At 65.1% G+C, this 114,178-nt stretch carries 99 protein-coding genes and 1 tRNA gene; 52 read left to right on the top strand and 48 right to left on the bottom strand.

Going from position 1 to position 114,178, the window contains the following annotated elements:
* Positions 1 to 272: 272 nt before the first annotated feature.
* From NJH59_RS16690 to NJH59_RS16675, 4 genes are all read left to right on the top strand, one after another.
* Entirely contained in the window at positions 273 to 1,685 is a 1,413-nt protein-coding gene (locus NJH59_RS16690; protein ID WP_043861689.1) for a PLP-dependent aminotransferase family protein, read from the top strand.
* Between the two features lie 81 nt (positions 1,686 to 1,766).
* Positions 1,767 to 2,402: a LysE family translocator gene (locus tag NJH59_RS16685; protein WP_043861688.1), complete on the top strand. Its 636-nt coding sequence runs from the start codon at positions 1,767 to 1,769 to the stop codon at positions 2,400 to 2,402.
* 107 nt (positions 2,403 to 2,509) lie between these two features.
* On the top strand, positions 2,510 to 3,193 hold the full coding sequence (locus NJH59_RS16680) for a response regulator transcription factor (RefSeq protein WP_043861687.1): 684 nt from the start codon (positions 2,510 to 2,512) through the stop codon (positions 3,191 to 3,193).
* Positions 3,194 to 3,201: 8 nt separating this feature from the next.
* Positions 3,202 to 5,070, top strand: coding sequence for an ATP-binding protein (locus NJH59_RS16675; RefSeq protein WP_253087047.1), 1,869 nt, complete (start codon positions 3,202 to 3,204; stop codon positions 5,068 to 5,070).
* Between the two features lie 90 nt (positions 5,071 to 5,160).
* Here the strand turns inward: NJH59_RS16675 and katG are convergent, their stop codons facing one another.
* Complete coding sequence (gene katG / locus NJH59_RS16670; protein WP_253087046.1) at positions 5,161 to 7,431, bottom strand: catalase/peroxidase HPI; 2,271 nt, start codon at positions 7,429 to 7,431, stop codon at positions 5,161 to 5,163.
* Between the two features lie 346 nt (positions 7,432 to 7,777).
* On the opposite strand from katG, the gene NJH59_RS16665 reads away from it, so the two are divergent.
* The 3 genes from NJH59_RS16665 to NJH59_RS16655 all read left to right on the top strand — a co-directional run bounded on the left by NJH59_RS16665 (position 7,778) and on the right by NJH59_RS16655 (position 9,450).
* A complete protein-coding gene (locus NJH59_RS16665; protein ID WP_231390775.1) occupies positions 7,778 to 8,410 on the top strand; it encodes a hypothetical protein in 633 nt (210 codons plus the stop codon).
* Between the two features lie 121 nt (positions 8,411 to 8,531).
* Positions 8,532 to 9,041 carry an autoinducer binding domain-containing protein gene (locus NJH59_RS16660; RefSeq protein ID WP_253087045.1) on the top strand — a complete coding sequence of 170 codons (510 nt, stop codon included), beginning with the start codon at positions 8,532 to 8,534 and terminating at the stop codon, positions 9,039 to 9,041.
* Between the two features lie 76 nt (positions 9,042 to 9,117).
* Positions 9,118 to 9,450, top strand: coding sequence for a hypothetical protein (locus tag NJH59_RS16655; protein ID WP_253087044.1), 333 nt, complete (start codon positions 9,118 to 9,120; stop codon positions 9,448 to 9,450).
* 36 nt (positions 9,451 to 9,486) lie between these two features.
* On the opposite strand, the gene NJH59_RS16650 is transcribed toward NJH59_RS16655, so the two are convergent.
* Entirely contained in the window at positions 9,487 to 10,470 is a 984-nt protein-coding gene (locus NJH59_RS16650; protein WP_054914269.1) for an Lrp/AsnC family transcriptional regulator, read from the bottom strand.
* 97 nt (positions 10,471 to 10,567) lie between these two features.
* Here NJH59_RS16650 and NJH59_RS16645 point away from each other — a divergent pair, with 97 nt between their 5' ends.
* Positions 10,568 to 11,860, top strand: coding sequence for an MFS transporter (locus tag NJH59_RS16645; protein WP_043861683.1), 1,293 nt, complete (start codon positions 10,568 to 10,570; stop codon positions 11,858 to 11,860).
* An 88-nt stretch (positions 11,861 to 11,948) separates the two neighbouring features.
* On the top strand, positions 11,949 to 13,361 hold the full coding sequence (locus NJH59_RS16640; RefSeq protein WP_253087043.1) for an amidase: 1,413 nt from the start codon (positions 11,949 to 11,951) through the stop codon (positions 13,359 to 13,361).
* Positions 13,362 to 13,420: 59 nt separating this feature from the next.
* Here the strand turns inward: NJH59_RS16640 and NJH59_RS16635 are convergent, their stop codons facing one another.
* The 3 genes from NJH59_RS16635 to NJH59_RS16625 form a co-directional block, all read right to left on the bottom strand.
* On the bottom strand, positions 13,421 to 14,698 hold the full coding sequence (locus NJH59_RS16635) for an NADH:flavin oxidoreductase/NADH oxidase family protein (protein WP_253087042.1): 1,278 nt from the start codon (positions 14,696 to 14,698) through the stop codon (positions 13,421 to 13,423).
* A 94-nt stretch (positions 14,699 to 14,792) separates the two neighbouring features.
* Complete coding sequence (locus tag NJH59_RS16630; RefSeq protein WP_253087041.1) at positions 14,793 to 15,233, bottom strand: MerR family transcriptional regulator; 441 nt, start codon at positions 15,231 to 15,233, stop codon at positions 14,793 to 14,795.
* A 124-nt stretch (positions 15,234 to 15,357) separates the two neighbouring features.
* A complete protein-coding gene (locus NJH59_RS16625; protein ID WP_253087040.1) occupies positions 15,358 to 16,524 on the bottom strand; it encodes an MFS transporter in 1,167 nt (388 codons plus the stop codon).
* A 94-nt stretch (positions 16,525 to 16,618) separates the two neighbouring features.
* Here NJH59_RS16625 and NJH59_RS16620 point away from each other — a divergent pair, with 94 nt between their 5' ends.
* Together NJH59_RS16620 and NJH59_RS16615 are read left to right on the top strand one after the other, a co-directional pair.
* Complete coding sequence (locus NJH59_RS16620) at positions 16,619 to 17,512, top strand: LysR family transcriptional regulator (RefSeq protein WP_253087039.1); 894 nt, start codon at positions 16,619 to 16,621, stop codon at positions 17,510 to 17,512.
* A 179-nt stretch (positions 17,513 to 17,691) separates the two neighbouring features.
* On the top strand, positions 17,692 to 18,126 hold the full coding sequence (locus NJH59_RS16615; RefSeq protein ID WP_253087038.1) for a DUF3077 domain-containing protein: 435 nt from the start codon (positions 17,692 to 17,694) through the stop codon (positions 18,124 to 18,126).
* A gap of 348 nt (positions 18,127 to 18,474) precedes the next feature.
* Here the strand turns inward: NJH59_RS16615 and NJH59_RS16610 are convergent, their stop codons facing one another.
* The 5 genes from NJH59_RS16610 to NJH59_RS16590 all read right to left on the bottom strand — a co-directional run bounded on the left by NJH59_RS16610 (position 18,475) and on the right by NJH59_RS16590 (position 23,887).
* Positions 18,475 to 18,615 (bottom strand): hypothetical protein, encoded by a 141-nt coding sequence (locus tag NJH59_RS16610; protein WP_253087037.1) that lies wholly within the window; start codon positions 18,613 to 18,615, stop codon positions 18,475 to 18,477.
* 228 nt (positions 18,616 to 18,843) lie between these two features.
* On the bottom strand, positions 18,844 to 19,818 hold the full coding sequence (locus tag NJH59_RS16605; protein ID WP_236176080.1) for a tripartite tricarboxylate transporter substrate binding protein: 975 nt from the start codon (positions 19,816 to 19,818) through the stop codon (positions 18,844 to 18,846).
* A gap of 170 nt (positions 19,819 to 19,988) precedes the next feature.
* Positions 19,989 to 21,128 carry a mandelate racemase/muconate lactonizing enzyme family protein gene (locus NJH59_RS16600; protein ID WP_253087036.1) on the bottom strand — a complete coding sequence of 380 codons (1,140 nt, stop codon included), beginning with the start codon at positions 21,126 to 21,128 and terminating at the stop codon, positions 19,989 to 19,991.
* A 15-nt stretch (positions 21,129 to 21,143) separates the two neighbouring features.
* On the bottom strand, positions 21,144 to 22,265 hold the full coding sequence (locus NJH59_RS16595; protein WP_253087035.1) for a mandelate racemase/muconate lactonizing enzyme family protein: 1,122 nt from the start codon (positions 22,263 to 22,265) through the stop codon (positions 21,144 to 21,146).
* A complete protein-coding gene (locus NJH59_RS16590; RefSeq protein WP_054916484.1) occupies positions 22,262 to 23,887 on the bottom strand; it encodes a BCCT family transporter in 1,626 nt (541 codons plus the stop codon). Before NJH59_RS16590 ends, NJH59_RS16595 begins: the two co-directional genes overlap by 4 nt.
* Positions 23,888 to 24,010: 123 nt before the next feature.
* Between NJH59_RS16590 and NJH59_RS16585 the strand changes: the two genes are divergently transcribed.
* Positions 24,011 to 24,913 carry a LysR substrate-binding domain-containing protein gene (locus NJH59_RS16585; protein WP_253087034.1) on the top strand — a complete coding sequence of 301 codons (903 nt, stop codon included), beginning with the start codon at positions 24,011 to 24,013 and terminating at the stop codon, positions 24,911 to 24,913.
* A gap of 19 nt (positions 24,914 to 24,932) precedes the next feature.
* Here the strand turns inward: NJH59_RS16585 and NJH59_RS16580 are convergent, their stop codons facing one another.
* Positions 24,933 to 25,862: a LysR family transcriptional regulator gene (locus tag NJH59_RS16580; protein ID WP_054916486.1), complete on the bottom strand. Its 930-nt coding sequence runs from the start codon at positions 25,860 to 25,862 to the stop codon at positions 24,933 to 24,935.
* Between the two features lie 108 nt (positions 25,863 to 25,970).
* Here NJH59_RS16580 and NJH59_RS16575 point away from each other — a divergent pair, with 108 nt between their 5' ends.
* The gene (locus tag NJH59_RS16575) at positions 25,971 to 27,167 is read left to right on the top strand and encodes an MFS transporter (protein ID WP_054916487.1); all 1,197 of its coding nucleotides are present in this window, start codon (positions 25,971 to 25,973) and stop codon (positions 27,165 to 27,167) included.
* 97 nt (positions 27,168 to 27,264) lie between these two features.
* The gene (locus NJH59_RS16570; RefSeq protein WP_253087033.1) at positions 27,265 to 30,480 is read left to right on the top strand and encodes a hybrid sensor histidine kinase/response regulator; all 3,216 of its coding nucleotides are present in this window, start codon (positions 27,265 to 27,267) and stop codon (positions 30,478 to 30,480) included.
* A 115-nt stretch (positions 30,481 to 30,595) separates the two neighbouring features.
* Here NJH59_RS16570 and NJH59_RS16565 read toward each other — a convergent pair.
* The 4 genes from NJH59_RS16565 to uvrY form a co-directional block, all read right to left on the bottom strand.
* Positions 30,596 to 30,671, bottom strand: a tRNA-Gly gene (locus NJH59_RS16565).
* Between the two features lie 65 nt (positions 30,672 to 30,736).
* Complete coding sequence (pgsA, locus tag NJH59_RS16560; RefSeq protein ID WP_043860267.1) at positions 30,737 to 31,297, bottom strand: CDP-diacylglycerol--glycerol-3-phosphate 3-phosphatidyltransferase; 561 nt, start codon at positions 31,295 to 31,297, stop codon at positions 30,737 to 30,739.
* 32 nt (positions 31,298 to 31,329) lie between these two features.
* On the bottom strand, positions 31,330 to 33,153 hold the full coding sequence (uvrC, locus tag NJH59_RS16555) for an excinuclease ABC subunit UvrC (RefSeq protein ID WP_253087032.1): 1,824 nt from the start codon (positions 33,151 to 33,153) through the stop codon (positions 31,330 to 31,332).
* A 1-nt stretch (position 33,154) separates the two neighbouring features.
* Positions 33,155 to 33,796 carry a UvrY/SirA/GacA family response regulator transcription factor gene (uvrY, locus tag NJH59_RS16550; protein ID WP_043860265.1) on the bottom strand — a complete coding sequence of 214 codons (642 nt, stop codon included), beginning with the start codon at positions 33,794 to 33,796 and terminating at the stop codon, positions 33,155 to 33,157.
* A 725-nt stretch (positions 33,797 to 34,521) separates the two neighbouring features.
* Here uvrY and NJH59_RS16545 point away from each other — a divergent pair.
* The 11 genes from NJH59_RS16545 to NJH59_RS16495 all read left to right on the top strand — a co-directional run bounded on the left by NJH59_RS16545 (position 34,522) and on the right by NJH59_RS16495 (position 48,882).
* On the top strand, positions 34,522 to 35,829 hold the full coding sequence (locus tag NJH59_RS16545) for a nucleotide sugar dehydrogenase (RefSeq protein ID WP_043860264.1): 1,308 nt from the start codon (positions 34,522 to 34,524) through the stop codon (positions 35,827 to 35,829).
* 154 nt (positions 35,830 to 35,983) lie between these two features.
* Positions 35,984 to 37,516, top strand: coding sequence for a glycosyltransferase (locus NJH59_RS16540; RefSeq protein WP_173925053.1), 1,533 nt, complete (start codon positions 35,984 to 35,986; stop codon positions 37,514 to 37,516).
* 15 nt (positions 37,517 to 37,531) lie between these two features.
* A complete protein-coding gene (locus NJH59_RS16535) occupies positions 37,532 to 38,701 on the top strand; it encodes a PilZ domain-containing protein (RefSeq protein WP_054916489.1) in 1,170 nt (389 codons plus the stop codon).
* Between the two features lie 11 nt (positions 38,702 to 38,712).
* Entirely contained in the window at positions 38,713 to 40,158 is a 1,446-nt protein-coding gene (locus NJH59_RS16530) for a sel1 repeat family protein (RefSeq protein ID WP_253087031.1), read from the top strand.
* Positions 40,155 to 41,609 (top strand): hypothetical protein, encoded by a 1,455-nt coding sequence (locus NJH59_RS16525; RefSeq protein WP_058540403.1) that lies wholly within the window; start codon positions 40,155 to 40,157, stop codon positions 41,607 to 41,609. The genes NJH59_RS16530 and NJH59_RS16525 overlap by 4 nt, the downstream gene beginning before the upstream one ends.
* A 14-nt stretch (positions 41,610 to 41,623) precedes the next feature.
* Positions 41,624 to 43,051 carry an MBOAT family protein gene (locus NJH59_RS16520; protein ID WP_043860260.1) on the top strand — a complete coding sequence of 476 codons (1,428 nt, stop codon included), beginning with the start codon at positions 41,624 to 41,626 and terminating at the stop codon, positions 43,049 to 43,051.
* 9 nt (positions 43,052 to 43,060) lie between these two features.
* A complete protein-coding gene (locus NJH59_RS16515; RefSeq protein WP_058540404.1) occupies positions 43,061 to 44,155 on the top strand; it encodes an alginate O-acetyltransferase in 1,095 nt (364 codons plus the stop codon).
* Between the two features lie 11 nt (positions 44,156 to 44,166).
* Entirely contained in the window at positions 44,167 to 44,811 is a 645-nt protein-coding gene (locus NJH59_RS16510) for an alginate O-acetyltransferase AlgF (RefSeq protein WP_043860258.1), read from the top strand.
* A gap of 38 nt (positions 44,812 to 44,849) precedes the next feature.
* Positions 44,850 to 46,250 carry an alginate biosynthesis protein AlgX gene (locus NJH59_RS16505; protein WP_058540405.1) on the top strand — a complete coding sequence of 467 codons (1,401 nt, stop codon included), beginning with the start codon at positions 44,850 to 44,852 and terminating at the stop codon, positions 46,248 to 46,250.
* Positions 46,241 to 47,356, top strand: coding sequence for a polysaccharide lyase (locus NJH59_RS16500; RefSeq protein WP_043860256.1), 1,116 nt, complete (start codon positions 46,241 to 46,243; stop codon positions 47,354 to 47,356). Before NJH59_RS16505 ends, NJH59_RS16500 begins: the two co-directional genes overlap by 10 nt.
* Before the next feature lie 17 nt (positions 47,357 to 47,373).
* A complete protein-coding gene (locus NJH59_RS16495) occupies positions 47,374 to 48,882 on the top strand; it encodes a right-handed parallel beta-helix repeat-containing protein (protein ID WP_229590240.1) in 1,509 nt (502 codons plus the stop codon).
* Here NJH59_RS16495 and NJH59_RS16490 read toward each other — a convergent pair.
* Positions 48,872 to 49,303 (bottom strand): GNAT family N-acetyltransferase, encoded by a 432-nt coding sequence (locus NJH59_RS16490; RefSeq protein WP_043860275.1) that lies wholly within the window; start codon positions 49,301 to 49,303, stop codon positions 48,872 to 48,874. The genes NJH59_RS16495 and NJH59_RS16490 overlap by 11 nt on opposite strands.
* Before the next feature lie 122 nt (positions 49,304 to 49,425).
* A complete protein-coding gene (locus NJH59_RS16485) occupies positions 49,426 to 49,833 on the bottom strand; it encodes a DUF488 domain-containing protein (protein ID WP_054916493.1) in 408 nt (135 codons plus the stop codon).
* 138 nt (positions 49,834 to 49,971) lie between these two features.
* Between NJH59_RS16485 and NJH59_RS16480 the strand changes: the two genes are divergently transcribed.
* Positions 49,972 to 51,588 (top strand): inorganic phosphate transporter, encoded by a 1,617-nt coding sequence (locus NJH59_RS16480; protein ID WP_100632490.1) that lies wholly within the window; start codon positions 49,972 to 49,974, stop codon positions 51,586 to 51,588.
* A gap of 3 nt (positions 51,589 to 51,591) precedes the next feature.
* On the opposite strand, the gene NJH59_RS16475 is transcribed toward NJH59_RS16480, so the two are convergent.
* A complete protein-coding gene (locus tag NJH59_RS16475; RefSeq protein WP_253087030.1) occupies positions 51,592 to 52,362 on the bottom strand; it encodes an OmpA family protein in 771 nt (256 codons plus the stop codon).
* Positions 52,363 to 52,373: 11 nt separating this feature from the next.
* Positions 52,374 to 52,769, bottom strand: a complete 396-nt coding sequence (locus NJH59_RS16470; protein ID WP_052504235.1) for a DUF4398 domain-containing protein — start codon at positions 52,767 to 52,769, stop codon at positions 52,374 to 52,376.
* Between the two features lie 218 nt (positions 52,770 to 52,987).
* Between NJH59_RS16470 and NJH59_RS16465 the strand changes: the two genes are divergently transcribed.
* Positions 52,988 to 53,635, top strand: coding sequence for a TIGR04211 family SH3 domain-containing protein (locus NJH59_RS16465; RefSeq protein ID WP_043861144.1), 648 nt, complete (start codon positions 52,988 to 52,990; stop codon positions 53,633 to 53,635).
* 58 nt (positions 53,636 to 53,693) lie between these two features.
* Here NJH59_RS16465 and NJH59_RS16460 read toward each other — a convergent pair whose 3' ends face one another.
* Entirely contained in the window at positions 53,694 to 54,647 is a 954-nt protein-coding gene (locus NJH59_RS16460) for a LysR family transcriptional regulator (RefSeq protein WP_043861094.1), read from the bottom strand.
* A 78-nt stretch (positions 54,648 to 54,725) separates the two neighbouring features.
* On the opposite strand from NJH59_RS16460, the gene NJH59_RS16455 reads away from it, so the two are divergent.
* The 7 genes from NJH59_RS16455 to fusA all read left to right on the top strand — a co-directional run bounded on the left by NJH59_RS16455 (position 54,726) and on the right by fusA (position 62,024).
* Positions 54,726 to 55,778: a Gfo/Idh/MocA family oxidoreductase gene (locus tag NJH59_RS16455; RefSeq protein ID WP_253087029.1), complete on the top strand. Its 1,053-nt coding sequence runs from the start codon at positions 54,726 to 54,728 to the stop codon at positions 55,776 to 55,778.
* Positions 55,779 to 55,848: 70 nt separating this feature from the next.
* Positions 55,849 to 57,246: an MFS transporter gene (locus NJH59_RS16450; protein WP_253087028.1), complete on the top strand. Its 1,398-nt coding sequence runs from the start codon at positions 55,849 to 55,851 to the stop codon at positions 57,244 to 57,246.
* Positions 57,243 to 57,698 carry a type II 3-dehydroquinate dehydratase gene (gene aroQ, locus NJH59_RS16445; RefSeq protein WP_229590242.1) on the top strand — a complete coding sequence of 152 codons (456 nt, stop codon included), beginning with the start codon at positions 57,243 to 57,245 and terminating at the stop codon, positions 57,696 to 57,698. Before NJH59_RS16450 ends, aroQ begins: the two co-directional genes overlap by 4 nt.
* A complete protein-coding gene (locus tag NJH59_RS16440) occupies positions 57,695 to 58,858 on the top strand; it encodes a Gfo/Idh/MocA family protein (RefSeq protein WP_123753230.1) in 1,164 nt (387 codons plus the stop codon). The genes aroQ and NJH59_RS16440 overlap by 4 nt, the downstream gene beginning before the upstream one ends.
* 100 nt (positions 58,859 to 58,958) lie before the next feature.
* Entirely contained in the window at positions 58,959 to 59,357 is a 399-nt protein-coding gene (locus NJH59_RS16435; RefSeq protein ID WP_054916498.1) for an ACT domain-containing protein, read from the top strand.
* A 74-nt stretch (positions 59,358 to 59,431) separates the two neighbouring features.
* Positions 59,432 to 59,821 (top strand): tautomerase family protein, encoded by a 390-nt coding sequence (locus tag NJH59_RS16430; RefSeq protein ID WP_078481076.1) that lies wholly within the window; start codon positions 59,432 to 59,434, stop codon positions 59,819 to 59,821.
* Between the two features lie 97 nt (positions 59,822 to 59,918).
* Positions 59,919 to 62,024, top strand: a complete 2,106-nt coding sequence (gene fusA / locus NJH59_RS16425; protein ID WP_078481078.1) for an elongation factor G — start codon at positions 59,919 to 59,921, stop codon at positions 62,022 to 62,024.
* Positions 62,025 to 62,036: 12 nt separating this feature from the next.
* Here fusA and NJH59_RS16420 read toward each other — a convergent pair whose 3' ends face one another.
* The 8 genes from NJH59_RS16420 to NJH59_RS16385 form a co-directional block, all read right to left on the bottom strand.
* A complete protein-coding gene (locus NJH59_RS16420; RefSeq protein WP_058540413.1) occupies positions 62,037 to 62,372 on the bottom strand; it encodes a hypothetical protein in 336 nt (111 codons plus the stop codon).
* A 94-nt stretch (positions 62,373 to 62,466) separates the two neighbouring features.
* A complete protein-coding gene (locus NJH59_RS16415; RefSeq protein ID WP_043861102.1) occupies positions 62,467 to 63,114 on the bottom strand; it encodes a response regulator in 648 nt (215 codons plus the stop codon).
* Positions 63,115 to 63,157: 43 nt separating this feature from the next.
* Positions 63,158 to 65,539, bottom strand: coding sequence for an ATP-binding protein (locus NJH59_RS16410; protein ID WP_253087027.1), 2,382 nt, complete (start codon positions 65,537 to 65,539; stop codon positions 63,158 to 63,160).
* Positions 65,536 to 68,337 carry an ATP-binding protein gene (locus tag NJH59_RS16405; protein ID WP_253087026.1) on the bottom strand — a complete coding sequence of 934 codons (2,802 nt, stop codon included), beginning with the start codon at positions 68,335 to 68,337 and terminating at the stop codon, positions 65,536 to 65,538. Before NJH59_RS16405 ends, NJH59_RS16410 begins: the two co-directional genes overlap by 4 nt.
* Positions 68,338 to 68,476: 139 nt before the next feature.
* Positions 68,477 to 70,102 (bottom strand): methyl-accepting chemotaxis protein, encoded by a 1,626-nt coding sequence (locus NJH59_RS16400; protein ID WP_043861104.1) that lies wholly within the window; start codon positions 70,100 to 70,102, stop codon positions 68,477 to 68,479.
* A 201-nt stretch (positions 70,103 to 70,303) separates the two neighbouring features.
* Positions 70,304 to 71,107, bottom strand: a complete 804-nt coding sequence (locus NJH59_RS16395; RefSeq protein ID WP_088514871.1) for a bifunctional diguanylate cyclase/phosphodiesterase — start codon at positions 71,105 to 71,107, stop codon at positions 70,304 to 70,306.
* 164 nt (positions 71,108 to 71,271) lie between these two features.
* Positions 71,272 to 72,741 carry a SulP family inorganic anion transporter gene (locus NJH59_RS16390; RefSeq protein WP_229590246.1) on the bottom strand — a complete coding sequence of 490 codons (1,470 nt, stop codon included), beginning with the start codon at positions 72,739 to 72,741 and terminating at the stop codon, positions 71,272 to 71,274.
* 169 nt (positions 72,742 to 72,910) lie between these two features.
* Entirely contained in the window at positions 72,911 to 74,674 is a 1,764-nt protein-coding gene (locus NJH59_RS16385; protein ID WP_253087025.1) for a S8/S53 family peptidase, read from the bottom strand.
* 140 nt (positions 74,675 to 74,814) lie between these two features.
* Between NJH59_RS16385 and NJH59_RS16380 the strand changes: the two genes are divergently transcribed.
* The 3 genes from NJH59_RS16380 (at position 74,815) to NJH59_RS16370 (ending at position 78,615) form a co-directional block, all read left to right on the top strand.
* Positions 74,815 to 76,092: a bifunctional O-acetylhomoserine aminocarboxypropyltransferase/cysteine synthase gene (locus tag NJH59_RS16380; RefSeq protein WP_253087024.1), complete on the top strand. Its 1,278-nt coding sequence runs from the start codon at positions 74,815 to 74,817 to the stop codon at positions 76,090 to 76,092.
* Between the two features lie 123 nt (positions 76,093 to 76,215).
* Positions 76,216 to 78,162: a DNA topoisomerase III gene (locus NJH59_RS16375; RefSeq protein ID WP_100632478.1), complete on the top strand. Its 1,947-nt coding sequence runs from the start codon at positions 76,216 to 76,218 to the stop codon at positions 78,160 to 78,162.
* A 63-nt stretch (positions 78,163 to 78,225) separates the two neighbouring features.
* Positions 78,226 to 78,615, top strand: coding sequence for a VOC family protein (locus NJH59_RS16370; protein WP_054916504.1), 390 nt, complete (start codon positions 78,226 to 78,228; stop codon positions 78,613 to 78,615).
* A gap of 58 nt (positions 78,616 to 78,673) precedes the next feature.
* Here the strand turns inward: NJH59_RS16370 and NJH59_RS16365 are convergent, their stop codons facing one another.
* The 4 genes from NJH59_RS16365 to NJH59_RS16350 all read right to left on the bottom strand — a co-directional run bounded on the left by NJH59_RS16365 (position 78,674) and on the right by NJH59_RS16350 (position 83,499).
* A complete protein-coding gene (locus NJH59_RS16365; RefSeq protein ID WP_043861111.1) occupies positions 78,674 to 79,618 on the bottom strand; it encodes a p-hydroxyphenylacetate 3-hydroxylase reductase component in 945 nt (314 codons plus the stop codon).
* Positions 79,619 to 79,680: 62 nt separating this feature from the next.
* Positions 79,681 to 80,850 (bottom strand): p-hydroxyphenylacetate 3-hydroxylase oxygenase component, encoded by a 1,170-nt coding sequence (locus NJH59_RS16360; protein WP_196932787.1) that lies wholly within the window; start codon positions 80,848 to 80,850, stop codon positions 79,681 to 79,683.
* A 206-nt stretch (positions 80,851 to 81,056) separates the two neighbouring features.
* Positions 81,057 to 82,469 carry a DOPA decarboxylase gene (locus NJH59_RS16355; RefSeq protein WP_253087023.1) on the bottom strand — a complete coding sequence of 471 codons (1,413 nt, stop codon included), beginning with the start codon at positions 82,467 to 82,469 and terminating at the stop codon, positions 81,057 to 81,059.
* An 85-nt stretch (positions 82,470 to 82,554) separates the two neighbouring features.
* Positions 82,555 to 83,499 (bottom strand): LysR family transcriptional regulator, encoded by a 945-nt coding sequence (locus NJH59_RS16350; protein ID WP_043861114.1) that lies wholly within the window; start codon positions 83,497 to 83,499, stop codon positions 82,555 to 82,557.
* A 144-nt stretch (positions 83,500 to 83,643) separates the two neighbouring features.
* Here NJH59_RS16350 and NJH59_RS16345 point away from each other — a divergent pair, with 144 nt between their 5' ends.
* A complete protein-coding gene (locus NJH59_RS16345) occupies positions 83,644 to 84,507 on the top strand; it encodes a LysR family transcriptional regulator (protein WP_054916507.1) in 864 nt (287 codons plus the stop codon).
* Here NJH59_RS16345 and NJH59_RS16340 read toward each other — a convergent pair.
* Both NJH59_RS16340 and NJH59_RS16335 read right to left on the bottom strand, forming a co-directional pair.
* Positions 84,448 to 85,644 carry an HPP family protein gene (locus NJH59_RS16340; RefSeq protein ID WP_229590253.1) on the bottom strand — a complete coding sequence of 399 codons (1,197 nt, stop codon included), beginning with the start codon at positions 85,642 to 85,644 and terminating at the stop codon, positions 84,448 to 84,450. The two genes, NJH59_RS16345 and NJH59_RS16340, sit on opposite strands and share 60 nt — an antisense overlap.
* 267 nt (positions 85,645 to 85,911) lie before the next feature.
* Complete coding sequence (locus NJH59_RS16335; RefSeq protein ID WP_043861117.1) at positions 85,912 to 86,199, bottom strand: hypothetical protein; 288 nt, start codon at positions 86,197 to 86,199, stop codon at positions 85,912 to 85,914.
* Positions 86,200 to 86,467: 268 nt separating this feature from the next.
* Here NJH59_RS16335 and NJH59_RS16330 point away from each other — a divergent pair, with 268 nt between their 5' ends.
* The 4 genes from NJH59_RS16330 to ppk2 all read left to right on the top strand — a co-directional run bounded on the left by NJH59_RS16330 (position 86,468) and on the right by ppk2 (position 91,273).
* The gene (locus NJH59_RS16330) at positions 86,468 to 87,391 is read left to right on the top strand and encodes a hypothetical protein (protein WP_078481092.1); all 924 of its coding nucleotides are present in this window, start codon (positions 86,468 to 86,470) and stop codon (positions 87,389 to 87,391) included.
* A gap of 283 nt (positions 87,392 to 87,674) precedes the next feature.
* Complete coding sequence (locus tag NJH59_RS16325; RefSeq protein ID WP_253087022.1) at positions 87,675 to 88,655, top strand: aliphatic sulfonate ABC transporter substrate-binding protein; 981 nt, start codon at positions 87,675 to 87,677, stop codon at positions 88,653 to 88,655.
* A 17-nt stretch (positions 88,656 to 88,672) separates the two neighbouring features.
* The gene (locus tag NJH59_RS16320; protein ID WP_054916510.1) at positions 88,673 to 90,034 is read left to right on the top strand and encodes an LLM class flavin-dependent oxidoreductase; all 1,362 of its coding nucleotides are present in this window, start codon (positions 88,673 to 88,675) and stop codon (positions 90,032 to 90,034) included.
* Between the two features lie 204 nt (positions 90,035 to 90,238).
* On the top strand, positions 90,239 to 91,273 hold the full coding sequence (ppk2, locus tag NJH59_RS16315; protein ID WP_043861121.1) for a polyphosphate kinase 2: 1,035 nt from the start codon (positions 90,239 to 90,241) through the stop codon (positions 91,271 to 91,273).
* A 41-nt stretch (positions 91,274 to 91,314) separates the two neighbouring features.
* On the opposite strand, the gene NJH59_RS16310 is transcribed toward ppk2, so the two are convergent.
* From NJH59_RS16310 to NJH59_RS16300, 3 genes are all read right to left on the bottom strand, one after another.
* Positions 91,315 to 91,500: a DUF1289 domain-containing protein gene (locus NJH59_RS16310; RefSeq protein ID WP_043861122.1), complete on the bottom strand. Its 186-nt coding sequence runs from the start codon at positions 91,498 to 91,500 to the stop codon at positions 91,315 to 91,317.
* A gap of 9 nt (positions 91,501 to 91,509) precedes the next feature.
* Entirely contained in the window at positions 91,510 to 92,256 is a 747-nt protein-coding gene (locus NJH59_RS16305; protein WP_043861123.1) for an SDR family oxidoreductase, read from the bottom strand.
* 70 nt (positions 92,257 to 92,326) lie between these two features.
* Positions 92,327 to 93,463 (bottom strand): sterol desaturase family protein, encoded by a 1,137-nt coding sequence (locus tag NJH59_RS16300; protein WP_043861124.1) that lies wholly within the window; start codon positions 93,461 to 93,463, stop codon positions 92,327 to 92,329.
* A 268-nt stretch (positions 93,464 to 93,731) separates the two neighbouring features.
* Between NJH59_RS16300 and NJH59_RS16295 the strand changes: the two genes are divergently transcribed.
* On the top strand, positions 93,732 to 94,163 hold the full coding sequence (locus NJH59_RS16295; protein ID WP_043861125.1) for a DUF411 domain-containing protein: 432 nt from the start codon (positions 93,732 to 93,734) through the stop codon (positions 94,161 to 94,163).
* A 10-nt stretch (positions 94,164 to 94,173) separates the two neighbouring features.
* The gene (locus NJH59_RS16290) at positions 94,174 to 94,608 is read left to right on the top strand and encodes a YqaA family protein (RefSeq protein ID WP_043861126.1); all 435 of its coding nucleotides are present in this window, start codon (positions 94,174 to 94,176) and stop codon (positions 94,606 to 94,608) included.
* A 6-nt stretch (positions 94,609 to 94,614) separates the two neighbouring features.
* On the opposite strand, the gene zapE is transcribed toward NJH59_RS16290, so the two are convergent.
* The 3 genes from zapE to NJH59_RS16275 form a co-directional block, all read right to left on the bottom strand.
* Positions 94,615 to 95,724 (bottom strand): cell division protein ZapE, encoded by a 1,110-nt coding sequence (gene zapE, locus NJH59_RS16285; RefSeq protein WP_253087021.1) that lies wholly within the window; start codon positions 95,722 to 95,724, stop codon positions 94,615 to 94,617.
* Positions 95,725 to 95,828: 104 nt separating this feature from the next.
* Entirely contained in the window at positions 95,829 to 96,977 is a 1,149-nt protein-coding gene (locus tag NJH59_RS16280) for a PQQ-dependent sugar dehydrogenase (protein WP_253087020.1), read from the bottom strand.
* 28 nt (positions 96,978 to 97,005) lie between these two features.
* The gene (locus NJH59_RS16275; protein WP_229590274.1) at positions 97,006 to 97,251 is read right to left on the bottom strand and encodes a hypothetical protein; all 246 of its coding nucleotides are present in this window, start codon (positions 97,249 to 97,251) and stop codon (positions 97,006 to 97,008) included.
* A 235-nt stretch (positions 97,252 to 97,486) separates the two neighbouring features.
* Here NJH59_RS16275 and NJH59_RS16270 point away from each other — a divergent pair, with 235 nt between their 5' ends.
* Positions 97,487 to 97,975: an LEA type 2 family protein gene (locus NJH59_RS16270; protein ID WP_253087019.1), complete on the top strand. Its 489-nt coding sequence runs from the start codon at positions 97,487 to 97,489 to the stop codon at positions 97,973 to 97,975.
* A gap of 14 nt (positions 97,976 to 97,989) precedes the next feature.
* On the opposite strand, the gene NJH59_RS16265 is transcribed toward NJH59_RS16270, so the two are convergent.
* Positions 97,990 to 98,244, bottom strand: a complete 255-nt coding sequence (locus NJH59_RS16265) for a hypothetical protein (RefSeq protein WP_043861131.1) — start codon at positions 98,242 to 98,244, stop codon at positions 97,990 to 97,992.
* Positions 98,245 to 98,374: 130 nt separating this feature from the next.
* Between NJH59_RS16265 and NJH59_RS16260 the strand changes: the two genes are divergently transcribed.
* Positions 98,375 to 98,695 carry a YqjD family protein gene (locus NJH59_RS16260; protein ID WP_043861132.1) on the top strand — a complete coding sequence of 107 codons (321 nt, stop codon included), beginning with the start codon at positions 98,375 to 98,377 and terminating at the stop codon, positions 98,693 to 98,695.
* Between the two features lie 75 nt (positions 98,696 to 98,770).
* On the opposite strand, the gene NJH59_RS16255 is transcribed toward NJH59_RS16260, so the two are convergent.
* Entirely contained in the window at positions 98,771 to 99,397 is a 627-nt protein-coding gene (locus NJH59_RS16255; RefSeq protein ID WP_088514900.1) for a response regulator, read from the bottom strand.
* A 14-nt stretch (positions 99,398 to 99,411) separates the two neighbouring features.
* A complete protein-coding gene (locus NJH59_RS16250) occupies positions 99,412 to 101,211 on the bottom strand; it encodes a PAS domain S-box protein (protein WP_043861133.1) in 1,800 nt (599 codons plus the stop codon).
* 198 nt (positions 101,212 to 101,409) lie between these two features.
* Here NJH59_RS16250 and NJH59_RS16245 point away from each other — a divergent pair, with 198 nt between their 5' ends.
* From NJH59_RS16245 to NJH59_RS16235, 3 genes are all read left to right on the top strand, one after another.
* Positions 101,410 to 103,032 carry an acyl-CoA synthetase gene (locus NJH59_RS16245; protein WP_088514884.1) on the top strand — a complete coding sequence of 541 codons (1,623 nt, stop codon included), beginning with the start codon at positions 101,410 to 101,412 and terminating at the stop codon, positions 103,030 to 103,032.
* A gap of 29 nt (positions 103,033 to 103,061) precedes the next feature.
* Positions 103,062 to 104,831: an acyl-CoA dehydrogenase C-terminal domain-containing protein gene (locus tag NJH59_RS16240; RefSeq protein ID WP_058540428.1), complete on the top strand. Its 1,770-nt coding sequence runs from the start codon at positions 103,062 to 103,064 to the stop codon at positions 104,829 to 104,831.
* A 156-nt stretch (positions 104,832 to 104,987) separates the two neighbouring features.
* A complete protein-coding gene (locus tag NJH59_RS16235) occupies positions 104,988 to 105,992 on the top strand; it encodes a FecR family protein (protein WP_043861136.1) in 1,005 nt (334 codons plus the stop codon).
* A 30-nt stretch (positions 105,993 to 106,022) separates the two neighbouring features.
* Here NJH59_RS16235 and NJH59_RS16230 read toward each other — a convergent pair whose 3' ends face one another.
* Positions 106,023 to 107,342 (bottom strand): Na+/H+ antiporter NhaC family protein, encoded by a 1,320-nt coding sequence (locus NJH59_RS16230; RefSeq protein WP_078481101.1) that lies wholly within the window; start codon positions 107,340 to 107,342, stop codon positions 106,023 to 106,025.
* A gap of 264 nt (positions 107,343 to 107,606) precedes the next feature.
* Here NJH59_RS16230 and NJH59_RS16225 point away from each other — a divergent pair, with 264 nt between their 5' ends.
* Entirely contained in the window at positions 107,607 to 109,754 is a 2,148-nt protein-coding gene (locus NJH59_RS16225; protein WP_054916516.1) for a methyl-accepting chemotaxis protein, read from the top strand.
* A gap of 5 nt (positions 109,755 to 109,759) precedes the next feature.
* Here the strand turns inward: NJH59_RS16225 and NJH59_RS16220 are convergent, their stop codons facing one another.
* The 4 genes from NJH59_RS16220 to NJH59_RS16205 are packed head-to-tail and all read right to left on the bottom strand — an operon-like array spanning position 109,760 to position 112,369.
* Positions 109,760 to 111,082: a sensor histidine kinase gene (locus NJH59_RS16220; protein ID WP_043861138.1), complete on the bottom strand. Its 1,323-nt coding sequence runs from the start codon at positions 111,080 to 111,082 to the stop codon at positions 109,760 to 109,762.
* The gene (locus NJH59_RS16215; protein ID WP_043861139.1) at positions 111,079 to 111,747 is read right to left on the bottom strand and encodes a response regulator transcription factor; all 669 of its coding nucleotides are present in this window, start codon (positions 111,745 to 111,747) and stop codon (positions 111,079 to 111,081) included. Before NJH59_RS16215 ends, NJH59_RS16220 begins: the two co-directional genes overlap by 4 nt.
* Complete coding sequence (locus tag NJH59_RS16210; RefSeq protein ID WP_043861140.1) at positions 111,747 to 112,061, bottom strand: PepSY domain-containing protein; 315 nt, start codon at positions 112,059 to 112,061, stop codon at positions 111,747 to 111,749. Before NJH59_RS16210 ends, NJH59_RS16215 begins: the two co-directional genes overlap by 1 nt.
* Entirely contained in the window at positions 112,061 to 112,369 is a 309-nt protein-coding gene (locus tag NJH59_RS16205) for a PepSY domain-containing protein (protein ID WP_043861141.1), read from the bottom strand. The genes NJH59_RS16210 and NJH59_RS16205 overlap by 1 nt, the downstream gene beginning before the upstream one ends.
* A gap of 156 nt (positions 112,370 to 112,525) precedes the next feature.
* Between NJH59_RS16205 and NJH59_RS16200 the strand changes: the two genes are divergently transcribed.
* Positions 112,526 to 113,608 carry a patatin-like phospholipase family protein gene (locus tag NJH59_RS16200; protein WP_078481103.1) on the top strand — a complete coding sequence of 361 codons (1,083 nt, stop codon included), beginning with the start codon at positions 112,526 to 112,528 and terminating at the stop codon, positions 113,606 to 113,608.
* 51 nt (positions 113,609 to 113,659) lie between these two features.
* Complete coding sequence (queD, locus tag NJH59_RS16195) at positions 113,660 to 114,016, top strand: 6-carboxytetrahydropterin synthase QueD (RefSeq protein ID WP_043861143.1); 357 nt, start codon at positions 113,660 to 113,662, stop codon at positions 114,014 to 114,016.
* Positions 114,017 to 114,178 lie beyond the last annotated feature (162 nt).

Below are 114,178 nucleotides of genomic sequence, written 5' to 3'. Positions count from 1 at the left end.
TACGGGATGGATCGCAAACCCGGCGGGCATCCATGGCCTTGAAGGTCGGCAATCGTGCTGTGCACGCCCGGGGGCTTGCCCCTGGCGGTAGTGATCGGGCCTCTCAACATGCTTTAGCTGGCGAATACAGACCCCTAATGTAAAAATGTACGACACAGAGAGCCATGCACAGCGCCGTGAAATATGCACTGCACTGTACAGGCCGCCAATGCAGTACACCCCCGTTCCCTGCAGGCGCCAGGCGTTACGCACCCTGAAGGCACAGCCCCAACATGCTTGAATTACGACCCGACTCCGCCCCCCCGCTCGTCAACCAGATCATCAACGGGTTGCGTGAGTTGATCGAGAACCAGACCCTCAAACCCGGTGCCAAGGTACCGTCCATCCGCGCCTTCGCCGCCACCTACTCGGTCAGCACCTTCACCGTGGTCGAAGCCTACGATCGGCTGGTGGCCCAGGGCCTGCTGGTCAGCCGCGGCAATGCCGGCTTCTTCGTCAACCGCTCGGTCAACGAGCGCATCGAAAGCCAGGCCAGCGACGCCGAGCCGGGCAAGCCGGAGTTCAACTCCGAGTGGTACCTGCAGAACATCTTCGAAAGCCGCCAACTGGCCTTCAAGCCCGGCTGTGGCTGGCTGCCCAACGAGTGGATGTTCGAGGACGGCCTGCGCCGCGGGCTGCGCCAGGTGGCCGGCAGCGTGATGGAACTGAGCGGTTACGGCGACCCCATGGGCCTGCTCGAGCTGCGCACCCTCACCGCGCAGAACCTGGAACAGGACCAGCGCATCGTGGCCAACCCCAACCAGCTGATGCTCACCCACGGCGCCAGCCAGGCGCTGGACCTGGCGGTGCGCACCCTGGTGCGCCCAGGCGATGTGGTGCTGGTGGACGACCCGGGCTACCCCAACCTGATGAGCATCCTGCGCTTTCAGGGCGCCACCCTGATCGGCGTGCCGCGCACCCCGGCCGGGTACGACCTGGAGCATCTCGAGCGGCTGCTGGCCCACCACCGGCCCACGGTGTTCTTCACCCAGCCGCACCTGCACAGCCCCACCTGCTCGCGCACCCCGCTGGCGCAACTGCACCGCCTGCTGCAACTGTCGGCGCAACACGGCTTTCGCCTGGTGGAGAACAACCTGTACGCCGACATGGTGGCCGAACCGCAACCGTGCCTGAGCAGCCTGGACCACCTGCAGCAGGTGGTGTACGTGGGCAGCTATTCCAAGAGCATCTCGCCGAACGTGCGGGTGGGCTACATGCTGGCCAACCCCGAACTGATCCAGAAGCTGCTGCAACTGAAGATGCGCTCGGGCCTGACCACCTCACAGGTGATGGAACGCGTGGTGTATGCGGCCATCACCGACGGGCGCTGGCGCAAGCACCTCAAGCGCCTGCGCCAGCGCCTGGCCGAGGCGCAGCAGGAGGTCAGCCGGCGCCTGAACCGCCTGGGCTTCGAGATTTTCGTCGAGTCCGACGAGGGCATGTACCTGTGGACCCGCCACCCGCAGATCGCCAACAGCGCAGCGCTGGTGGACGACGCCCTGGAGCGCGGCATCATGATCGGCCCCGGCCAGTTGTTCATGGTCGACGCCCAGGCCACCGGCTGGATGCGCTTCAACGTGGCGTTCAGCACCGACCCGGCCTTGTGGCAGCAACTGGAAAAGCTGTTCGCCCGTCACGCCGCCTGAACCTGCGCAATTTTGTTCAATACGCCGCCCGCGGCCCCGCCACACACTTCCTGGACCCACATCCATAGAAGTGAAGGTTACATGGAGCAGTTCCTGATCATTGCAGCAGCGCACTTTCTGGCGCTGCTGTCACCGGGGCCGGATTTCTTCCTGGTGGCGCGCACCTCCCTGGCCACCAGCTGGCGCGTGGCCAGCGGAGCCTGCCTGGGCATCGCACTGGCCAACGGGGTGTTCATTGTCGCCGCCTTTACCGGCGTGTCGGTGCTGCAGCCGCACAGCACGCTGTTCATCGTGCTGCAACTGGCCGGTTGCGCCTACCTGCTGTACCTGGGCTGGCTGTTCATCCGCCATGCCGGTGCCAGCACGCTGGAGGTTGCCCCGCAGGGGTCGCCGGCACCGTCGCCCGCGGCCACCACCTGGCTGGGCGCCGCCGGCATGGGGGTGGTGTCCGGCATCCTCAACCCCAAGAACGCGCTGTTCTACGCCAGCCTGGCGGCCATGCTGAGCGGGCCGCAGGCAAGCCCTGGCTGGAAGCTGGCCTACGGCCTGTGGATGTTCGGCGTGGTGCTGGCGTGGGACCTGCTGGTGGCGGTGGTGATCGGCAACCGCCACGTGCGCCGCCGCTTCGCCCGTGCCCTGCCGTGGCTGGAGCGGGCCACGGGGGCGATGCTGGTGCTGCTGGCGCTGGGCGTGATCGCGGTAATGGCGCTGGGCTAGCACCGGGGCGTGGGGTAGGCTATGAGGCTTCATTTACCTGTTTTCAGGGATACCTATTGGCCGCTGCATGGGGCACAGTCGCCCCTACCGCGCGCCCGAGACTGCCCATGCCTATCCAGACGACTGTTCCCGAACCCACGCTGCTCGCGCCGGTACTGCTGGTGGAGGACGAGCCGCTGATCCACCGCCGCCTGGAAGCCCTGCTGCTGCAACTGGGCTACCGGCCCGAGGCCCTGCTGTTCGCCAGCTCGCTGGCCGAGGCCCGCGCCTGCCTGGCGGCGCAGCCGGTGGCGCTGGCGCTGGTAGACCTGGGCCTGCCCGACGGCAACGGCATCGAGCTGATCGAAGAGATGCACGCCACCGACCCCGGCCAGGCGATCCTGGTGATCTCGGCATGGAGCACCGAAGACACCCTGCTCGCGGCGCTGCGGGCAGGCGCCACCGGCTATGTGCTCAAGGAACGCGACGACCTGGAGATCCTGTTGTCGCTGCGCAGCGTGCTGCGCGGTGGCGCCCCCATCGACCCGTTCGTGGCCCGGCGCATCATCGAGGAACTGCGCCCGGGGGCCGCCCAGCCGGTCGACACCGCCGATGGCGAACGCCTGACCCCGCGTGAAGACCAGATCCTGCGCCTGGTGGCCGAGGGCCTGGGCAACCGCGAAATCGCCGAACAGCTGAACCTGTCGCGCTACACCGTCGAATGCCACGTCAAACGCATCTATCGCAAGCTGGCGGTGTCTTCGCGCACCCGCGCCATCCATGCGGCACGCACGCGTGGTCTGCTCGATTGAGAGGCCTGATGGCGTGCTGGCTGCTCGTCCTGTGCCTGTCGGGTGCAGCGCAGGCTGCAACGCCGGGCGGTGCAAGCTGCACCGTGCAGGTGCTGTCGGTAGCCGCCGCCCAGGGTGATGACCAGGGCAACCGCCCCGCGGCCGGCCCCTGGCAGGCCGTGACCCTGCCCGACGACTGGAGCCGACGCTGGCCGCAGCACGACGGCACGGTGTGGTACCGCCTCCAGTGGCAGCGCGACTGCGCGGCCGGTCAACGCATGCCGGTGGCACTGACGCTGCGCTCGGTGATCATGGCCGGCGAAGTGTTCGTCAACGACCAGCGCCTGTGGCGTGACAGCCAGCTGAGCGAGCCGCTGTCACGCAGCTGGAACATGCCCCGCTACTGGCACCTGCCCGAAGGCCTGTTGAACGAAGGCGTCAACACGCTGTGGGTACGTGTGGTGGGCCTGGCGGTACAGTCACCCGGGCTGGGGCCGGTGTACCTGGGGGATGAGGCCTCGGCACGCCAGCTGTATGAAGAATTGCTGTGGACCAACCGCTCGTTGTTCGTGCTCAACCTGACCGTCTCGGCGGTGCTGGGCGGGCTGTTCTTCTGTATCTGGGTGATCCGCCGCGAGCAACGGATCTTTGGCTGGTATGCGGCCATGGCCCTGTGCTGGGTGCTGTTCATCGCCAATATACTGATGACCAGCCCCTGGCCCTTCTCCACCACCCTGATGGCTGCGCGCTTCAACGGCATCGCGCTGGTGATGTACGTCACCTGTTTCTGCGTGTTTGTCTGGCGCTTTGGCGGGCAATCGCTGCCGCGCCTGGAGAAGGCACTCTGGCTGCTGACTGCCGCACTGGTGGCCTTGATGGCACTGGCCCCGGATGCCCGCGTCGGCAACGCGCAACTGGTGGCGGTGCTGAGCACGGCGACGGTGTTTTTCCTCAACTGCCTGCAGTTTCAGTTGCATGCCTTGCGCACCCGGCGGCCCGAGCATGTGTGGCTGGCCGCCAGCCTGCTGATATTCATGCTGGCCGGGGCCCATGACCTGCTGATAATGCTCAAGCTGATCGGCGAAACGCCCGCGTGGACACCGCTCACCAGTGTGGTGACGACCCTGTGCATGTCGGTGGTGCTGGGCTTGCGCCATGCGCGCAGCGTGCGCCGCATCGAGCGCTTCAACCTGGAGCTGGCCGAAGGCATCGAGCGCGCTCGCGGGGAACTGGCCACCACCCTCGAACGCGAACACGCCCTGGCGCTGACCAACTCCCGCCTGCAGGACCGCCTGCAGATCGCCCACGACCTGCATGATGGGCTGGGCGGTTCGCTGGTGCGCATGATGGCCATGGTCGAGCAGGCCAGCACGCCGCTGCAGGGCCCGCAGTTTCTGTCGATGCTCAAATTGCTGCGTGATGACCTGCGCCAGACCATCGACAATGGCTCCAGCGCCGGCATCAAGGTGCCGGCCACGCCGCAGGAATGGATCGCCCCGCTGCGCCATCGCTTCACCCAGCTGTTCGACGAACTGGATGTGACCTGCACCTGGCACTTTGCCGCGCAGTGGCGCACACCGCCCAGCGCCTTGCAGTGCATGGCATTGACACGCCTGGTGGAAGAGTCGCTGACCAATGTGGTCAAGCACAGCCGTGCCCGGCATGTGCAGGTTGAGCTGCAGCAGCCGCAGCCCGACAGCCTGGAGCTGAACATCGAGGATGACGGTATCGGCTTCGACGTGCTGGCGGTACAGCGCGCCGGGGTGAGCGTGGGCATGCGCAGCATGCATGCGCGCATCGCCCGGGTGGGCGGTCAGTTGGAGGTGGTTTCGCTGCCGGGTTGTACGCGGCTTGTTGCGCGCCTTGCGCTGCAACGGGAGGTGCCGGCCAGCGTGTGAGCCGGTACTGCAGGCATTCGCTTGGCCGGCAAGGCCGGCCCCTGCAGGGGTTGTGCTGCTCTGCAGAGGCCGGTCTTGCCGACGAACGCGCTACTTCACATCGAAACGGTCCAGGTTCATCACTTTGGCCCAGGCCGCCACGAAGTCGCTGACGAACTGCTGCTGCGCATCCGCACTGGCATACACCTCGGCCACGGCCCGCAATTGCGCGTTCGAGCCGAACACCAGGTCGACCCGGGTCGCGGTCCACTTCACCTGCCCGCTTTTGCGATCACGCCCTTCGAACGCCTGAGCGGCCTCGGACACCGGCTTCCACTCCACGCCCATGTCCAGCAGGTGGGTGAAGAAGTCGTTGGTCAGCGCCTGCGGCCGCTGGGTGAACACGCCATGGCTGCTCTGGCCCGCATTGGCCCCCAGCACCCGCAGGCCGCCCACCAGCACCGTCATCTCCGGTGCACTTAGCGTCAGCAGTTGCGCCTTGTCGATCAGCAGCGCTTCGGCCGGCACACGGTAGTGCCCCTTGAGGTAGTTGCGAAAACCATCGGCAATGGGTTCGAGAAAGCCGAACGACTCCACGTCCGTCTGCTCCTGGCTGGCATCGGTGCGCCCCGGCGTGAACGGCACCGTGACCGTATGCCCGGCGTTTTTCGCAGCCTGCTCGACACCGGCGTTGCCCGCCAGCACGATCAGATCGGCCAGGGAGATCTTCTTGCCACCGGCCTGCGCCCCATTGAATTCGTTCTGGATGCCTTCCAGGGTCGCGAGCACGGCGGCCAGCTGTTCGGGCTGGTTGGCCTGCCAGAACTTCTGCGGGGCCAGGCGCAGCCGCCCGCCATTGGCACCGCCGCGCTTGTCCGAACCCCTGAAGGTGGAAGCCGCCGCCCATGCGGTGGACACCAGCTGCGCCACCGACAGGCCCGAGGCCAATACCTTGGCCTTGAGCGCGGCGATGTCGCCGTCATCGACCAGCGGGTGGTCGACCTTGGGAATCGGGTCTTGCCACAGCAGCTCCTCAGCGGGCAGTTCCGGGCCCAGGTAACGCGACAGCGGGCCCATGTCACGGTGGATCAGCTTGTACCAGGCGCGGGCAAAGGCATCGCTCAGCTGGTCGGGGTTTTCCAGGTAGCGGCGCGAGATCTTCTCGTAGATCGGGTCGAAGCGCAGCGACAGGTCGGTGGTCAGCATGGTGGGGTTGCGCCGCCTGGACGGGTCGTGGGCGTCGGGGATGATACCGGCGCCGGCGCCGCCCTTGGGCGTCCACTGGTGGGCCCCGGCCGGGCTCTTGGTCAGCTCCCACTCGAAGCCGAACAGGTTCTCCAGGAAGTTGTTGCTCCAGCGGGTCGGGGTGGTGGTCCAGGTCACTTCCAGGCCGCTGGTGATGGTGTCCGGGCCCTTGCCGGTGCCGAAGCTGTTCTTCCAGCCCAGACCCTGCTCCTCCAGGCCTGCCGCTTCAGGCTCGGGGCCCACGTTGTCGGCCGGGCCGGCGCCGTGGGTCTTGCCGAAGGCGTGGCCGCCGGCGATCAGGGCCACGGTTTCCTCGTCGTTCATGGCCATGCGCCCGAAGGTCTCGCGAATGTCCTTGGCGGCGGCGACCGGGTCGGGGTTGCCTTCCGGGCCTTCCGGGTTCACGTAGATCAGCCCCATCTGCACTGCGGCCAGGGGGTTCTCCAGGTTGCGGCCCTGCTCGGTACGGCTTTCTTCGTTGCCGTGCTGCTCGGGTTCGGCCACCAGGGTGCCCTCGCCCGGCGGCTGCATGGCTTCAGGGTCTTTGCCGTAGCGCGTGTCGCCGCCCAGCCATTTGTTCTCCGAACCCCAGTACACGTCCTCGTCCGGCGCCCACACGTCCGGGCGACCGCCGGAAAACCCGAAGGTCTTGAAGCCCATCGACTCCAGCGCCACGTTGCCGGTGAGCACGATCAGGTCGGCCCAGGAAATCGCCCGCCCGTACTTCTGCTTGATCGGCCACAGCAGCCGCCGCGCCTTGTCGAGGCTGACGTTGTCGGGCCAGCTGTTGAGCGGCGCGAAGCGCTGCTGGCCGGAGCCGGCACCGCCGCGCCCGTCGCCGGTACGGTAGGTGCCCGCACTGTGCCAGGCCATGCGCACGAACAGTGGCCCGTAATGGCCGAAGTCGGCCGGCCACCAGTCCTGCGAGTCGGTCATCAGCGCGGTGAGGTCCTGCTTGAGGGCCTGGAAGTCCAGGCTCTTGAACGCCTGGGCATAGTCGAAGCCCTCGCCCAGCGGGTCGGCCTGGGGCGCGTGCTGATGCAGGATCTTCAGGTTGAGCTGGTTGGGCCACCAGTCACGGTTGGTGGTGCCACCGCCGGCGGCATGATTGAACGGGCATTTCGATTCAGTTGCCATGTGAGAGCTACCCTTGGTCGAGTTCATGTCGCCAGGCAGCCCTGCCAGGGCGCCGTGGCAACGTGCGAAATCAGTTACACAGGTTGCATCGTCAACGACTCGAACGGCTGAGCGCCGCGATCTTGTCTCTTCATCAGGATGGGTCGGCCAGCTGGCGCCGGCACCGAACTAAGGCTAGTTCGCCGCCCCCGAGTCGGCAAATAGCCGCAGTATTGGTGGGTGATAGCCATAATCTCTTATACGGAACCCGCCAGGGAGCAGAAGGTAGGACAAACGCTCGCTGAGCCGTGCACCGATAACGCAGGCGTAGTCAGGGCGAGCGACCACCCCACGGGAGGCTCGCCCCATGGACATGCGCCCGCGTTCAACCGCCATCCACGAGGCCGGTCACGCCCTGGCCGTGTGGTGGAACGGCCAGCCCATTGCACGGGTGACCGTGCTGACCCACGCCCAGGCCGCCAGCGGCCCGCTGATCGACCTGAACGGGCGTGCGCACTTTGCCGAGGGGCTGGTGGAGGCGGACTATCTGATCGTGCACCCGGCCTTTGCCGCCCGTGGCATTGCCGAGTACCTACCCTCCCTCGTCGAACCCATCGAGCGCGACCTGCTGCACTGCTTTGCCGGGCCCGTGGCCGAAGCCATCCACCGGCACGCACGCTATGACCGGGTCTTGCGCGGCAGCGGCCGTGGCGACCGCTGCCGCGGGCATGAACTGATCAGCCTGTTGCCCGCGCACAAGCTGCTCGATGCCGAGGCCCTGGCCATCGCCCGGTCCGGCTGCCTGGTACGCCGGTACTGGGCGGGGCTGGTAGCAGTGGCCGACCTCTTGCAGGCACGGGGCGTGGTGGACGGCGAGCGAGTCAGCGCGTTGCTGTGCCAGGTGACTGGTGAATCACCGGCACAAGGGCCCGCAAGCCTGCGCGAGCTTGACCCTGAGGGCAGGCCCGACCAGAGGCAGGCAACCCGGCAAAAGCGTTAGCGCTTTTTGCAATAGCGCAAAAAAGCTGAGCTACAGTCGTAAAAGGCGCATCTGATACGTATTTATCAGGAGAAACTGATCTGTATCCACGGATGTTCACATCATGCAGGGATGAGCAACGATGGATCACTGGACAACGGAGCAACTGCGTCAGCTGGTGTGCTCGAAGGACCTGGACAGCCAGTTGGCGCAATTGGAAAAGCTGCTTCGGTGCCTGGGTTTCGACTGCTACGCCTTCAGTTTCACCACCCCGACCTTTTCGATCACACAAAGCAACTGCCCCAACCCATGGGGCGAGCGCTACCGTCGCCATGAGCCTGCGGTCGTTGAGCCCCTGCTTGCGCACAGCCGGCACTCATCCTTCCCGTTGCTGTGGACACCAGAGGCTTTCACCAGCCCCCCCGAGTTGTGGGCAGGCGCGCAGGATCACGGCGATTGCCTCGGCTGGACCCAACCCTTTCACGATGAGCACGGCAGGTTCAGCAGCTTGAGCGTGGTACGCCAACACCCGCCCGTGACCGTCAATGAGCTTTACCGCAAGGGGGCCGCGGTGCTGTGGCTGGTGCAGGTGCTGCATGCGACGGCGGCCGCTCTGGTGAATGACCCGCAGGGGCCGTCATCATCCGAGTGACCCGCAATGGGGTTCGCCAGCGCCACATGGGATATCCTCGCTACCTGACCCGTTCAAAGATCGAGTGGAAGACCCATTGAAACTGCTGAAGGAAAACAGAGAAATCCTCCTGTCTGGAGAAGAAGCCATCCACCTTGTCGCCGATATCGAATACATGCTCATTTCCCTGAGAGACATTGCCCGCCATTACTACAGGGATGTTGATGGCGACATCAGCCCACGCAACAGAGCGCTGTATTGCGAAGAGACGACACGGTTCATCGATGAAAACCAGATCACCCATCGACTGGCCGCCATGCGAAGAACAATCACTGAAAAGTTCGACCTCGAGCTGGGCTGCGACGACATGGATGACATTGAAAGAGCGGTGGCCGAGATGGACTACTGGAAGCCCAAACAGGCAACGTAGCCAGCTACGTTGCTTGCACAAAGGCAGGCATGAACCCTACTCGACCATCAACCCTCGACGCACCCGCCCCGCCCTTTTGTAGGCCCTGACCACCGTATTGGTCTCACACGAGATGATCCCCTCCAGGGATCCCATGCGGGCGGTCGAGACGGTCCATAGATCATGGATATCACGGCACAGCACATGCCAGAACAGCTGCGAGCCGCCACTGGTGCCAAACAGGCAACGCGTGTGTTCATCCTTCGCCAGTTCCTGGGCAATGCCCTCCGCCGCACCCGGTCGAGTCTGCAACGACACAATCGCCTCTACCCCATAGCCCACCAGCAACGGCTCGAGCTCCACACGAAATGTCAGGGCATTGCTGTCGACGAGCCCACTCAGCATCCGCTGAACCTTCGGCTCACTGACTCCACATGTCTCGGCAAGCACGCCCAGGCTGGCCCTTCCATCCAGGGTCAGGGCGCCCAGTAACCGCATTTCGTCAGCACTCAGGCTCACAGGCCCGGCCAGCACCGGCTCGGTAGGCACCGAACCATCAATACGCCAGCGGCTGGCTCGTCGGAACGACCTGAGCACCACCTGCGTCTGAACCTGCCTAACCCCCGGCACCAGCGGCAACTCCCGCACCACCATGTCAGAAAGCGCTTCCACGCTGGGCAGGTTGATCTCGGTGAAGATGTCGAACTCGCCCGTTGTCGCCATCACAACCTGCGTCTGTGCCCACTGCGCCAGGTGCTGCGCCACTTCGCTCTGACGACCGTCTGCTACCCGAATCCAGGCATGCAGCACCGGGCCACTCCCCACCACAACCGGGTCGAGCTCGCCGATCACCCGGATATACCCGTTGTCCATCAAGCGTTGCAGCCGACGCGAAAGCGTACGCTCCGCCACATCGCAGCCGGCGCTCAGATCCCGCCAGGTGCCGCGAGGGTTCGCCTGCAGTGCAATCAGGCAGGCCAGATCCGCGTCATCCAACGCAAAATGTCTTTTTTCATCCGAATCAACGGTTGACGAGACCATATCCTTACAATACCTTCGCTCAAGTGGCCAAATTAATACAAAAAAACGCCGCATATGTCTAAAAACAATTACAACTCAAACCCAAAGGCACAAGCCAATGAATTATGCGACTCAAACGTCCGAAGCGGCAAAGCCGCAGGTATCAACCGCGCGCAAAATTGCTGCTGGCAGCATTGGCAATGCGGTGGAGTGGTTCGATTGGACGATCTATGCGTCGTTCGCGGTGTTCTTTTCCACACAATTCTTTCCAAAAAATGACGAAACGGCGTCCCTGCTGGCGACCTTCGCGATTTTCGCCGTGGGGTTCTTCATGCGCCCGATCGGCGGCTGGGCCCTGGGGATCTACTCTGATCGCTATGGCCGCAAATCGGCACTGGGGGTCACCATCCTGCTGATGGCAGGCGGGTCCCTGATGATCGGCATCACCCCCACCTACGAGAAGATCGGCCTGCTCGCGCCGGTCTTGCTGGTGATAGCGCGCCTGATGCAAGGCTTGTCGCTGGGCGGTGAATACGCTTCAGCCTCTACCTACCTTGCCGAGTTGGCGCCGGACCACCGTCGCGGGTTCTTTTCAAGCTTTGTGTTCTTCAGCTCCGCCGCGGGCATTCTGACCGCCTCGGCGATCGGTTGGGCGCTGACCACCCTCCTCACCGAGGAACAGATGAGAGAGTTCGGCTGGCGCATTCCGTTCCTGCTCGGCGCCCTGGGCGGTATCGCAGGCATCTGGCTACGTATGTCGGTACCTGAAGCAGAAGCCTCCACGCCGCCAACCGCAGACAAGGTAGAGAAGCAACCGCTGCGCACCCTGCTGCGCGATTATCCGCGCGAGACCCTGCGGATCGTGGGCTTTTCGATCCTGAGCACCTTTGCCTTCTACCTGTTCGTCATCTACATCCCGACCTATGCCATCCGTGCGCTGCACGTGGAGTCCTCGACAGCGTTCGCTGCAAACACGGTTGCAATGGTCGCGTTCATGCTCGTGCACCCACTCTTCGGCATGCTCTCTGACAAGTTCGGGCGCAAGCCGCAACTGATCGTGTTCGCCCTGGGCTACCTGGTGTTCTTCTACCCGATCATCACCAGCATGCAGCCGACGTTCTCGTCGATCCTGATGGTGGAGCTGTTCGGCCTTATGCTCTACGCGCTCTATACCTCCATCGCCCCGGCAATCATGTCCGAACAGTTCCCCAGCCGCGTTCGCGCCGTCGGCATTGGTGCTCCCTACAACCTGATGGTGGCGCTGCTGGGCGGTACCACGCCGTATCTGCTGACCTGGCTGCAGAGCAACGGTCAGGAGAGCTGGTTCTTCTACTACGTGCTCGCAGGCGCCGCGCTCACGCTTGTGACCTTCATCAAAATGCCGGAAACAGCCGGAAAGCCACTGAAATAGTCACTGGCTCGAACAACGCCATGCAATCCCCGTCAACGAGTATCGGATACGGGGATTACCGACCCACACCGCTTAGAACCTAGAACCCATGCTCGAACGATCCGAAGCCCTATGTTTCCAGTCTGCCCTGCAGATTGCCCATCTGATCGCTACCCGGCAGATCACCTCGCGTGCCGTCACGCACTACTTTCTGGACCGCATTGCTCGCGGCAGCGAGCTCAATGCCTTTACCGCAGTGTTCGCAGAGCAAGCCCTGGCGGCAGCCGATGCCGCCGACAGTGCGCTCGAGGCAGGCCACCCATTGAGCGCTTTGCATGGCGTACCGGTCGCCATCAAGGACAACATCGAAATCGCCCATACCCCGGCATCGGCAGGTTCGTTGAGCCGCCTGAGCACTGTCAGTGCCGTGACCAGCACCGTCGCGCAACGATTGCAGGCGGCCGGAATGGTTATCCTGGGCAAGACCCAGATGACCGAATTTGCGTTCGGCCTGTCCGGGCAGAACCCGACCCGAGGCACGCCCTGGAACCCGTGGGACACAACGCTGCATCGCGCCCCGGGCGGTTCCTCTTCAGGTGCGGCGGTTGCTGTTGCCGCAGGGCTTGTACCTGTTGCAGTGGGGGGCGATACCGGCGGATCGATCCGAGCCCCCGCATCGCTCAATCATCTGGTCGGCTTCAAGCCGTCCAGCGGGGTCATCAGCGTGCACGGTGTGGTTCCGCTTGCGCCCAGCCTCGACGTGCTGGGCCCGATCGCCCGTGATGTTGGCGACGCCCATGCACTCACGGCCATCCTTGCCAGCCCGTCTACCGGCAGTGGGTCGAGCGTTCAGGCCGACCTTGCAGGTGAGCTGGTACCAGCCAAGCCGGGCACGGTGTTCGTACTGGACCAGAGCGCGTTCCCAAGTGCGCTGTCCGTGGGCGCTCGCCGGGTTTGGGATCAGGCCCTGGTCACCCTGGAAAAGGCCGGCTGGACGCTCCAGAGCTGGGTTCCAGAGGATGAGTTGAACATTGGCCGGCTGTCCGAGTGCAACTCGATGATCATTGCCTATGAGGGGTATCGCGAGTTCGGCCACCTTGCACATGACCCTGCGCAGCCGCTCTGGGGGGTGGTGCGCAATCGCATCCTGGCCGGCGCGGCCATCAGCCGTGACGACTACGAACACGCCGTTGCACAGCGTGCCCACGCCGCCGAGGCCTTCAGACGAGCGATCGGCTCATCCGGTGCTCTGCTGATGCCGGTCAGCGGTCACGGGGCCCTGCCTCTTGATGACCAGGACGCTGCTCACGTGAGCATCGGCACGTTCAGCCGCGCCAGTAACTACCTCGGCACCCCGGCAATCGCCCTACCCGCCGGATTCGATGAAGCACAGATGCCGATTGGCGTGCAGCTGCTGTCACCGGTATCTACCGACATGCACTTGCTGAACATGGCGAGCGCCATGGCGCCTGCACTGTTGCTTGACGAGCGCAAGCCCGAGCTGGGGCGGTGGGGGCTTTAAGCCCGGAACAACACTCGCGTAGCACCTGGCGCAACGTCTTCAGTGATGTTGCGCAGGTGTCATCCAGGCAGACCATCGCCGTGCGCTGCGATCGTCAGGCCGTTGCAATGCGAAGACTTTTCTACCCATCTCCGGTACCGGCGAGTGCGAAAGGCCATGGCGGCCTGTTGCAGGATCAGCGCGAGCAACGGTGAAACACTCGGGTCGGGATTTTTATTGCGACTGAGTTTACGCAGTTGAAACTTCACTACAGCCATGTTCGCCAAGGCCGCCATGGCTTTGTTTTTCCAGGTGATCGGCGGCAATTGCGGGGCATTGTCGTTGCCCGCCAACCACTGGCGAGGCAGGTGCGGGTCGATAGCAAGAGCGGTTCCGATGCCCACCATGTCCACACCGCTCTGCACGACGCTGTCGGCCACCGGGCGGCGGCGTATACCGCCAGTGACCATCACCGGCATGTTGGCGACGGTTTGGATATCACGGGCGAACTCGACGAAATAGGCTTCGCGAGCCAGTGTGCGACCATCGCGCGCGTCACCCTGCATGGCGGGTACTTCGTAGCTGCCTCCCGATAACTCCACCATGTCCACGCCCAGGTCGTTGAGCAACTCAACCACCTTTTTCGCGTCATCGGCGGTGAATCCTCCGCGCTGGAAATCGGCGGAGTTCAGCTTGACCGCCACTGCAAAATCCGCAGAAACCACAGCCCTGACCGCCTTGACGATTTCGAGCAACAGGCGCGCCCGGTTTTCCAGAGGGCCACCCCACTCGTCCGTCCGCTGGTTGGTCAACGGCGAAAGGAACTGGCTCAACAAATAGCCATGGGCAGCATGAATTTCCACACCAGTAAATCCGGCCTGCTCGCCGAGGCGTGCGGTATTCGCGAAGCGCTGAACAACCTCTTCGATCACGCCTTGGGTCATCGCATGAGGTGTGGCAAATCGCCTGGACATTTTGCCGAGGTCCAGCGGCACGGCTGACGGGGCCCAGGTCTTTTGCCCAAGATTGGACTGCATCTGGCGACCGGGATGATTGATCTGCAACCAGAACTGCGCACCACCAGACCGACCTGTACGCGCCCAGTGCTTGAACTTGTGCAATTGCTGATCGTCTTGCAACACCACGCCACCCGGTCCGGTCATGGCGCGGCCGTCGACCATAACGTTGCCGGTAATGATCAGGCCGGCACCACCGTCGGCCCATGCTTGATAGAGACGCAGCAAGTCCTTGGAAGGCGCCTGATCGGCGTCCGCCATGTTCTCCTCCATGGCAGCTTTGGCGATTCGGTTCTTGACGGTTGAACCGTTGGGAAGCATCAGGGTGTCGAACACATTCATGGAGCAGCCCTCAACTGAAGAGGAGGCCACCTTAAGATTAAAGTCAACTTTAAGGTCAATACCCTTTTGCGCAGTGCAGCAGTGGAGTTTGACCTTAACGCACCGCACGCTTGCCCGGCGCTTTGCCAATGCCTTCTTCACGCAGGCGATTTATCAGCATTTGCGCATTTTCCGCGCACGCCATGCTTTCGGGCTTACCCTCGATGCCCTTGATGACGAGCAGAAGCTGCGCTTTGTTGTGGGCTAGCCGTTGCTGTAGAACAGCGATTTCCTCAACCTTTTGCTTTAGCCCGCTGAGCAATTCATCGTGCTGCCAACCGCTGGCATTCATCGGCATCAACTGCCGAATTTCTTCCAATGAAAAACCCGCCGCCTGCGCTGCGGTGATGACCTCCAACACCCACGTGGTATCAGGCGCGTAGTCCCTGTAACCATTTGCTTTGCGCTCGACAGATTTGATCAAGCCGCTCGACTCGTAGAACCGGATGCGTGAGGGCGCCAAACCACTGATTTTCGCCAGTTCGCCTATTCGCATAACCCACCCTGAACACTCTGTTGACCTTGAAGTTGACTTTAAACCTAAAGCCATCGGGGCGGCCAACCATCACGCATTGAATTCAGGCTCGACCACTGTCTACGCCACTGGCATCAGCGCTTCGTCACGCCACTGTTGATGCAACAGTTCTGGAACGCCAGCCATACGCCAACACCATCAGCAGCCCCAGAGCACCCATCGACGCTCCGGCCAGGGAAATGGCCGGATAACCCAACCCGGCGTTGATCACCGCTCCGCCCAGCGCTGCGCCAATCGCGTTGCCAAAATTGAAGGCGCCAATGTTCACCGCAGAGGCAAGATTGGGCGCGTCCTTCGCTGCCTCCATCACACGCATCTGCAGTGGCGGCACCAGGGCGAAACTGGCGATACCCCATATCAGGATGGCCAGAGCAGCCGGCACCGCCCAACGCATCAGCAGAGTGAACGCCAGCAAGACGAGAATCAGAACGCTTAGCGAGACGATCAAGGTGCGATCTATCGAGCGGTCGGCGGCCTTGCCGCCCCACAGGTTGCCCAGCGTCAACCCCACCCCGAAAAGAACCAGCATGCCAGTGATATAGGCGGTGGAACCATTGGTCTCGCTGCTGAGGATCGGCGCGATGTAAGTGAAGACAGTAAACATCGCGCTCGACCCGACTACGGTCAGGGCCAACGCGCCCAGCACCGGACCGCGCCCCAGTACTCGAATTTCGGCCATTACACCGACGCTTTGCGACGTCTTCAGGTTAGGCAGGGCGAACCATAATGCGGTCATGGTCACCACGCCGAGACCGGTAATTCCCCAGAAAGCGGTGCGCCAACCGAACAGTTCACCAAACCAGGTGGCCAGCGGCACACCGCCGATGGTCGCCAAGGTCAGGCCCATGAACATCGCCGCCACCGCCCCGGCACGTTTTTCCGGGGCGACCACGCTGGCGGCGACGATGGAGCCAACGCCAAAAAATGCACCATGGTTCAGTGAGGTCACCACCCTGGCGACCATGAGGCTGTAGTAATCGGTGGCCAGGGCTGACATCAGATTACCCAAGGTGAAAATCCCCATGAGCCCGATCAGCAGATAGCGTCGGGGAATCCTGCCGGTGGTCAGGGTCATCAGCGGTGCACCGAGCAATACGCCCAGCGCATAGGCACTGACCAGCAAACCGGCAGCGGGAATCGAAACGCCCAGATCCTGAGCGATACCCGGCAACATGCCCATGGGGGCGAATTCTGTTACGCCGATGCCAAAGGCACCGATGGCAAGTGCGACAAGTGGTGGATTGATACGCATGGAAGGCTCCTTATCTATGCCGCCAATGCTACGATGCAGTTTTTTAACGCGGTAGATAGCATTTTTGGCAATCACCTTTGCGCAGGAGGCACAAGTGGACTTCAACGGCAGGTCAGGTGAAATGAGCGTGTTCACCACCGTGGCGCACGAAGGCAGCCTGTCGGCCGCGGCGCGTGCACTGGGCGTGACACCCTCGGCAGTCAGTCGGGTCATCGCGCGTACCGAGCAACGCCTTGGCACCCGCCTGCTGTTGCGCACCACCCGAGCGATCGCCTTCACTGCCGAGGGCGAAGCGTTCCTGCGCGGCGCCCGGCGTATCCTGGCCGATATGGACGAGGTCGAAGCAGCGATCGCTGACCAGGGCGTGCCCAGGGGGCGATTGCGGGTCAGTGCCGCCCTTGGCCACGGGCGGCTGGCCATCGTCCCGCTGGTGGCAGCATTCAGCGCCCGTTACCCGAACATCGTCGTCGACCTTACCCTCGGCGACGAAGTGGTCGACATTCTCGGCGGGCAGGCCGATGTCGCGATCCGCTTCGGCCATCTGCCCGACAGCCCACTGACCGCGCGCAGGATCGGCGACACCGGCCAGGTGGTGGTGGCATCGCCCGAGTATCTGCAGCGCGAGGGCATCCCCAAGGAGCCGGAAGACTTGTTTCAGCACAATTGCCTGCGCTTCAACTTCCGGCGTGCCGAACCCAACTGGCCGTTCATCCGCGATGGAAAAGAGTTTTCCCTGAAGGTCAGCGGCAACATCGAATGCAGCAGTGGTGAAGCGCTGGCACAACTTGCGCGAGTAGGCGCCGGCATTGCACGTATCGGTGAGTTCAGCGTGCGCGAGGATCTGCAGCGCGGCACCCTGATTCCGCTGCTGGAAGCCTGGAACCCAGGGGACCAGGAACCGATCCATGCTGTGTTCGTCGGCGGGGCGGCAATGCCGGCGCGGGTGCGATTGTTCGTGGACTTCTTGCTGGAACATCACCGGATGTAAGCGCTTGATCTGAAATTTCCGGGTACTTGTGGTGTTGAAGTCTCGAAAATGTCGTTACCTCACCAGCATCAATGCTGAAACGGTAACCCCTCCAGCTTCCCCACAAGCCAGAACCTTGAATACCCACCCCCACCCCGTTAACCTTCGCCCATCGCTTTTTGTGTCTGCTGTTTCGTGTCATGGCAGCTGTGCGTGGGGCGCATTCGTGCGCGCCGGGTTCCTTGATTCCCGGTCTACCAACCTGCGTACAGCGCCACCCTTCGTCTGGTAGCGATAGGTGTCGGCTCCACCAATCAAGGGAGCTGCACAATCACAAGAATCGTCCCCGAACCCCGTGTGTTAATCCCCGCAAAACCACCTACACCGCCTTCGGCTGTAGCAACGGAAACCACCCTCCCCTGTTTTCCGTCTGCGAAGGCATCGAGCTCGAAGATGCGTTGGTCCATCTGTCGCTACAGATCCAATGCGCCAAGGACACCACCGCACAAGCTTGCGAACGCGCCGACGCGCAGTTCAAGCACCTGCTGGTGGCAGCGCAGCAGTCGCTGGAGATGAGCACCGTGTTGATCGACACGGTGCTGGACGGCATGGAGGCGCAAGCGGTAGACGCGTAACGACGAGACACCCGGGCCGCAGACGCGGCCCACTGATAGGGGTGCCTATGCGCCATGTAGGAGCCGGCTTTGCCGGCGAAGCGACGCGCGGGCAGCGCGCGGCCTAGAGAGCGCCATCAGATTCAAGGCATGCCCCCCAAACCCAGATGCAATTTCAAGACAGGTGACTGGGGATGTCTTCAGAAAGGCCACCGAAGGATCGCGGTGAGGTTATCAGGTGCCAGTCAATGCTGTTGTGCCGGTCACAAGATCGAGCGCCGCGAGCGCGGCGCTTCGCCGGCAAAGCCGGCTCCTACATGGGCTGCCACGTGCCAACGCCTGTGAGATTCGAGTTGCCAGCCACCACAACTACACCACCAGAATCGCCTCATGCACATCAATCGTCGGAATCGGCATCACCCCGCGTCGCATCTCGAGCCACTGGCGCATCTTGCAGGCATCGAAAATCTGCCCCTCGTCCATCATCGCCAGGATGAGCGTTTGAGACATACGGTAACATCCACACTGAAGGCAACGCCGCCCTTCCCACCCGGCTGGGCAGTCGATGGCCTCGGCGTGGCCGGCGCAGATCAGACAGCTCATGCAACCCCCTGATTGTTTTTCTGGGCGGGAAGGAACGTGCTGGTTACACCACAAAAAACAGCGTTCGAAAAAGGCATGAAAATTCCGTGCCAAGGCACGTATCTCGACAGATGGCAGCTGTTTCGGGCACCCGCCTCACTGGCCCTTGCGAAGGTCGTCGATCAGGGTCTTGTACCCGGCCACCTGCTGCTTGACGTAGGTGCGCAATTGATCACCGGTCAGGGCGAACGGCAGCAGCCTGAAGCCGCTGCGAAGCTGGGCGAACTGTTCCGAGGCCAGTAGCTGGTCGAAGGTGTGCTTCCACCAGGCATAATCCTCGTCGCTGACCCCGGGCCCCAGATAGAAACCCCTGACCACCGGGCAGACGATGTCGTAGCCCTGTTCCCTGGCGGTGGGTACGTCCTTGAGCTCACCGCCCAGGCGTTCTTCCGAGAGTACGGCCAGCAGGCGCATTTCTCCGCGCTGCAGGTGCGTGATGACCTCGAACGCATCGGTACTGCTGACTTCGATGTAACCGCCCAGCAACGCCGTGGCGCTTTCGCCGCCGCTTTCCAGGGCGATGTAGCGCAATTCGCCAATATCGATACCCGCGGCCTTGGCGAGCAATGCGGCCTGCACCCAGTCCTGCCCGCCGGCAGTGCCGCCGGAGCCGAACAGCACCTTGCGCGGCTGCTGCTTCAGCGCCCTGACCAGGTCGTCGAGGTTCTTGTACGGGGAGTCGCTTCTTACCGCGATGGCGCCATAGCTTTTGCCCAGGGCGGCGACCCAGCGTACCGCACCCTCGTCGAAGCGCCCGAACTTGCCCTGGGCAAGGTTGAGCAGCGACCCGCTGGACCATGCGATCAGGGTGCCCGGCTCTGCCGGCCGTTGCGCGATGATGGTGTTGTAGGTCACCGCCCCGACCCCACCGGGCATGTAGGTGATCTGCATGGGCTGGTCGAACACCTTGTTCTGGGCCAGGGCTGTCTTTATCAACTGGCACATCAGGTCCCCACCGCCACCCGATGAACCGGGCACGATGCACTCGGGCGAAGACGGCGGCGCCGCCAGCAACGAAGTGGCGAACAGGGAGCAAGCAATCGAGCAGATACTGCGCAGGAAAAACGTCATGGCGGTCGCCTGTTATTGTTTTTGGTATGACTTGGCAGTTGCGCACCGGGCGGGTTGTCGCCAGTGCACAACTGCACGTACCAAATCTTAGGCTGTGTAGCTTTCTCCAACCTTGCAGCAAGGCAGCGTACGCTGCCCGCGCCATGACTGCAAAACCGGCACCACGGCAGTTACGCAGCGCCCGCCTGGCGGCCGACGCTCAGCTGCAACTGGGCAACGCGCCCGATCTGCTCCCAGTCGATCTGCAGGCCCAGGCCCGGTTGCTGCGACACTGTCACCTGCCCTTGCGCGTTGGTGCGGATCGGGTTGGCGGTGGCGAACTCGAACAGCTCGACCTCGCACGCCTGTTCGAAGTAGCTGCACACCGGCTGCCCCAGCATCAGGTGCAGGTTGGCCGCCTGCGCCAGCGAATGCCCCCAGCTCTGCAGTTCGACCTTGAGCCCGCTGGCCGCAGCGTGGTGGATGATCTTCAGCGCGGGGGTGATGCCGCCGCAGGTCATCACATCCACCCGCACACGGCTCCAGCACTGCTGGCTGGCGGCAAACGCCACCAGCTGGCTGTCGGTGATGGCGTTGCCGGCGGCCAGTACCGGCACCTGCAGCCGCGTGCTCAAGTGCCGGTACCCGGCCAGGTCGTAGTCGTCCAGCGGCGCCTCGAACCAGGCGTAGCCCAGCTCGCCCAGCACCCGCCCGACCTTGAGCGCGGCGTCCAGGTCGTATCGCTGCTCCACGTCCAGCATCAGCGCCAGGCCCTTGTCGCCGTGGGCCCGCTGAACCTGCTCGAGCAGTTGCAGGTCGCGCGCCGGGTCGCACCAGCAATGGAACTTGATGGCCGCAAAGCCCGCCTCGACCAGTTGCTGCACGGCGTCCACATAGGCCTGCGGCGTGGCCAGCACCGGCGTGCTGGCGTAGGCGTCGATGCGCTCGCGGTAGCCGCCCAGCAGCCTGAACAGGGGCAGGCCCGCCGCCTGCGCCGCGATGTCCCACAGCGCCACGTCGATCAGCGCCTGGGCCTGGGCCGAGCGCGCATAGGCCCTGGGCTTGAAGTGCATCCACAGCCCTTCGCGCTGCAGTGCCGAGCGCCCGAGCAGGTCGGGGATCATGTCGCGCAGCGTCTCGGCCAGTACCGCGTCGGGGTGGTGCGTGGTGTACGAATCGGTAGCCGCCACGCCGACGATGCCGTCGCAGGTGCTGATGCGGATGAAGGTGTGCGTGGTGTACGGTGCCGGTTGCTCCGGGGTCCAGGTGGAGCCGCGCAGCGGCGGCGCGCACACGAACACCTCGACCCGGTCGATGATCTGGTTGTGCATGGGGGCCTCCCGCCTCTAGGTGCGAACGCGATAACGCTCGATCATCGCCTCGTCCAGTATCACGCCAAGGCCTGGGCTGTCGGGCACGCGCACATGGCCGTCCTCCAGTGCCAGCAGGTTGCTCACCAGGCCACGGAACAACGGGCTGTCGCTTTGCGAGTATTCGATCAACTCGCCAAACTCGCTGGCCGCCAGAAAGTGCACGGTGGCTGCCAGCAGGATGCCGGTGCTGAAGCCGTGGGGCACCAGTTGCGCGCCGTGCAGTTGCGCCAGTTCATAGATGTGGCGCATCTCGCTGATGCCGCCGCAGCGGGTGATGTCGGGCTGGATGATCGCCGGGCGCGAAGCCTCCAGAAAGTGACGGAACTCGTGCCGCGTGGCCAGCCCCTCGCCGCCGGATACGCGCAGCCCGGAGCGCTCGGCCAGGTACGCCAGGCCGCGGGTGTCGTCCGAAGGCAAGGGTTCCTCGATCCAGTTGAGGTTGAACTGGCGCAGTGCATCGCATTGCACCAGCGCGTGGGAGTAGTTGCGCCAGCGCCCCACCAGGTCGATCTGCAGTTGCACGTCGTCGCCGATCTCCTCGCGCACCAGTTGCAGCAATGCCTTGTCCCTGGGCAGGTCTTCGCCAAAACCTGCGCCGCCGAGCTTGATGCTGCGCAGGCCCTGGGCCAGCAGGCCGCGTACCCGCTCGCGGTTGCCGGCCTCGTCGGGCCGCGGGATGAAGGTGCCGTAGGCGGCGATGCGCTCACGGTACTTGCCGCCGAGCAGGGTGTGCACCGGCACGCCGTAGTGCTGGCCGGCGATGTCCCACAGGGCGATGTCGAGCGCGCTGATGGCATGGATGGCCACGCCGCGCCGGCCCATGTATTCGCAGTGGCGGTACATCTTCTTCCACAGCCGGTCGATTTCCAGCGGGTTCTCCCCGACCAGGATGTCGCGCAACCCCTGGCAGGTTTCATGGGATGCCGGGGTTTCGATCAGGGCCTTGACCACGGCCGGCGAGCTGTCGGTTTCACCGATGCCCAGCAGGCCGCTGTCGGTGTAGATGCGCACGATCAACGCATCCTCACCCCACTCGCAGGGCTGGTCGAGCCCAGGCACGCGCAACCAGATCGCTTCTACATCGACTATTTTCATTGCAGGTTTTCCAGAGTTTTCGGGGCGCCCTGGCAAGCTTGGCGAGGGGCCTGTTCGGCGTCGCACGCAGTGCCCTGGGCCAGGCGGGCGGACTGCGCTTCGATCAGGTGTGCGGGCATTGCCGCGTAGTCTTCGCGCAGCCACTTCAGCAGCCCCCAGATCTTCACCATGAGGATGAAGATGAACGGGATGGCGGTGAGGATCACGGCAGTCTTGAGGGTGTTGAGCGAGGCATTGATGTACAGCATCGCCAGCGGCAGCACGGCCAGCATCAGGCACCAGAACAGGCGCAGGCTCGGCGACGGGTCCTGGCCTTCACGCAGGTTGCGGGTGCTGGTGGCGGCCACGGTGTAGGCCACGGCGTCCAGGTGCGAGGCCAGGAACACCAGCATGAGCAGGAAGTACACCACCGACAGCAGTTTGCCGAACGGCAGGCTGGCGAGCAGCATCGACACCGCCGCTTCGCCGCCGGCACCGCTGAGCATGGCCGGGGCATTGACCACATCGGTGACGAACTGGTGAATGGCAAAGCTCTGCAGGCTGCCGAAGAAGAACCAGCAACCGCCGCAGCCGCCCAGGATCATCGCCAGTACCACCTCGCGAATCGTGCGGCCCTTGGAGACGCGGGTGACGAAAATTGCCACGCCCGGCGTGTAGGTGATCCAGTACAGCCAGTAGAACACGGTCCAGTCACGGGAGAAGCCGCCGTCCCCGGTAGGGTCGGTGAACAGGCTCATGTGGATGAAGTTCTGCAGGGTCAGGCCGATGGCGTTGGCGATGTTGCTGACGCTGAACTGGGTGGGCCCCAGCAGCAGCACGACCAGGGCGAACAGCATGGTCATGCCGCAGGCCAGTTTTGCCAGGCGCTGCATGCCGGAGCTGATGCCGATGTAGGAGCTGAGCGAGAACACCAGTGTCACCAGGATCACCAGCGACGCCTTGAGCATGAAGCCGTCGGCAAGCCCGGTGAGGTCCGACAGCCCCTTGGCCACGGTGGAGGTGGTCAGGGTGGTGGTCAGCACCAGCCCGCCGAAGGTGGCGAACAGGAAGATCAGGTCGATGACCCGCCCGACCGGGCCGTGGGCCTTGTAGCCGGTGATCGACTCGATGATGCCCGCCAGGCTCAAGCCTTTGTTCTTGCGCACATGGAAGTGATACGCCATCGCCAGCGAGGCGATGCCGTAGATGGCCCACGGGGTCACGCCCCAGTGGAAGAACGAGTAGGCGATGCTCATCTCCAGCGCCTGCTTGCTGGCGGCGGTGATGTTCAGGCCCGGGGTGAGGTAGTAGTAGGCCCATTCCATGAACGCCCAGTACATGGTCGCCGAGCCGAGGCCGGCGCAGATGAACATGAAGATCCAGCTGGTGTTCCTGTACTCGGGCTTGCCCTCGCCCAGGCGGATGTTGCCGTACTTGCTCATGCCCAGGCCGATCACCAGCACCACGCAGGCAAAGCCCAGTACCTGGACCAGCACACCGAAGGTGGTGGTGGCACGGGTGAAGAGCTGATCGGCCAGTACCTTGGCCTGATCGGGGAACATCATCAAACCGATGACCGTCAGCGATATCACCACGATGCTGGTGAAAATCAGCGTCAGGTCTTTCTGGGTGTTCTGCTGCATAGTGAGTCCCAACTGTTGTAATTATTGGACAGACCCCCGTATTGGCGGGCTCGGCGGCTAATGTAAGCTGGTGCCCAGCGCCGAGAGAATCGCGATTTGGTAATGGACTAATAACGAAGTCTTATGAATAAATTCGCCCTGACCCGCCTGCCGCACATGACCCTGCTGCTGGCCTTCAAGACCGTTGCCGAGCACGGCAGCTTCACCCGTGCCGCCACCGCGCTGCACCTGTCGCAGTCGGCCATCAGCCAGCAGGTGGTCAAGCTGGAGGAGGCATTGGGGGTGACGCTGTTCGTGCGTTCGACCCGTACCGTGGCCCTGACCAGGGCCGGCGCCGCGCTGCTGGACGATGTTCGCGCCCCCTTTGACCAGCTGGTGGCCGCCTTCGAGAAATGCGCGCGCAAGGCCGCACCGTCGGTGCTGCACATCGAGGCCGAGCCGGTGATGAGCGCGTTCTGGCTGACCCCGCGCCTGAAGCATTTCACCCAGCGCTTCCCCGCGCTGCGCATCCAGCAACTGCTGAGCACCCAGCGCGTCGAGTTTCCCGACGAGGTGGAGCTGGCGATCAAGTGGGGCACGGCCGACTGGCCGGGTTTCGACACGCAGTTTCTGATGGGCCTGAACTACGTGCCGATCTGCTCGCCCGCATTGCTCGAAGGGCCCGACGCGCTGCGGGTGCCGGCCGACCTGGCGCGTCACCCGCTGCTGCATGACCGGCATCATCACGACTGGGAAGCCTGGCAGGCGCTGTACCCCACGCCAGGGCTGGAGGTGCGCAGCGGGCACGTGGTCACCGACTCCAATGTGCTCGCGCAGCTGGCGATCGAGGGGCATGGTGTCGCCCTGTGTGCGATCGAGCTGACCGAACGGGCGGTGCGCAGCGGCGAACTGGTGATGCCCTTCCCCGAGCTGGTGATGCCGCATCAGCTGGCGTATTACCTGCTGACCAAGCCGCACAAGCAGATCAGCGACATGGCCCGGCAGTTCATTGCGTGGCTGAAGGAAGAGGCTGGCAACGGGACGTAGTGCGTGAATGGGTGCCCGATCAGCCCATCAGCTCGACATCCGGAATCGCCGCCACCGTGGTTTCGCGCAGCAGCGCCAGGAACTCGACGACATAGGGTTTCTGGCTGTCTGCCGGCAAGGTGGCAGCCCAGATATCCGAGATAAGCCCCTCGCGGGTGATGGGCCTGGCCGTCACGTACTGACGCTGGAGGTAGGTCTGCACGGCCCAGCGTGGCAGCACCGCAATGCCGCGCCGCGCTGCCACCAGCATCAGGATCGCGACAGTCAGCTCGGCGGTGCGGCGCACAGGCTTGATCCCCGCGGGCCGCAACAATGAGCGGACAATGTCCAGCGCGTCTTCCTCGATCGGATAGGTCACCAGGGTTTCGTCGATAAAGTCCTCGGCCGTCAAGAACTCGCGCAGGGCCAAGGGGTGGTCATTGGCAACCAGTGCCACCAGCGGATAGCGAAACAGCCCGTGAAAATCGACCCCTTCCTCGTCCCTTTCGGAGCAGGACACCAGTGCAAGATCGGCGGTGCGCTGATGCAGCAGGCCAACGGGATCGTCGTGATAACCCGATACCAGGTCCACTTCCACCTCAGGCCAGCGTGCTCTAAAGGCATCGACTGCGGGCATGAGCCAGTCAAAACAGGTGTGGCATTCGACGGCGATACGCAAGGTACCGCCGGTGCCTTCGGCCATCTGCAGCAGGTCACGCGTGGTCTGATTAAGAATGGGCACCACTTTGTCGGCGGCTTCCAGCAGCCGCTTGCCAGCCGGCGTAAAGACCACCGGGGAAGACTTGCGAACGAACAATGGGGTGCCGAAAAACTCCTCCAGCGCCTTGATGTGATGGGACAAGGCGCCTTGGGTCAGTCGCATCCAGGACGCGGCGCGGGAGACGCTGCCACTGTCGCGCAGGGCCACCAGCGTTTGCAGGTGGCGAACATCGATCGGGATTCTGTCCATTAAATTTACTGAGGTTAGGTAACGATATTATTCGTTTGAATAATAGACCTGCGATTTTCATACTTCCAGCCTCGATTTCACCCAGGCAAGACAGAGGCTGCACGCAAGATGAAAAACACACACATGCACAGGCAGGTCGGCATTCTGGCAAGTGCACAGGCCTTGTTCCAGACGGTTTCGGTTCTGGTAATGACCATCGGCGCACTGGCAGGCGCCCAGTTGACCCACCGCGCCGACATGGCCACATTGCCTATCGCCAGCATGTTCCTGGGCACCGCACTGGCGATGTTTCCGGCCTCGTCATTCATGGCAAACGCCGGGCGCAGGGCCGGCTTTGTACTTGGCGCGGCGCTGGGCGTGACCGGCGGCATGGTCGCTGCCGCCGGTATATGGTTCGGCTCCCTGGCCCTGCTCGCACTGGGCACCTTCCTGGTCGGCACCTATCAGGCCTTTGCCCAGTTCTACCGTTTTGCCGCAAGCGAGGTCGCGGACGAGAGCTTGCGCCCCAAGGCCATCTCGCTGGTGCTGGCAGGTGGCATAGTCGCTGCACTGCTGGGGCCGGCGTTGGCGCGGTTCGGAGGCCAGTGGATAGGCCCGCAGTACTTCGGGTCATTTGTTCTGCTGACCGTCGTCGCCGTGTTGGGGCTGGGCGTGCTGCTGTTTCTGGATATGCCTGCCACCGAACCACCGGCGGCGGGCCTGGACAAGGGCCGGCCATGGGCACGGATCGTCCTGCAGCCGACCTACCTGGTAGCCCTGTTCGGCGCGGTGACCGGCTATGGCGTGATGATACTGGCGATGACGGCGACTCCGCTGGCGATGCTCCACCATCACCATCCGCTGGCCACGGCCGCCACCGTCATCCAGTTGCACGTGATGGGCATGTTCCTGCCCTCGTTCTTCACCGGCGCCCTGATTTCCCGGCTGGGTGCGGCGTGGGTGATGCTGCTGGGCGTGATGCTGCTGGCCTTGCACGTTCTGACCACCTGGTCCGGCACGGGCTTCAATGCCTTTGCCAGTGCTCTGGTTCTGCTGGGTGTGGGCTGGAATTTCCTGTTCATCGGCGGCACGGCCTTGCTGACCACAACCTACAGCCCGGCGGAAAAGAGCCGGGCCCAGGCGACCAACGACATGGCGATCTTTGCGGTGGGATTGACGTGCTCGTTTGGCGCCGGCGGCCTGCTCGACGTGTTTGGCTGGCAGGTGCTGAATGCGCTGCTGCTGCCTTGGCTGGGGCTTGCCGGCCTGATGATCGTATGGCGGCTCGTGGCTGAAAACCGCACCCGAACGCTACCGCAGGGCTAGGGCCGCACGGGGTGTGGCACCCGGGATGATCCGGCAAGCACTCCAGCTCTTGTATAGACTGGGTCTGGACGCGCCTCATCACTGACGGGATTGCACGATGAATCACCGCTACACCCGCCTGGACAGGCTGGCCAGCAGTTCACTGCGCCTGAACATGGGGCTTGCCGTGCTCCTGGGCCTGGCGCTGCTGTTGACTGGCTTGTGCTACTGGGGCGTGAATCGCGTGCTGCAGAAGCAGGAAGACACGGTGAAGTTTCACTTCGCCCGCCTGATGGAAAACATCCGCGAGCAGGAAGCCTTTCTCAGCGCCGTGTCGCGCAAAAGCGCCGAAGGCCAACTGCTGGGCGCCTCCAGTGTGCCGGTGGTGGTGCAACGGTCTTCGTCCGATGCCACCGGTGCGGTCTATGAAGAACTCGAATACGCCTTCTCCCTGCCGTTCAGCGTGAAGATCAACCCGGCCAGGATCGCAGCCTCGCAACACGCCAGCGTCTCTACCCTGGGGGCGAACCTGGCCAACTACTACAGTGCATTCTGGTCGGCTTCGCACTATCAATCGCCCCAGGTGCTGCTGTTCAACCTGCCGGACAACTTCGATATCAGCGTACCGGCCATGGGGCGCCTGCGCGGCACGGGTCGGCCCCGACAAGAGGACTTCGATCGTGTGGTGCGCCAGGTGGGCAAGAGCCTGCACGACCACGCGCCGCGGGACCACCAGGTGCAGTGGGTGCCCTATGACGCAGGCCCCGATGCCCCTGCCACTGTGCTGGGGTATGTCGACATCGACCTGTCGGCAACCCGGCTGCACATTTCAGGGGCCAGCCCCTCGGTGGTGGTGGCGTCCATGTTCACGCTGGATCAGGTCAACAACATCGAACGCATCATGCAATGGTCGATCTACGATCACTTCAGCCTGATCGCCCCCACCCGCGAGGCATTGGTGGGCGAGTTCAAGCCCGATCGGGTGCTGCATGAAGGCCTGAACCTGAACGCTGACGGGCTGGTGTTCCGTGTGACAAGCCCGGGCGAGCAGCCCTGGACCGGCATCTATGTGATCGGTTTCAAAAGCTTTGTGGACTATGCCTTCTGGCCGCTGCTGGGGCTGGTTGCACTGATGCTGGCCGGATTGGGCGGCGGCTGGGCATTCAATCACTGGTATCGCAAGCATGTGGTGTTGCCTGCCCACCGTGCACTTGAAGACATCGCCGAGAGCGAGGCTTTCAGTCGAGCCGTCATCGACACGGCGCCAGCCGGTCTGTGCGTGCTGCGTTGCAGCGACTACGCGGTGCTGCTGGAAAACCAGCACGCCCAGCAGTCCCACGGCAGCGCCACGCTGATCGGCGCCCTGCGTCGACAGCACGACCTGGCCGAGCGGGGCTCAACCGATCTGCAGGTTGAAGGCCGCCATTGGCACGTGAGCCTTGTGCCTACCCGCTACCACGGCGAAAACGCCTGGCTGTGTGCCTTTCATGACGTTACCCGGCTTGTCGAAGATGCCGCCAGCCTTGAACAGGCGCGCTTGGCCGCCGATTCCGCCAATGAAGCCAAGACACGTTTCCTGGCCACCATGAGCCATGAGATCCGCACACCGCTGTACGGCGTACTGGGCACCCTGGAGCTGATGGGGCTGACCGCGCTCGACCCGCGCCAGCAGCACTACCTGCAGACCATCCAGCGATCATCGGCCACCCTGTTCCAGCTGATCAGCGACGTGCTGGATGTGTCGAAGATCGAATCCGGACAGATGACCATCGACGATCTGGACTTCTGCCCTCTGGAGATGATCGAGGCCACACTCGGCACCTACAGTGCATACGCCCAGGCCAAAGGCTTGCAACTGTATGCCTGCATCGATGCCGACCTGCCCGACCGGCTGCGCGGCGATCCGTTGCGCATTCGCCAGATCCTCAACAACCTGCTGAGCAATGCCATCAAGTTCACCGACAGCGGCCGGGTGGTGCTGCGGGCTCGGGTCGTGGAACAGGACAGCGAATACAGCCAGTTGCAGTGGCAGGTCAGCGATTCGGGACTGGGCATTTCCCAGGCCCAGCAGGTGCATCTGTTCGACCCGTTCTATCAGGTGCGCGACGCCAGCAGCGAGGCCGGTGCAGGCCTGGGCCTGTCCATCTGCCGCCGGCTCTGCGAACTGATGGACGGCCAGCTCGACGTGGTCAGTGCAATCGGGCTGGGCAGCAGTTTCACCCTGCAGTTGAAGCTGCCCCGCGCGCCCGGCGCACTCACCGACTGTCCTGAATTCGAGCCATCCACCGCCCCTGTGTACGTGCGCGCGCCCGTCCCGGAACTGGCCCGGCACCTTTGCGCCTGGCTCGTTCGGCTGGGGGTAGACGCCCGTCCGCTGGCCAGCGACATGGGTTCGGGCAACGACGCGACACTGTTGGTGGACATGCTCGCGTCCGGTCAAGCGTGGGCTGGCCCCCGGATCAACGCCGTACCGGGCGGGCCCAACCCACCCGACCACGGCGCTGATGGCTGGGAGGTCGATGCCTACGACGTTCGCGCGATCGCCAGGGCGGTGGGCCTGGCGCACGGCGGTCACGACACGCAGCACAGCGCCTGGCCAGCGGGCACCCGCCAGCCACTGGACCTGCGGATTCTGGTAGCCGAAGACAACCCCATCAATCAGGCGATCATCAAGGAGCAACTCGAAGCCCTGGGCTGCGTGGTCACGGTGGCGTTCAACGGTGAGCAGGCACTGGCACTCTGGGCGCCCGGGGCGTACGACCTGGTGCTCACCGACGTCAACATGCCGGTTATCAATGGCTATGAGCTGACCCAGGCATTGCGCCAGCAGGATGCCGACCTGCCCGTGATCGGCATCACAGCCAACGCCATGCGCGATGAAGGCGAGCGCTGCGCGGCCGTGGGCATGAACGCCTGGATGGTCAAGCCCCTGAACCTGCACACCTTGCGCACTCAGCTGTTGCAGCACTGCGAGCTGGTTCTGCCGCAGCCCTTCACCGAGGTCGACGACGCCGCCACCACACCATCGAGCGACGTCGACACCGTCCACGTTCCGCCTGCGATGCGAAAACTGTTCATCACCTCGATGCGCGACGACCTGCGCAAGATCCACGTCGCACTGGACAACGCCGATGCCGGCGTCCTGGCGCAGGTACTGCACAGCCTGGGCGGCGCCCTGTGCTCGGTTCAGGCGTTCGCCCTGGCCACCTTGTGCGCCGAACTGGAATGCCAGCTTGCGGGGTCGCACATCACGCCGCAGCTGGCCCGGAAAGTACGCCAGGTGCAAACGCGCCTGGAGACCGTGCTGAACACACAGCAGGCCCTGGACGGTTGAAGACGTCCTGTCTTGCGTATTCGAAGAGGATTGTTGCGCAACGAAAAAAGGGCCACTTTTCAGTGGCCCTTCTTTCTGACGAATTACAGACCTTTCGATCTGTAGCTCCAAATACTGGAGCGGGAAACGAGACTCGAACTCGCGACCCCGACCTTGGCAAGGTCGTGCTCTACCAACTGAGCTATTCCCGCGTCGTGTTGATGGGGGCCATTCTAGCGATTTTAAAAACGCCGTCAACCCCTTGATTCAAAAAAGTTTATTTTATTTCAGAGCCTTCACGCAGGTGCGGCCAGGCTGCACGCAGGTAGTGCACCATCGACCACAGGGTCAGCCCCGCCGCCACCAGCAGCAGCGCATAACCCAGGCCTACCCAGAACCCCCACACCGGCGGGTTGCCCAGCAGGATCACCAGCGCCAGCATCTGCGCCGCGGTCTTCCACTTGCCCAGGTTGGACACCGCCACATGGGCACGTGCGCCCATCTCGGCCATCCATTCACGCAGCGCCGACACCACGATCTCGCGACCGATGATGACCGCCGCCGGCAGCGTGAGCCACAGGTTGGCATGCACCTGCACCAGCAGCACCAGGGCCACGGCCACCATCAGCTTGTCCGCGACCGGGTCGAGGAAGGCGCCAAACGGAGTGCTCTGCTGCCACCGACGAGCCAGGTAACCGTCCAGCCAGTCGGTGGCGGCGGCAACGGCAAACACGCTGCTGGCGGCTATGTAGCTCCAGTGATACGGCACATAGAACAGCAGTATGAAGATCGGTATGAGCAGAACGCGTAGTACGGTAAGCAGATTCGGGATATTCATCGGCACAACTGGCTGCGAGGTGAGCGGGCATTCTACTCGCTATGCAGGCTGTCATAAATCGACTCGGCAAGCTTTTTACTGATTCCGGGTGCTTTGGCGATTTCTTCGACGCTGGCACGGCTCAGTTCCTGCAGTCCGCCAAAGTGTTTTAGCAGGTCGCGCCGGCGCTTGGGCCCTACCCCGGCGACGCCTTCCAGGGTCGAGGTGCGCCGCGTCTTGCCGCGCCGCGCGCGGTGACCGGTGATGGCGAAACGGTGCGCCTCGTCGCGGATCTGCTGGATCAGGTGCAGCGCCGGCGAGTCGCCCTTGAGGGTGAACTCGTGGGCCACGTCGTTGAGGTACAAGGTTTCGAAACCGGCCTTGCGCGTGGTGCCCTTGGCCACGCCCAGCAGAATCAGGTCGGGCACGGCCAGTTCCTGCAGCACGTCGCGGGCCATGTTCAGCTGGCCCTTGCCGCCATCCACCAGCAGCACGTCCGGCAGCTTGCCCTCACCGTCCTTGATCCGCGAGAAGCGCCGGGTCAGGGCCTGGTGCATGGCCGCGTAGTCATCGCCGGCGGTCACGCCCTCGATGTTGTAGCGCCGGTAGTCGGACTTGATCGGGCCTTCGGGGCCGAACACCACGCAGGAGGCCACGGTGGCCTCGCCGCTGGAGTGACTGATGTCGTAGCACTCCAGGCGCTGCGGGGTTTCATCCAGGTCCAGCACCTGGGCCAGCGCATCGAAGCGCGCGGCCATGTGCTGGCGGTTGGCAAGGCGCGCCATCAGCGCCTGCTCGGCGTTGGTCACGGCCAGTTGCTGCCAGCGCGCGCGGGTGCCGCGCACCCGATGGCTGATGGTCAGCTCGCGACCCCGCAGGGCCTCGACGGCGGCGCACAGGGCTTCGAAGTCTTCGTGCACCACGTTGACGATCAGCTCGGCAGGCAGTTCGCGCTCGGCGTTGCCCACGTAGTACTGGGCCAGGAACGCCGACAGCACCTCGGCCACGTCTTCCTCGATGCCCACCTGCGGAAAGAAGTTCTTGCTGCCCAGCACCCGCCCGCCGCGCACGCTGATAAGGTGCACGCACGCCCCGCCCGGGTTGACGAAGGCGGCCACCACATCCACGTCGCCGCTGCCGCCCTCCATGCTCTGCTGATCCTGCACGCGACGCAGCAAGGCGATCTGGTCGCGCAGCTCGGCGGCACGCTCGAACTCCAGGGCCATCGCGGCGCGCTCCATCTCTTCGTTGAGCTCGTTGGTCAACTGGTGGCTGCGCCCCTCCAGGAACATCACCGAGTGGCGCACGTCGGCGGCGTACTCCTGTGGTTCGACCAGGCCGACGCACGGCGCCTTGCAGCGCTTGATCTGGTACTGCAGGCACGGCCGGGTGCGGTTGGCGTAATAGCTGTCTTCGCACTGGCGCACGAAGAAGGTCTTCTGCAGCAGGCTCAGGCTTTCGCGAATGGCACCGGCACTGGGGTAAGGGCCGAAGTACCTGCCCTTGGCCTTCTTGGCCCCGCGATAGATGCCCAGGCGCGGGTAGTCGCCATCACTGAGGAACACATAGGGGTAGGACTTGTCGTCGCGCAACAGGATGTTGTACGGCGGGCGCCATTCCTTGATCAGGGTCTGCTCGAGCAGCAGCGCCTCGGTCTCGTTGGCGGTAATGGTGGTCTCGACCTGAGCGATGCGCGCCACCAGCGCGGCTGTCTTGGGCGCCAGGCCCGCCTTGCGAAAATAGCTCGCCAGGCGCTTCTTGAGGTTTTTGGCCTTGCCTACATACAGCAGGCGCGCGCCTTCATCGAACATCCGGTAGACACCCGGACGTCCGCTGCAGGTCGCCAGAAAGGCACTTGAATCAAACGCTGGGGTCATATCAGAGGTTGGCGTCAACCATACCGTGGCGCACGGCCAGCAACGTCAGTTCCACGTCACTGGTAACGGAAAGTTTCTCGAAGATCCGGTAACGGTACGTATTCACCGTCTTCGGCGACAAGCACAGCTTGTCGGAAATGATCTGCACCTTCTGGCAACCGACGATCATCAGGGCGATCTGGATCTCCCGCTCCGACAGGCTGTCGAACGGCGAGGCATTCTGCGGTTCGAACGACTTGAGTGCCAGCTGCTGGGCTATCTGCGGGCTGATGTAGCGCTGCCCGGCAAACACCAGGCGAATGGCCTGGACCATTTCACCCAGCCCGGCGCCCTTGGTCAGGTAGCCGGCCGCACCGGCCTGCAGCAGGCGGGTGGGAAACGGGTCTTCCTCGCACACGGTCACGGCCACCACCTTGATGTCGGGGTGGCTGCGCAGCAGCTTGCGGGTCGCCTCCAGGCCACCGATGCCGGGCATCTTGACGTCCATCAGGACCACGTCGGGCTTGAGTTCGCGGGTGAGTTTCAGTGCTGCCTCGCCGGAATCGGCTTCCCCTACCACCTGCAGGCCGTCGATGTCGGCCAGCATGCGGGTAATGCCCGTACGCACCAAATCGTGGTCATCGACCACCAGGACCCTGATCAAGCAGACACCTCGCGTTACGGTGTGAATTGTATCCGGCCACCTTAGCAAAAAATCGACCGGGTGAGCTAACTGTAAACGCCATCCGGCTGACGTCAATTTCCCAGCCTTCCTACGTGGCTTCCTACGCGGCTCATCGTCACTGCAGCGTGGCTTCTGCCTGGATGAGCAGACCTGCCTGTACAGGCACAGGCCACGCATGAAACTGAAACTATGCCCGGCTCGCCACGCGGAGCACAAGCGGTGGCGAATGCAAAAAAAAGCAACGCCAGTAAAACAGGCTGTTCACGCTCGCGATGCACTCATCAACACAACTAACCCGTCGCCCGATTGCAACTTTCAAAACATTAAGCTGAAACGGTTTACCTAATTAAATGAAGGCGATTTGCCACCATTAAAATTTATGTAAAAACCTCGTGGAAGCATTTTTTTGGCGCCATTAAAACACACCCAATACACATATCAATTTTTTGACGTCGAACTTTCTACAAACTATATGTCATTGTTTTTAAACGGTTTTTTAACTTTCACAAAACAAACTATATTTTTTTCTAGTTAATTTGATATGAAGTGTTGCCGTTCCAAAATTAAACGCTATAGGATGAAAAAAAGAGAGATAAGCCGCCGACGAACATCAACGTTCGCCGCGTTTCAGTTTGCGCCTGCCGCCTGAACATTTATCAACTACACAAGGGTTCGCTCAGGCGAACAGTGCTAAAGGGATCTCTATGAACATCAGTATTTTCGGGCTCGGATATGTAGGTGCCGTGTGCGCCGGGTGCCTCTCGGCACGTGGCCACAATGTGGTGGGGGTGGATATCTCCCCGGCCAAGATCGACATGATCAACCAGGGCAAGTCGCCCATCGTCGAGCCGGGGCTCGAGCAGCTGTTGCAACAGGCCGTGCAGCAAGGGCGCCTGTACGGCACCACCGACGTACAACGCGCCGTGCTCGACACCGAACTGTCGCTGCTGTGCGTGGGCACGCCCAGCAAGAAGAACGGCGACCTCGACCTGGTGTACATGGAGGCCGTATGCCGCCAGATCGGCGAAGCCCTGCGTGACAAGGCTGGCCGTCACACCGTGGTGGTGCGCAGCACCGTGCTGCCAGGCACGGTCAACAACGTGGTCATCCCGCTGCTCGAGCAAGCCTCGGGCAAGAAGGCCGGCGTCGATTTCGGCGTGGCGGTCAACCCCGAGTTCCTGCGTGAAAGCACGGCCATCAAGGACTACGACTTCCCGGCCATGACCGTGATCGGCGAACTCGACACCCAGTCGGGCGACATCCTGCAATCGCTGTACGAGGGCCTGGACGCCCCGGTGATCCGCAAGTCGATCGAAGTGGCCGAGATGATCAAGTACACCTGCAACGTGTGGCACGCCACCAAGGTGAGCTTCGCCAACGAGATCGGCAACATCGCCAAGGCCTCCGGGGTGGACGGACGCGAGGTGATGGACGTGGTGTGCCAGGACCACAAGCTCAATCTGTCGCGCTACTACCTGCGCCCCGGCTTCGCCTTCGGCGGCTCGTGCCTGCCCAAGGACGTGCGCGCCCTCACCTACCGCGCCGGCCAGCTGGACGTCGAGCACCCGCTGCTGGCCTCGATCATGTCCAGCAACCGCAGCCAGGTGCAGAACGCCTTCGACCTGGTCAGCGGTTTCAACAAGCGCCGTATCGGCCTGCTGGGGCTGAGCTTCAAGGCCGGCAGCGACGACCTGCGCGAAAGCCCGCTGGTGGAGCTGGCCGAAATGCTGATCGGCAAGGGTTACGAGCTGCGCATCTTCGACGCCAACGTCGAGTATGCCCGGGTGTTCGGCGCCAACCGCGACTACATCGAGTCGAAGATCCCGCACGTGTCGTCGCTGCTGTGCAACGACCTCGACCAGGTGATCGACGGCGCCGAGATCATCGTGCTGGGCAACAACGACCCGCGTTTCGCCCAGGCCCTGGAAGGCAATGGCGACAAGCAGATCGTCGACCTGGTCGGTTTCATGCCCAACGCCAGCAACGCCACCCAGGAAGGGATCTGCTGGTAAGGCCACAGGCTCCGTCAAGAGAGCCCAAGGCGTTCGACTCCACGCGTCACCCGACTGTTTACCTGCCTGAGTGCCGCCTCCTTCGGAGCGCCGGCGAACCTCATGTGCGTGAACGGCCGGGTGCGCGCTGCCCGTACCAAGGAGAAACGGCACCATGAAACCACAGCAACAGCGGCCCGAGGGCCGACCCGGCTACCTGCAGGCAGGCGCCAGCTTCTGTGCCTGGGCCTGCCTGTTCGGCCTGGTCGCGCTGGCGTCGCAGATGATCGCGCCGCAGTACCTGGACCCCAGCCACCACACGTTCATCTTCATCATCGGTACCCTGGGCATGTGGCGCTACGGCAATGCCATCGTCCACTACATCCGCGGCATGTACTTCCTGCACTGGAAGTTCCCGCGCATCCGCAAGGCGGTCGAGCGCATGGGCGACGATGCCCTGCCCTCGCACATGTTCATGGTGGTGACCAGCTTTCGCATCCCCACCCACACCACCTTCAAGGTGTACCAGTCGGTATTCCAGGAAGTGCAGCGGCTGAACGTGCCGTGCACGGTGATCGCCTCGATCGTGGAAAAAGGCGACGAGCAGTTCATCAAGACCATCATGCGCAACGAGGTGGTCGATCGCGACGACATCAAGCTGGTGATCGTGCGCGCCCGTGGCACCGGCAAGCGTGACGGCCTGGCCCATGCCTTCCGTGCCCTGTCGCGGCAGATGCCGCTGCAGGACGCGGTGGTCGGCGTGGTCGACGGCGACACCATGATGCTGCCCGGCTGCGTCGAGCGCGCGGTCAAGCTGTTCGCCTACCTGCCCAATGTCGGTGGCCTGACCACCAACGAGTTCTGCGAGGTCGAAGGCAGCCCGCTGATGCGCCAGTGGCACTCGATGCGCTTCGTGCAGCGGCACATCAACATGTGCTCGATGGCCCTGTCGCACCGGGTGCTGACCCTGACCGGCCGGCTGTCGTTCTTTCGCGCCAGCGTGATGACCGACCCCGAATTCATCCGCGACGTGGAAGCCGACTTTCTCGAACACTGGCGCCTGGGCCGCTTCCAGTTTCTCACCGGCGACGACAAGTCTTCGTGGCTGAGCCTGATGCGCGCCGGCTGGGACACCTTCTACGTGCCCGACAGCAACACCCTGACCGTGGAGCATCCACCAGACAACAGCTTCTGGCGCGCCACCCGCCAGCTGATGTTCCGCTGGTACGGCAACTCGCTGCGCCAGAACTTTCGCGCCACCCACCTGCTGGGCCGCGCCCGCCTGGGCCTGTTCACCCTGTACGTGCTGCTCGACCAGCGCGTGTCGATGTGGACCTGCCTGATGGGCCTGACCGCCTCGGTAGTGGCCGGTGTGGTGTTCGGCATCGAGTACCTGCTGGTGTACCTGTTCTGGGTACTGCTCTCGCGCAGCCTGGTGACGGTGCTGTTCCTGTTCGCCGGTCACCCGGTCAGCCCGGTGTACCCGTTCGTTCTCTATTACAACCAGATCGTGGGCTCGCTGATGAAGGTGTACGCACTGTTCCACATGGACCAGCAGAGCTGGACCCGGCAAAAAACCACGCTAAGCAACGGCACTGTCGATTTCGACACGGCCCTGAACCGCTGGTCATCGAAGGCGATGCTGTTTTCATCCATCGCGATTTTCTTCGGTGCCATCTCGGTACTTCTCGAACTCACGCAACGTTAAGGAAAGGCGCCTGCCATGAGTAGCTCGAACATCCCAGCAGCCCCCGGCACCACTGCAGCCAACGTGGTCCACGAGGCCATCGACGAACGCCAGTACGTGCGCACCAAGCTCAATGCCCGGGTCAGGCTCAGCGCCCCCGGCCAGGCGCCCATCGACAGCACCCTGCAGGACATCTCCCTGGGCGGCCTGGGCCTGGTGCACAGCGCCCCGCTGAAGATCGGCAGCCTGTACACCGCCTCGATCCAGCTGCGCCTGAACCAGGTCGACCTGAACATCGACAGCCAGATCAAGATCGTCTCGCAGCGCGGCGCCGAAGTCGGCGCGCAGTTCGTCGACCTCGACGCCCAGAAGCGCGACATCCTGCGCTACATCATCAGCGCCTACCTGTCGGGCGAAATTGCCGACGTCAACGGCCTGTTCAACGTGATGCAGCGCGAGAACTACATCAAGGAGCGCAAGCACAAGTACGCCAGCGCACGCAATGCAGGCGATCGCCTGCGCGCCATCGGCGGCACCCTGCTGTTCACCGCCGCCGGCATCGCCGCCCTGAGCTTCGTGGCCTACAAGAGCTACTTGCTGTTCTTCCGCATTCCGGCCGTGCAGGCCCAGGTCAGTGCCGATGCGCAGATCATCAGCATGCCCGACAACGGCTACGTGAAGTTCCTGCTGCAGCCTGGGCAGAGCGAGGTCAAGGCCGGCGAGCCGCTGGCCAACATCTCCACCCAGCTGGCCACCAGCTTCACCAGCCCGGCCGACATGAAGGCGCTGGCCGACCTCGCGCCCGGCGACCTGCAGACCCTGCTGGGGCGCGCCACCATCGAGACCGTGATCAACAGCCCGTGCGACTGCCAGGTGTACTTCCCCAGCACGCCCATGAACGGCTACGGCTACAAGCAGGCGCCGCTGCTGCACCTGCTGCCCAAGGACCAGCCGCTGTACGTCAGCGCCAACGTGCCGTTCGACAAGCTGAGCGACATCAGCCGGGTCAGATCCGTGGACCTGCAGGTGTTCGGCCTGGACGAACGCTTCGGCGGCACCGTGGTGGACTCGCGGGTCGACGCACTGAACAAGAACCTCGCCCTGACCATCCGGCCGGACCGTCCGCTGCCACTGGCGGCCTACCAGAAACCGGTGGCGGTGGACCTGTACCTGGGCCTGCCGGCCTTGCCGTCGCTGTCGCGCTGAAGGGCCCCCAGATGAAACCGATGACGCCCGCCTGGCTGCTGTTCACCGCCCTCGCCTGCACCGGCCCTGCCCTTGCCGGGCAAAGCCTGGAGCAGATCCGCTACGCGCTGTACAAGGACCCGCAAGCCGATGTGAGCGCCGATTTGCGCGTGCTCGCCGAGCGCGGTGACCTGGCGTCCAAGCAGTTGCTGGGCGATGTGCTGGCCAGCAGCGACAGCGCCAACCGCCAGGAGGCGATCCGCCTGTACCAGGAAGCGTTTGCCGAGGGTCGCGGCCTGGTGCCGGCGCTGGCCTCGCTGGCCCGCCTGCTTGACCGCAGCCCCGGCCTGCGCCAGCAGCAGCGCGCCTGGGTGGCCCAGGCGCTGACCCGCTACCCGGCCACCCTGGACCCGCGCAACACCAATGCCACGCTGGAAGTGTTCCTGGCCTACCCGGACCTGGTGCCCACCGCCGAGGCCGCGCAGCTGCTGGCGCTGTACGAGCAGTCCTGCCTGCTCGACTGCCACCCCGAGCTGTACCGCGCGGTGGTCGCCGAGCGCCAGGGCGACCGCGCCGCTGCCGAGCACTGGTACCAGCAGGCGGTACGCGTCGACCCGCGTGGCGTCGACCGCTACTACGCCTTCCTCGGCGAGCGCCAGGACACCGCGTTCCCCGCCTTCGCCCGCACCCTGGAGCCCCGGATGGCGCAGTTGCCGGTGGAGATCGTGCACCGTATCGGCTCGTTGCTCGACACCATCAGCACCGTGCAGCGTGCCGACCAGCAGGCCGAGCAGGATGAACAGCTGGGCAACGCCATGGGTGCCCCAAGGCCCGCGCCCACCCCCGAACAGCAGGCCCGTGCAAAGGCCCTGGCCGATGAATGGGCGGCCGCCATGGCCGAGGTCCAGCGCTGGTTCGACAACGCCGCGCAGCGCGGTTTCGTGCCGGCGCTGGTGTCCAAGGCCAACTTCATGATCTCCAACCCCACCGAGCACAACGCCGACCAGGTACAGGCGCTGATTGCCCAGGTGCAGGCCAAGGACCCGACCCGGGCCAAGGCGCTCAATGCCTCGCTGTACATGGTCACCAACTGGCTGACCCTGGACCCGAAAAAGGCCCAGGTGCTGATCGACGAACTGATCGCCAGCAACTTTCGCGACGCGCACCTGCTGCTGGCCGACCTGTACAGCAAGGGCGGCCTCGACCAGCCCGACCAGGAGCGTGCCCTGGCGATCTACCAGGAACAGGCCGAGCGCGGCGCCACTGCCGCCTGGTACCGCATGGCCACCATCTACGCGAGCGGCCGCGCCATCTGCCACGACCCGGTCAAGGCCTACACCTACGCGCGCCTTGCCCTGGACCTGGGCGAGCGCCGCGCCCGCGGGCTGCTCAAGCGCCTGGACAAAACCCTGAAAACGGCTGACATCGAGCGCGCCATGGCGGCACGCAATGACCTGCTCAAGGAGACCACCCTGTGAAAGCGCATCCGTCCCTGTTTGGCGCCCTGCTAATGCTCGCGCCGCTGTACACCGCGTTCGCCGCCGAAGAAATCACCGGCCCCGAGGCCGACAGCAGCGAGCCGGTGCGGGTAGACGCCGACGCCAGCACGCCGGTGATCACCTCCGAATTCTTCAACAAGCTCACCGTGCAGACCGGCTACGGCCCCGAAGACTCCCAGGTGGGGCGCAGCCGCGAGAGCTTCTACAGCCTGCGCTACGAACCCTCGTTCGCCTGGTACTCGCCGGAAAAACGCTGGGCCAAGTGGATGGTCTACGGTCGCCTGTGGCTCAACTACGACTCCAGCCAGACGGCCAACAGCCAGAACGAAAGCACCAACGCCTTCGACCGCGAGCAGCCCGAAGGCTGGTACGCCGAGCTGCGCGAGCTGTACGTCAAGCGCAACCTGCTGGGCGACGACCCGCGCTTCTCGCTGTCGGCCGGACGCCAGCGCTTTGCCGACGACTACGGCATCTGGTGGGACGACAGCATCGAGTCGCTGCGTTTCGACTACAAGGACACCTTCGCCAAGGGCTTCTTCGCCGTGGCGCAGAAGTTCTACAACTACAACAGCGACGTCAACCGCCTGGCCGACAGCGAAGAACGCACCACCTACCTGATGGGCGAGTACGCCTACCGCTGGAGCGAGAACAACTGGGCCGGCACGCGCCTGATGTACGAAGACGACCACAGCGGGCACGACCCGCGTGACCGCTACGACTTCACCGGCATGCGCTACGGGCTGTTCTTCAAGGCCGACAACCTGCAGGTCAGCCCGCTGTTCAGCGACTACCACCTGGAACTGGCCGCACTCGACGGCAAGGTCGACAACACCGACGGCAACGGCCTGACCACCACCGGCCACAACGCCAGCGGCTGGGCGGCGCTGGGCGAGATCGGCAAACGCTTCGACGACCTGCCCTGGACCCCGCGCCTGGCCTTGCGCGGCGGGCTGACCGACAAGCCGAGCAACGAGAACGACGGCTTTCGTCTCAACACCATCCAGTCCGACCGCATCACCCGCCAGGGCTCCTACAGCACCCGCCTGGCCAGCTCGTTCGTCAGCCTCGACCTGCGCAACCTGAGCTACTACGGCTTTGCCGTGGAAACCCGGCCCACGCCGCGCAGCGCCCTGGATTTTCGCCTCACCGAACTCAAGCTGCGCGATGCCAGTGGCACCCTGCCGATCCGCGTCGACGGCGACCAGCGCAGCGCGCGCAACCAGGCCATCGCCCAGGGCAGCAACGGCAACGGCAAGCACGTGGGGCAGATGCTCGACCTCAACTACTACTGGAAGATGTTTCCGGTCGCCCTCGACGGCAAGCACCTGGACGTCAACACCCTGGTCAGCGCCAGCTACCTCAATGCCGGCAACGCGCTGGATACCGGTGACGACTACCAGCTGACGGTCGGCGTCGTGATCAGTTACTAAGGGCGGGCCCCGCGATGATTTTCGCCTCAAACGTGTTCCTGTTCCTCTACCTGCCGCTGTTCCTGGCGGTGTACTTCCTGGCGCGTGCGCCGTGGCGCTCCACGGTGATCGTCGCCGCCAGCTACATCTTCTATGCCTGGTGGCGCCCGGACTTCCTGCTGCTGTTCGTCGGCATCACCTACTGGAACTACTGGTTCGGCCTGCGCATCAAGGCGCGCCTGGACGCCGGCGACAAGCGCTGGGCGTTCCGCCTGCTGTGGATCGGCATCATCGGCAACCTGTCGACCCTGGGCTATTTCAAGTACGCCAACTTCGGCGCCGAGGTGCTGGGCGCACTGCTGGCGCCGCTGGGCATCAACACCTTCACCCTGGAGACGATCTTCCTGCCGCTGGGCATCTCGTTCTACGTGTTCCATGCCCTGAGCTATATCGTCGACATCTACCGCAAGGACGCCACGCCCACCAACAACTTCATCGACTTCGCCGCATTCGTCGCGCTGTTCCCGCACCTGGTGGCCGGCCCGATCCTGCGCTACAGCCAACTGGCCCCGCAGCTGCGCCAGCGTACCCACTCGCTGGAGATGTTCTCGCTGGGGGTATGCCGGTTCATGCTCGGTTTCATCATGAAGGTGCTGATCGCCGACCAGCTGGCGCCGATCAACGTGCTGTTCATCAGCGAGGGCAGCCTGCAGCTGAGCGATGCCTGGTTCGGCCTGGTGGTGTCGACCCTGCAGCTGTACTTCGACTTCGCCGGCTACAGCCACATGGCCCTGGGCCTGGCGCTGATGATGGGTTTTCGCTTCCCGGAGAACTTCAACCAGCCCTACGTCTCGCAGAGCATCACCGAGTTCTGGAGCCGCTGGCACATGACCCTGGCGCACTTTCTGCGCGACTACGTGTACATGCCGCTGGTGCGCAAGCGCATCGCCGGGGCCATGCCGGCGCTGGTGTACACCATGCTGCTGTCGGGGCTGTGGCACGGCGCAAGCTTCGCCTTCATCTGCTGGGGGCTGTTCTTCGGCCTGGGCATGGTGATCGAGCGCAAGTTCAACCTGGCCACCAAGGTCACCACGCCCTACCGCCTGGGGCGCAACCTGCGCACCGGGTTGCTGATCATCCTGAGCATGCCGCTGTTCTTCACCAACGACCTGCGCCACAGCCTGGACATCTACCAGGCGCTGTTCGGCTTCAACGGCCTGGGCTCGCTGGAGCTCTACGTGCTGGGCGCCTCGAAGATGGCCATGTCGTTCGTGGCGGTGGCGCTGTGCTGGCTGATCCTGGCCGGCAGCAACAACGTGCGCTACTACGCCGGCAACAAGCAGCACTTCTTCATGGCCCATGTCGGCGGGCTCAAGGCCGTGCTGCTGTGGGCCGGCTTCGCGCTGGCGCTGAGCAGCCTGGCTGCGCACTCGTTCTCCCCCTTCCTCTACTTCCAGTTCTAGGAGACTGTCATGTACCCGGTGATGAACTCGGCAAGCAAGGTCAACGGCATTCTGTTCTGCCTGGTGCTGGCGGGGATGTTCGTCTACTCCCTGCCGCCGGTTTTCAGTTTCGCGAAAAACCAGAGTGACGCCTGGAACCTGTTCGTCGACGGCAAGCTGCTGCGCAAGTTCGAGCAGGCCTACGACAAGCGCTTCTTCCTGCGCGAGCCCTCGGTGCAGCTGTGGGCCGACGCGCAGTACCTGCTGTTCAGGGAGGGCACCAAGGGCGTGGTACTGGGCAAGGACGGCTGGCTCTATACCTCCCAGGAATACCGTGTGCCCAATGACCTGGAGGCCAACCTGCAAGGCCAGCTGGCACAGATCGACGCCGTGCAGGCGCAACTGGCGCAGCACGGCAAGCGCCTGGTGCTGCTGCCGTTGCCGATGAAGCTGGACATCTATGCCGCGCATGCAGAGCACCCGTTCGATCCGCGGGCCATCAGCCTGTACGACCGCTTCGTGGCGCAGCTGCAGGCACGCAACGTCACGGTGACGCCGCTGCGCTCGGCGTTTCTGGACAACCTCGGCGGCCCACCGCTGTTTCTCAAGTCCGACACCCACTGGAGCCCCGATGGCGCACGCCTGGCCGCCTTCGAACTGGCGCGCCAGCACCCGGAGCTGCTGGGCCAGGAGCGCTATGTGTCGCACCAGATCGCGCAAAAGACCGTCAAGGGCGACCTGATGAACTACATCCAGTTCGACCAGAGCCGGCTGATGCCGGACTTTGGCGCCAACCAGATCGCCGTGTACGAAACCCTGAAGGCCGAACAGAGCAGCGATGAGCTGTTCGCCGACCAGGCCCAAAGCCTGCTGCTGGTAGGTACCAGCTACAGCAAGATCGACGACTGGAACTTCGTCGGTTTTCTCAAGGAAGCCCTCAACCGTGACCTGCTGAGCATTGCCGTGGAGGCCCGCGGGCCGTTCGAGGCAATGAACCAGTTTCTGGCCAGCGATGAGCTGGGCAACCCTGACATCGACACCGTGGTCTGGGAATTCCCGCTGCGCACCCTGCTGGCCCATCGGGTCAGCGGCCAGCGTCAGATGAACCAGACCCAACACTTCTAAGGAGATACACCATGACCCGTTCGCCACGCCAACTGCTCGCCGCCACCGCCCTGCTGCTGGTCAGCACCGCCAGCCTCGCCAACGACGGCAATGCCGACCTCTACGACGCCGTGGCCCCGGCCGACTCGGCCTTCGTGCGCGTGCTCAACCTGAGCGATCGCAGCATCGACGTGACCCTGAGCGGCAAGGTCAACCCACAGAAGGTCGCCCCCGGCCAGCTCAGCGGCTACCGCTTCACCCCTGCCGGCAGCCACAAGATCGCGGTCGACAAGCAGGCCATCGAGCCGCAGCTCAAGGCCAACGCCGCCAGCACCGTGGTGTATGACGGCAAGGGCCTGACCCTGATCGCTGACAAATACGTCAACGAACCGAAAAAGGCCCAGATCGCCTTCTACAACCTGACCCCCGCGCAGGCCGCCCTCAAGACCTCCGACGGCAAGACCTCGGTCATCGACCCACTGGGCAAGGACCAGACCGGCAGCCGCCTGGTCAACGAAATCAAGATCGGCTTCGCCGCCTATGTCGATCAGCGCAACGTCGCCCAGTTCGACGACCTGTTCCTCAAGAAAGGCCGCTCGTACAGCTACGTGCTGCTGCCCGCCGCCAATGGCTACAAGAGCATCAGCGTGGCCAACAGCATCGACCCCACGCTGTAACCGCAGGCTGGCCTTGAACACAGGATGATGAACCGCGCATGAAGATCCTTACCTCCCTCGGCCTGATGGCCGTACTCGCTGCCGCCAGCCAGGCCGGCCAGGCCGCCGAGGCGCCCAGCACCGGCTGCACCAGCCTTGAGTGCATGGTCTGCCCGGCCCTGAGCGATCCGCAGAAATACGCCGAAGGGCGGATGAAACTGATGCGCGAGATCGTCCCGGGCAAGGACCGCTGGCTGTTCCGTTCGGCCGTCGACCTGACCAACGACTTCGGCATCCCCGCGCCCATGCGCCCGGAGTTCGCGCGCCTGATGGCCGCGTTCCGCCAGCAGGGTATCCACGTGGCCATGGCCGTGCAGCCCACCCGTGGGCTGATGCACCGCGACAAGCTCTACCCCGGGCAGTTGCACGGGTTCGACTTCGAGCGCGCCAGCAACAACCTGGCCAGCTACCTGCAGCAGCTGCGCAGCGGCGGCGCGGTGGTGCCCGACCTGATGCAACTGGTGCGCACCCCGCCGGCGGGCGAGTACTTCTTTCGCCGCGACCACCACTGGACCCCCAGCGGTGCCGAGGCCACCGCACGCCTGGTGGCCGATGAGGTGCGCCGCCAGCCGTTCTATGCCGACCTGACCAAGAAACACTACCGCACCGAGCCCGGCGTGATGGTACCCAAGGACGGCACCATGAACCTGGCGATGAGCAGCATCTGCGGCAACAACTACGGCTTCCAGTACGTGCGCGGCTACCAGACCATCCCGGTGGCCGACGATGCCGACGCACTGTTCGACGAAGCCCCCGACCCGCAGGTGATCCTGGTGGGCGACAGTAACGCCGCAGCCCGTGAGGACGAGAGCAAGCAGTTCAACTTCGACGGCTATCTCAAGCAGTACCTGGATGTCGACATCCTCAACTACGCCCTGCCCGGCGTTGGCCAGGACGGCTCGCTGCTCGAATACCTGCTGTCCGAGAACTACAAGCCCGACGCACCGCCCAGACTGATCATCTGGGAGCTGCCGGCCAACTACCAGCTGGAGTCCGACCAGATGTACCGCCAGCTGATTCCGGCGGTCAAGGGCGGTTGCAGCACCTCCACACCGGTGCTGGGCAACCGCCTGCAGCGCCCTGCGCTGCGCGTCAACGACCGCATCGAACTGCTGAGCAACGCCGGCGAAAGCCGCAAGGCACTGGGCAGCGGCCAGGGCTTTCTGGACATCCGCATCAGCGACAAGAACGTCAAGGACTTCTACGTGATCGTGTATTACGACAACGGTGCCCGCGACAAGGTGTGGTTTCGCCGCGAGGCGGCCGTCAGCGGTGGCCAGTACTACCTGGAGCTGAGCAAGGCCAAGGAGTTCGCCGGGGCCAACCTGCTCTCGGTGTTCCTCGAACCGACCAAGCCGAGCCAGGCCGCCACCCAGGTGGAAACCCGTCTATGCCTCTGAAGCCCTGGCTGGTCGCCACCCTGGGCCTGTGCGCCGGGTTGCAGCTGGGCAGCAGCCTGGCCGCGCAATCGATCTGGCCGGCGCGGGCCACCGCCCAGTCGGCGATGATCGCCGACTACCGCACCCTGCAGTGCAGCAAACAGCCGCCGCCACCGTACACCGCCAGCCTGCGCATGCAGAGCAAGTACGACCAGCGCGATGCCAGCAAGTCGACCCTGCGCAGCCGCCCCGATGCCGACACCGAGGCGGCGAGCAAGCAGGTCAAGCAGTTCATCGCCGGGCTGATCTTCGCCAGCAAGCGCTTCCAGCGCGCCAAGACCCCGCAGCAGGCCAACATGGCCCTGGCCTGCCAGGACCAGTGGCTGGAGCACTGGGCGCAGGCCGGTGCCCTGCTCAACCCGGATGCCAGCAGCACCGGCATGGCGGCGCGCAAGTGGGCGGTGGCGGCCATGGCCTCGACGCTGCTGCTGACCCAGGCCGCCAGCAACGGCCAGGTGCAGCTGTCGCCGGCCCAGACGCGCTGGTTCGAACAGCTCGGCGAACTGATCATCCGCGAGTACCAGCCACGCCAGGCCGCCAGCTTCACCTGGTTCAACAACCACGACTACTGGGCCGCCTGGGCCGTGGCCGCCAGCGGCATGCTGGTGCAGCGCGACGACTTCATCCGCTGGGCCGACGGCAATCTGCGTCGCGGCCTGCAGCAGGCGGTGCGCAGCGGGGACGGCAGCTATGCCTACCTGCCACTGGAAGTGGCGCGTGCCCGGCTTGCCGCCACCTACAGCCAGTACGCGCTGGTGCCGCTGGTGCTGCTGGCCGAGTCGGCGCGGGCCAATGGCCTGCCCTGGAGCGAACACGACCAGCAGACCCTGGAGCTGCTGGGCAACTTCGCCGCACGCACGGTGCTCGACCCCGGCCCGCTGCCCGAACTGATGGGCCAGGCCCAGACCGAGGTAGCCCCCTACAAGCTGGCCTGGCTGATCCCGTTCCTGTACCGCGCGCCCAACAACCGCCTGGCCCGCCAGCTGTACGAAAGCGAGGACGGCAACGTCGACAACTACAGTCAGATCGGCGGCCCGCTCAAGCCCTTCTACCCCCCTTTGCCGTAACCCAAGGACGAATCGCCATGGCCCAGCCTGCCCGCATTTTCCGCTTTACCCGACTGGCCGGCCTGCTGCTGGCCGGCCTCGCCGGCGTGGCCCACGCCGCCCCCCAGGGCCTGCCGATGCAGCAGGCACTGCGCGTGGTCAGCCCCAACGACTACCAGGCGCAGGTGCAACAGGTGCAGGCCAGCACCCGCGAAGCGGTGAGCTTCACCCTGCAGGAACGCCCGCGCCCCGGCGGGCGTGCCACTGTCAGCCTGCAACCGATGTTCTCGGCCCAGGGCGGCAGCTGGCCGTTCGAGCCGTTCGTCAACAACGGCCTGTTCCGCGCCGTGGCCGGCTACCAGGCGCACCACCCGCAGGCGGTGCTGATCCAGGGTGGCAGCATCACCCTGGCGCAGTTGGCCGACACCCTGAACAACCCGCAGGTACTCAAGCGCTACAAGGACGGCTACCTGCTCAGCTACCCGCTGATGATCGCCGCCGATGGCGGGCTGGTGCTGGAGGGCACCAGCCTGTACCTCTACAGCTATTCGGGCACGGCCCTGATCAACCAGGGCTGGCTGGGCCTGAACCAGTCACGCCTGGAAAGCGTGGCCGGCGACAAGGCCGGCAACACCGAGCGCGCCTGGCGCCCGTTCGTGGTGGCCTGGGCCGGCAGCCATACCCAGCTGATCGGCGCCACCCTCAACCGCCTGGGCTACAACGCCAACCTGTCGCGGGGCCTGACCACTGCCCTGAGCAGCCAGCAATCGCCGGCCACCCGGCCGGCCAGCGTGCTGATACGCGACAGCCAGTTCAGCGAGCTGTCGGCGGTGGAGCTGCAGCACAGCCGTGGGGTGATCGAGGGCAGCCGCTTCGAAAGTGCCCAGCAGTATGGCGTGGACGTGCGCGACAGCCAGATGCGCATGGCGCACAACCAGATTCGCGGGGTCGACAACAACAGCGGCATCCGCCTGCGCGGGCAGACGCGCGCCTGGCTCGACGACAACCTGATCCTGGGCACGCACAAGGCCGCCATCGAGGTCAGCGACCAGCAAGGCGCCCTGCTGCTGAGCGGCAACCGCATCGGCGCCAGCCGCGGCAACGGCGTGCTGCTGCGCAACCTCAAGGGGGAGATGCCGGTGCTGATCGAAGGCAACTTCATCGGCAACAGCCAGGGCAGCGCGGTGGACGCCAGCGACGTGGCTGGCGCGGTCATGCTGGAAAACCACATCGGCAACACCCCCGAGTACGCCATCAGCCTGCGCAACACCCAGCCACTGGCCGGGCCGCTGATTCTGGGCGGCAACACCCTGGGCCGGGTGGGCAAGGCGGTGGTTCGGGTGGAAGGCATGGACCAGGTGCTGCTGGGCAGCAACCGTTTCGAGGGCAAGCCATTGCTGCAGAACCTGCTGATCGGCGACCTGCTGCCGGTGCAGGGCCCGTTGCTCGACGCCACCGTGCGCCAGGGCTGCGTGGTGCAGGTACGCCGGGTGGCCGCCGGTAACCCGCAGCCGGGGCTGACCTGCGTGCAGAGTGCTAGCCGATAACCCGCTGCATGCGCACGAAGCATTCGTCCTCACCCTGCGCGACGAAGCCGTGGCGCAGGTACAGGGCCTGGGCCGGATTGCTCTTGAACACGGTCAGGCGCAGCAGCGGCAGATGGCGCCTGCCGGCCCATTCGGCCAGTTGCTCCAGCACCCAGCCGCCGATGCCCTTGCCGCGGGCGGCCTCGACCAGGTGCAGTTCGCGGATGTACAGCGCACGGCTGTCCTGGCTGAGGCTGCAGAAGCCCAGGGGCTGTTCGGCGTCGACAATCAGCCATTGCTCGCGCCAGCCCCAGGCCTGGTCGAAGGCTTCTTCCAGCCAGAGCAGGTCGAATTCGCGGTAGTACGCCAGCATGGCGCGGCGCGTGAGGTCGCGGGCGAAGGTTCGGTGCAGGTCGGTGGCGGGGGTCAGGGTTGGGGTCATTTGGGTGCCCGTCAGGGGATTTTCGGCGCGGCCATCGCAGGTCAAGCCCGCTGCCACAGGTAAGGCGGGGGCCTTGTGGGAGCGGGCTTGACCCGCGATGGCCGTAACGCAGATTCAGAGAGTCACACTTTAGGCCCCAGCTCATCGGCATAGCAAACCGGCGAACTCCCGGGCCCCTGGCGATCCAGCTCATCCTCCAGCCACTGGGCCAGCACCCGCGCATTGTTGTGCTGTTCATCCTTGAACGCATACACCAGGGTCAGGGTGCCGCCACGGGCCTTGTCCAGCAGCCCCCACCAATGCTGCGGCCTGTCGGCCAGCTCCTGGCGATACCGCTGGCAGAACCCGTCGTAGTCCACCTCACCGCGGTGAAAGGCCTGGCGCAAGGCCGACGACGGCGCCACCTCCGGTAGCCAGGCACTCAGGTGCAACTGATCCTTGCGCCGGTTGCGCGGCCACATCCGATCCACCAGCACCCGCTCGCCATCCTGCGGCGCAGGCGCCTCATAGGCCCGTTTGCACTGAATCATCGGCACGTTCCTCCCACTGCCTGGGTATAAGCGTAGCTGGGCAACCCGCGTTTTTGTTGATCGAAGTCACTATGCCATCACTCAGGGTTTTTATCCTTGATGCGCCAGGCACGACTTCCACCCTACCGGACCCGTCTAATGACAACCCCGATCAGCACCACCCTTGACTCCGCGGGTGGCCGCCCCTCCCTTGCACAACTGGCCACCCGCCCCGGCCGCGCCTCCGTCACCCTGTTCGTCTGCCTGTTGCTGGGGGGCCTGGTGTACACCGCCTGGAGCCTGTTCCGCGACATCGATGCCGCCGGTACCGTGGTCACCACCTGGACGCCCTTCCTGCTGCTGGGCCTGGCATTGCTGATTGCCCTGGGTTTCGAATTCGTCAACGGTTTCCACGACACCGCCAACGCCGTGGCCACCGTGATCTACACCAACTCGCTGCCGGCGCAATTCGCCGTGGTGTGGTCGGGGTGCTGGAATTTCATCGGGGTGCTGCTGTCCAGCGGCGCGGTGGCCTTCGGCATCATTGCCCTGCTGCCGGTGGAGCTGATCCTGCAGGTGGGTTCGGCCACCGGCTTTGCCATGGTCTTCGCCCTGCTGCTGGCCGCGATCATCTGGAACCTGGGCACCTGGTGGCTGGGGCTGCCGGCCTCCTCCTCGCACACCCTGATCGGCTCGATCATCGGCGTGGGCGTGGCCAATGCGCTGATGAACGGGCGCGACGGCACCAGCGGCGTGGACTGGACCCAGGCCAGCAAGGTGGGCTACGCGCTGCTGTTCTCGCCCCTGGTGGGCTTTGCCTGTGCGGCGCTGCTGCTGGTGGGCCTGCGCATGCTGGTCAAGCGCCGCGAGCTGTACCAGGCGCCGGTCGGCGACGCCCCGCCGCCCTGGTGGATTCGCGGCCTGCTGATCGCCACCTGCACCGGGGTGTCGTTCGCCCACGGCTCCAACGACGGGCAGAAGGGCATGGGCCTGATCATGCTGATTCTGGTGGGTACCCTGCCGATGGCCTACGCGCTGAACCGCACCATGCCGGCCGACCAGTCGCTGCAGTTTGCCGCCGTGGCCCAGGCCACCCAGCAGCAGTTGCTCGGCCAGTCGGCGCAGCCTCATGTCGGCGACCCGCGCGCCACCCTCACCCTGTACCTGCGCGAGCGGCAACCGAGCCCCGAGCTGGTACCGGCCCTGGCGGCACTGGCCGGCCTGATCGGCGAGGAAGTCGCAGGCTACGGCTCGCTGACCCACGTACCGGCCGAGGCCATGGCCAACGTGCGCAACGACATGTACCTGACCAGCGAAGCCATCCGCCTGATGCAAAAGCACCAGCACGGCGGGCTCGACGCGGCCGCCACCGCGCAGGTGCAGCTGTTCAAGAGCCGCATCGACGACGCCACCCGGTTCATTCCGTTGTGGGTCAAGGTGGCGGTGGCGATTGCCCTTGGGCTGGGCACGATGGTCGGCTGGCGGCGCATCGTGGTCACGGTGGGCGAAAAGATCGGCAAGACCCACCTCACCTACGCCCAGGGGGCTTCGGCGGAGCTGGTGGCGATGTGCACCATCGGTGCGGCGGACATGTACGGGCTGCCGGTGTCGACCACCCACGTACTGTCGTCCGGGGTGGCCGGCACCATGGTGGCCAACGGTTCGGGCCTGCAGTTGCGCACCATCGCCAACCTGGCGATGGCCTGGGTACTGACCCTGCCCGCAGCGATCATGCTGTCGGGCGGGCTGTACTGGCTGCTGACCCGGCTGCTGTAGGCCTCAGCGCTGGCCGACGGCAGCATTGCCGTGGGAGATGATCACTTCGACGCGGCGGTTGAGCTGACGCGACTGCGCGTCGGCGTTGGAGGCCACCGGGTACTCCTTGCCATAGCCGGCACTGATGATGCGCCCGGCATCCACCCCGTTTCGGCGCAGGGCGTTGGTCACAGCCGCTGCGCGACGCTCTGACAGCTGCTGGTTGAGGCTGTCGCTGCCGGTCGAGTCGGTGAAGCCCTCGACCCGCACCTTGCGCTCCGGGTTGGCACGCAGGTACTCGGCCAGCTGGTCGATGTTGCGCTGGCTGCCAGCCTTGAGTTCGGCACGCCCGGTGTCGAACAGTACATCGCCGAAGGTCACCACGGTGCCACGCTCGGTCTGTTTGGCCTTGAGCTGCTGCAGGGCCTTGAGCTGCGCGGTACGCACGTCCAGGCGGGCCTGGGTGCGCTGCGCCTCGATACCCTGCAGGCCGGCTTCGGCCTGGCGCAGGGCAATGGTCTGCTCGGCGACGGCAATCTTCTGGTTGGCCAGATAGGCCAGTTGCTCGATCTGCGGGGCCTTGCGGTCCTTGATCGAAGCCAGCTCGGCCTTGCCCAGGGCATTGAATGCATCCTTGGTTTCCAGTGCCGCCAGGCGGCTGGACTCCGGCTTGCTCTGCAGCACGCTGAAGTGCTCGCGGGCTTGCAGCAGGCCAGGGTTTTCGGCGGTAGTGCTGCAACCGACGAGCAACAGGCCCATCACGGAAACGGCAGGCAACAGGTATTTGACGGACATGACGGGCATCCTTACGGCGTGATCGTGGGGGTGATGGCGTCGGGCGACTGGAGCATTTCCTGCTTCAGCACTTCAATGCCCTGCTGCGCGCTGCGCAGTTGCTGCTGGGCCTTGGCGGCACGCGCCTTGCGCTCGGCCAGGTTGGCATCGGCCTCGGCCTGCTCGGCCAGGGTGCGGGCCGCGACAAGGTTCCGTTCGCCCAGGGCGCGCTCGACGGCGTACAGCTTGTCCTGGGCGGCCTTCATTTCGGCTGGCGCGTACTGGGTGGCGTCGGCGGTCACGGCGCGGCTGACCGCGTTGCGGGTCAGTTCGACCTGCTCGGTGGGCACGGGCACGCCGGCACAACCGGCCAGCACCATCAGCAGGCTGCTGGCGGCCAGGTAGTTCGTGGTGCGTTTAGCAACCATTGAAAGACTCCATAACATGAGAAAGACAGACCGTTGTTCAAGCCGCGTAAGACTATTCCCGGTCATGCCCCGCCCCTATCAGGGGGCATCCTGCTGTCAGGTAGGAAACTTCTCCGGCATTGCCACGACTCGTGCCTGCCCTTCGTCAGTGCGCAGTGAACCTGACGGGCAAAAAATGGTCTGTGGGTTTCATTTTTTCCGTTTTCAAGAAGATCACCATGCCCCCATCTTTTCAGCTTCGCGCACGGCGCTCTCTTATCCCCGGCCTGCTCGGCAGCCTGGTCATCCTGTGTGGCCCGGCCCACGCCGAGGAAGGCAGCGGCAATGAACGCTGGGTCAGCGACAGCCTCAGCACCTACGTGCGCAGCGGCCCTACCGACGGGCACCGGATCGTCGGCAACCTCAAATCCGGCCAGAAGGTCACCCTGCTGACCAGCCAGGGCAACTACAGCCAGGTACGTGGCGAGTCGGGCGATACCGTGTGGATCAACAGCAGCGACCTGCAGACGGTGCCCGGCCAGGCCGAGCGCGTGCCGCAACTGAGCGAACAGGTGACCCAGTTGAGCGAGCAGCTCAAGACCATCGACGACAGCTGGAAGACCCGGGTGCAGGGCATGCAGGAGACACTGGATTCACGCAAGGCGCTGATCGACGAACTGGAGGCGCGCAGCACCGCGCTCAATGCCGAGCTGGGCGATGCGCAATCGCAACTGCGCGCTACCCAGGCGCAGCTGGGCGACGAGAACAAGCAGGTGCTGATGCGCTACATGGTGTACGGCGGCGGCATTGCCGGGGCCGGCTTGCTGGCGGGGCTGATCCTGCCGATGCTCAGCCGCGGGCGCAAGCGCAGCGACCGCTGGTTCTGAGGCCCCGGCCTTCGCCCGCAGGGTGCAGGCGCCAGCCTTGCTGGCGAAGGCCGTCCCACTATTGCCCCGCCCTTCCCCCAGCCAGCGCATAGGGCCCCTGCGCCAGTTGCTCACGCAGAAACGCCACGCAACTGCGCACCTTGGCCGAACTTGACGAGCGCACCGCCGTCACCGCCCAGATGTCCGCCGGCTGGTGATACCCCGGCAGCACCTGCACCAGCGCCCCGCTGGTCAGGCTGGCCGCCACGTCCCAGCGCGATGCCATGATGATGCCGTGCCCGTCATGGGCCCACTGGCGCACGATGTCGCTGTGGTTGGAGGCCATCGGCCCGGTCACCTTCACCGTTTCGGCGCCATTGGGCCCCACCAGGCGCCATACCCCGAAACGGTCGTCGCGGCTGCGAAACAGCAGGCAGTCATGCTGCGCCAGGTCGGCCGGCACCCGCGGCTGGCCGCGCCGCGCCAGGTAGTCCGGGGCGGCCGCCAGCACCCGCGAGCTGCTGGCGATGCGGTGCGCGATCAGGTGTTTTTCCTGCACCTCGCCCACCCGCACATCGATATCGAAGTTGTCGGCAATCAGGTCCACGCGCCGGTCCAGCAGCTCCACCCACACCTCCAGCGCCGGGTACTGGCGCCGCAGCAGCGACAGGATCGGCGCCACGTGCTCGCGCCCCAGGCGCAGGCTGGTGCACACGCGCAAGGTGCCTTGCGGCTCGCGCTGCCCGCCGGACAACGCATCGAACATCGCGCCCACGTCCTCGAGGATCTTCTGCGCCCACACGAACGTCGCCTCGCCATCGCTGGTGATGTTGACCCGCCGAGTGGTGCGGTTGAACAGCTTGACCCCGAGCATCGTCTCCAGGGTGGCGATGCGCTTGCTCACATGCGCCGGCGACAGCCCGGTCTCGGTGGCTGCCGCGATGAAGCTGGAGCGCCGCGCCACCTCGCAGAACAACTGAAGGTCACGCAGCAACGGCTCATTATTCGCTATCAGCGCATTCTGATTCTTCATCTGGCCCGATTATCTCCTGGCGCTTTTTTATTAGCCTCTCACAAACGCGCTTCGACCCAGAACAAGAAAGTGAGAACCATGACTGCATTACGCCTTGCCGTGGCCGGGGCCGGCCTGATCGGCCGCCGCCATATCGAACTGATCCAGGCCAGCGCCGAGTGCCAGCTGGCCGCCATCGTCGACCCCTCGCCCGCCGCCACCGAACTGGCCAACGCCTGCGGCGTACCGTTGTACCCGGGGCTGGCCGAACTGTTCGGCGCGCAGCGCCCGGACGGGGTGATCCTGGCCACGCCCAACCACCTGCATGTCGACGGCGCACTGGCCTGCGTGGAGCACGGCATACCGGCACTGATCGAAAAGCCGGTGGCGCATACCCTGGAAGACGGCAAGCGCCTGCTGGCCATCGCCGAGCAGCGTGACGCACGCCTGCTGGTGGGCCACCACCGCGCCCACAGTGCGATCCTGCACAAGGCCCGTGAAGTGATTGCCGAAGGGGTACTGGGCAACCTGGTGGCGGTGATGGGCAGCGCTCTGTTCTACAAGCCCGACGATTACTTCGACGCCGCCCCCTGGCGTCGCGAGGCCGGCGGCGGCCCGGTGCTGATCAACCTGATCCACGAGATCGGCAACCTGCGTTCGCTGTGCGGCGAGATCGTCGCGGTGCAGGCCCAGGCGTCCAACGCCACCCGCGGCTTTGCCGTGGAAGACAGCATCGCCATCAGCCTGCGCTTTGCCAGCGGCGCGCTGGGCACCTTCATGCTCTCCGACACCGCCGCCTGCGCGCGCAGCTGGGAGCAGACCGCCCGCGAGAACCTCGACTACCCAAGCTACGCCGACGAGGACTGCTACGTACTGGCCGGCACCCAGGGCTCGCTGTCGATACCGACCATGCGCCTCAAGTACTACGCCCGCGACGAACAGCGCTCGTGGTGGCGGCCGTTCCAGTGCGTCACCGCCAGCCTCGACGAGGCCGACCCGCTGGCCCGCCAGCTGGCGCACTTTTGCCAGGTGATCCGTGGCCAGGCCCGGCCGCTGGTGAGCGTGCGCGACGGCCTGCGCAACCTGCAGGTCATTGACGCCATTGGCCAAGCCGCCCGCTGCGGCCACACGGTAATGATCGACAGCCTCTGAACATCGGTGCCCCGGCCCTGCGCCGGGACGCCTGCGTGCCCCCAATAAAAACAACAAACGGAGAATTGCGATGGCCACACATGACGCCGCGCACAGTGCGCGCCAAACCCGCAAAGCCACCGCCAGCGGTTGGGTCGGCTCCGCGCTGGAGTACTACGACTTCTTCATCTATGCCCAGGCCGCGGCGCTGATCTTCCCGCAGATCTTCTTCCCCAGCACCGACCCCAAGCTGGCCATCTTCGCCTCCCTGGCCACCTATGGCGTGGGCTACCTGGCGCGCCCGGTCGGGGCCTTCGTGCTCGGCCACTGGGGCGACACCCGCGGGCGCAAGAACGTGTTGCTGCTGTGCATGTTTCTGATGGGCATCGCGACCATGGCCGTGGGCCTGCTGCCGACCTTCGAGCAGATCGGCTACTGGGCGCCGGCGCTGCTGGTGGTGCTGCGCCTGGTGCAGGGCTTTGCGGTGGCCGGCGAGATCGCCGGGGCCAGCTCGATGATTCTCGAACACGCACCGCCCGGGCGCCGCGGCTTCTTTGCCAGCTTCACCCTGCAGGGCGTACAGGCCGGCCAGGTGATGGCAGCGGCGGTGTTCCTGCCGCTGGCGTACTTCATGCCCAGCGACGCCTTCAACAGCTGGGGCTGGCGCATCCCGTTCCTGCTCAGCGCCGCGGTGCTGATCGCCGCCTACATCATTCGCCGCGAGGTCAAGGAGCCCGAGGCCTTCAAGGTGGCCGCCAAGCAGACCGCGCGCTCGCCGATCCGCGATGCCTTCACCTACAGCTGGCGCGGCATGCTGGTGGTGTTCGGCGTGTCGCTGATGAACGTGATCCCGGTGGTGACCACCATCTTCGGCGCCGCCTACGCGGTGCAGCCGGCCTATGGCGTGGGCTTCGACAAGAGCGTGTACCTGTGGATTCCGGTGGTGGGCAACATCGTCGCGGTGCTGGTGATCCCGTTTGTGGGCAACCTCTCCGACCGCATCGGCCGGCGCCCGCTGATCATCGGCAGCGCATTGGGCTGCGGGCTGATGTCGTTCGTCTACCTGTATGCCATCAGCCTGCACAACCTGCCGCTGGCGTTCGGCGCCTCGCTGCTGATGTGGGGCATGGTCTACCAGGGCTACAACGCGATCTTCCCAAGCTTCTTCCCCGAACAGTTCCAGACTCACTACCGCGTGTCGGCCATGGCCATCGCGCAGAACGTCGGCTACATGATCACCGCCCTGCTTCCGGCGCTGTTCACCGCCGTGGCCCCGCCCGGCTCGGACAACGTGCCGCTGCTGATCGGCGCCATCACCTGCGCGGTCACCGCCATTTCGGCCGTGGCTGCCTGGAGCGCTCCGGAAACCTACCGCACGCCCCTCGACCAGCTCGGCAAGCCGGACGCCGTGGCCCTCGACAAACCCGTGTATGACGCGCTGCGGGCCAAGGCCCTGCGCACCACCCCTGCTACGGAAACCGCCCAATGAAGACCCTGCTCGTGCTCAATGGCCCCAACCTCAACATGCTCGGCCTGCGCCAGCCCGAGGTGTACGGCCGCGAAACCCTGGCCGATGTGCAGGCGCTGTGCCACAGCGCCGGCCAACACCTGGACCTGGACATCGAGTTCCACCAGACCAACCACGAGGGCCAGATGATCGACTGGATTCACCAGGCCCGTGGCCGCGTGGCCGGCATCGTGATCAACCCCGGTGCCTGGACCCATACCTCGGTGGCGATCCACGACGCGCTGATCGCCGCCGAGGTGCCGGTGATCGAGGTGCACATTTCCAACGTGCACAAGCGTGAAGCCTTCCGCCACCACTCCTATGTGTCGCTGGTGGCCCAGGCGGTACTGGCCGGGTTCGGCACCCATGGCTACGTGCTGGCCATCAACCACTTCGCCCACCTGCAGCGCACCGCGCAAGGAGCCGCGCAATGAAAACCGTAGCCAACCCCAGCCAGCGCCTGCGCCTGGGCTTTGTCGGTGGCGGCCTGGAGTCGTCGATCGGCGCCACCCACCGCTACGCCGCGCAACTGGACGGGCACTTCGAACTGGTGGCCGGGGTCTTCGCCCGCGACCCGGCACGCAACCGCGCCGCTGCCCAGGCCTACGGCGTAGCGCCGGAGCGGGTGTACCCGGACTTCCAGCGCATGGCCGTGGCCGAAGCCGCGCGCGCCGATGGCGTGCAGGCGGTGGCGATCATGGCGCCCAACGCGGTGCACGTGCCGGCCAGCCTGGCGTTTCTCGACCAGGGCATCGACGTGATCTGCGACAAGCCGCTGGCCTCGAGCCTGGCCCAGGCGCAGCAACTGCTTGAACGCGCACGCAAGGGCCCGGCGCTGCACCTGCTGACCCACAACTACAGTGGCTACCCATTGGTGCGCGAAGCCCGCGAGCTGATCGCGCGCGGCGCCATCGGCGAGGTGCGCCTGGTGCAGGTGGAACACGCCAGCGCCTTCGGCACCCACCCGCTGGAGCAGCAAGGGGTCAAGGCGCTGGCCTGGCGCACCGACCCGGCCCAGGCCGGGGCCTCATCGGTGCTGGCGGATGTGGGCGTGCATGCCCACCAGTTGCTGCGCTTTGTCACCGGGCAGGAGGTCAGCGAAGTGTCGGCCGAGCTGAGCACCCTGGTGCCGGGGCGCCAGTCGGACGACAACGCACACGTGAAGCTGCGCCTGCAGAATGGCGCGCGCGGCATGCTGTGGGCCAGCTTCGTGGCGGCCGGGCACCGGCATGGCCTGCAGTTGCGCGTGTTCGGCTCCACCGGATCGCTGTACTGGCATCAAGAGGAACCCGACCGGCTGGAGCTGCGTCATCAGGACCAGCCGCACCAGATCCTGCGCCGTGGCGAGGCCTGGCTGAGCGAGTCGGCCAGGTTGTCGACGCGAATCAAGGCGGGCCAGCCGGAGGGGCTGCTGGAGGCGTTCGCCAACATCTACAGCGAGGCGGCCGAGCGGATCATGGCGCGCCGCGAGCACCGTGCGCCGAGCGCGCAGTCGCTGCTGTGCCCGACGGCCGAGGATGGGGTACGCGGCATGCGCTTCATTGATGCCTGCGTGCGCTCGGATGCGGCGGATGGGCGCTGGACGCAGGCCTGAACGCCAGAAGCTGCACTTATGCAGGCCCAGCAGAATTGATTTTGCTGATCAACAATCGGCTGCCAGACTGGCGGCCGATTTCTTTTGCAGGGGCACGATCATGTCGGGTGAAACAAGTCTGGCCGCGCTGTTGCGCAGCATGCGGCCGCAGTTGAATGAAGGCAGCTACGTGTTCTGCACGCTGGCCGACTGGTCGGGGCTGCAGCCTGACGAGGTGATCGGCAGCTTTCGCGAGCAGGAGGGGCTGACGGTGATCGTGTCGCGTGGGCGGGCCGAGGCGCTGAAACTGCCTTTCAGCTACGAGGCCGCGTGGATCACCCTGACGGTGCATTCGTCGCTGGAGGCGGTGGGCCTGACCGCGGCGTTCGCCACGGCGCTGGGCCAGGCCGGCATCAGCTGCAACGTGGTGGCCGCGTTCTACCATGACCATATCTTTGTCGCGCAGGCCGATGCGCAGCGGGCGATGGCGGTGCTGGAAGGGTTGGCGGCGGGGGCCTGATGATAGCGGGGGCCTTGCCGGCGCCAGGGCCATCGGCCACGATGCACCTCCCCCGCCCCACACGGAACGTCAGCATGGCCCAGATCAAGATCTATGGATTGCGCACCACCCTCGACCAGCACCGCCCTGCCCTTGCCGAAGCCATCCATGGCGCGGTGATGAGCGCCCTGCAGTACCCGCCGGAAAAACGCTTCCAGCGCTACCTGGCCCTGGACCCCGCCGACTTCCTCTACCCCGACGACCGCAGCGAACACTACCTGATCATCGAGATCAGCCTGTTCGAAGGCCGCTCCAGCGCCGCAAGGAAAGACCTCATCCGCCAACTGTTCCAGCGCATCGGCGAGCACACCGGCATCGGCGCCCAGGACATCGAGATCACCCTGTTCGAGACCCCCCGCGAAAACTGGGGCATACGCGGCCTGCCCGGCGACGAGCTGGGCCTGAACTACACCGTGGAGGTCTGAACACACGCGCCGACCGGTAGCAGCAGCCGTGCATTCTTCTGCTTAACTGGAAGAACCCGGGCCACAGGCTGCCCGCCTTTTGCACAGGTGAACGACCATGGCGCGCACCACCCCCATCGAGCTGTACCGCAATATCGGCATTGTCGCCCACGTCGACGCGGGCAAGACCACCACCACCGAACGCATCCTGTTCTACACCGGGGTCAACCACAAGATGGGCGAAGTGCACGACGGCGCCGCGACCATGGACTGGATGGCCCAGGAACAGGAGCGCGGCATCACCATCACCTCCGCCGCCACCACCGCCTTCTGGCAGGGCTCGACCAAGCAGTTCCCCGAGAAATTCCGCTTCAACATCATCGATACCCCCGGCCACGTCGACTTCACCATCGAGGTGGAGCGCTCGCTGCGCGTGCTCGATGGCGCTGTGGTGGTGTTCAGCGGCGCCGACGGGGTCGAGCCGCAGTCCGAGACGGTGTGGCGCCAGGCCAACAAGTACCATGTGCCGCGCCTGGCCTACGTCAACAAGATGGACCGCCAGGGCGCGGACTTCCTGCGCGTGGTCAAACAGATCGACAAGCGCCTGGGCCACCACCCGGTGCCGATCCAGCTGGCCATCGGCGCCGAGGAACACTTCATCGGCCAGATCGACCTGGTGAAGATGAAGGCCATCTACTGGAACGAGGCCGACAACGGCACCAGCTACCGCGAAGAGGCGATACCGGCCGACATGCTGGAGCTGGCCACCGAGTGGCGTGCGCACATGATCGAGGCCGCCGCCGAGGCCAACGACGAGTTCATGGAGCTGTACCTCAACGGCACCGAACTCGACAACGAGCAGATCAAGGCCGGGCTGCGCCAGCGCACCCTCAACAACGAGATCGTGCCGGCCATCTGCGGGTCGTCGTTCAAGAACAAGGGCGTGCCGCTGATGCTCGACGCGGTGATCGACTACCTGCCCGCCCCGTCCGAGATCCCCTCCATCAACGGCACCGACCCGGATCATGAAGACCGGCACCTGGAGCGCCATGCCGACGACAGCGAGCCGTTCTCGGCGCTGGCCTTCAAGATTGCCACCGACCCCTTTGTCGGCACCCTGACCTTCGCCCGGGTGTACTCCGGGGTACTGAACTCGGGCGATGCGGTACTCAACTCGGTCAAGGGCAAGAAGGAGCGCGTGGGCCGCATGGTGCAGATGCACGCCAACCAGCGCGCCGAGATCAAGGCGGTGTGCGCCGGCGACATTGCCGCACTGATCGGCATGAAGGACGTGACCACCGGCGACACTCTGTGCGACATCAACCAGCCGATCATCCTCGAACGCATGGACTTCCCAGACCCGGTGATCTCGGTGGCCGTGGAACCCAGGACCAAGGCCGACCAGGAGAAGATGGGCATCGCCCTGAGCAAGCTGGCCCAGGAAGACCCGTCATTTCGCGTGCGCACCGATGAAGAAACCGCGCAGACGATCATCTCCGGCATGGGCGAGTTGCACCTGGACATCATCGTCGACCGCATGCGCCGCGAATTCGGCGTCGAGGCCAATGTGGGCAAGCCGCAGGTGGCCTACCGCGAGAAAATCCGCAACACCTGCGAGATCGAAGGCAAGTTCGTGCGCCAGTCTGGCGGGCGCGGCCAGTACGGGCACTGCTGGATCCGCTTCGCCCCGGCCGAGGAAGGCAAGGAAGGCCTGGAGTTCGTCAACGAGGTGGTCGGCGGCGTGATACCGCGCGAGTACATCCCGGCGATCCAGAAGGGCATCGAGGAGCAGATGAAGAACGGCGTGCTGGCCGGCTACCCGCTGATCGGCCTGAAGGCCACGGTGTTCGACGGCTCGTACCACGACGTCGACTCCAACGAGATGGCGTTCAAGGTGGCGGCGTCGATGGCCACCAAGCAACTGGCGCAGAAAGGCGGCGCGGTGCTGCTGGAGCCGGTGATGAAGGTCGAGGTGGTGACCCCCGAGGAGTACCAGGGCGACATCCTCGGCGACCTCAGCCGGCGCCGCGGGCTGATCCAGGAAGGCGAAGACACCCCGGCCGGCAAGGTGATCCGCGCCGATGTGCCGCTGGGCGAGATGTTCGGCTATTCGACGCAGATGCGCTCGATGACCCAGGGCCGCGCCAGCTACACCATGGAGTTCACCAAGTATGCCGAGGCGCCGGCGAGCGTGGCCGATGCCATCATCAAAAAGCAGGGCTAGGTCGTCGCGCGATTACTGCACGGTCGACGCCCCGCCGACCCGGTCGCTGGGTGCAGGGATGTGCTGATTGCTGACCACCAGCTGCAGCAGGTGTGCACTTGGCCGGTAAAAGGGGCGCCTGCTCAGTGTGTGGTCAAGCCAGGCATTGAGCTCGTACAGGCGCACCGGTGCTTCACCCGGGTAGTCCGCCAGTACGGCGAGGACCATGTTCCACACCGCAGGGCTGCAACGCAGGCAACGGCTGTCGATGTACTGCCCTATGAACTGGCGAACATCCGCTGTCTCGCTGTGTGAAATGAAGATTGTCCGCACGCTGTCGGGGCATCGCTGCTCAAGATCGGGCGCCATGATTGCCTCCTGTGGAATGCTGCCGTCGCTTGACGCCATTGAACGATACAGCCGGGCCCCGTGCCATCAGGCAAACCTGAAAACGCGGGCACACCTACTGGAACAGGTTGGCCTCCAGGCAGTACGAGATCAGCTCCTGGTCGCTGCGCACATCCAGCTTGCGCATGGCCGCGATCTTTTGCGTGCTGATGGTCTTGGGGCTGCGATTCTGATTGATCGCGATGTCGCGCAGGCTCATGCCCGCCACGAACAGACGCAGGATCTCCACTTCGCGGGTGGAAAGCGAAGCCATGCGCTCGTCGATCTGGTAGCCGTTGTCGATCACCGAGTTCCGGTTCGCCGGCGCCAGCTTGTAGATGCGGTTCTGGCTCAAGGCTTCCAGTGCGCGCAGCAACTCTTCGTTCACCGTGCGCTTGTCGATCACGCCCGCCACGCCCAGATTGTACAGCCGCGTGAGGATGAGGCTGTTGGACACCATCGTCAGCACCAGCACGCGCAGCGCGGGGAAGTTGCGCGTCAGGTAGGTGATCAGCCGCAGGCCGTCGCCATACTGGGAACTCTCCGGCATGTTGTAGTCGGTGATCAGGATCTGGGGCTGCTTGTCGTGCAGCACGTTGATCAGTTCGGTGGAGCTGCCCGCTTCGCCAACCACCTCGAAGCGCGGGTCGGACTTGATGAGTTCGCGTACGCCAAACAGCACGATCGGGTGGTCATCGGCGATGACTACGGTGATTTTATGCATGATCGCTCCGGTGTGCACAAAGTGTGGCAAGTCTCGGCCCGGGTCATACCGACCTCATCATGTCGCAGAGCCGGTCGAGCGCCTGGTGAATATCATCAATCAAGGTGAGCTGCAGGCTGGGCGCGCGCAGGCGGTGCTCAAGCTCACCGAACAGCCTGGCCAGCGCGTGCGCCTGCACCACCGACAGTGCGCCACTGACACCATGCACTTTGTGCAGGACGTCGGTTTGCTCGCCGGCCGCCAGGGCCAGGCGAATGGCGCGGATGTCCTTCTCCATGGTACTCAAAAACAGGTCGCGCATGGCCGGCGACAACACGATGCCCGCTGCCGATGACTCCGCCTCGGCCAACTGCACCGACAGCTCTAGCGACGGCTGGCGCCCGGCCTCCTCGTGCGCCAGCGCCGGGGTGACATTGAGCAGCAGGTTGCGCAAGGTGGTCAGGCTCAGCGGCTTGACCACCCAGCAGGTCATGCCCGCTGCCTGGCAACGCTCGCCCTCGTCGCGCATGGCATTGGCGGTAACGCCGATGATCGGCGCCTTGGCGTTCTGCAGGCGTATCGCGCGCGCCAGCTCGTAGCCGTTCATGACCGGCATGTTGACATCGGTCAGCAGCACGTCGAAGCGGTACTTGCGCCACTGCTGCAGCGCCTGCTGGCCATCGCTGGCCAGTTCCACGGTGCAGCCCAGGGCTTCGAGTTGTTCCTTGAGAATGGCCTGGTTGATCAGGTTGTCCTCGGCCACTAGCACCTGCAGGCCAAGCGCCGGCAAGGCAGGGGCTGCGCCAGGCGGCGCGGGCTCGGTGACGCCGTTCTTTTCCATCAGCACGGCGCCGGCAATCGCCCGCACATGATTGGCGCTGACGCGCCAGCCCGCCTCCATCGGCTCGGGAACCTGCGGGCCGTCGTAGTCGCACAACAGGCGCCGGCCGTTCCAGTCCGGCAGCCACTTGCCGTTGCCCAGTACCTCGACCAGCAGCGCCCCGCTGTGCACCTCGTGCTGCGCGGCGCTGAGCACCGTAACCGTGGCATGCCAGCGCAGCAGCCAGCTGCCGATGTTCTCGGCCAGCTCCAGCACGGGCGCACGCACGTACACCTGCACGCCGCCGAGGTCGATGCCAGGTTCTGCCGGCAACGGCGTGTCCGGCAGCACGAACGGCAGGCGCACCGTGAAACTGCTGCCCAACCCCTGTTCGCTGACCACCTTCACCTCGCCGCCCATCAACGCACTGAAGCGGCTGCAGATCGACAGGCCAAGCCCGGTGCCGCTGACAAGGTTGTTCGCGCGGGCCTGGTAGAACGGCTCGAACAGGTGCAACTGCTGCTCCGGGGAAATGCCGATGCCGGTGTCGGTGACCTGGAGTTCCAGCATGATGTCTTGCCCTTCGCCCCTGGCCACGCGACAGCGCAGCACAACCCGCCCGATGTCGGTGAACTTGATCGCATTGCCCAGCAGGTTGTTGAGGATCTGCCAGATGCGCACCTCGTCCCCTACCAGCTGGTCGGGTATTTCCGGTGCCACGCAGGCATAGATCTGCAGGCCCTTTGCACGCGCGTTGGCGATGTGCGCGGACATCACGTCCTCGATCAGGCCCAATGGCGAAAAGGCCACCGACTCAAGGGTGAGTTGACCCGACTCGATCCTGGACACATCCAGCACATCGCTGATCAGTTGCAACAATGTGGAGGACGAGCGCTGGATGATGCTGAGGTAATCCATCTGGCGCTGGTCGAGGCCGGTCAGGCCGAGCAGCTCCAGGGTGCCCAATACGCCGTACAGCGGGGTGCGGATCTCGTGGCTCATGGTCGCCAGGAAGAGGGTCTTGGCTTCACTGGCCTTGTCGGCCATGGACTTGGCCTGGCTCAAGGCCACCGCGCGTTCCAGGTGTTCGGTGACGTCGGTGAACGCGCACAGCAGCACCTGCTGGTCCTGGTAGCGGGTCGAGGAGAAACTGAGCCGGAAACAGCGACCCTGCAGCACCATGCTCGCCTCGCCGCACAGTTCGATGCCGGGTTGGCGCGCCATCTCGACGATGGACTGCGCCACTTCGAGACTGTCCTTGGCACGCTGATTTTCCACCACCACCTGGTGGTCGTGCAGGCGGATGACAATCAGCCCGGCAGGTGCGCTTTCGATCACCGCCAGGCTGAACGCCTGGCTGTCGAGCAGCTCGCTCCGGGCCTGGCGAGCCGGCGCGATGACCTGCCGGCGATAGTGGTAGTACAGCCACCCCAGCAGGGCGCTGAGCAACGCAAATGCCAGCACGATGCGCAGCAGCGGTAAATTCGCCCCACGGATGAAGCTGACGCAATCGACGCAGTACTGCGCCGCCCATTGCTCGTGGGTCATCGCCAGCAGGAAGATCAGGGCAATGCCAAGCAGCAAGCCGATACCGAGGCGTAGGTAGCTTCTGGCCAACGACGTCACGCTCGCCTCTCTTCACGCTGGCAGTGCTGCAGGCAGGTGAACAGCGCACCAAGGCCGAAGGGTTTGACCAGCAGCTGCTGCATGCCTACCGCCAGGCACCGATCGCCCTCGTCGCGCATGGCATTGGCCGTGGCACCGATGATGGGCACCACGCAGCCTTGACGACGAAGGGCCTTGGCCAGGTCATAGCCGTTCATGCGTGGCATGTTGATGTCGGTGAGCACCACGTCGAACACCTCGTTCTGCCACAGCGCCAGGGCCTCATGCCCATCGCGGGCCAGGCCCACGCTGCACCCCAGCTCCTCCAGCTGGTCCTTGACGATCAGCTGGTTGATCACATTGTCTTCGGCGACCAGTACCCTCAGGTCCAGTTGCCGGGTGATCTCGTGCTCGATCCGGCCAGGCGCCGGGGGGGCGATGCCCTGGGCCTGGCTGACGGCCGCCAGCAGCCCGTTCAGATCGTTGAGCTTGACCCGCCAGTAGCGTTGCTGCGACGGCGGCTCGCACTCCTGCGGGCAGATCACTACACGCGGCCCGCTCCACTCCAGCAGGACGGGGTGCGCGGTGTGCGGGTGGGCCTCCACCAGCAGCACGTCATGCGCGGCCTGGATCTCGGGTGGCAGCCCGATATGGGTCTGCGCGCCCCAGCGCCGCAGCCAGCCACTGACGTATTCGGCCATTTCCAGCACCGGGGAATGCACGTAGATCATCTCGTCGGCCAGGCGCGGCGTATCGCTCGCCGGCATCGGGTACGAGCGCCCCAGCGGAATGCTCAAGGTAAAGCTGCTGCCCAGGCCCACGGCGCTGACCACGCGGATGCTGCCGTTCATCAAGGCGGCCAGGCGCTGGCAGATGGACAGGCCCAGGCCGGTGCCGGGCACCACGTTGGTCTTGGTCGAGGACTGGTAGAACGGCTCGAACAGCAAGGCCTGGTCGTCCGGGGCAATGCCCGGGCCGCTGTCGCTGACCTGCCAGAGGATGTCGGCCCGTTCCTCGGTCATCGAGCCGACCTTGGCACGCAGCACGATCTGCCCGCTCTCGGTGAACTTCACCGCATTGTTGAGCAGGTTGTTCAGCACCTGGCGAATGCGCGTTATGTCGCCACGCAACAGCGCCGGCATGTACGGGTCGACGAAGGCATACAGATACAACCCCTTGCTGCGCGCAGCACCGGCGTAGCTCTGGGTCACGTCGTGGATCAGCTCCAGCGGCGAGAACTCACTGGCCTCCAGGGCCAACTGACCGGCTTCGATCTTGGCCACATCGAGAACATCGCACACCAGGTTGAGCAGCGCTGCCGAGGAACTCTCGATGGCGTGCAGATAGTCTTTCTGCGGCCCCCTCAGCTCGGTACGGGCCAGCAGCTCCAGGGTTCCGAGCACGCCATACAACGGCGTGCGTATCTCGTGACTCATGGTCGCCAGGAACAGTGTCTTGGCTTCGTTGGCGGCATCGGCCATCTGCTTGGCCATGGTCATCGCGGCCTCGGCCTGCTTGCGCGTACTGATATCGCTGAAGGCGCAGAACAGCACATCCTCGCCGTTGTAGCGGGTGCGCACGAAGCTCAGGTGCAGGTGGCGACCGTCGCCGGCCTGGAACTCGTCGGACTGGACAATTTCGCGGTCGCTGAAGGCTTGTTCGATCCAGCCGTGGCACAGGCGCTCGCGCTCCTTGCACTCGCCCAGCCACTGCTGCGACAAGGTGTTCTCCAGTACCACCTGGCCATCCGCGCGGCGCAGCACGCACAGCGCCACCGGGGCGGTCTGGATGATCGCGCGGTTGAACGCTTCACTTTCGATCAGTGCATCGATGCGCTGGGTCGCCGGGGTGATCAGGCGCCGTTCGACGCGCGTCACCAGGCGCCCCACCAGCACGCCGATCAGCAGGATGAGGGCGCTGGCAGCCAGCAACGGCCACCACAACACCTTGAGCAAGGCCTCCAGCCCAATGGCATAGAACAGCTTCCAATCCGAGTAGCCCAGCTTCTTGCGCATCACCAGCTGGTCGGGCCAGAAGCCTTCCCCGGAGAAGCCGAAGTCATGGCCTGTCTCCAGCTTCGGCAAGGGCAGCGACGGGTACACGCTCGACACGCTGCGCATCATCACATCGCCTCTGGGGTTGAGCATCATGAACTGCCCTGCCGCGTCATCGTGCAGCGTGCTGGCCACGTCGCTGGCATCCATCTCCATGCCGAGCCAGCCCGATCGGGGCTGGTGGAAATCCACCCGCACGAACAGATACAGCCGCGGCGTCGACGCCTGCTGATCGCTGAGCCAGACCGCCTGGTCCGCCTCGGGCAGGGTGGGATCAATACGCTGCAGGCGGCTCAGCACCGCGCCAGGGATCGGCGTATCGAAGCTGACCGTGCGGTTCAGGTACACCACGCGGGCCGCCACCTGATCGGCGACGTACAGCAGGTTGATGCGGTTTGTCGTGAGGAAATCCACCATGCGCCCGGACAACTGCAGGTCCCAGCGGAGATCGTCACCGGGCTGTCGGTGGCCGACCTGTTGCGCCACCGCGAACTGTTGCGCAGGTGGCTTCGCCACCGCCGACAGCGCGAGGCTCTTGAGCAGCGCCTCGCGCTGGGTGAAGAACACCCGTGCATTGGCGATGGCATCGCTCATGAGCCCCTGACGACGGGAGACTTCGTTTCTGAGAATCGAGCTCAGGGAAATGATCGCACCCACCACCATGCCCAGCACCAGTAACTGGGCGAACAATCGCAGCAGCCGGCGCACAGCCTTGGGGGTGGAGAAGAACGAGTCGGTGGGTTGCAGGAAATGCTTCAATTTCATGGCGCCAGCTTAAGTGCCCTTTGCTGCGCAGCACTATCAGGCAAGCCTTAAAAATGCGCCCCAGCACAGCCAGGGCGCTTGGCTCAGCTCGATGTACCGCCGCGAATGCGCATGCCGTGGCTGGTGCACGGGCGCGGTTTCACGTGGTGAAACGCCGGGTCAGGTCGGCCATGGCAATCGCCAGCCTGGACAGCTCGTTGCTTGCAGTGGCCGTCTGGCTGGCGCCGTCGGAGGTCTGCACCGAGTGATCGCGAATGCTCACCAGGTTGTGGTCCACCGAACGTGCCACCTGCGCCTGCTCTTCGGAAGCGGTTGCAATCAGGAAGTTGCGGTCGTTGATCTCGGTGATCGAACGGGCAATCGCATCCAGTGCGGCGCCGGCTTCCTGCGCGATCCCCAGGGTGTCCTGGGCATTGACGCGGCTTTGCGACATCGCCGTTACCGCCTGCTCGGCCCCCGCCTGGATGTCGGCGATCATGGTCTCGATTTCCTTGGTGGACTCCTGGGTGCGGTGGGCCAGTGCCCTCACCTCGTCGGCCACCACGGCGAACCCGCGCCCCTGGTCACCGGCCCTGGCAGCCTCGATGGCAGCATTGAGGGCCAACAGGTTGGTCTGCTCGGCAATCGCGCGAATCACGTCCAGCACCTTGCTGATGTTCTGTGCCCTGTTCGCAAGGCCTTCGACTTCCCCGCTGGTGGACTCGACAATCGTTGTCAGGTTCTGGATGGCGACAACCGCCTGGGTCACCCGCTCGGAACCGGTGCGGGTCGAACTGGCGGACTGCTGGGTGACTTCCGACGCGGAGGCTGCGTTGCGCGCCACCTCTTCGACCGCAACCGTCATCTCGTTCACGGCGGTGGCGGCCTGTTCGATTTCATCGCTCTGCTGCTGCAGCCCGCGGCTCGATTCCTCGGCCACCGAATGCATCTGTTCGGCCGCTGCGGCCAACTGGTTCGACGAGTCGCCCATCAGACGAATGGTGTCACGCAGGCTGGCCTGCATGCTCGCGGTCGAGGCCATCAGGTCGGTCAGCTCGTCCTTGCCGGACATCGGCACGACACTGCGCAGGTCCCCTTCGGCAATCCGCTGGTTGATCCCCAGCACCGCCAGCAACGGTACGGTGATGCTGCGCGCAAACAGAACCCCCATCAGGATGCTCAACACCACGACCACGCTGATGATCACGATCACGGTCTTCACCGAGCTCTGATAGATGGCCTCGGACTCGATCCCCGATTGGCGGGCACCTTCGCGGTTGATGTCCATCATCTTGCCGATAACGACCTGCAGGCTGTTCGCCAGCGGCCGAGTCGTCTGGTTGAGGTACTCGGTGGCTTCGGCGGCGTGGTCGGCCTGCACCCGCTCCAGAAAGCTGTCCAGCTGCCCTATGTAGTTGGCGATCCCTGTCTTGACATCGTCGTAGGCCGCTTGTTCGTCCGGGCTGGACACCTGGTGACGATAGTCGGTGACCGCCTTGTCGAGCTCGCTGCGTGCACCGGTGATGGTCTCGATGGACATCTTCCTGATCGCTGGGTCATCGGTACTGAGGAGGCGATAGCTTTCAAGCCGCAGGCGCAGCACCAGCGCGTCGATCGCGCCTCCCTGGCGCACGCTTTCCATCCAGTTCTTCTCGATTTCCAGGGCAGCGGCACGCACTCGGCCCATTTGCATGATGGAAACCACACCCAGGACAATGACCAGCACGTTCAATACGAAAAACACCAGTATTGCTCGATGGCCCAGCCTGAAATTTCTAAGCAGCATGTTCAATCCCTCATAGAAACAAGCAGAAAATCGGAGGCACCCGACTCCGCGTCGTTGCTGGTGGGGACTTTAATGAGGGCGTTTGAAATAGCCTATCAGGCAAGCCTGAAAACGGGCCTGCACACCGCCCTCCAATGATCGGCGATCGAGGTACGCCCACACTCCGAGCGGCCAGGCTCCCTTGCGTGGCGGTGGCAGCCGCTAGTTGAACAGGCGTTGCAACTCCGTCGGCGGCAAGGGCCGGCTGAGCAGGTAACCCTGCGCGTAATGGCAGCCCTGGCCCACGATGAAGTCCAGGTGGTCAGCCTCCTCGACGCCTTCGGCAACCACTTCGAAGCCCAGCTCGCACCCCAGCCCGATGATTGCACGACAGATCGCGTGCAGCTTGCCGCTCTGGGGCTGGCCGCTGACGAAGCTTCTGTCGACCTTGAGGATGCTCAATGGAAAACGCAGCAGGCAACTCAGGGCTGAGTAGCCGGTGCCGAAATCATCCAGCGCCAGCCGCACACCCATGCTCACCAGTTCATCGAGGCAGGCCTTGACCTGGGCACTGTCACTGACCCACTGGCTTTCGGTGATTTCCAGGATCAGGCTCGCCGGCGGCAGCCCGCAGGCCTGCAGAACGCGCCGCACCGAGGCGGCGAAGCCGACCTGCTCCAGCTGCAGGCTGGAGACGTTGACCGAACAGTGCAGCTGCCCCTGCCCGGCCAGCTGCCAGTCGCGGACCTGTCGACAGGCGCGCTGCAGCACCCACTCGCCAACCGGTACGATCTGCCCGGTGGCTTCAAGGGTGGGGATGAACGCCAGCGGCGGCACCAGTTGCCCGGCAGATCGCCAGCGCAGCAGCGCCTCGACACCCGCGATGTAGGGGCGGCCCTGATCGACGCGGTAGAGCGGTTGATAATGCAGTTCGAACTGATCCCGCTCCAGGGCCCTTCCGAGGTCCGACTGCAACGACGTACTCGCGACGGGCGTCGAGACCACGTAAAGCGCCGACTGATTCATCACTCACCCCTCCCACGCAGGCGTGCCATAGCCCATCCACCGCTTCGAAAGACTCCTCCAATCAACAGGCTTGCCGTCAGAGAACGTCACTCCCGTGACAGGCCAATGTTCAGGCACATGCCGCAGCGCGGACCATCAGCAGATCCTTAAAAATGCGCGTGGGCTCAGGCGGTGTGCTGCTCCCCCGCACGCCTGAGCAGTTGCTTGCAGCGCTCGGTCAGGTGCACCACGCGCAGGTGCTTGCCGGCCTTGGCATAGCGCTCGCGCAGGGTCTTGATGGCAGCGATCGCCGAGTAGTCGACCACCCGCAGGTGGGCGCAGTCCAGGGTCACCTCGGCCGGGTCGTCGGCCGGGGTGAACTGGTTCAGAAAGGTGGTGACCGACGCAAAGAACAGGGTGCCGTGCACGCGGTACAGCTTGCTGCCGTCGGCGTGCACGTCGCTGTCGGCGTACAGCTCGCGGGCCTGCTGCCAGGCAAAGTTCAGGGCGGCGATGATGATGCCGAACATCACGGCAGCCGCCAGGTCGGTGAACACCGTGACCACGGTGACCGCCACGATGGTCAGCACGTCGTTCACCGGCACCTTGTGCAGCACCCGCAGCGATGCCCAGGCGAAGGTCTGCTGCGCCACCACGAACATCACCCCCACCAGTGCCGCCAGCGGAATGCGCTCGATCAGCGGCGCGAGAAACAGCACGAACATCAGGATCATCACCCCGGCCACGGCGCCCGACAGCCGGCCGCGCCCGCCGGAGCCGAGGTTGATCACGGTCTGCCCGATCATCGCGCAGCCGCCCATGCCGCCGCACAGGCCCGAGACCATGTTGGCCGCGCCCAGCGCCACACATTCGCGGTCGGGGTGGCCGCGGCTCTCGGTGATTTCGTCGGTGAGGTTGAGGGTGAGCAGGGTTTCGAGCAGGCCGACCATGGCCATCAGTACTGCGTATGGCGCGATGATGCGCAGGGTGTCGAGGGTCCATGGCACCTCGGGCAGGGCCAGGCCCGGCAGGCCGCCGGCGATGTGCGCCATGTCGCCCAGGGTGCGGGTGGGCAGGTCGAACAGGTACACCAGCAGGCCCACGCCGAGAATCGCCACCAGCGCCGGCGGCACGGCGCGGGTCAGGCGTGGCAGCACGTAGACGATGGCCATGGTCAGTGCCACCAGGCCGAGCATCAGGTACAGCGCATTGCCGGCAAGCCAGGCCTGGCCGGACTTGAAGTGTTCGAGCTGGGCCAGGGCAATCACGATGGCCAGGCCGTTGACGAAGCCGAGCATCACCGGGTACGGCACCAGGCGCACCAGCTTGCCCAGGCGCAGCAGGCCGAACAGCAGCATCACCAGCCCGCCCAGCAGCACCGTGGCCAGCAGGTATTGCACGCCGTGCTGCACCACCAGCGCGACGATCACCACCGCCATCGAGCCGGCGGCGCCGGAAACCATGCCCGGGCGCCCACCGAACAGTGCGGTCAGGGTGCAGATGATGAAGGCGCCGTACAGGCCCATCAGCGGGTTCAGGTGCGCAACCAGGGCGAAGGCGATGCACTCGGGCACCAGGGCGAAGGCGGTGGTGAGGCCTGCGAGCACGTCGGCGCGCACGGGGGCGAGTCGGAAGGGTTTGCGTGTGGGCTGCATCGGGGTTCCAATCGGCAGGGCATCGCCTGCGGGGGTGACAGGGCATCGAGGGGGTGCAAAAGGTTGGCTAGCTTACCTCAAACACAAACGGCGTCGCAGCCATCGCGGGGCAAGCCCGCTCCCACAGGACTGTGCAGAGCGGGCTGGACCCGCGATAAAGGCGACACCCTCATCGCACCCGGTCGCGGCTCTGCACCGCCAGGTCCAGGGCCTTGTGCATGTCCAGCCGCGCCGAGCGGCCGACGTCCTTGTCATTGAGCTGGTAGTTGCGCTCGGACGGCAGGATCGGCGCGGTCAGGTCTTCGGCGTCCATCGGCTCGAAGTCGCCCTCGCTGCCCAGGGTCATGGCGCTGCGGCGCAGCAACAGGCGCAGTTGCTCGGGCTGCAGGCGCGGGTTGATCGAGAGCATGGCCGCCACCACCCCGGCCACCATCGGCGTGGCATAGGAGGTACCGCAGTGCACCTCGCCGCGCTGGTCGGCCTGCGCAGTGGACGCCTGCACGCAGGCGGCGGCGGTGATGTCCACGCGCGCGTCGATGTTGGAGGCGGCGCGCTTGACCACATAGGCCGGATCATCCACCGCCACCGGGCGCTCGCTGCGCTGGTGCCCGCCCACCACCAGCAACTGCTCGGTGACGAATGAGGACGGCAGGCGGTACTCGTCGGTACCCGAGTACGACGCGCCATTGCCCGCCGAGTTGATCACCACCACGTCCGGGTGCTCCTTGCGCAGCCACAGGAAGAACTCCTCCAGCAGCTCTTCATAGCCGCTCATGGCCAGGCCCGAGCGCACCAGCGAGTCGACCTCGTCGCCCTCGACGTTCTTCGCCCCCACCCGGTGGATGCCCCAGCTCCAGTTCAGCACCCGCACGCCGTCCTCCACCAGGTTGACCGAGGCGGCGATGTTGGCGGTGATGCCGGCGTCGGAATTGCGCTCCACGATCACCTCGAAGCCGGGGCTGGCCGGGTCGAGCCCGCGCAGAAAACCGGTATTGCCGCCCTGCTCCCAGCGCGCGGCCAGCACCCCGGCCACCGTGCTGCCATGCCCGTCGGGCTTGTCGGCGTCACGCGCGTACAGGCAGGTGCGTGGTCGCTCGCCGCGGCACGGGCCCAGGTAATCGGCGAAATCGGGGGCGTCGAAATCCACGTCGCGCTCGATCACGCCGATGCGTACCGGGCTGACCGGTACCGCCGCATCGCGGGCAGGGATGCGCCGCTGGTAGAAGTTGACCGCGTCCATGAAGCGGTTGGCGGCCCATTCCTCGCCGCCGGGCCGGGCCTGCGCATCTGCGGGTTCGCGCTCCTCGCCCTTTTCCGGCGCGGACTCCTCGATCACCACGGCGTCCACGCTGACCTCGCTGCCCAGGCGCAGCACCATGGCATCGCGCTGCACCAGGTCACTGACCGGCAGGCGCAGCTGGTAGACGTTCAGCGGCGCGATCGCCCCCACCACCTTGGCGCCGTACTTGTCGGCCAGGCGCCGGGCCTCCTGCAGGCCGTCGTGGCGCTCTTCGATCAGCAGGCTGACCAGGTCGACATAGGTGGTCAGGCCGTCCATGTTCTTCGCCACCTCGCCCGGCCCGGCGGGCACCACATGGCTGGCCTTGAGCGACAGCCACACCGGGTTGCTGGCCTGGCCGCCCGCGTCCTGCAGCCACAACGGGCCGCTGTCCAACCGCGCCGTATCGAGGTTCAGCCGCAGCGTATCGCCATCGCGGGTGACACGGGCGGCGGGCAGCACGTGCCCGTCCAGATGCACCCCGGGCGTGCCCTGCGCCAGGCCGCGGGTGCTCACGCACCACTGCTGCTGCACCGCGCTCAGCACATCGCCACAGCGCTGCAGGCCGGTGATGCGCAAGGGCTCGGCGGCGATGGCCAGGGTGCTGGCCAGGGCCAGCAGGGCGAAACCGGGTGCAATCAGGTGGGGCAGCATGGGCGACTCCGTTGCAGGGTGGCAGACAATGACCATCCGACCGGCTGGCGCAGGTCATCGTTCAGCGGGGCAAGGCTTGACCCCGCGTTTGCGCGCCGCGCATGCTTCGGCCTCCACGACTTTCAAGGAACGACTGCATCATGAAGCTGGAAACCTTGGCGATCCATGCGGGCTTCAGCCCCGATCCGACCACCAAAGCGGTTGCGGTGCCGATCTACCAGACCACCTCGTTCGCCTTCGATGACACCCAGCATGGTGCCGACCTGTTCGACCTCAAGGTGGCCGGCAACATCTACAGCCGCATCATGAACCCCACCAACGATGTGCTGGAACAGCGCATGGCCGCGCTGGAAGGCGGCGTGGGCGCACTGGCGGTGGCCTCGGGCATGGCGGCGATCACCTACGCCATCCAGACCGTGGCAGAGGCCGGCGACAACATCGTCTCGGTGGCCAAGCTGTATGGCGGCACCTACAACCTGCTGGCCCATACCCTGCCGCGCTTCGGCATCCAGACCCGCTTCGCCGCCCATGACGACATCGCCGCCCTCGAGGCGCTGATCGACGACAAGACCAAGGCGGTGTTCTGCGAGTCGATCGGCAACCCGGCCGGCAACATTGTCGACCTGCGCGCGCTGGCCGATGCCGCGCACCGCCATGGCGTGCCGCTGATCGTCGACAACACCGTGGCCACGCCGATCCTGTGCCGCCCGTTCGAGCACGGCGCCGACGTGGTGGTGCACTCGCTGACCAAGTACATCGGCGGCCACGGCACCAGCATCGGCGGCATCGTGATCGACTCGGGCAACTTCCCGTGGGCTGACCACAAGCAGCGCTTCGCCCTGCTCAACACCCCCGACCCGTCCTACCACGGCGTGACCTACACCGAGGCCTTCGGCCCGGCGGCGTTCATCGGGCGCTGCCGCGTGGTGCCGCTGCGCAACACCGGCGCGGCGCTGTCGCCGTTCAACGCCTTCCTGATCCTGCAGGGGCTGGAGACCCTGTCCCTGCGCATGGAGCGTCACACCGAGAACGCCCTGAAGGTGGCCCACTACCTCCAGGGTCACGAGCAGGTGGCGTGGGTCAAGTACGCCGGCCTGCCGGACCACCCCGAGCACGCGCTGGCGCTGCGCTACACCGAGGGCAAGCCGGCGTCGATCCTGTCGTTCGGGATCAAGGGCGGCCAGGAGGCCGGTGCACGCTTCATCGACGCACTCAAGCTGGTGGTGCGCCTGGTGAACATCGGCGATGCCAAGTCGCTGGCCTGCCACCCGGCCTCCACCACCCATCGCCAGTTGAACGACGAAGAGCTGGAAAAGGCCGGCGTGCCGCGTGACATGGTGCGCCTGTCGATCGGCATCGAACACAGCGACGACATCCTGGCCGACCTGGCCCAGGCACTGGAAGCGTCGCGCGGCTGAGGCATCGGCGGGCAGGCAAGCGCTACACATTCATCTGTATATCCATACAGATAAACCTTGCCTGCATCGCCAATCCTGCGCATTCTAGGGCCCATCACAGCCCGACCAAGAGCTCACCCGGCCATGCGCCTGTACCTCTGCGAAAAACCCTCCCAGGCCAAGGACATCGCCAAGGTCCTTGGCGCCAGCCGCCGCGGCGACGGTTGCTGGGTCGGCACGGGCGTCACGGTGACCTGGTGCATCGGCCACCTGCTCGAAACCGCCCCGCCCGACGCCTACGATGCCCGTTACAAGCGCTGGTCGCTGGCCGACCTGCCGATCATCCCGGCGCAATGGAAAATGCTGGTAAAACCCAGGACGGCCGCCCAGTTCAAGGCGGTCAAGCGCCTGCTCGGCGAGGCGGCCGAACTGGTGATTGCCACCGACGCCGACCGCGAGGGCGAAATGATCGCCCGCGAGCTGGTGGAGCACTGCCGCTATCGCGGGCCGATCCAGCGCCTGTGGCTGTCGGCGCTGGACGACGCCTCGATCCGCAAGGCCCTGGCCGCCCTCAGGCCCGGCGCCGCCACCTTCAACCTGTACCACTCGGCCCTGGGCCGCTCGCGTGCCGACTGGCTGATCGGCATGAACATGAGCCGGCTGTTCACCCTGCTCGGCCGCCAGTCCGGCTATCAGGGCGTGTTGCCGGTGGGCCGGGTGCAAACCCCGACACTGCGCCTGGTGGTGGACCGCGACCGCAGCATCGCCGATTTCGTGCCGGTGCCGTTCTGGGCCATCGATGTGCAGTTGCGCAGCGCCGGCGAGGTGTTCAATGCCCAGTGGCGTGCGCCCGACGAGCTGTGCGACGACCAGGGCCGCTGCCTGAACCAGGCGTTCGCGCAGCAGGCGGCTGCGGCCATCCAGGCGGCGCCCACGGCGCGCCTTTTGACGCTGACCACCGAGCGCGTGCGCGAGGCAGCGCCGCTGCCCTTCGACCTGGGCACCCTGCAGGAGCTGTGCTCGAAGAAATTCGGCCTGGGCGCCCAGGAAACCCTCGACATCGCCCAGGCGCTGTACGAAACCCACAAGGTCATCACCTACCCGCGCAGCGACTGTGGCTACCTGCCCCTGAGCCAGCACGCCGAGGCGCCGGCGATTCTTGCCGCGCTGGGGCGCGCCGACCCGAGCCTGGCGCCCTTGCAGCCGCACCTGCAGGCGCAACGCCGCTCACGCGCGTGGAACGACGCCAAGGTCAGCGCCCACCACGGCATCATCCCCACCGCCGCCGCGCTCGACCCGGCGCGCCTGCCGCCCAAGCACAAGTCGGTGTACGTGCTGATTCGTGCCCGCTACCTGGCGCAGTTTCTGCCCAACCATGAATACGACCGCACCCAGGCCGACTTCGATTGCGCCGGGCAGGCGCTGCGTGCGGTGGGCAAGCAGATCGTCGAGCCGGGCTGGCGGCGCGCGCTGCCCGAAGCCCTGACCCCGCCCAAGGGCCGCGAGGCGCCGGTGGCGCAAGTGCTGCCGGCATTGCACGAGGGTCAGCTGTGCGAGGTGGCCGGGGTCAACCTCAAGGACCTGTGGACCCAACCGCCCAAGCCCTTCACCGAAGGCGACCTGATCAAGGCGATGAAGAACGTCGCCAAGCTGGTGGACGACCCGCGCCTTAAACAGAAGCTCAAGGACACCACCGGCATCGGCACCGAAGCGACCCGCGCCGGGATCATCCAGGGCCTGCTCGACCGGGGCTACCTGGTCAAGCAGGGCAAGGCGCTGTCGGCCACGCCGGCGGCGTTCAGCCTGATCGACGCGGTGCCAAGGGCGATTGCCGACCCTGGCACCACGGCGATCTGGGAGCAGGCGCTGGACATGGTGCAGAGCGGCGAAATGAGCCTGGAAGCGTTCGTGGCCAAGCAGTCGGCGTGGATGAGCAAGCAGGTGGAGCGCTGCTCGGGCATGAGCCTGCGCATTTCAGGGCCGCCGGTGCCGGCCGGGCGCGGCGGCGCGCCGTGGAAGAAGAAGCGCAAGAGCAGCGCCACGGCCGGCAAGCGACCCCGTGCCACCAAAGCGAAAAAAACCGGGGCTTAGGCCCGTGCCGGCTGCTTCGCCGGCAAGGCCGGCCCCTACAGAAACCACCGACAAGGAATGTGTATGAAACTGGGCTACACCATCGTTTATGTACCCGATGTCGAGGCATCGTTGAGCTTCTTCGAGAATGCCTTCGGCCTGAAGCGTCGTTTTCTGCATGAGTCCGGCGATTACGGCGAGCTGGACACCGGGCCAACCACCCTGGCCTTCGCGTCGCTGGAACTGGGCGAGTCGAATTTCCCGGAAGGTTTCGTTGCCGCCAGCAACAGCCACAAGCCCCTGGGCATGGAGATCGCGCTGGTGACCGAGAAGGTCGCGGCGGCCCACGCCAATGCCCTGGTCAACGGCGCCGAGGAAATCAGGGCGCCGCAGAGCAAGCCCTGGGGCCAGACGGTTTCCTACTTGCGCTGCCCGGCCGGGGTGCTGGTGGAGCTGTGCTCGCCGATGGGTTGAAAGCGCTTGGCCAGCAAGGCTGGCGCCTACAGGGGCCGTCCTTGGCAAAGCCTTTGGCTCACGCGCGAATCACTGCCTTGAGCACCGTCTTGAACGTCTCGATCTGCTCGTCGCTGAACGCGGCAAATACCGTGTCCTGCTGCTCGCGCGCAATCGTCCACAGGGCCTCGGTCTGGTCGATGCCGGCCACGCTCAGGCGCACATGCCCGGCCGCCTCGCTGTCGCACACCAGCCCCTTGCGCTTGAGGTTGGCCACCGCCTCGTCGATCTCTCGCGCCGGCATCGCCACCTCGCGCTGCAGGTCGGCCAGGTTCAACCCCGCATCGTTCTCCAGCACCATCAGCATGCGCGCCTCGCTGGTGCGCAAGCCACTGGACAGCTGGCGCGGCTGGTAACTGGCTTGGTAGGCACGCAGCGCCTGGGTCATCAGGTAGTACAGGTTGTGGCTCAGGCGCCCCTGAAAATGGCTGCTGGGGGCCTGCCCCTCTTCGCGTCGGGTCATGCGGGTGTGCGGCAGCACCATCGAGTACGCACCCTGGTGGTAGAGCAACGGCGAACGCCCGCCATCGTCGAACGCTACCACCTTGCCCAGCATGATCCAGTGGTCACCGCCGTCGAGCAGCTGATGGCGTTCGCACTGGAAGCACGCGGCGCAATCGGCCAGCAGCGGTGCGCCCCCCTCGCCCGCCCGGTGCTCGATGCCGGCAAAGCGGTCCTCCCGTGGCTTGGCGAAGTTGTTCGACAGCTCGATCTGGTCGGCGGCCAGGATATTCACCGCAAAGTGGCTGGCGGCCTCGAACACCGCGAGGCTGCTGGAGCGCTTGTCCAGGCTCCAGAGGATCAGCGGCGGGTCCAGCGAGACCGAATTGAAGCTGTTGGCCGTGACCCCGACCTTGTTGCCCGCGGCATCGGCGGCGGTGACCACGGTGACGCCGGTGGCGAAGTTGCCCAGGGCGCGGCGGAACGCGCGGCTGTCGAAGGCCACGGCAGGTTCAGTAGACATGCAAGACTCCCCGGCTGCCGCCAGGGCAGCCGTACGTTGTTGTTATGGGCAGGGCGCGGTGTTCACACCATGCTCGGGTCGGGCTCCAGGCCCATCAGCTCGCGACCGAGGATCTGCGCGCAGACGTCGTAGTCGGTGTAGGCATGGGCGCCGGTCATGTGCGAGTCGCGCCACAGGCGCTGCATCTCGTTGGCCTCGAACCAGGCGGTGCCGCCCGCGGCTTCGAACAGGCGATCCACGGCCTGGATGCACATCTTCACCGCGTAGCCCTGGTTGGTGCGCCAGAACGCCAGGGTCTCGCGGCTGGGGTACTGGTGGCGGGCGCTGTGGTCGGCGTGCTCCTGCCAGGTTTTTTCGAGAAAGGCCCGCGCAGCGGCCACCTGGTGGGTGGACTCGGCCAGGCGCATCAATGCGGGGGTGGCTGCGCCAACCGCAGCGCCGGTGTAGGCGCGCACGCGGTTGGCGGTCTTCTCGCGGAAGGCCTGGAGCATGCGCTCGGCCACCCCCAGGCTGACCGTGGAAAAGCCACTGGCGAAGTACGGCCGGTACGGCGAATAGAACACCTTGCTGTCCGGGTACAGGCCGAAGCCGGCGGACTTGCCTTCCATCATGTCCTTGGCTTTCTGGATGCGGTACTCGGGCACGAAGGCCTTGTCGATGAGCAGGGTCTTGGTGCCGCTGCCCTTCATGCCCGCAGCGTGCCAGTCGTCGCGGATCACGTAGTCGCTGCGCGGCAGCACGGCGAAGCAGTAGTCCTGGGTGCCTTCGGCGTTGGCGCGGCGACAGCCGACGATGGCCCATTCGGCATGGTCGCTGCCGCTGCTCCAGCCCATCTCGCCGCTGAACAGCAGGCCGCCCTCGACCTCCTCGATACGCCCGAACGGCGCGATGCTGCTGCTGGCAGTGGCGTCGCGGTCGGTGCCCCAGATCTCTTCCTGCAACCGGGCCGGGAACATCGCCAGCTGGTGGCTGTGGGTGCACAGCAGGCTCATGGCCCAGGCGGTACTGGCACAGGCACCGGCCAGCGCGGCGATGCAGTCGGCGAATTCGGGCAGGGAAATTTCCAGGCCGCCATACAGCTTGGGCTGGAAGGCGCGGTGCAGGCCGATGCCCTTGAGCAGCGCGATGTTTTCGGCGGGTACCTGGCGATCCTGCTCGGCACGGACGGCGTTGGCAGCGATGGTCGGCAACAGTGGCTTGAGGTCTTCAAGCAGCGGGTTTGGCTTTTTCATGGAGGGCCCTGCTTATTATTGGATGTCCGGGCCGGGCTGCGAGGTGGGCAGCTGGCGGCGGATGCAGGGCCAGTATGGGATGGGTGTGACGGGGGGAAAATGCACCTTCCAGAGGCAAGGTTGTACTTTTCATGGGCCCCTTCGCCGGCAAGGCCGGCGCCTGCTATTGGTAGGAGCCGGCCTTGCCGGCGAAGGGGCCGCAGGGATCAGCCCTTGACCACCTGCTGCAACCCCTCCCAGAGCCTTGCCACATGCTCGCGCTCGGTGGGCAACGCGCCCACCGACACCCGCACCATCCACTGCCCGTTCAACGTCGCCGGGGTCACATACGCCGCGCCCGACGCATTGAGCCGGTCGGCCCAGGCGCGGGTGTGGCGGTCCAGTGCCTCGCCTTCCAGCCCGCCAGGCTGGTGACGAATGCACAGGGTCTGCAACTGCACCGGCGCCAGCACCTCCCAGCCCGGCGCCGCACCTACCTGCTGTTCAAGCCAGCGAGCATTGCCCAGGTCGCGGCGCAGGCGTTGCTGCAAGCCTTCCACGCCTTCGCTGCGCAACATGAACCACAGCTTCAACGCACGAAACCTGCGCCCCAGCGGGATGCCCCAGTCGCGCAGGTTCTTCACTTCGCCATCGACCGCCGACTGCAGGTAGCTGGGGTTGGTGCTCATCACACGGATCAGGTGCTGCGGGTCACGCACGAAATACAGCGAGCAGTCGAACGCCACCCCCAGCCATTTGTGCGCATTGACCACGATGGAGTCGGCCTGCTCGATGCCGGTCCACATCCAGCGGCATTCGGGCAGGATCATCGCCGAACCGGCCATGGCCGAGTCCACATGCAGCCACAGGCCATGGGCGCGGGCGATGCGGCCGATCGGTTCGAGCGGGTCGAGGGCGGTGGTGGCCGTGGTGCCGGTGGTGGCGACCACCGCGCATGGTTGCAGCCCTGCGGCAAGGTCCTGCTCGATGGCCGCTGCCAGCGCTTCAGGGCGCATGGCGAAGGCTTCGTCGACTTCGATGTAGCGGATGTTGTGCTTGCCGAAGCCGGCCAGCAGCGCGGCCTTGTCTACCGAGCTGTGGGCCTGGGCGCTGGTGTAGATCATCAGCGGCCGGGCCTGCGCTTGCAGGCCACCCTTGACCAGCGCGTAGTCGCTGGCGCGCTCGCGGGCGCAGATCAGCGCCACCAGCGTGCTGCTGGAGGCGGTGTCCTGGATCACCCCACTCCAGGCACCGGACAGGCCGATCATCTGGCGCAGCCAGTCGACCGTGGTTTCCTCCAGCTCGCTCAGCGCCGGGCTCGACTGCCACGACAGGCCGAGCACGCCCAGGCCGGTGCTGAGAAAGTCGCCCAGCACCGAAGACAGTGTGCCGTTGGAGGGGAAGTAGCCGAAGAAGTCCGGGTGCTGCCAGTGCGACAGGCCGGGCATCACCAGCTGGTCCACGTCGGCGAGGATCTGCTCGAAGGGCTCGCCCTGCTGCGGCGCGGCCTGGGGCAAGGCATTCTTCAGGTAGCCCGGCTCGACCTGGGCCATGACCGGCCGGCTGGCGACATTGGCACGGTAATCGGCGATGCGGTCGATCAGTTGGTGACCTTGCTGGCGAAATTCTTCTGGGCTCACGCGCTGGCTCCTTTGGGGGTGATTGCAGTGCCAGCGAGTCTAGGCGCTGGCTGGCCGCTGAAACACGCCGCGCCGCGCATAGCTGCTATGGCGAATCCACATAGCTGCCGGTGACGCCGAACTGCGACTGCTGCCACAGCTCGAACACCTGCGCACGAAACCAGCGGTGCTCGGCCGAAGCCTGCAGGCGCTGGTGCCACACCACCCAGTAGCGCTGGGTGTGTTCGACGAACGCCAGCGGGCACCACACCACCGGGTGCAGGCGGCTGAGCTGGCGGGCGATGTGTTCGGGCACGGTGACCAGTGTCTGGCTGGCGCACACTACCTGCACCGCCGCCGAGAAGAACGGCACCTGCAGGGTTATGCGCCGGGCAAGGCCCTGGCCTCGCAGGTGGCGGTCGATGAAGCTGTCCTTGTCGCCGCCGCCACAGATGCGCACGTGCCCCCAGGCCAGGTAGTCGTCCTGGCTCAGCTCGGCGTGCCGGGCCAGCGGGTGTTCGCGGTGCATCAGGCACACCGCGCGATCCTCGCCGAGCATGCGCCCGTGCAGGTTGGCCGGGGCGCTGTCGAACAGCGTGGTGGCCAGGTCGATTTCACCGCTGGCCAGGCGTTCGAACTGGTCCGGCGACCAGCTGCGGTAGTCGATCGACACCCCCGGCGCCTGCTCGGCCAGGCGGCTGACCAGCAACGGCAGCATGTGTTCGGCGATGTAGTCGGAGGCGGCCAGACAGAAGCGCCGCTCGCAGCGCTGCGGGCTGAAGGCCTCGGGTTGGCGCAGGGCGTCGAGCTCGCCCAGTACCTGGCGCAGAGGCAGTACCAGCGCCTGGGCCCGTTCGCTGAGTACATAGCCGCGGCCCTGGCGAACCAGCAGCGGGTCGTCGAAGGCTTCGCGCATGTGCGCCAGCTGGCGGCTGAGCACCGACTGGCTGCTGCCCAGGCGCTCGGCGGCATGGCTGAGGTTCTTGAGCTGCAACAGCGTGTCGAGGGTACGCAGGTGCGCAAGGCTCAACGAGGCGAAGGTGGGGTTCAAGGCGCGCTCCGGCGGTGTAGTCGCCCTAGGCTAAGGGGTTTTGTACCTGATGCAAAATCCGTTGCGTGGCCTTCGCCGGCAAGGCCGGCTCCTACAAGGGCACTGAAAGCTCTAGACTGTGCGCTGGTAGAACACGAGGCCCCCATGGATATCGACCTGGCGCGTACCTTCATCGAAATCGTGCGCAGCGGCAGCCTGGTGGCCGCCGCAGAGCACCTGCACGTGACCCAGACCGCGATCAGCGCACGGGTGCAGAAGCTCGAGCAGTTGCTCGGCTGCCAATTGTTCGTGCGCAGCCGCAACGGCGCCAGCCTGACCGCCGACGGCAAGGGCTTCGTGGCCTACGCCAACCAGCTGGTGCACACCTGGGAGGCGGCGCGGCGCGACCTGCCGTTGCCCGCCGGCGGCTACCAGGTGCTGCACATCGGCGGCGAGGTCAGCCTGTGCAACCCGCTGCTGCTGGACTGGGTTCGCGTACTGCATCAGGAGGTGCCCAGCCATGCCATCCGCAGCGAGGTGGGCGACAGCGACACGCTGCTGCGCAAACTGGACATGGGCCTGCTGGATGCCGCGCTGGTGTACCAGCCGGGGTACGGCCCGGGGGTGCAGGTGGAGCAATTGCTGGAAGAGAAGCTGGTGTGCGTGCGCCGTGCCGGCCAGCCCGAGCCGTATATCTACATCGACTGGGGCGAGGCGTTCCGCCGCCAGCATGACGCGGCGCTGCCCGAGCACGCGCGCCCTGCCTTGAGCTTCAACCTCGGCCCGATGGCCTTGCAGTACATCCTCGAACACGGCGGCAGCGGCTACTTTCGCGCCCGCGTGGTGCAGAGCTACCTGGACTGCGGCGTGCTCGAACGGGTATTGCAGGCGCCGGAGTTCACCTACCCGACCTACCTGGTGTACGCCCGCGAGCGCGACTCGGCAGCGCTACAACAGGCGTTTGGCCTGTTACGCGGCGTGGTCGCGGGGGACAGTGACTGGTCCCAGCGCTGGGACCCGCTGATCTAGACCGGCCTGCTCGCGCTGCAGCAGTTGCTGGTGCAGCGCGCCGATCAGGTCGGTCTGGGTGACCACCCCCACCAGTTGCCCGGCTTCGAGCACCGGCAGGCAATGCAGGCCCTGGTCGCACAGCAGCGGGATCAGGGCCACCGCCGGTTCGTCGCTGTTCACGCTGCGTACCGGTTTGGTCATGACCTGTTCCAGGCGCACCGGGCGACGCCGGCCGAACAGCGCGCGCCAGCTGAAACGGCGTGCGGCCATTGCCGAATCGAGCAGGTCGCCGACGCTGACGATACCCACCAGCTGGCGCGCCTCGTCGAGCACGGGGAGGATCTTCAGGCGATGCTCGCCCAGCATCTTGAAGGCTTGCTCAAGCGTGGTGTCCGGGCTGGCGGACTGCACGTCGCGCGACATCACCCGGGCAGCCGTCATGCCGCCCAGGCTGCGCTGCAAGGCATGGCGCTCGGTGGCCAGGATGATGCGCTCCAGATCATCACGGGTCACGTCGACGAACTCGCCCAGTTCATTCAATGCGCGGTCCAGGTCGCCGGCACTCACCCCTACCCGCTCGCTCACGGGCGCATCCTGGGTACGGTGCAGGTCGGGCCGCGGGGCGACGATCTTGGGGTAGCGCACGCCGGTCAGGCGGTTGTACACCACTGCCACCAGCAGCAGGCACAGGGCATTGAGCAGCACCGGCTCGACCACCTGGGCACCCAGGCTCGCCAGCGACGGGTCGGCCATCGCCAGGCTGACCGCCAGTGCCGCGCCCGGCGGGTGCAGGCAGCGCAGCAGGCACATCAGCAGCACCACCAGCACCAGCGCCATGCACACCACCACCAGGCTCGCGCCCAACCAGTGGTGCAGCACCAGGCCCACCAGCATCGCGCAGCTGTAGCTGCCCAGCAGCGGCCAGGGCTGCGACAGTGCGCCCGAGGACACCCCGAACAGCAGCACCGCCGACGCAGCCAGCGGGGCCATCAGGTGCAGGGTGACGGCGTTGCCGAACAGCACGCTGCACAGCCCGCCGGCCACCAGCAGGCCGAGCACGGCGCCAAGGCCGGCCCGCAGCCACTCTTTGGGCGGGATATGCAACGCGGCGGGTATGAAGCGATCGAGCCAGTTGTTCAGACGGCGGGTGGGCATGCGACGACCTGGTACCTGTTGAAATAAAAGAAGCCCGCCCAAGACGAGGGGGCTTTGTATCGCGAGGGGGCAATACGCAAAGGGCTCCGTCCCTGGAGATGGAAATCCGGGGGTTCGGATGCGCGCAGTCTGAACAAAAGCGGGGATGGGCTCCAACGCAAAAAAATGCAGCTTGAGTGCAATTATTTTGCTGGATGAGCCGGCGGGAGGGTTATGGCAGGATCGCAAGGCTGCGCTCCTGCCGCTGACCGGGCCTGAACGGCCGAATCAGCCAAGCAGTGCCGGGTCGATGCCGTCGCAGTCGAAGGCGATGTAGCCACCCACTTCATCGGCCCTGCCATCGGTGATCTCGCCGTGATAGGACAGGCCGTTGCTCAGGGTGACGCAGATGTGGGTGGGGTCCTGCGGGGCGTCCAGCTTGCCGTTGAACTCGACCGTGAAGCGGGTTTCGCCATCGACCTTCAACCCGATCAACACATTGGCATTGTCCACGGCCTCGGTCTCCTTGCCTGCGTATTCGGCGCTGACGGTCACGGTGGCGGTGTCTTGATACATGCTAGAGCTCCAACGGCAGGAATGCGTGACGCCCACTGGCGCCAACCGGCGGCTAGGGTAAGCCACCAGGCGGGGTGTGGGGAATCCCCGTCGGGCGCAAGGTTGCAATTTGCATGAGGCAAAACGGGCACTCATGCAGGCTGCATGGCCTTAGGACGGTTCGGTTTTACAACTGATTGATTTTGAAAGGATAAATATTTCGTAGCATTTGGCACAGCAACTGCTCTACAGGAGGGGGAAGACCCATTTCATGACTGGAGCACCAACAATGATTACAAGTGCCGATACCTACGCCGTCCCCGCGGGGGACACCTCCAGCCACTCAGGGGTGTCCTGGGCGGCCATCTTCGCCGGTGCCACCGGTGCCGCCGCACTGTCGCTGATCCTTATCGTGCTGGGCTTCGGCCTGGGGTTCTCGGCTGTCTCGCCGTGGCCGGGTGATGGCGCCACGGCCAAGCAACTGGGTATTTCGAGCATCGTGTGGCTGGCGCTGACGCAGATCATTGCCTCGGGCCTGGGCGGCTACATCGCCGGGCGGCTGCGGGTCAAATGGGCCAACCTGCATAGCGATGAAGTGTATTTCCGCGATACCGCCCACGGTTTCCTGGCCTGGGCCTTTGCCACGCTGGTAACTGCGGTGCTGGTGGTGGGTTCGGTGAGCTCGGTGGTGAGCGGCGGCGTCCAGGCCGGCGCGATGGCGGCCTCTGGCGTGGCTGCGGCCGGTGCCGGCGCGGCTGCCAACAGCAGTAAGGCGAGCAATGACGATTCGGCCTACTTCATCGACATGCTGTTCCGTGACGAACGCCCGGTGGCGGTCACCGATGACGCGGCCCACGGCATTGCCGCGCGCATCTTCGTGCGTGGCCTGGCCGACGGCCAGCTGAACGCCGAAGACCGTGCCTACCTGGCCAACGTGATTGCCCAGCGCACCCAGATCAGCCAGGCAGAAGCCGAACAGCGCATCGACACCGTGTTCGCCGAAGCCCGCCAGGCCATCGAAGAGGCCAAGCAACTGGCCGACGCCGCACGCAAGGCCGCTGCCGCCTCTGCGCTGTGGATGTTCGTGGCACTGCTGTGCGGCGCGTTCTTCGCCAGCCTGTTCGCCATCTGGGGTGGCCGTCGCCGTGATGCCGCCGTGTTCCTGACGGCCGACCCGGTGCGCGTCGACCCCACCACTGCCCGTACCCTCTGACAGGAGATTCACCATGCGCTCGATACTGCTGTTCTTCCTCGGTGTGCCTATCCCGATCATCATTCTGATCGCCTTGTTCATGCATTGATGCACACACAAAGCCCCCGACCCGTCGGGGGCTTTTTTGTGGGCGACTGGCACGGCCGATAAATTCAAAAAGGATATAAAAATAACTATTTGCTCTAACTAAAAGTAATAAAAAAATTGCACTCCGCGGGCGTCAGCCTTTACTTTCAGGCCCTACCAGAAAACACCTGACGAACCCGCCTGCGGAGCCCTCACCATGTCCAACAAACCTCCTTCGACCCTGCGCCGCGTGCTGCTTGGCGGTGCCTTTGCCGCGCTCGCCAGCCTGGTACTGCCTGGCCCGGCCGCCTACGCCGAGCCAACCAAGAACCTGCGTATCGGCTACCAGAAGTTCAACAGCGTCAACATTCTCAAGGGCTCCGGCGCCCTGGAAAAAGCCCTGGCGCCGCAAGGCATCAAGGTCAGCTGGTACGAGTTCGCCGCCGGCCCGCAGTTGCTCGAGGCCCTGAGCACCGGCGCCATCGACCTGGGGCACGCCGCCGATGCGCCCTCGGTGTTCGCCCAGGCGTCGGGCAAGTCGGTGGTGTACCTGGCCGCCGAACAGCCCTACCCGCGCGGCATCGGCATTGTGGTGCGCGAGCAGGACAAGGTCGCCGATATCGCCGCCCTCAAGGGCCAGCGCGTGGCCACCGGTCGCGGCTGGAATGCCCAGTATCTGCTGGCCGTGGCCCTGCAGGACACCGGCCTGAGCTACAAGGACATCGACCCGGCCTACGTCAACAACGCCGCCGATGCCGTGGCCGCCCTGCAATCGGGCAGCGTCAAGGCCGTGACCCTGTGGGACCCCTTCCTCGCCGCAGCGGAAAAACAACCCGGCCTCAAGACCCTGCGCGACGGCACCGGGCTGACCAACAACCGCACCTTCTACCTGTCTTCGCCAGCCTTTGCCGACGAGAACCGTGGTGTGCTCAAGACCTTCTTCACCGAGCTGGGCAAGGTCAGCAACCGGGCCAACGCAAAACCCAAGGAAGTGGCGGCCCTGCTGGCTCCGCAACTGGGTATCGGCGCCGACGTGCTGGAAGTGGCCAGCGAGCGTCGCAACTACAACGCGGTGGCCATCACCCCCGAGATCACGGCCGAACAGCAGAAGCTGGCGGACACCTTCCAGGGCCTGGGCCTGATTCCCAAGCCGCTCAAGGTCGCCGACGCCGTGTACCCCGTCTCCGTACTGCCTTGACCGCGAGCGATTCGAGCATGTCCAAGCCCATCCGTTTCAACGCCTTCAGCATGAACGCCGCCACGCACCAGTCGCCGGGGCTGTGGCGCCACCCACGCAACACCAGCAGCGATTTCAATCGCCTGAGCTACTGGACCGGGCTGGCCAGGCTGCTGGAACGCGGACGTTTCGACGCGCTGTTCATCGCGGATGTGCTGGGCGTGTACGACGTGTACCAGGGCAGCCACGACGCAGCCCTGCGCGGCGGCGTGCAGGTACCGGTGAACGATCCGTTGCTGATCGTGCCGGCCATGGCCGGGGTCACCGAGCACCTGGGCTTCGGCATCACCTTCAGCCTCACCTATGAGCACCCGTACCCGTTCGCCCGGCGCATGTCGACCCTCGATCACCTGAGCGACGGGCGGGTGGGCTGGAACATCGTCACCGGCTACCTGGACAGCGCCGCGCGCAACCTGGGGCTGGCCCGGCAGCTGGCCCACGACGAGCGTTACGAGCTGGCCGAGGAGTACCTGCAGGTGCTCTACAAGCTGTGGGAGAAGAGCTGGGACGACGATGCGGTGGTCCGCGACCAGGCCCGCGGGGTGTTCGTGGAGCCTGCGCGGGTGCACCCGATCGGGCATGCCGGTGCGCACTTCCAGGTGCCTGGCGTGCACCTGAGCGAACCATCGCCACAACGCACCCCGGTGCTGTTCCAGGCCGGCGCCTCGGCACGCGGGCAGCGCTTTGCCGCTACCCATGCCGAATGCGTGTTCATCAGCGGCCCGACCCAGACGGTACTGCGCAGCTATGTGGACGGCATTCGCCAGGCCACGCGCGAGGCCGGGCGCCAGGAAGGCGAGGTGCTGATATACGCGCAGGCGCTGCTGATCGTGGGTGACACGCGCGAAGCGGCCCAGGCCAGGCTGGACGAGTACCGCCAGTACGTGGATATCGAGGCGGCGCTGGCCTTGCTGTCGGGCTGGACCGGGATCGATTTTTCCAACCTGGAGCCGGATGCGCTGATCGAGTACATCGAGAACGATGCCGGGCGCACGGCGCTGGCCGCCTTTACCAGGTCGGACCCGAACCGGCGCTGGACCGTGCGCGAGGCGGCGGAGTTCGTCAGCCTGGGCGGGCGTGGCCCGGTGCTGCTGGGGTCGCCGGTGGAGATTGCCGACCAGCTGGAGCAGTGGCTGGATGCCACCGGCATCGACGGCTTCAACCTCACCTACGCGGTGGTGCCGGATGACCTGCAGGCGGTGGTCGACACGGTGGTGCCGGAACTGCAGCGGCGCGGGCGCTATCGCACCGAGTATGAGGCGGGCACCTTGCGCCACAAGCTGTTCGGGCGTGGGGATCGGTTGCCGGCCGAGCATGCGGGGCGGTTGGTGCAGATCTGAGACCGTGCCGTCTGCAATCGCGGGTCAAGCCCGCTCCCACAGGTTCGACGGTTTCTGTGGAGCGGGCTTGACCCGCGATTGCAGCACCACCGTTACCGCGTGATATATGGCCACTTGCCTCCACGCTATTGACCAGGATCAACAGATCGCAAAATCACACTCCTACACTAGATAGAGGAAATCAGAACGCAAAACAGGCCCACCATGAGCGAAGAATCCACCGTACACCCCCTGCCCCTGCCATCCGCCTCGTCCAACGACAGCAGTTCGCCGGCCACGCCCAAAGCGGCCGTCACTCGTTCGCGCCGCCCACGCGCCCCGCGCAAGCCTGCTCAGGTGATCCCTGCCGAAATCGAAATCAGTGCCATCAGCCACGAGCCTGCCGCGCTGCAGGTGGCCAGTGCGCCGCGTCGCGGCTCCAACGAAGACAGCGTGTCTGCCGCCCTGCCCGCCAACTACCCCTACCGCAACCGCATGCGCCGCGCCGAGTACGAAAAGGCCAAGCATGAGTTGCAGATAGAGCTGCTGAAGGTACAGAACTGGGTAAAAGCCACCGGCCAGCGCATCGTGGTGCTGTTCGAAGGCCGCGATGCCGCCGGCAAGGGCGGCACCATCAAGCGCTTCATGGAGCACCTGAACCCGCGTGGCGCGCGTATCGTGGCCCTGGAAAAACCTTCCGACCAGGAGAAGGGCCAGTGGTACTTCCAGCGCTATATCCAGCACCTGCCCACCGCCGGTGAAATGGTCTTCTTCGACCGCTCCTGGTACAACCGCGCCGGCGTCGAGCGGGTGATGGACTTCTGCACGCCGATGCAGTACCTGGAGTTCATGCGTCAGACCCCGGAGCTGGAACGCATGCTGTGCAACAGCGGCATCCTGCTGTTCAAGTTCTGGTTCTCGGTGAACCGCGAAGAGCAACTGCGCCGGTTCATCTCGCGCCGTGACGACCCGCTCAAGCACTGGAAGCTCTCGCCCATCGACATCAAGTCGCTGGACAAGTGGGACGAGTACACCGCCGCCAAGGAAGCGATGTACTTCCACACCGATACCGCCGATGCGCCGTGGACCGTGATCAAGTCGGACGACAAGAAGCGGGCGCGCCTGAACTGCATCCGCCACTTCCTGCACACGCTGGACTACCCCGACAAGGACCCGAAAGTCGCCCACCAGCCCGACCCGTTGCTGGTCGGCCGCGCCTCGCGCGGGCTGGAGGAAGAGGACCTGGTCAACACCCACTGACCACCGCTGGGGGCGCGTCAGGATGGCGCGCTACCTGCGGCCTAGCGCTTGTTTTTCTTCTTCAGGGCCTTCAGGCGCTTGGCCGCCCGCTCCACCGTGGCCATCTTCTCGGGCCGCTTCATGCGCTTCCACTGCTTGATCTCGTCCTTGCTGCGCCCGCAGCTCACGCACAGCTCGCCGCTGAGCTTGCACGCCGAGATGCACGGGTTGTCGATATCCTTGGCCATGCTGCGCGCTCAGCGCCCACCGCCCAGGTCGATGAAGCTGCCGGTGGTGTAGGAGGCCTTGTCCGACAGTAGCCACAGGATCGCTTCGGCCACTTCGGCCGCCTGCCCGCCACGGCCCATGGGGATGCCCGGTTCCAGCTTGCGAACCCGCTCGGCATCGCCGCTGAGGGCATGGAAGTCGGTGAAGATGTAGCCCGGCCGTACGCCATTGACACGCACGCCCTCGCCCGCCACTTCCTTGGCCAGGCCCAGGGTGAAGGTGTCCAGCGCGCCCTTGGAGGCGGCGTAGTCGACATACTCGTTGGGCGAACCCAACCGCGCGGCCACCGATGACACGTTGACGATGGCACCGCCCGGCCCGCCATGGCGGGTCGACATGCGTTGCAGCGCATGCCTGGCGCACAGCATCGGCCCCACCACGTTGGTTTTCATCAGCTTGAGCAGGCGAAACTCGGACATCTCTTCCACCCGGCTCTGGTGGCCGATGGTGCCGGCGTTGTTGACCAGCGCCGTGACCCGGCCCAGTTCCTTGTCGACACGCTGGAACAGCTGGATGATTTCATCCTCGACGCTGACATCGGCGCGCACCGTGATCGCCTCGGCACCCAGCGCGCGCACCTGCTCCAGCACGCGATGGGCCGAGGCGTCATCGGCAAGGTAGTTGATGCAGATGCGGTAGCCGGCCCGCGCAGCGGCCAGCGCAGTGGCCGCGCCAATGCCGCGACCGGCGCCGGTAATGATGATCACGTTGTCCATGGATACTCCTGGCCCCAATGCCGTTCACCCGGCAAGGCTAACGCAGCATGGGGCAGCGGGCAAAGGGCTATCAGGCCTTGGGCTCGGGCTTTTGCAGCGGGTACAGGTGCTGGCGCACGATGCCTTCGGGCAGGTCCTTGCCGAACACGCCGTAGCGGGTCGGCCATTCCTTGCGCGGCAGCTTGAAGGTGCCGAACAGCATGTCGACCAGGGGCAGGTGGATCGCGTAGTTCTTGTAGATGTAGTCCTTGTGCCGGGCATGGTGCCAGTGGTGGTAGCGCGGCATCACCAGCACGTAGTTCAGCCACCCGCCGTCGATTCGCACGTTGGCATGCGCCAGCACCGCCTGCACGCCCACCAGGATCACGTAGGCATTCATCGCCTGCGGCGAGAAGCCCAGCAGGATCAGCGGTACCAGCACGCCGGTGCGGGTCAGCAGGATTTCGGCGAAATGGATGCGCGAGCCGGCCAGCCAGTCCATCGCGGTGCTGGAATGGTGCACCGCATGGAAGCGCCACATCCACGGCACCACGTGGTACAGGCGGTGCAGCCAGTACTGCCCCAGGTCGGCGACGAACACCGCCAGCACGAACTGCACCACGATCGGCAGGCTCTGCACCTTGGCCTGCAGCGTTTCGGACACCACCCAGCCGGCCAGCCAGGTGGACGAGGCGGTGACGAAGATCAGGATGAACTGCACCAGCATGTGGCTGACGAAGAAGTAGCTCAGGTCGGTGCGCCACTGCGGGCGCAGGATGTTCTGCTGTGGGTCCTTGGCGTAGAGCTTTTCCAGCGGGATGAAGATGATCGCCGAAACCAGCAGCGCCAGCACGAACCAGTCAAGGCCAAGGGAATACGGGGTTTGACCGATGGTTTCGGTCTGAATGTTGGTGCCGCCCAGAAACACGGCCAGGCCCGCCGCGCTGATGCCGGTGAAGCCCAGGCGCTTGCGCCGGTTGAGCAGGATGTTGAGGGTGCCCAGGCTGAAAGCCAGCACCAGCCCGGCCAGCAGCAGGGTGCGGGCGAACTGCTCGCTGTAGACTTTGCGGAACTCGCCGAAGGTCAGCCACTGCGGGAACAGAAAGCACAGCACCGCCAGCAGGCTGAGCAAGCCGAGCATGGCCGACAGGTAGCCGCTGATACGCCCTTCACCGAACCGGAACGGCTCGTGCCCGTGACGCTTGAAGTAGGCCTTGAGTGCCTGCATGGGTCATGTTTCCTTGATTGACTGTGGTACTCCATCACCGATGGTCGCCCTGACCAGGCACGACGCCATCGTTTGGGGTTAGAGGAGCGAGTGCTCCCACAGGTCACGCAGGCAGTGTCCTACCTTACAAATCTGTAATGCAGCGCTCAGTCTGGCGACAGCTTCACCCGGCTATGCTCCAGCCATGAGCCCGGTTACCCTGTTGCACTGACCGACCACCGTTCATTCGAGACGCGGGTTGCCCTGACGGCGGCCCCGGAGATCCACGATGCTGAAAAAGAATTTCGTTGCCTTCGGCCTGCTGGCCATGAGTGCGCTGGCCCAGGCCGGCCAGACCATCGATGTGTACCGCGACCCCAACTGCGGTTGCTGCAAGGAATGGATCAGCCACCTGCGCGACAACGGCTTTAGCGTGAATGACCATGTGGAGCCGAACATGAGTGCAGTCAAGCAGCGCCTGGGCGTGGCGCCGCGCCTGGCGTCGTGCCACACCGGGGTGATCGACGGCAAGTTCGTCGAGGGCCATGTGCCGGCCGAGCAGATCCAGCTGCTGGCCAAGCGTCCCGACCTGCGCGGCCTGGCCGTGCCGGGCATGCCGATGGGCTCGCCAGGCATGGAGATGGGCGATCACAAGGATGCCTACCAGGTCATCGGCCTGACCCGCGACGGCACCGACGAAGTGGTCGCCAACTACCCGTGAGCACGGCGCCATGCTGAGCGGCTGGGGGCTGTTCCTCAGCGCCTTTGGCGCCGCCACCCTGCTGCCGTTGCAGTCCGAGGCGGTATTGGTCGGGCTGCTGCTGCACGAACCTGATGCCTGGTTGCTGCTGCTGGCGATTGCCACCGCCGGCAATGTACTGGGCTCGGTGGTCAACTGGCTGCTGGGCCGGGGTATCGAGCACTTGCGCGACAAGCGCTGGTTTCCGTTCAGCCAGGCCCAGCTGGACAGGGCCCAGCAGCGCTACCAGCGCTATGGCCAGTGGTCGCTGCTGTTGAGCTGGATGCCGGTGATCGGCGACCCGCTGACGCTGATCGCCGGGATCATGCGCGAGCCATTCTGGCGTTTCATGCTGCTGGTGACCGTGGCCAAGGCCGGGCGTTACCTGGTGCTGGTGCTGCTGACCCTGGGCTGGGTGCACAGCTGAGCGGCTTCAGCAGAAGCGTTGCAGTTGCATCTCGCGCAGCCGGCTGAGGGTGCGGCGGAACGGGAACTCCAGGTAGCCTTCGGTATACAGCGCCTCGAGTGCCACCTCGGCCTCCACGTACAGCGCCACGCGGCGGTCATAGCATTCATCGACCAGCGCGATGAAGCGCCGCACGCTGTCGTCGTGAATCGACAGCTGCGGCAGTTCGCGATCCCCCGCCACTACCCGCTCGGCGCCGTCCTCGGTGCCGCGGGCGATTCTGCCCGGTCGTTGCCGGGCGCCGAGTGCAGGCACCTCGCCCAGCAGAATGACCTTGAAGCGATCACACAGGGCCATGAAGTCCATGGCGGCCAGGGGCTGCTCGCACAGTTCGTTGTAAGTGCACCACACCGCCGAGGTGCTGCGTCGCACCACCTTGACCGTGCGGTAGCCCAGGCTCAGGTCCTCGCGGCTGACCGGTTCACCCGCGCTCGACTGCTCGAACACCTGGGCCAGCGCGCTGGGCTGGCCCGGCTGGCGCACCCAGTAGCGTTGCAGTTCGGCACCGGGATGCAGGCGATGGTCCTGGCCGCCGTCCACCGCCACCACGTGCATGTGCCGCTCGATGGCGGCAATCGCCGGCACGAAGCGTTCGCGATTGAAACCGTCGGCGTAGAGCTGCGCCGGCGGCTGGTTGGAGGTGGCGATGATGACCACGCCGCTGTCGAACAGCACCTGGAACAGGCGACCGAGAATGATGGCGTCACCGATGTCGTTGACGAACAGTTCGTCGAAACACAGCACGCGGATCTCTTCGGCCAGGCCGTGGGCAAGGGCCTGCAAGGGGTCGGCGGTGCCGTTGAGCTGAAACAGGCGCTGATGCACCCAGCGCATGAAGTGGTGAAAGTGCTGGCGGCGGGCGGGCACCTGCAGGCAGCGGTGGAACTGGTCCATGAGCCAGGTCTTGCCGCGCCCGACCGGGCCCCACAGGTACACCCCACGCGCCACCTCGCCGCGCTCAAGAGCCTCGAAACAGGCTTGAAGGCAGTCGACGGCATGCTGCTGCGCAGCGTCGGGGACGAAGCCATTGAGTTCGATGGATTGCCGGTACAACGACAGCGGGGTGAGGCTGGACATGCCGGGGGCCTGTGCGGAAAAAGGCCAAGGGTAGCATCAGTGAGGTTTGCGGGGCGTGCTTCGCCTGCAGCAGCCGGCCTTGCCGGCAAAGGACGCGCCGCCGCTTACTGCGTCAGGCCCACCTTCAGCAGCGCACCGTCACTCTCGTCGGTCAGCACATAGAGAAAGCCGTCCGGCCCCACCCGCACATCGCGAATACGCGCATTCAACTGCCCTAGCAGGCGCTCTTCATGCACCACCTTCTCGCCATCCAGTTGCAGGCGGATCAGCTCCTGGGCGGCCAGCGCGCCGATGAACAGGTTGTGGTCCCAGGCCTTGAAACGCGGGTTGTCGTAGAACGCCATGCCGCTGATGGCCGGGGACTTCTCCCACACGTGCAGCGGGTCCACCGCGCCCTCGACGCGCTTGCCCTTGGCCTCGGGTATCGGCAGCAGCGAGTAGTTGATGCCGTGCGTCGCCAGGGGCCAGCCGTAGTTCTTGCCCGGCTTGGGAATGTTGATCTCGTCGCCGCCGCGAGGCCCGTGCTCGTTGGTCCACAGTTCGCCTGTCCACGGGTTCAATGCCGCGCCCTGCTGGTTGCGATGGCCATACGACCAGATCTCGGGGCGCACGTTGCTCTGGCCGACAAAGGGGTTGTCCTTGGGCACCTGGCCGTCGGGCAGGATGCGCACCACCTTGCCCTGCAGCTTGTCCAGGTCCTGGGCGGTGGGCCGCTGGTTGTTCTCGCCCAGGGCGATGAACAGGTAGCCGTCGCGGTCGAACACCAGCCGCGAACCGAAGTGGTTGCCGCTGGACAGCTTGGGCTGCTGGCGGAAGATCACGTTGAAGTCGTCCAGGCGCAGGTTGTCGCTCGACAGGCGGCCGCGCCCCACGGTAGTACCGGCCGTGTCGCCATCACCCCCGCCTTCGGCATACGAGAGGTAAACCATGCGGTCCTGCTCGAACTGCGGCGACAGCGCCACGTCGAGCAACCCGCCCTGCCCCTTGGCCCACACCTGCGGCACGCCGCTCAACGGCGAACCGACCTTGCCGTCGGCACTGATGATGCGCAGGTTGCCCTGGCGCTCGGTCACCAGCATGCCCTGCCCGTCGGGCAGGAACGCCAGCGCCCAGGGGTTCTTCAGCCCCTCGGCCAGGGTACTGACAGTGAGCTGGCCTTCTTCGCTGGGGAAGGTGCGCTCAGGGGCGGCGGTGGCGGTCAGCGGCAACAGCGCCGCAGCGCAGAGGGAGAGTAGCCAGGTACGTGAAGACATGCAGGGTTCCTTGCAGTGGGCCAAGCGATCAGGGCGTACGCGTCGATTCGCGCGGCGGGCGGGAGGGGTCCAGGCGCGGCGGCACCTGTTCACGGCGCAGGTTCTGGCCGTTGCCGATGCCGCCATTGTCGAGGGTGGGTGGGCGCGGCAGCGGCTGGGTGGAAGGCCCGCGCGGCGGTGGCGTGGAACGCACGGTGCCCTGCTGGGAATTGGGGTTGGCGCGGCGCACCGGGTCGTTGTAGGGATTGCCCGCGTCGGCGGCCTGAACAGGCATGCCCAGTATCAGGCTCAGTGCTGCGCCGGTCAGTGCCGGCAACCATCGGTTCATCGCGTTCATCTCCTGCACAACGTCAGTGGCCCCAGGCGTTGGATAGCCTACGGCGCGAGAGGTTCGCGATGAAACCCGCTGCCGGGCCGGAGATGATTCAGATTGTTACGCTGCTTGCGCCACTTTCAACCGCGCCGGGCATTTGCCACACTGCAGAGACATTTGTCCGGAGCCAAGCCCCATGCCCTGTTTCCTGCGTCATACCCTGCGTGTCGGCCTGGGCCTGCTGCTGGCCCTAAGCCTGAGCGCCTGCGCGTTGCTGCAGGGGCGCGTCCCGTTGACCATCAGCGTGATCGGCATCGAGCCGCTGCCCGGCCAGGACCTGGAAATGCGCATGGCGGTGAAACTGCGGGTGCAGAACCCCAATGAAACGCCCATCGACTACAACGGCGTGGCGCTCAACCTGGAGGTCAATGGCCAGCCGCTGGCAACCGGGGTCAGCGATCAGCACGGCAGCATCGGGCGCTATGACGAAGCGGTACTGAGCATTCCGGTGAGCATCACCGCGTTCTCGATGCTGCGCCAGGCCGTGGGCCTGAGCCGGGTGAGCAACCTGGATGGCATGCCCTATGTGCTGCGCGGCAAGCTGGCCGGGGGCGCCTTCGGCACGATGCGCTTCACCGACAGCGGGCGGCTGGCGCTGCCCAAGCCCACCGATACGGCGTGGTAGCGCTGGGGGGTCGGCTACTTGGCAGCCGCCATCAGCTTGTTGACTTCGCTGCGCACCATGTTGGCGAACTCCGGCGGCGACATGCCGTCGAGCTCGGCGCGCACCCACTCGGCCCATTTGCCCTTGCGCCGCGGCTTCTCGCTGATCAGCCGCGCGGCTTCGGCCTTGGCCTTGCCCAGGTTCGATTGCCAGAGCTCGAACAGTCGCGACTTCTCGTCCTCGATCTGTGCCCGCTCGGCGAAGCTCATGTTGGCCAGATTGAAACTCATGGGGATTCCTGCCACTTGAAAATGGGGGCTATCTTACACTGTAGCCACCGAGCGCCGCCAAGGCGCTGCAACTTTCGGCGCGCTCAGGTATCCATTGATACAGTGACCATCATTCAACGAGGAAGCGTACATGGCCAGGAAAAGCACCCTTAAAGCCGATGCCGAACAAATCAAGGACCAGGCCTTCAGCGAACTGCAGGCGCTGATCGAAGAGTCTGACAAGCTGCTCAAGGACAGCTCCACCCTGGTGGGCGAAGAAGCCGAGACCCTGCGCGCACAGGTGGGCCTCAAGCTCAAGCAGGCCCTGGATGCGGTGGGCGGCGTGCGTGAAAAGGCCAAGCCGGCGGTGGATGCCACCGAGGATTACATTGGCGGCCACCCGTGGCAGACCGTGGCGATTTCGGCCGGCTTCGGGCTGGTGGTCGGGCTGTTGCTGGGACGTCGCTCCTGACACCCAATCGCGGGTCAAGCCCGCTCCCACAGGCTTGCACTGTACCTGTGGGAGCGGGCTTGACCCGCGATGCATTCAACGCAGTTTCAAGGGGTCCACCACCCCACACGCAATCGCCATCCCCACCAGGTCCGGCAGGTGTTCGGCCTGCATGCGCTTCATCACCCGCGAACGGTACAGGTCCACGGTCTTCACGCTGACCTGCAACTGCTCGGCAATCTCCCGATTGGTATAGCCCTGCACCAGGGGCACGAACACGTCGCGCTCACGCGGGGTGAGGCTGTCGATGCGCCCCTGCACTTCATCGCGCTGGCGACTGCTGACCTGAACCCGTGACGAGCGCCCGAGGGCATCCTGCACGCTGTCGAGCAACAACTGGTCGTTGTAGGGCTTCTCGATGAAATCGATGGCCCCGGCCTTGAAGGCGCGTACCACGATCGGCACATCGGCATGCCCGCTGACAAAGATCACCGGCACCTGCACGCCCCGGGCGCGCAAGGCTTCCTGCACGCTCAGCCCACCCATGCCGGGCATGCGCACATCCAGCAGCACGCACGCCGGCAACGCCGCATCGCAGGCCTCCAGAAAAGCCTGGCCACTGGTGAACGGCAGCGCCTGCAGGCCCACCGACTCCAGCAGCCAGACGGTGGAGTCGAGCATGCCCTGATCGTCGTCGACCACGTAGACCTTCGGTTCCTGCATGGAAATCCCCTTGTTCATGCACTGGCCACCGGCGCCAGCCGACAGCACAAAATCAATCCGCCGGTATCACCCGGGTGCGCCTGCAAGGTACCGCCGAACCCTTCGACGATACTGCGGCTCATGCTCAAGCCCAGCCCCAGCCCTTCGGGCTTGCTGGTGGTAAACGGGGTGAAGATGCCGTCCAGTTGCTCGGCGGCCACCCCGGGGCCCTGGTCGGCCACCTGGATACGCAGCCAACCGGCCTGCTGGTCGGCGCTGATCAGCACGCGCGAAGGCGCCCCGGCATGCTGCTCGCGGTTGGCGTCGATGGCGTTGCGCAACAGGTTGAGCAGGACCTGTTCGAGCAAGACACGGTCGGCGTATACCGGCGGCAGGTTGTACACCATGTGCTGCTCGATGGTCACCTGGGCCTGCGCCGCCTCCCAGGCACACAGGCGCACGGCCTCGCGCGATACATCGGCCACGTTGAGCGCCTGCAAGCGGCGCGGCTCCTTGCGCAGGAACGAGCGCAGGCGCTTGATCACTTCGGCGGCATGGGTGGCCTGCTCGGTGATGCGCTGCAGGCCCTGGGCGACCCGCCCGGCCGCCTGCGGGTCACGCTCCACCGCCAGCAGGTAGCGCTGGCTGGCACTGGCATAGTTGACCACCGCTGCCAGCGGCTGGTTGATCTCGTGGGCGATGCCGGAGGCCAGCTCGCCCAGGGTGACCAGCCGCGCGGTGTGCGCCAGTTCATCCTGGTGCCGGCGCTGCTGGCGTTCACGCAGCTCGCGCTCGGTCATGTCGCGAGCCACCAGCGAGTAGTAGCGCTCGCCACCTGCCGCCCGGTGCGCCAGCAGTACCAGCGACACCGGGAACGGCGCCGAGCCGTTGTAGGGCGCCAGCCGCGCCTCGCATTGCCACACCCCTTCGCGCTCGGCGCAGGCCCAGCCCTCTTCGTCGAGGCGTTGCAGGGCTTCTTCGTCCAGCAGCTCGCGCAGGGGCGGCACGGCCTGCACCTCCAGCAGGCCCAGTGCACGCCGGGCGGAACGGTTGAGGTAGGTGAGCTGGCCGGCGGGGTCGGTGAACAGCACCAGGTCGGTGTTGGCCTCGACCACCTCGGCCAGGCGCCGGCGGTTTTCCTGGGCTTCGATGCGCACGGTGATGTCACGTGACACGCTGACGATCTCGACCACCGCACCGGTGTAGGTTTCGCGGATGGCGCGGCTGGCGATCTCGAACCACAGGTCGCGGCCATCGCGGTGGCGCACGCGGCAGGTCATGGTCTGGTAGCCGTCCTGCTCCAGCGCCTGGGAGGCCTGCAGCAGCGATTGCTGGCGGTCCTGGGGGTGAAACAGCGACTGCACCGCCACCCCGCGCAGCTCTTCCGGCCAGTAGCCCAGCAGGCGATAGGAGGCCGGCGAAGCATCCAGGAAACACCCGTCGGGGGTATGGCGCGAGATCAGGTCGGTGGTGTTTTCGGTGATCAGGCGGTACAACCGACGTGCCTGGCTGGCCTCGCGCTCGGCCAGGCGCTCCACCGTGGCGTCGCGACAGCGGGCCAGCACCTGCAGGCCGCCCTCCAGCGGGACGAAGGTCCACAACAGGATACGCTGTTGCACCAGGGCCTCGACCTCGGCAATCGCCCGCTGCTGGTGCAGGCAGGCGCTCACCAGCGCCTTGTAGTTGGCGGGCAGCAGGCTGCCCACGGGCGGCTTGGGCCAGGTGTCGAACAACGCCTGCACCGCCGGGTTGGCGGCCACCACCTGGGCGGCGGCATCGAGCAGCACGGTGGGTTGCGGGTCCTTGTCGAGCAAGGCCGAGGGAGGAAAGGTCACTTGGGGCTCCGGCTTTTTATAGTATTTATACCATATTGCTATAGTCTATCTTCCAAGTAATATGGAGAACAGCGTAAAAATGAAACACCGAAGTCGGTATACGTACCGCCTTCCAGAAACCTGATCAGAGCTAACAATCAGCCATCGGAGGTTTCAGCCAGCGCCTGATCGCGGCTGCCTCCTGCACAGGAACCGTTCATGTCGATCTTCTCCCAGGGCCTGCAGCCCGCCCCCGTCAACCATGTCGCCCTTTCCCCGCTGAGTTTCATCGAACGCACGGCTGCGGTCTATGGCGATTACCCGGCGGTGATCCATGGTGCCATCCGCCGCAACTGGCAGGAAACCTACCAGCGCTCCCGCCGCCTGGCCAGCGCCCTGGCCGGCCGCGGCATCGGGCTGGGCGATACGGTGGCGGTGATGCTGCCCAACATTCCGGCCATGCTCGAGGCGCATTTCGGTGTGCCGATGATCGGTGCGGTGCTCAACGCCCTGAACGTGCGCCTGGATGCCGAGGCCATCGCGTTCATGCTCGAGCACGGTGAAGCCAAGGTGCTGATCACCGACCGCGAATTCCACAAGGTGATCGAAGCAGCGCTGGGCCTGATGGCCCACCCGCCGCTGGTGATCGATGTGGACGACCCGGAGTACGGCGAGGGCCGCGCCGTCAGCGACCTGGATTACGAAGCCTTCCTGGCCGAGGGCGACCCCGAGTTCGTGTGGCACTGGCCCGAGGACGAGTGGCAGGCGATCTCGTTGAGCTACACCTCCGGCACCACCGGCAACCCCAAGGGGGTGGTCTATCACCACCGCGGCGCCTACCTGAACGCACTGGGCAACCAGATGACCTGGGCCATGGGCAACCACCCGGTGTACCTGTGGACCCTGCCGATGTTCCACTGCAATGGCTGGTGCTACCCGTGGACCGTGACGGCCCTGGCCGGCACCCATGTGTTCCTGCGCCGGGTCGACCCGCAGAAGATCCTGACCCTGATTCGCGAGCACCAGGTCACCCACCTGTGCGGCGCACCGATCGTGCTCAATGCGCTGATCAACATGCCCGACTCGGCCAAGGCCGCCATCGACCACCCCGTGAACGCGATGGTGGCCGGGGCGGCGCCACCCGCCAAGGTGATCGGCGCGGTGGAGGAAATGGGCATCAAGGTGACCCACGTCTACGGCCTGACCGAGGTCTACGGCCCGGTGACGGTGTGTGCCTGGCATGCCGAATGGGACGCGCAGCCGCTGGAGGAGCGGGCCCGCATCAAGTCGCGCCAGGGCGTGCGCTACCCTACCCTCGAGGGGCTGATGGTGGCCGACCCGCAAACGCTTGAACCGGTGGCCCGCGACGGCAACACGCTGGGCGAGATCTTCATGCGCGGCAACACCGTGATGAAGGGCTACCTGAAGAACCCCGAGGCCACCGCCGAAGCCTTCCGAGGCGGCTGGTTCCATACCGGCGACCTGGCAGTGTGGCATGCCGACGGCTATGTGGAGATCAAGGACCGGCTCAAGGACATCATCATTTCCGGAGGCGAGAACATCTCGACCATCGAGGTCGAAGACACGCTGTACCGCCACCCGGCCGTGCTCGAGGCTGCGGTGGTCGCCCGCCCGGATGAAAAATGGGGCGAAACCCCCTGTGCCTACGTCACCCTCAAGGCCGGTTTCGAAGGTACCCGCGAGGCGGACATCATCGCCTTCTGCCGCGAGCATCTGGCCGGCTTCAAGCTGCCCAAGACCGTGGTGTTCAGCGAACTGCCGAAAACCTCCACGGGCAAGATCCAGAAGTACCTGTTGCGCGACTGGGCCAAGGCGCTCTGACTTTTTTTCACCTTTATTCGGAAACCGTTATGCCTGAGTTCAATGCACCGCTGCGCGACATGCGTTTTGTTCTTCACGAAGTGTTCCAGGGCCCGGCCCTGTGGGCACGCCTGCCGGCGCTGGCGGCCAGCGTCGACGCGGATACCGCCGATGCGATACTGGAGGAGGCGGCCAAGATCACCGGCCAGCTGATCGCCCCGCTCAACCGCAGCGGCGATGAGGAAGGCGTGCACTTTGCGCAGGGTCGGGTCACCACTGCGCAGGGGTTCGTGCAGGCCTGGCAGACCTACCGCGAAGGCGGCTGGGTCGGGCTGGCGGGCAACCCAGAGTACGGCGGCCTGGGCATGCCCAAGATGCTCGCGGTGCAGTTCGAGGAGATGCTCTACGCCGCCAACTGCAGCTTCAGCCTGTATTCGGCGCTGAGCGCCGGCTGCTGCCTGGCCATCGACGCGCACGCCAGCGAGGCATTGAAGGCCACCTACCTGCCGGCGCTGTACAGCGGGCAGTGGGCCGGCACCATGTGCCTGACCGAACCGCATGCAGGTACCGACCTGGGGATCATCCGCAGCAAGGCCGAACCCCAGGCCGATGGCAGCTACCGGGTCAGCGGCACCAAGATCTTCATCACCGGCGGCGACCAGGACCTGACCGAGAACATCGTGCACCTGGTGCTGGCCAAGCTGCCCGACGCGCCGGCCGGGCCCAAGGGCATCTCGCTGTTTCTGGTGCCCAAGCGCCTGGTGGGCGAGGACGGCAGCCTGGGTGAAACCAACGCGGTGAGCTGTGGATCGATCGAGCACAAGATGGGCATCAAGGCCTCGGCCACCTGCGTGATGAACTTCGATGGCGCCGTGGGCTACCTGGTGGGCGAACCCAACCGCGGCCTGGCGGCGATGTTCACCATGATGAACTACGAGCGCCTGTCCATCGGCATCCAGGGCATCGGCTGCGCCGAGGCGTCGTACCAGAACGCCGCACGCTACGCCCGGGACCGCCTGCAAAGCCGCGCCGCCACCGGGCCGCTGGCCAGCGACAAGGTGGCCGACCCGATCATCGTGCATGCCGATGTACGGCGCATGCTGCTGAGCATGCGCGCCCTGACCGAAGGCGGCCGGGCGTTCGCCACCTATGTCGGCCTGCAGCTGGATATCGCCAAGTACGCCGAGCAGCCGGAGGAGCGCGAGGCCGCGCAGCGCCTGGTGGCCTTGCTGACGCCGGTGGCCAAGGCGTTTTTCACCGACATGGGCCTGGAAAGCTGCGTGCTGGGCCAGCAGGTGTTCGGCGGGCATGGCTACATTCGCGAATGGGGCCAGGAACAGCTGGTGCGCGATGTTCGCATCGCGCAGATCTACGAAGGCACCAACGGCATCCAGGCGCTGGACCTGCTGGGGCGCAAGGTGGTGGCCGATGGCGGACAGTCGCTGGCGCTGTTCGCCAACGAGATCCGCAGCTTCTGTGAAACCCGTCCGCCCCTGTGCGAACCGCTGCTGCATGCCCTGGCGCAGCTGGAAAGCGTGAGCCAGTGGGTACGCGAGCAGGCCACCGGTGATGCCAACGCGGTGGGCGCGGCGTCGGTGGAGTACCTGCACCTGTTCGGCTATGTGGCCTACGCCTACATGTGGTCGCGCATGGCGGCCACTGCCCGCGAACGGCGCGAGCAGGAGCCGGCGTTCTACGAGGCCAAGCTGGCCACGGCTACCTTCTACGTCGAGCGTCTGCTGCCCAGGGTACTGTCGTTGCAGGCCAGCATCCGCGCAGGCAGTGCGCCGCTGTACCAGTTGCCAGCCGAGCTGTTCTGAGCCGCGCAACGCTCCAGGCGGGTGCTTAAACGATAAAAACCACGCATTTGCGTGGTTTTTCGTTCAAATATTTCTTACAACTGATAGTCATTCACGATGAACTCGGTTCTCGTTGGCCACCTGCCAAGGGTAGAATGGCCAAAACCGGGAGTATCAATGAACCAAACCAGCCTCAGCGCAGCCGAACTTGATGCCATCACCGATGCCGCTGCGCACTGGTGCATGCGCCTGCATGCTGAGGACTGCAGTGAACAGGAACGTGCCGCCTGCGCGCAATGGCGCGCAGCCGACCCACTGCACGAGCAGGAATTCCAGGCCATGCAGGAGATCTGGCAGACCGCCGACCACCTGCCCCGCCCTGCTGCCCCGGTAATCACCCTGTCAGCCAGGCCCCGCGGGCGCGCCTTGCGTCGGCTGGCCTCGGCTGCGGCCGTGGCGCTGGTGGCGCTGCCGATTGGCGCCTGGGTGGGCTGGGAACAGGGCTGGCTGCCCAACAGCTATGAGCGCGTTGAAAGCGGCAATGCCATCGCCCGCGCGGTGCTGCCGGATGGCAGCGAGGTGGAGTTGAACCTCAACACCACCCTGCGCTACGCCAACTACAAGGACGAACGACGGGTGACGCTGGTCAACGGCGAGGCCTTCTTCAAGGTGCAGCACGATACCCAGCACCCGTTCGTGGTGCGTGCCGGCAAGGGCCAGACCCGGGTGACCGGTACCCAGTTCAACGTGTGGAAGTACCAGGACCAGGTGAAGGTCACCCTGGTGGAAGGTTCGGTGCTGGTCAGCAGCAACAGCAGCGACCCGGACAGCGGCTATCGCCTGGGCCCCGGCATGCAGGCCAGCTACCGTCGCGGCGACTACGAGCCGGCCCTCAGCCAGACCTATGCCCACGACACCAGCCTGGCCTGGCGCGGCGGCAAGCTGATCCTCGACAATCTGCCACTGGACCAGGCCCTGCCGCTGATCAACCGCTACCTGGAAACGCCGTTGCTGCTGGCGGACGCCAGTACCGGCAGCATCCGCATCAGCGGCATCTACAACACCACCGAGGTCAATCGCCTGGTGAGCAACATGCCCAAGGTGCTGCCGGTGTACCTGACGCGCAACAAGAACGGCGATACGGTGCTCAACCGCATCTCGCCGCCCCCGCGAAAAAGCTGAGCCTCGCGCCCAGCTCTGCACCCTGGCGCGTTACAGCACCATCGCCGCTACCCAGCCGAACGCCAGCAACGGCAGGTTGTAATGCAGGAAGGTCGGCACCACCGTGTCCCAGATGTGATGGTGCTGGCCGTCGACGTTCAGGCCCGAGGTCGGGCCCAGGGTCGAGTCCGACGCCGGTGAGCCGGCATCACCCAACGCGCCGGCAGTACCGACGATGCACACGGTGGCCAGCGGGTCGAAGCCCAGTTGCACGCACAGCGGCACGAAGATCGCCGCCAGGATCGGCACCGTGGAGAACGACGAACCGATACCCATGGTCACCAGCAGGCCCACCAGCAGCATCAGCAGCGCCCCGACCGCCTTGCTGTGGTCGATCCAGCCGGCGGAGGCCTCCACCAGGGTCTTCACTTCGCCGGTGGCCTTCATGACCTCGGCAAAGCCGGACGCGGCGATCATGATGAAGCCGATCATGGCCATCATCTTCATGCCTTCGGTGAACAGGTCATCGGTGTCCTTCCAGCGCACGATGCCCGACAGCGAGAAGATCAGAAAGCCCGCCATCGCACCGATGATCATCGAGTCCAGCCACAGCTGGATGATGAACGCCGCGGCGATCGCACAGCCGGCCACCATCAGCGTCAACGGGTTGTAGCTGACGGCCACCTGCTCGACCTGCTCGATCTTTGCCACGTCGTACACGCGCTTTTTGCGGTAGCTGAAGAACACCGCCAGCAGCAACCCGAACAGCATGCCCGCCGCCGGTATGGCCATGGCCTGGGTCACGTTGACGCCGCTGACATCCACCCCGCTACGGCTGACGTTGGCCAGCAGGATCTGATTGAGGAAGATGTTGCCGAACCCCACTGGCAGGAACATGTAGGGGGTGATCAGGCCGAAAGTCATCACGCAGGCCACCAGGCGCCGATCGATCTGCAGGCGAGTCAGCACGTACAGCAGTGGCGGCACCAGCAGCGGAATGAAGGCGATATGAATGGGCAGGATGTTCTGCGACGAGATCGCCACCACCAGCAACAAGCCGATCAGCAGCCACTTGATCTTGCCGCCTTCGGCATTGCCCTGACCATGGAACATCGACAGGGCGCGATCGGCCAGCGCATGGGCCAGCCCGGACTTGGCGATGGCCACGGCGAATGCGCCCAGCAGCGCATACGACAATGCCACCGTGGCGCCGCCACCCAGGCCGCCGTTGAACGCCTTGAGCGTGCCTTCGATACCCAGGCCGCCCACCAGGCCGCCGGCGAGCGCGCCGATGATGAGGGCGATGACCACGTGCACACGGGCCAGGCTCAATATCAGCATGATGCCGACCGCGGCAATTACTGCATTCATTTCATGACCTCTAGAAACCAGACAAAGCTTGCGCTGCGGCGACAGACTGCGAGCGCAGTGGCCGAACGACAGGTGTTTTTATGGGAGGGCGCACACTCTGAAGCAGCACCCGCCACTTGTCAAAGTACGGGGCTAGACGGCTGCACGCGGGTCGCATGCATGACTGAAAACGACGCATTTCAATTGAACGTTTGAATAAAGAAAAACTGCGCCTGGCCGTTACAGTCGTCAGCCTCAATCTTTTTTGGATCAAAGGACTTCGTCATGTCGTCGAGACAACTTTCCATCCAGTGGAAAATCACCCTGCTGGCCGGGCTCTGCCTGGCCAGCATCGTTACGCTGCTGGTGGGCCTTTCGCTGTACCGCATGGAGCACAACTCCGAGCTGGTCAAGGCCAGCAGCATGCAGATGCTGACCGAAGCGGCCCAGTCGCGTATCGAGTCCCAGGGCGAAGTCCAGGCCTTGAGCATCCGCCGCCAGTTCATGGATGCCTACCAGTACGGTGCAGGCTTTGCGCGCCAGGTGCTGTTTTTGCGCGAGCAGGCCGAAAAGCGCTTTCTGGACGCCTTCGACCTGCGCGAGGACATGACCCGCCAGGTGCGCGCCGCGCTGCAGGCCAACCCCGACCTGCTGGGGCTGTCGCTGGTGTTCGAGCCCAACGCCCTGGACAACAAGGATGCCCTGTTCGCCAACCAGGCCGAGCTGGGCAGCAACGAGGCCGGCCGCTTTGCCCTGTACTGGTCGCAGCCCACGCCCGGCAAGCTGACCTCGATGGCGCTGCCCGAAAAGGACATGACCGACACCAGCATCGGCCCCAGCGGCGAGCCGGCCAACACCTGGTCGGTGTGCCCGCGTACCACGCGCAAGACCTGCGTGATCGAACCCTACTTCTATGACATCGCCGGTCAGCGGGTACTGATGACCAGCATCGTGTTCCCGCTGATCGTGGCCGACAAGGTGGTCGCCACCCTGTCGATCGACATCAACCTGAACAGCCTGCAGGCGCTGAGCCAGCAGGCCAGCCAGAACCTGTACCAGGGCCAGACCCGCATCGGCATCATCAGCCCGGTCGGCCTGCTGGCCGGCTACAGCCCGGATGCGGGCAAGCTGGCGCAACGCTTCGACCAGGTCGACAGCACCAGCGGCAAGGAGCTGATAGGCCTGCTGAGCAGCGGCACGCCCCTGCAGAGCCTCCACAAGGACGAGCGCCTGAAGGTGCTGGCATCGTTTGCACCGATTCCGGGGGGCAAGCCCTGGGGCGTGCTGCTGGATGTGCCGCAAAGCGCCCTGACCGGCCCGGCCGAGACCCTCAAGAACGAGCTCGACCAGCGCAATACCAGTGGCACCCTGATCGAGCTTGGCCTGGGTGTGCTGGCCGCGATCGTGGGGCTGCTGCTGATCTGGGTGATGGCGCGCAGTGTGACCCGCCCCATCCTGGGCGTGGCCGCCATGCTCAAGGACATCGCCAGCGGCGAAGGCGACCTGACCCGCCGCCTGAACTACGACAAGCGCGACGAGCTGGGGGAACTGGCCGGCTGGTTCAACCGCTTCCTCGACAAGCTGCAGCCGATCATCGCCGAGGTCAAACGCTCGGTGCAGGCGGCGCGCGACACTGCCGACCAGTCTTCGGCGATTGCCTCGCAGACCAGCGCCGGCATGGAGCAGCAGTACCGTCAGGTCGACCAGGTGGCCACGGCGTCCCACGAAATGAGCGCCACCGCCCAGGATGTGGCGCGCAGTGCTGCGCAAGCGGCCCAGGCGGCGCGTGACGCCGACCAGGCGACCCGTCAGGGCCTGGCGGTGATCGACCGCACCACCACCAGCATCGATACCCTGGCAGCCGACATGAACACCGCCATGGCCCAGGTCGAAGGCCTTGCCGACAACAGCGAGAAGATCGGTTCGGTACTGGAAGTGATCCGCTCCATCGCCGAGCAGACCAACCTGCTGGCGCTCAATGCCGCCATCGAGGCGGCCCGTGCCGGGGAAGCCGGGCGCGGCTTTGCGGTGGTGGCCGACGAGGTGCGCAACCTGGCCCGACGCACCCAGGAGTCGGTGGAGGAGACCCGTCAGGTGATCGAGCAGCTGCAGGCCGGCACCCGCGAGGTGGTGGGCGCCATGGACAGCAGCCACCGCCAGGCCCAGGGTAGCGTCGACCAGGTCGGTCAGGCCGTGACTGCGCTGCGCCAGATCGGCGAGGCCGTCACCGTGATCAGCGACATGAACCTGCAGATTGCCAGTGCCGCCGAAGAGCAGAGCGCGGTGGCCGAGGAAATCAACAACAACGTGGCGACCATTCGCGATGTGACCGAGTCACTCTCGGAGCAGGCCAATGAGTCGGCGCGGGTCAGCCAGTCGCTGAACAGCCTGGCCAACCAGCAGCAGGGGCTGATGGACCAGTTCCGCGTCTGATGGTGTTATCGGGCTGCCCTGCGGGGTAGCTCGATGCTCACCCGCAGCCCGCCCAGCGGGCTTTCCAGCAACCTCATCTGCCCACCCCAGGCTTCGGCGATATCGCGAACGATGCCCAGGCCAAGCCCATGGCCATCGACCTGTTCGTCGAGCCGCGCACCGCGCTCCAGCACCCCGGCCCTGGCATTTTCGGGGATGCCCGGGCCATCATCGTCCACCCACAGGCGATACACCCCGCCCTCTTGCTCGATGCTCAGGCAGACCTCGCTGTCGGCCCACTTGCAGGCGTTGTCCAGCAGGTTGCCCAGCAGCTCGAGCAGGTCTTCGCGGTCCCAGGGCAAGGACAGCCCATCGGGCACCTGATGGCGGATGAGCAGGTGATCGCCGTGAATCATGCCCAGGGTCGATAGCAGGCCCGGCAGTTCGGTGGCGCAATCGAAATGCGCCCCCGGCAGGGCATCGCCGGCCAGCCGGGCGCGATTGAGTTCGCGGCTCAGGCGTTGCTGGATCTGCTCCAGCTGAGCCTGCAACTGGGCGCGAACCTCGGGCAGGTCGTTCAGGCGCTCGCTCGACGCCAGGCTCATCAGCACCGCCAGGGGAGTCTTCAGGGCATGCCCCAGGTTGCCCAGCGCGTTGCGTGAACGTCTGAGGCTGTCTTCGGTGTGTGCCAGCAGGTGGTTGATCTGCGCCACCAGGGGCTCAAGTTCGACAGGCACCTCACTGTCGAGCTGCGAGCGCTTGCCCTGCTGCAGTTGGGCGATCTGTTCGCGCGTGCGTTCCAGTGGGCGCAGGGAGCGTGTGACCGTGATGCGTTGCAGCACCAGAATCAACAGCAGCGCCACCAGTCCCAGGCCAAGGCCGAGCTGCTGCATGCGCCGGAAGCCGTCGCGCACGGGGGTATAGTCCTGCGCCACGCTGATCGAGATCGCCTGGCCCAGGCGCCGGTAGTCGGCACGCAGCACCAGCAGTTGCTGGCCAGCCGGGCCCAGCTCCAGGCCCGCGTGCAGGCCGGGAGTTGGCGGACGGGGCATGTCCATGTCCCAGAGCGAGCGGGAACGCCAACTGCCCCCTTCGAAATCGATACGGAAGTAGTAGCCGGAAAACGGCCGCTGGTACGCCGACGACAGACGTCGCTCGTCCAGTTCGAGGCCGCTGTGGCCGCGCACCAGCGCCACCAGCAGGTTTTCGCTTTCCTTGCGCAACCCCGTCTCCAGGTAGCGCTGCAACCCGACCTCGAACAGCCACAGGCTGATCTGCGCCAGGGCCAGGCCGACCACCACCAGTACACCGACCAGCCCCAGGCTCAGGCGCGCCTGGATCGACTTCACTCGACCACTCCGCCAAAGCGATAGCCCTGGCCGCGATGGGTTTCGATCACGCTGCGCCCCAGCTTGCGGCGCAGGTGGTTGACGTGTACTTCGAGCACATTCGAGTCGCGCTCGGTTTCGCCGTTGTACAGGTGCTCGGCCAGGTGGCTTTTGGAAAGGATCTGCTGCGGGTGCAACATGAAGTAGCGCAGCAGGCGAAACTCGGCGGCGGTCAGTTGCACGTCCTGCCCGTCGCGGCTCACGCACTGGCGGCCTTCGTCCAGGTGCAGGCCGGCGGCCTGCAGGGTCGGCTGGTTGGCCAGGCCACGGGCGCGGCGCAGCAGCGACTGGATGCGCAGTTGCAGCTCTTCGGGGTGAAAGGGTTTGCTCAGGTAATCGTCGGCACCGGCCTTGAGGCCCTCGATGCGCTCGGCCCAGGAACCCCGTGCGGTCAGGATCAGCACCGGGGTCGACAGCCCGCCGGCGCGCCATTGGGCCAGCACTTCGAGGCCGGGCAGGCCAGGCAGGCCCAGGTCCAGGATAATCAGGTCATAGGGCTCGCTGCTACCCTGGTACACCGCATCTCGGCCGTCGGCCAGCCAGTCGATGGCGTAGCCCTGGCGCTGCAGGCTCTGGGTGAGTTCATCGGCCAGCGGGACGTTGTCCTCGACCAGTAACAGGCGCATCAGTCATCTTCCTCATCTTTGATCAGCACACCCGTGCGTGCATCGAACTTGATTTCACGCACGACCCCTTGCGGGGTGACCAGCTCGACTTCGTACTCGTAGCGGTTGTGCTTCTCTTCCAGCTCCGCCTCAAGCAACTTCGCCCCGGGGTAACGCCCCAGGGCGGAGTTCAACAGTTGCTCCAGCGGCAGGATGATGCCCTTCTGACGTAGCTCCAGGGCTTCATCCTGATCGAGGTCGCGGGCCAGGGCCGGCGTACAGAAGACCAGCAATGCGAGGAACAGCCACGGTGCCGTTCGCTTGCGTGCAGTCATCAGGTGTCCTTGGCGTCCTTGAGTACTTCACCGGTCTTGGCATCAAGGTCCACGTCCCATTCGACGTTCTGCGCGTCACGCAGTTCGACCTTGTACACATAACGGCCGTACACGTCCTCGAGCTCGGAGTCCTTGATGGTGGCACCCGGATGCTTGGCCAGCGCTTTTGCGTTGAGGTCATCCAGCGACAGGATGGTCTTGGCCTGGACCAGCTGCACGACTTCATTGGTGGGGATGTCTTTAGCCAGCGCAACGTTGGCGCTCAGGGCAAGGGCGGCGGTGGCGAACAGGGCAGTCAATGTTTTCATCGTGTCTCTCCATTTAGGATCAATCTTGCTTACGGGTTCAGAATACCGAACCGAACTTAACTGAAACTGAAAACAACTGGCGCCATGATAGCTCAGGCGCGCCCCTGTTCCGTCCACGCTTCTCTATAATCGTTGATCCAGGACAACGAGGCCCTTATGAGCTCAATCCAGATCAAGTTTCCAGCGCTGACACTCAAGGCCGGCACGCGGGCGTTTGCCCATGTACGCGAACGCGGTCTGCAGGCTGCAGACGTGGGGGTGCTACCGGGCGCTGCAGGCGGCCCCAAGGCGCTGGGTATCCAGGGTATCGACCTGGCGCTGTTCGGCCAGTGGCTGCCCACAGCACCGCGCGCGCGCTCGCTGATCGGGGCATCGATCGGCTCCTGGCGCTTCGCCAGTGCCTGCCTGCCCGACCCCGCCCAGGCCCTGCTGCGCCTGGGCCATCTGTATACCGAGCAGGATTTCGCCAAGGGCGTGACCCAGGCCCAGGTCAGCCAGAGCTGTCGTCGCATGCTCGATGACCTGCTGGAGGGCCAGGATGCTCGCATTCTCGACAACCCCCACTATCGGCTCAACATCATGCTGGTCAGAAGCCACGGCCTGCTTCAGCACGATCATCGAGGCCGACTGGGCGTAGGCCTGTCGTCGGTGATTGCCGACAACCTCGTGAGCCGTTCGCGGCTGGCCCGGCACTTCGAACGCGTGATCCTGCATGACGCACGCTGCGCACCGCCGTTGAACCCCCTCACGGACTTCCCTTCGCGCTGCCTGCCGCTGGCGGTCGACAACCTGCGTCATGCCCTGCTCGCTTCAGGCTCCATTCCCATGGTGATGGAAGGCGTGCGGGACATTCCGGGGGTCGGGGCGGGCACCTACCGGGATGGTGGCTTGCTCGACTATCACCTCGACCTGCCCTACAGCGGCGAGGACATCGTGCTTTACCCTCACTTCACCCACAAGGTGGTGCCGGGGTGGTTCGACAAGGCCCTGCCCTGGCGGCGCAGCAATGCGCAGTACCTGCAGAACGTGCTGTTGCTGGCACCCTCGCCGCAGTACCTGGCCCGCCTGCCCTACGGCAAGCTGCCGGATCGCAGCGACTTCAAGCGCTTCATGGGCGATGCCGGTAACCGCCAACGTTACTGGCGTACCGCCATGAGCGAAAGCCAGCGGCTGGGCGACGAGTTTCTGGAACTGGTGGAAACCGGCAAGCTGCACCAGCATCTGCAACCGTTGAAGTAGGCTTGCTGTTAAACTGCCGGTCAGCATTGGTTTTCAGAGTTCTAAGATACCGTGGAAATTTTCAAAGAGTTCACCTTCGAATCGGCCCACCGCTTGCCGAATGTGCCCGCCGGGCACAAATGCGGGCGCCTGCACGGCCACTCCTTCAAGGTTGCCTTGCACCTGACCGGCCAGCTGGATCCGCATACCGGCTGGATTCGCGACTTCTCGGAGATCAAGGCGATTTTCAAGCCGCTGTACGAGCAGCTAGACCACAACTACCTCAATGACATCCCTGGCCTGGAGAACCCGACCAGCGAAGTGATTGCCAAATGGATCTGGGACCAGGTCAAGCCATTGCTGCCAGAACTGAGCAAGGTGCGTATCCATGAGACCTGCACCAGTGGCTGCGAGTATTACGGCGACTGAGCTGACAGTGACATATCTGAAAACCACCTCCCAAGGTGGTTTTTTTATGCCCGCCTTGCAGGAAACTTTCGGCCCACAAAGACAAAACCCCTACCTGCAGATGCAGATAGGGGTTTCGGAATTTAATCTTGACGATGACCTACTCTCACATGGGGAAACCCC

Source organism: Pseudomonas sp. VE 267-6A (genome assembly GCF_024126555.1).
Classification (GTDB): Bacteria; Pseudomonadota; Gammaproteobacteria; order Pseudomonadales; family Pseudomonadaceae; genus Aquipseudomonas; species Aquipseudomonas palmensis.
The sequence above is the reverse complement of the archived record's forward strand: the minus strand, read 5'-3'. Positions and strand labels throughout refer to the sequence as shown.

Excerpts from the sequence above, each read along its gene's own strand:
- NJH59_RS16690 (WP_043861689.1), top strand. The coding sequence starts at position 273 with ATGCTTGAATTACGACCCGACTCCGCCCCCCCGCTCGTCAACCAGATC.
- NJH59_RS16685 (WP_043861688.1), top strand. The coding sequence starts at position 1,767 with ATGGAGCAGTTCCTGATCATTGCAGCAGCGCACTTTCTGGCGCTGCTG.
- NJH59_RS16680 (WP_043861687.1), top strand. The coding sequence starts at position 2,510 with ATGCCTATCCAGACGACTGTTCCCGAACCCACGCTGCTCGCGCCGGTA.
- NJH59_RS16675 (WP_253087047.1), top strand. The coding sequence starts at position 3,202 with ATGGCGTGCTGGCTGCTCGTCCTGTGCCTGTCGGGTGCAGCGCAGGCT.
- katG (WP_253087046.1), bottom strand. The coding sequence starts at position 7,431 with ATGGCAACTGAATCGAAATGCCCGTTCAATCATGCCGCCGGCGGTGGC.
- NJH59_RS16665 (WP_231390775.1), top strand. The coding sequence starts at position 7,778 with ATGGACATGCGCCCGCGTTCAACCGCCATCCACGAGGCCGGTCACGCC.
- NJH59_RS16660 (WP_253087045.1), top strand. The coding sequence starts at position 8,532 with ATGGATCACTGGACAACGGAGCAACTGCGTCAGCTGGTGTGCTCGAAG.
- NJH59_RS16650 (WP_054914269.1), bottom strand. The coding sequence starts at position 10,470 with ATGGTCTCGTCAACCGTTGATTCGGATGAAAAAAGACATTTTGCGTTG.
- NJH59_RS16645 (WP_043861683.1), top strand. The coding sequence starts at position 10,568 with ATGAATTATGCGACTCAAACGTCCGAAGCGGCAAAGCCGCAGGTATCA.
- NJH59_RS16640 (WP_253087043.1), top strand. The coding sequence starts at position 11,949 with ATGCTCGAACGATCCGAAGCCCTATGTTTCCAGTCTGCCCTGCAGATT.
- NJH59_RS16635 (WP_253087042.1), bottom strand. The coding sequence starts at position 14,698 with ATGAATGTGTTCGACACCCTGATGCTTCCCAACGGTTCAACCGTCAAG.
- NJH59_RS16630 (WP_253087041.1), bottom strand. The coding sequence starts at position 15,233 with ATGCGAATAGGCGAACTGGCGAAAATCAGTGGTTTGGCGCCCTCACGC.
- NJH59_RS16625 (WP_253087040.1), bottom strand. The coding sequence starts at position 16,524 with ATGCGTATCAATCCACCACTTGTCGCACTTGCCATCGGTGCCTTTGGC.
- NJH59_RS16615 (WP_253087038.1), top strand. The coding sequence starts at position 17,692 with ATGGCAGCTGTGCGTGGGGCGCATTCGTGCGCGCCGGGTTCCTTGATT.
- NJH59_RS16610 (WP_253087037.1), bottom strand. The coding sequence starts at position 18,615 with ATGTCTCAAACGCTCATCCTGGCGATGATGGACGAGGGGCAGATTTTC.
- NJH59_RS16605 (WP_236176080.1), bottom strand. The coding sequence starts at position 19,818 with ATGACGTTTTTCCTGCGCAGTATCTGCTCGATTGCTTGCTCCCTGTTC.
- NJH59_RS16600 (WP_253087036.1), bottom strand. The coding sequence starts at position 21,128 with ATGCACAACCAGATCATCGACCGGGTCGAGGTGTTCGTGTGCGCGCCG.
- NJH59_RS16595 (WP_253087035.1), bottom strand. The coding sequence starts at position 22,265 with ATGAAAATAGTCGATGTAGAAGCGATCTGGTTGCGCGTGCCTGGGCTC.
- NJH59_RS16590 (WP_054916484.1), bottom strand. The coding sequence starts at position 23,887 with ATGCAGCAGAACACCCAGAAAGACCTGACGCTGATTTTCACCAGCATC.
- NJH59_RS16585 (WP_253087034.1), top strand. The coding sequence starts at position 24,011 with ATGAATAAATTCGCCCTGACCCGCCTGCCGCACATGACCCTGCTGCTG.
- NJH59_RS16580 (WP_054916486.1), bottom strand. The coding sequence starts at position 25,862 with ATGGACAGAATCCCGATCGATGTTCGCCACCTGCAAACGCTGGTGGCC.
- NJH59_RS16575 (WP_054916487.1), top strand. The coding sequence starts at position 25,971 with ATGAAAAACACACACATGCACAGGCAGGTCGGCATTCTGGCAAGTGCA.
- NJH59_RS16570 (WP_253087033.1), top strand. The coding sequence starts at position 27,265 with ATGAATCACCGCTACACCCGCCTGGACAGGCTGGCCAGCAGTTCACTG.
- pgsA (WP_043860267.1), bottom strand. The coding sequence starts at position 31,297 with ATGAATATCCCGAATCTGCTTACCGTACTACGCGTTCTGCTCATACCG.
- uvrC (WP_253087032.1), bottom strand. The coding sequence starts at position 33,153 with ATGACCCCAGCGTTTGATTCAAGTGCCTTTCTGGCGACCTGCAGCGGA.
- NJH59_RS16545 (WP_043860264.1), top strand. The coding sequence starts at position 34,522 with ATGAACATCAGTATTTTCGGGCTCGGATATGTAGGTGCCGTGTGCGCC.
- NJH59_RS16540 (WP_173925053.1), top strand. The coding sequence starts at position 35,984 with ATGAAACCACAGCAACAGCGGCCCGAGGGCCGACCCGGCTACCTGCAG.
- NJH59_RS16535 (WP_054916489.1), top strand. The coding sequence starts at position 37,532 with ATGAGTAGCTCGAACATCCCAGCAGCCCCCGGCACCACTGCAGCCAAC.
- NJH59_RS16530 (WP_253087031.1), top strand. The coding sequence starts at position 38,713 with ATGAAACCGATGACGCCCGCCTGGCTGCTGTTCACCGCCCTCGCCTGC.
- NJH59_RS16520 (WP_043860260.1), top strand. The coding sequence starts at position 41,624 with ATGATTTTCGCCTCAAACGTGTTCCTGTTCCTCTACCTGCCGCTGTTC.
- NJH59_RS16515 (WP_058540404.1), top strand. The coding sequence starts at position 43,061 with ATGTACCCGGTGATGAACTCGGCAAGCAAGGTCAACGGCATTCTGTTC.
- NJH59_RS16510 (WP_043860258.1), top strand. The coding sequence starts at position 44,167 with ATGACCCGTTCGCCACGCCAACTGCTCGCCGCCACCGCCCTGCTGCTG.
- NJH59_RS16505 (WP_058540405.1), top strand. The coding sequence starts at position 44,850 with ATGAAGATCCTTACCTCCCTCGGCCTGATGGCCGTACTCGCTGCCGCC.
- NJH59_RS16500 (WP_043860256.1), top strand. The coding sequence starts at position 46,241 with ATGCCTCTGAAGCCCTGGCTGGTCGCCACCCTGGGCCTGTGCGCCGGG.
- NJH59_RS16495 (WP_229590240.1), top strand. The coding sequence starts at position 47,374 with ATGGCCCAGCCTGCCCGCATTTTCCGCTTTACCCGACTGGCCGGCCTG.
- NJH59_RS16490 (WP_043860275.1), bottom strand. The coding sequence starts at position 49,303 with ATGACCCCAACCCTGACCCCCGCCACCGACCTGCACCGAACCTTCGCC.
- NJH59_RS16485 (WP_054916493.1), bottom strand. The coding sequence starts at position 49,833 with ATGATTCAGTGCAAACGGGCCTATGAGGCGCCTGCGCCGCAGGATGGC.
- NJH59_RS16480 (WP_100632490.1), top strand. The coding sequence starts at position 49,972 with ATGACAACCCCGATCAGCACCACCCTTGACTCCGCGGGTGGCCGCCCC.
- NJH59_RS16475 (WP_253087030.1), bottom strand. The coding sequence starts at position 52,362 with ATGTCCGTCAAATACCTGTTGCCTGCCGTTTCCGTGATGGGCCTGTTG.
- NJH59_RS16470 (WP_052504235.1), bottom strand. The coding sequence starts at position 52,769 with ATGGTTGCTAAACGCACCACGAACTACCTGGCCGCCAGCAGCCTGCTG.
- NJH59_RS16465 (WP_043861144.1), top strand. The coding sequence starts at position 52,988 with ATGCCCCCATCTTTTCAGCTTCGCGCACGGCGCTCTCTTATCCCCGGC.
- NJH59_RS16460 (WP_043861094.1), bottom strand. The coding sequence starts at position 54,647 with ATGAAGAATCAGAATGCGCTGATAGCGAATAATGAGCCGTTGCTGCGT.
- NJH59_RS16455 (WP_253087029.1), top strand. The coding sequence starts at position 54,726 with ATGACTGCATTACGCCTTGCCGTGGCCGGGGCCGGCCTGATCGGCCGC.
- NJH59_RS16450 (WP_253087028.1), top strand. The coding sequence starts at position 55,849 with ATGGCCACACATGACGCCGCGCACAGTGCGCGCCAAACCCGCAAAGCC.
- aroQ (WP_229590242.1), top strand. The coding sequence starts at position 57,243 with ATGAAGACCCTGCTCGTGCTCAATGGCCCCAACCTCAACATGCTCGGC.
- NJH59_RS16440 (WP_123753230.1), top strand. The coding sequence starts at position 57,695 with ATGAAAACCGTAGCCAACCCCAGCCAGCGCCTGCGCCTGGGCTTTGTC.
- NJH59_RS16435 (WP_054916498.1), top strand. The coding sequence starts at position 58,959 with ATGTCGGGTGAAACAAGTCTGGCCGCGCTGTTGCGCAGCATGCGGCCG.
- NJH59_RS16430 (WP_078481076.1), top strand. The coding sequence starts at position 59,432 with ATGGCCCAGATCAAGATCTATGGATTGCGCACCACCCTCGACCAGCAC.
- fusA (WP_078481078.1), top strand. The coding sequence starts at position 59,919 with ATGGCGCGCACCACCCCCATCGAGCTGTACCGCAATATCGGCATTGTC.
- NJH59_RS16420 (WP_058540413.1), bottom strand. The coding sequence starts at position 62,372 with ATGGCGCCCGATCTTGAGCAGCGATGCCCCGACAGCGTGCGGACAATC.
- NJH59_RS16415 (WP_043861102.1), bottom strand. The coding sequence starts at position 63,114 with ATGCATAAAATCACCGTAGTCATCGCCGATGACCACCCGATCGTGCTG.
- NJH59_RS16405 (WP_253087026.1), bottom strand. The coding sequence starts at position 68,337 with ATGAAATTGAAGCATTTCCTGCAACCCACCGACTCGTTCTTCTCCACC.
- NJH59_RS16400 (WP_043861104.1), bottom strand. The coding sequence starts at position 70,102 with ATGCTGCTTAGAAATTTCAGGCTGGGCCATCGAGCAATACTGGTGTTT.
- NJH59_RS16395 (WP_088514871.1), bottom strand. The coding sequence starts at position 71,107 with ATGAATCAGTCGGCGCTTTACGTGGTCTCGACGCCCGTCGCGAGTACG.
- NJH59_RS16390 (WP_229590246.1), bottom strand. The coding sequence starts at position 72,741 with ATGCAGCCCACACGCAAACCCTTCCGACTCGCCCCCGTGCGCGCCGAC.
- NJH59_RS16385 (WP_253087025.1), bottom strand. The coding sequence starts at position 74,674 with ATGCTGCCCCACCTGATTGCACCCGGTTTCGCCCTGCTGGCCCTGGCC.
- NJH59_RS16380 (WP_253087024.1), top strand. The coding sequence starts at position 74,815 with ATGAAGCTGGAAACCTTGGCGATCCATGCGGGCTTCAGCCCCGATCCG.
- NJH59_RS16375 (WP_100632478.1), top strand. The coding sequence starts at position 76,216 with ATGCGCCTGTACCTCTGCGAAAAACCCTCCCAGGCCAAGGACATCGCC.
- NJH59_RS16370 (WP_054916504.1), top strand. The coding sequence starts at position 78,226 with ATGAAACTGGGCTACACCATCGTTTATGTACCCGATGTCGAGGCATCG.
- NJH59_RS16365 (WP_043861111.1), bottom strand. The coding sequence starts at position 79,618 with ATGTCTACTGAACCTGCCGTGGCCTTCGACAGCCGCGCGTTCCGCCGC.
- NJH59_RS16360 (WP_196932787.1), bottom strand. The coding sequence starts at position 80,850 with ATGAAAAAGCCAAACCCGCTGCTTGAAGACCTCAAGCCACTGTTGCCG.
- NJH59_RS16345 (WP_054916507.1), top strand. The coding sequence starts at position 83,644 with ATGGATATCGACCTGGCGCGTACCTTCATCGAAATCGTGCGCAGCGGC.
- NJH59_RS16340 (WP_229590253.1), bottom strand. The coding sequence starts at position 85,644 with ATGCCCACCCGCCGTCTGAACAACTGGCTCGATCGCTTCATACCCGCC.
- NJH59_RS16335 (WP_043861117.1), bottom strand. The coding sequence starts at position 86,199 with ATGTATCAAGACACCGCCACCGTGACCGTCAGCGCCGAATACGCAGGC.
- NJH59_RS16330 (WP_078481092.1), top strand. The coding sequence starts at position 86,468 with ATGATTACAAGTGCCGATACCTACGCCGTCCCCGCGGGGGACACCTCC.
- NJH59_RS16325 (WP_253087022.1), top strand. The coding sequence starts at position 87,675 with ATGTCCAACAAACCTCCTTCGACCCTGCGCCGCGTGCTGCTTGGCGGT.
- NJH59_RS16320 (WP_054916510.1), top strand. The coding sequence starts at position 88,673 with ATGTCCAAGCCCATCCGTTTCAACGCCTTCAGCATGAACGCCGCCACG.
- ppk2 (WP_043861121.1), top strand. The coding sequence starts at position 90,239 with ATGAGCGAAGAATCCACCGTACACCCCCTGCCCCTGCCATCCGCCTCG.
- NJH59_RS16310 (WP_043861122.1), bottom strand. The coding sequence starts at position 91,500 with ATGGCCAAGGATATCGACAACCCGTGCATCTCGGCGTGCAAGCTCAGC.
- NJH59_RS16305 (WP_043861123.1), bottom strand. The coding sequence starts at position 92,256 with ATGGACAACGTGATCATCATTACCGGCGCCGGTCGCGGCATTGGCGCG.
- NJH59_RS16300 (WP_043861124.1), bottom strand. The coding sequence starts at position 93,463 with ATGCAGGCACTCAAGGCCTACTTCAAGCGTCACGGGCACGAGCCGTTC.
- NJH59_RS16295 (WP_043861125.1), top strand. The coding sequence starts at position 93,732 with ATGCTGAAAAAGAATTTCGTTGCCTTCGGCCTGCTGGCCATGAGTGCG.
- NJH59_RS16290 (WP_043861126.1), top strand. The coding sequence starts at position 94,174 with ATGCTGAGCGGCTGGGGGCTGTTCCTCAGCGCCTTTGGCGCCGCCACC.
- zapE (WP_253087021.1), bottom strand. The coding sequence starts at position 95,724 with ATGTCCAGCCTCACCCCGCTGTCGTTGTACCGGCAATCCATCGAACTC.
- NJH59_RS16280 (WP_253087020.1), bottom strand. The coding sequence starts at position 96,977 with ATGTCTTCACGTACCTGGCTACTCTCCCTCTGCGCTGCGGCGCTGTTG.
- NJH59_RS16275 (WP_229590274.1), bottom strand. The coding sequence starts at position 97,251 with ATGCCTGTTCAGGCCGCCGACGCGGGCAATCCCTACAACGACCCGGTG.
- NJH59_RS16270 (WP_253087019.1), top strand. The coding sequence starts at position 97,487 with ATGCCCTGTTTCCTGCGTCATACCCTGCGTGTCGGCCTGGGCCTGCTG.
- NJH59_RS16265 (WP_043861131.1), bottom strand. The coding sequence starts at position 98,244 with ATGAGTTTCAATCTGGCCAACATGAGCTTCGCCGAGCGGGCACAGATC.
- NJH59_RS16260 (WP_043861132.1), top strand. The coding sequence starts at position 98,375 with ATGGCCAGGAAAAGCACCCTTAAAGCCGATGCCGAACAAATCAAGGAC.
- NJH59_RS16255 (WP_088514900.1), bottom strand. The coding sequence starts at position 99,397 with ATGCAGGAACCGAAGGTCTACGTGGTCGACGACGATCAGGGCATGCTC.
- NJH59_RS16245 (WP_088514884.1), top strand. The coding sequence starts at position 101,410 with ATGTCGATCTTCTCCCAGGGCCTGCAGCCCGCCCCCGTCAACCATGTC.
- NJH59_RS16240 (WP_058540428.1), top strand. The coding sequence starts at position 103,062 with ATGCCTGAGTTCAATGCACCGCTGCGCGACATGCGTTTTGTTCTTCAC.
- NJH59_RS16235 (WP_043861136.1), top strand. The coding sequence starts at position 104,988 with ATGAACCAAACCAGCCTCAGCGCAGCCGAACTTGATGCCATCACCGAT.
- NJH59_RS16230 (WP_078481101.1), bottom strand. The coding sequence starts at position 107,342 with ATGAATGCAGTAATTGCCGCGGTCGGCATCATGCTGATATTGAGCCTG.
- NJH59_RS16225 (WP_054916516.1), top strand. The coding sequence starts at position 107,607 with ATGTCGTCGAGACAACTTTCCATCCAGTGGAAAATCACCCTGCTGGCC.
- NJH59_RS16215 (WP_043861139.1), bottom strand. The coding sequence starts at position 111,747 with ATGCGCCTGTTACTGGTCGAGGACAACGTCCCGCTGGCCGATGAACTC.
- NJH59_RS16210 (WP_043861140.1), bottom strand. The coding sequence starts at position 112,061 with ATGACTGCACGCAAGCGAACGGCACCGTGGCTGTTCCTCGCATTGCTG.
- NJH59_RS16205 (WP_043861141.1), bottom strand. The coding sequence starts at position 112,369 with ATGAAAACATTGACTGCCCTGTTCGCCACCGCCGCCCTTGCCCTGAGC.
- NJH59_RS16200 (WP_078481103.1), top strand. The coding sequence starts at position 112,526 with ATGAGCTCAATCCAGATCAAGTTTCCAGCGCTGACACTCAAGGCCGGC.